The sequence below is a fragment of the Cognatazoarcus halotolerans genome, from assembly GCF_009800965.1.
GTDB classification, from domain to species: domain Bacteria; phylum Pseudomonadota; class Gammaproteobacteria; order Burkholderiales; family Rhodocyclaceae; genus Cognatazoarcus; species Cognatazoarcus halotolerans.
This window is the reverse complement of the sequence record NZ_WUAF01000018.1, coordinates 1-81,132: the sequence shown is the minus strand read 5'-3', so window position 1 is coordinate 81,132 and position 81,132 is coordinate 1. Positions and strand designations below refer to the sequence as shown.

The window sequence follows — 81,132 nt, the reverse complement described above, 5'->3', positions numbered from 1 at the left end:
CTCAAGACCTCGATTTCCACATACACCTCGTCTGTGATCAACGGGACTCCAAAAAGCCCCGATCTTCCCTACTTGGTGTATCAATTTTCAATCGGCAGCATGTGTCAATTTACATCCGGCAGCGACAAGCGTAACCGACCACATGGACCTGTACAGGTGCTCGACGTGGTCGTTTTTCTCTTCGATTCGGTACTGGGTCGACAGCTCGGACATCGGTAAGCGCATGATCGCCGCACGCTTCGCCACGGTCGAGCCGGTGTTCGGAAACCTGCGGCACAACAAACGACTGACCCGCTTCTCGCTACGAGACCGGGGCAAGCTCGACGGGCAATGGAAGCTCTACTGCATGGTGCCCAACATCGAAAAGCTGGCGCATCACGAGTATGCAGGATAGATTGGCGGAAACTGGGGACGCTGAAGGATGAGATGCCTGATCCGGCCGGCTTTTTTGGCCGTCCCGATTCGCCCCGGAAACGGGTTTTTCTACAGCGTCGTTAGGCAGCACGATACCGGTCGCACGCCACTCCGAGACCAGCCATGCAACCGTTCACCTTCTTCATCAGTTACCGTCGGCAGGACACAGCGCCAATAGCCCTTCTCCTGAAGAACGAGATCGAGAAACGCCTGCAGTTCGTGCGCGTGTCCGTTGACGTAGAGGAGATGCAACCCGGGGATCCGTTCCCCGATCGACTGCGCGGACTGATCGACGCTGCACATGCCACGATTGTCCTTATCGGCAAGCGATGGATGCCTAAAGTTGGCGAGCAACCCGCCGAGGGCCCTTCGACAGATTGGGTCGTCGAGGAACTGGTCTACTCAAACGAAGCTCCCTTGGCCCTACCTGAAGGCGAGAGATTCGGTCAAAATCGCCGACTCCTCGTCCCTCTCTTTGCGGACTGCGATCGCGACTTTCGACAATTCGCACTTCCCACTCGGCTCGACTTTTTGACTGTTCTTCACTCGGAGCACATCGACTACGCGGGCTGGCCCACGATGATCGGTCCCCTGCTGGATCGACTTGCAGTCAAGCTCTCTTTGAAGAAGCGACCTGACGCAGATGAGTATCCGAAGGCAGACCTTGCCAAGGCACGAACCCAGCCACTACCGGATGCCGAACTGGCGCAGATTCTGCGCTATGACGACTTCGAAGGATGGTATGTCGACAACTACGGCAACGCTGAGGTTCGCTACTTGGTCAAAACCTTCAAGTTCCCGCACTTCGACCAAGCTGCGGATTTCATGGCTTTGGTCTCAAATCACTGTCGCGTGCTCGATCATCATCCAGAGTGGCGCAATGTCTTCAATCACGTCACAGTTTCGCTGACCACTTGGGATGCTCAGCGCCGGGTCACGATCTACGACATGAACTTGGCCTTGTTCATGAACATGGCGGCAAAGGCAGTCATCAAGGCTGCGCGTTCCGCCTAACCCCTCATATACGGACTCCCCTGCAAATCAAGACGGATCGTGTTTTTGACTTTCCGGGATGAATCACCTGCAGTCGTATATCTGGCATCTGTGGTGGGTTCTGAGTGACCCGTGCCGACATGGAATCTGCCCGCGAAGCGCCAATCGTTACAAGCGGCTGCTGGAGAGCCGGAAGAGTTATCGGCGTTCTGTCGCGTGGGTGTGACCCGGTTTGCCATGACGAGCGATCAGTCTCGGCGCAAGGGTGAGGAGAAAGAGAGAATCGGTGAGGCGGCGATGACACAGCCGGCGCGCTGATCGTGGCGCCGCCCACGCCGGCTGGCCGGAACAAATGCGTCGGCGCTATGCTGCACATCCCGAACCGACATGCCAATACCAATGGTCAAACCTCCCGCACCTTCACCCGCGGACATCGGCCGCTACCGTCGCAATCTGCAGGACGAGATCGACAGCGCCGCGATCTATACCGCCATGGCCGATGCCGAATCGAAGGCCGAGGTTGCATCGCTTTATCGCAAGCTCGCCGACACCGAAACCCGGCACGCCAACTTCTGGCGCCGGCACATCCAGCGGGCCGGCGGCGATGCCCCCGAGGTGCGGGCGAGCTGGCGTGCCCGATTGATGATCTGGTTCGCGCACCGGCTCGGTGCCAACGCAGTGTTGCCGACCGTCATGCAGCAGGAGGCGAGCAACCGCGCGGTCTACGATGACCAGCGCGAAACCGGCGGCACCACCATGCCTGCGCAGGAGCGCAGCCACGCCCGTCTGCTGGCGCATCTCGCCGACCACGCCGGCGGGGGCTGGAACGGCACCCGCTATGCCCAGCTCGAGGGACGCCACGGGGTGGGTGGCGGCAATGCCTTGCGGGCCATGGTGCTCGGCGCAAACGACGGACTGGTGTCGATGCTGAGTCTGGTCATGGGGGTGGCCGGTGCCGCCTTTTCCAGTACCGCGCTGCTTGCCACGGCGGCAGCGGGTACGCTGGCCGGCGCCTGTTCGATGGCCATGGGCGAATGGATCTCGGTGCAAAGCGCCCGCGAACTCTACCAGCGGCAGATCGCGGTCGAGGTCGACGAACTCGAGCAGGTGCCCGCCGAAGAGAAGGAGGAGCTGGTGCTGATTTACCGCGCCAAGGGTTTCGAACCCGACGAGGCGCGCCGCATCGCCGAGCGCATGATCGACAACAAGGACACCGCGCTCGACACCCTGGTCCGGGAAGAACTGGGCCTCGATCCGGACGAGCTGGGGGGTTCCGCCCTGGTTGCCGCGGCCTCGTCATTCTGCGTGTTTCTGCTCGGTGCGCTGTTTCCCGTGCTGCCCCTGTTCGTGCTCGACGGGCAGGCGGCGGTCCTCGCGAGCGCTCTGTCGAGCGGGCTCGGACTGTTCCTGATCGGTGCCGCGATCACGGTATTCACCGGCGCCAGCGCATTCTGGTGCGGCCTGCGTCAGCTCGCCATCGGCGCCCTGGCGGCGGCCGTCACCTATGGCATGGGCCATCTCTTCGGCATCGCCATCGGTGGATAGGTCCGCCTCGATGGCTCTCGGCCAAAGTCGGTGACTGTCGGCCGCACCAGCTGGCGCGGCGACCCGGTCCTCGTCGGGCGGGAGGTCACCTCGACGACTTCTGGGGCAGATCAAACGGCAGAGCCCGCCGGCTTGAATCCCGGTGGCGAGCCCGGCCCTGTCCCGCCGGTCCTGCGCTAGCGGGCTCGGCGCACGGCGACGGCCTTGACCTCGAGGAAATAGCCAGGCGCGCCGCACAGCTGGGCGGCGCCGATCGCCGTCCATGCGGGATAGTCGGCGGTGAAGTAGCGGTCGCGCACCTTCATGTACAGCGGCAGGTCGCGCATGTCGGTGTGGAAGCTGGTGACGTCGACGACGTCGCCAAAGCCGAAGCCGGCGGCGTCGAGGACCTTCTTCATGTTCTCGAAGGTCTGGACGAACTGCGCTTCCTTTTCCTCCACCAGCTGCATGTTCCCGTCGCGGCCGATCTGGCCCGAGATGTACAAGGTATCGCCCACGCGCACGGCCGGTGCGTAGTGGATGTTGTCATAGACGGCCTGCATGCCGGACGGGATGATCGGCTCGCGATCGCTCATGTTGGGTCTCCTGTGCCAATGGTTTGATGTCGAAGCGCAATGGTAGTCGAATCGTGCAGGGCGCTTCCGGCGAGGATTCCGTGTCTCGAGGGCCGGCCGGTATCGGCCCGCGAGGCCTTGGGCATCGATCGGCCAGATTCCAGTCGGTGGATTCATTCGGCGACGCAGTTCTGTGCCGCGACCTCTTGCAACAGGTCCAGCGCATCGTTGTACTGCCCTGCATCGCGCGCCTTCCAGTGGGCGAGGCTGGCGCGCACCGCCATCAGCAGCTGATGTATGCCGTGCGTCCATTCCTCGATCACGAATCGGCCTGCGGGCGAGTAGCTTTCCATGAATGCGATGAAATTCGCGTACTGCCTGAGGTCGTTGATCAAGGTGTCGACCAGGGTCCGGAAGGCTGCGCCGTCGCCTTCGTTGAGCTTGCGTGGCAAACGTCGCCGGTTCTCGTCCATGACGTGCTCGGCCACACGATTGAGCATGTCGACGATGCACAGGATGCGCTCGCGGCACAGCATGACCCGGAGACCGGGTTGGCCGCTGAAGGAGAGCATTTCGCGCTCCGCGGCGCTGAGCCATTGCAGGCAGCGGCTCAGCGAGGTCAGACGCTCATCGCCGGTGGGCAACTCCGGCCGAACGATTCTCGCCAACTGGATCGTGGACGGTGCCGCGGTTCGCACGTAGGTGCATTCGAGCACCTGCGCCGCGATGTGGTCGGCCTTCTCCATTCCCTGTTCCCGGGTGTAGGTGTCGAGCATGCCTCTCGCGGTCTTCAACAGCCGGTTGCGAAACTGGGTATGGTTGCCACGGTCCAGTGCGGTGAGGAGGTCCGTGACCTTTGCGACCGAACGGACGTAACCCGCGGTCGCGCTGAACCCGACCCTGGGCATTGCACCCGGGCTGTCCTTGCGCAGCCTTACGGCAAGGGCCTTGAAAAGCCAATAGATCGCGATCGCCGAAACATGACGCGTCAGGGCATGCAGCATCCGGCCCTGTCGCTGGTCGCGGTCTCCGGCGGCGGCTTCGGCCCTCGCCATGCGCGTCAGTACGGTCAGCGTTTCCTGCGGCAGCTTGCGGGCGGGCAGCACCTTGAGAATGCTCTCGCCGGCAAGTGCGACCCGGTCCGCCATATCGCGGCTCGACAACTTGATGTCGAGATGCTCGCCGACATGCCGGCGGACGTCCCGCTTGAGGTGCAGCAACGCGTGCTGCAGGGATCGGGCAATGCGGTCCAGCTGGCTGGCGTCGGCCCTGGGCTGGACGCATGCCACCACGGCCCGAAGCACCTTCCGGCGCAGGACGACCCCTGCCCGGCGTTGCTGCCGGCTATCGTCATGGACCATCAGCGCGTGGTCGATTGCCAGCTTGTGGAAAGCCAGCAGATCCAGGTTGGGCAGTGGCGGATCGGCATGGAGTGCCTCGATGCGCCGCAGGGCGACGTCCATGACCTCGGCGCGTCCGGCCCGCTTCGCGCAGCCGGCAATCGCCAGCAGATGTCGAAACCGTTCCCGCTGCGAGCGCGCACTTGACCACCATGGCGGCGAGCAGACGCTCTTTTCCGGATGCGCCAGGGCGCGTTCCGGCCCGCCGACGGCCATCGCACCGCTCATCAGCAGCAGCATCTCGAGTTGCAGTTCTCCGTTGCCGTGTAGTCGTGCAATGTTGGTCGGATCTCCGGCGCAGAACAGATCGGTGAAGACCGCGCCATACAGGAACGAGAATGCCGCTTCCGGATCTGCCGGGATCTCCCCGAGCGTGTATTGCGGCAAGGCCCGCTTCTCCTTTCGCCCGGATGCCGGGTGCTCGATCGACATGACGCCATGCAGCAGGGACTCGGCCAGATTCCGGGCGGCGCGACGATCGATCCGTCGGGCAGAGCGCGCATGACGAAGGCGCACGCGAAAGGCCTGAAGGCACAGCTCGGAGAGAATCCGGCGGATCACCACCGCCTCGCCGGGCGTGGTTACACGCTTGACCAGTTGCTTGAACGCGACGTCGACGAAGTCCACCGTCTGCATCCAGCGGCCCTTCTTCTGGTGCCGTGCCATTATCCAGGGGTGCGCGTCGGTCACTCGGCTGATCGCCTGCGACGGAAAATCGAAGATGTCGTAGCTATCCGCGTCCGGCCCGTCGCAGTATTCGAACAACAGCGGCGCGGCGGTCTCGCAGCGGCATTCCTCGTCGATGAACTTCTTGAACTCCTCGGCGCCGACGCTGTTCGCGGCAAGGTACTCGGCGTTCGAGGCGCCGACCTCCCGACTGAGCCGGACGTAGGCCTCGAAGATCTGTCCCGCGGTGGACCACCGCAGGCCCGATTCGGACAGCGAGAGCGCGCGCAGGTAAAGCCGCTGCCAGGGCCGCAAACCCTGCCAATAGATCTTGAACGACTGTTCGAGCGCCTGCGCGTACCCGACGCTGAGGTCGACGCCGACCTTTCGGGCCAGAAAACTCAGGGCATTGAGCTGCCATTCGCTCTCCGCCCGGGCGCTCGATGAGGAACATGATCCGGCGGCACCGAGCGCTTCCTTGAGCGCGAGCATGTTCGAACGATTCAGCAAGTCGATCTGATCGCGGTCCGAGAACCCGATTTCCAGGGTCGAGCGGCGATGCATTTCCATCCAGTTTTCGGGTGGTGTGCCCACCACCACGAACCAGGTCTGACGGAAAACCGCGATGTCCTGTCCGGTTTCTCCGGTCCAGTCTTCCGTCTCGGGGTGTTGCAGGAGTCGCAGGATTCGCTCGATCGGCTCGTCGCGAATGAAGCTGATCAAGGCCGGATAGGCGGACACGCCCGGTGCGAAGCCATCGAAGACGAAGACCGTCGGAACCTTCACCAGATGACTGCGAACCTGACGCACCATCTCGGCCAGCGCCGCCTCGCCCTGTTCCTGCGGCGAACATTCGAGCGAGGATTCTCCTGTGATGAATCGATGCAGCGCCTCCACGACCGAACGGAACCCGTGGTCGTTCAGCTTCCCTTGGGGCTCGTGGCTGTTCGACTTGCCCTGAAGCTCGGGGTCGTTCGGCCTGTCTTGGAGCCCACTTTTTGTCAGTGGGATGTAGCATGCGGAACGCATCCGGTCGCGGAGTCGCGCGACCAGGGTGGTCGCGAAACGTGAGCCCGCCGCCGGATTTCCCTTGCAGGAGACCGTGATGATCGGCCGTCCCTCGTTGTCCAGCGCTTCGAGTGCGGCGAGCAGACTTTCGAGCTTGTCGCGACGTTCGTGATCCCGGTCGAGCTCGGCAGCATCATACGGTTCGTGGCAGGAGAGCGTGGAGTTGGCGCTGGGCACATACTGGCCGTGCAGCAGGAAGCGGATGTAGTTCTCGATCGCGGCGCCGCCGATGAAGCGCGTCTCGAAGAGCAGGTGTGCCGTCATCCGGCCGCCGGGCAGATGGCTGGCGTAGCGGCTGTCGAACCACTCGTTCAAACCACCCACGGTGTAGGGCCCGCTCAGGAATCCGTCGCAGAGCTTGTTGCGCCAGTTCAAGTGGTAGAGGTTGGCAGTGTTCGGCGCATTGACATGCAGCCAGCCGTCCGGTTTCTCCCCGAGCGCACGCTCGGAAAACAGTTCGTAGGCATGCGTCTGGTTGACCAGGCCGATCTGCCAGGCAGCGTCGGGAAGATCGGTATCCTGATTGCGGTAGTCGCGGCGGATCTCGGTCTTCATGACGTTGCGGATCAGCGCGGCGCGCGCCAGCACGTTCAGGCCGATCTGCGGATCGAAGCAGGGATGAAGCTTCTGGCCGCTTGCCTGCTGCCGACCAGCCTGTTGCGGATTGAGAACGAGGTTCTCCCAGGTCCGGCGCAGTGTTTCCGTCGATTTCAGAACCACCAGATCCTGCCATGTCGAAGCCCGCTCGCTACCCAGCCGTTTCGCTCTGCTCATGATCTGCTCCCGAATGCCGACCCCTCGATGTTAGAGAAACGGGGTGGGTAATATACCCAGAGTTGCCTGGGGTATTTCCTGCCATGCGGGCTGGTTCTACCCGCCATAACGCCCGGTCTCGTGCCCGGTGCGGTGGTCGATAAGGGGTCTGTATTCCTCAATGTGCTCCGGCGGTGCCTCGTCGACACTGAAATTGTCCCGGGCGCAGCGGCTCAAGCTGGGTTGTCGGGATCCGCGCAATCAACCGACAGAGGTGAATCATGAATCCGACCAAGCTCAATGGAAGCAAGTTTCCGCAACAACGCTTCTGCGCCTACGAGACCGACAACCAGCCCGACAATGAAGGCGTCATGTCGGTGCTGCTCGGCCTGCGCCCGGCCTGCATCATCCGCAATGCGCTTGCACAGGAGCAGAGTGCCGCGCTTGCGAATGCCTACCTGGATCAGTCGGCACAGCGCCGCCATGACGGCGTGCCGGCCTACGAGATCGGCCTCGGATCGTACGGGCTTACGCCCGACGACTATTTCGGCAGGGTGCCCGGGGCCCGTGCCGACATGGAGGCGATCTACGCGGCGGCCGGCGTGCATCTGCCGAGTATGGCACAGGAGATCCTGCAGGCCACGGTGGACCCGGGTGTGGTGGTGCGTCCGGCACGCCATGGCGGGCGCGCCGCGATGGAGTTCCGGGCGACCCACTTCGTCGATGAGGGGCCGCTGGCGCTCAAGGCGCACGAGGATCGCGGGCAAACCGATGGCTACGAATTCGGCGCGGCTCACCGGGTGTGCGGCTTCAATTTCTATGTGCTCACCCCGGACGATCAGGAAGGTGCTGCCCTGCGGATGTGGAACATCGTGCCGGATGCGCGAACCAAACGCGCACTGGGCGTCGAGAAGACCGGCTACCCCTATCCGACCGAGCTGCTGGCCGATACGCCGTTCATCGACATCCGTCCCCGTGCCGGCGATCTGCTGCTGTTCGCGGCGGACGGGGTCCATGCCGTCACGAGCTCGAAAGCCGCATCGAAAGCGCGCATCGTCTTCCAGTCGTTCGCCGGCATGATCGACGGCCAGATCGTCCGCTGGACGTGACCGACCGAAGGCCGCGCAGTCGGGCAAGCCTGCGCGGCCGAAGATGTCCCGCCTACTCCATTCTCCGGTGCCCTTGGGGGAATCGACCGGGTTTGCGGCGTGCCACTGGCGCTGCGTGTTCCTGCCTCGCGGTGGTCGGACTGCCCGGTCTCAACCGCAGGATTCCAGCATGTGCACCCTTGCGGCTCTGGCCGGATGGCCTGCCGCACGAGCTCGCCGGACTGCGGGCGCGTCCTCGCGCAGCGCCTGTCGTCCGAAGATCAGCACCGCGTCGGTGTCCGACTCGACCACCACCAGGCCGTCGTCCGGCAGCACCAGCGTCTGTCCAGGCTGCATCACGACATCCTGGGCATGACCGGTCAGCGTCAGCCACACGCGCCCTTTGCTGCAGCTCAACAGGTAACCGCACCGGCCGTGCAGGGAATATGCTTTCCCGGCAGCCAGTTCCAGCGTTCCTTGTGTTAGCTTTGTTTGCATGATCGATCTCCGGACGTGTTTCATGATCAGGATGGATGTGCTGATTCTGTTTGAACACGAGCGGTATGAATAACGATCTTTATTCCAGATAATGTGAAAACAATTTACATATGGAAGCACCCGGAAAACTTCCGCCCCTGCCTGCGCTGCGAACCTTCGAGGCGGCGGCCCGGCTCGGCAGCTACACCCGCGCGGCGGGCGAGCTGAATGTGACCCACAGCGCGGTCAGCCATCAGATCAAGGCGCTCGAGGCACAGCTCGGCATGCCGTTGTTTGCCCGCGAGGGCCGTGCGGTGGTGCTCACGCCGGCGGGCGAGGAATTGCTGCCGGCGGTCAATGGCGCGCTGCGGCAGCTTGCCGACGCGCTCGCGGGGCTGCGCCACCGCATCAACCCGCTGCGCCTCTCGGTAAGTGTGATGCCGTCGTTCGCCGGGCGCTGGCTGGCGCCGCGGCTGGTCGCGTTTCTGGATGCGAATCCGGGCTGCGAACTCAACGTGCTCTCGTCGGACGCGATCGCTGATTTCGCTCGCGATGGCGTGGATGTGGCGATCCGCTGGGGTTTCGGCAACTACCCCGGCTTGCGGACCGAGCTGTTGATGGACGACGTGCTGTTTCCGGTGATGGCGCCGGATTTCGCCGGCGGCATCCCGAGTTTGCCGGCCGGCCTTGCCGGCCTGCCGCTGATCCGTTCGGTCGGCGAGGACTGGCAGCACTGGTTTCGCGCCGCCGGGCTGGACTGGCCGGAGCCGGCCAGCGGTCTCGCTCTGAGTGATTCGGGCGTGGTGGTGCAGGCTGCCATCGACGGACAGGGCGTGGCGCTGGCGCGGCGCAGCCTGGCAATGCGGGCGCTGCGCGAGGGTCGGCTCGTGAAACCGTTCGGCATCGAGGTGCCGCTCGAATACGGTCCCGGTCAGTTCGTTTCCGCGGCCGCCGGTCTGGACGCGCATGGACGCCCGCAGCGCTGGCGCTACTGGCTGGTGAGGCCCGAACGCCAGACCGAAACGCCCTTGCTCCAGCGTTTCGTCGCCTGGCTTCGGCAGGAGGTGGAGGCCGACCTGGCTCCGTATTCCTCGGAGCATGGGTGAGCGGTACTCACCTTTGCGTGAAAAAGCCTCGCTTGATCTACGCATCGCGAAGCGAGAACCTTGTCGGTCGATGACCGTACCTACGCCGGAAATGCCGACATGCAACTTGCCCAATTGAATATCGCCCGTCTGCTCGCACCCGTCGATTCGCCGCAGATCGCGGGTTTCGTCGCACAGCTCGACGAAATCAACGCGCTTGCCGACGCCGACCCGGGCCTGGTGTGGCGCCATGGTGGCGACGCGCTTGAGGGCGACACCGTCGTCGGCGACGATCCGCTGATGATCTTCAACCTGTCGGTATGGCGCAACACCGACAGCCTTTTCGAGTTCGTCTATCGTTCGACGCATACCCGCCCGATGGCCAGCCGCCGCGACTGGTTCGAGCGACCGACCGGGCCGCACATGGTGCTTTGGTGGGTGGCCGACGGGCATCGGCCGGACATCGCCGAAGCGCTCGAACGGCTCGCGCTGCTCAGCCGCGAGGGCGCGGGCCCCGCCGCGTTCGACTTTCGTCAGCGCTTCACTCCTGACGGGGCGGCCGAAAGCGTCCGGCGGGTTGCGGTGAGCGGCTGAGGAATCGGCCGATGCGTCGGAACCTGTCGGTCGGAACGCTTGCCAAAGCGCGGCAGGGTGCGCATGATGCACTGCGGTATAACGGTGCCGGGTAGTGCGCCTGCCCGCGCGAGGCAGAATCTTCCCAAGGTGGCTGACTGCGATGATCGAAACCCCCTATCTCCTGTTTCTAGGCGACGCGCCGGACGGCCTCGCCGCCAAGGTCGCCCAAGGCATCAAGGACTGGCGTCCGGAACATGCCATCGGCCAGTTGCGCCTGCCTGGCTGCAACGCCAACCTCGGCTTGCCCGACCTGAGTATTGCCGAGGCGGTCGACAAGGGCGTGAAGACGCTGGTGATCGGCGTCGCCAACCGGGGTGGCATCATCTCGGCGAGCTGGAAATCGGTGTTGCTCGAAGCGCTCGACGCCGGCCTCGACCTCGCCTCGGGCCTGCACAACCTGTTGCGTGACGAAGCCGATCTGGCGGCCAGGGCGCAGGCGCTTGGTCGCAGCCTGCACGATGTGCGCATTCCGCCCGTGCCCTACCCGATCGCTACCGGCAAGCGCCGCAGCGGCAAGCGGGTGCTGGCCGTCGGCACCGATTGCTCGGTGGGCAAGATGTACACTGCGCTGTGTCTCGAGAAGGCGATGCTCGAGCGGGGCCAGCGCGCGACCTTCCGTGCCACCGGCCAGACCGGGATCCTCATCACCGGCGACGGCGTGCCGCTCGATGCGGTGGTGGCCGATTTCATGGCCGGCGCAATCGAGTTCCTGACGCCCGACAACGCGCCCGATCATTGGGATCTCATCGAGGGTCAGGGCAGCCTGTTCCACGCCTCCTACTCGGGTGTGACGCTGGCCCTCATCCATGGTGGCCAGCCCGATGCGCTGGTGCTCTGCCACGAGCCGGGCCGCCCGCACATGCGCGGCCTGCCCGATTACCACCTGCCGAGTCTCGAGGCCTTGCGCGATACCGCGCTGCTGATGGCGCGCATGGTCAACCCGGACTGCAAGGTGGTCGGCATCTCGCTCAACACCGCGGCGATGGGCGCCGAAGAAGCGCTGGCGCTGTGCCGCGAAACCGAGGCGCGCATGGGCCTGCCCACGGTGGACCCGTTCCGTCACGGTGCGCAGCGGCTTGCCGAGGCGCTGGACGCACTGTGAGTGCGATCGCCCTGAAGGCCTGCGAGGAGCGCTTTCCGGTGGCCGGACGCTTCACCATCTCGCGTGGTTCGCGCACCGAGATCAGGGTGGTGACGGTCGAGCTCGCCGCGGATGGCTTGGTCGGCCGGGGCGAGTGCGTGCCCTATGCCCGCTACGGTGAGACCGTCGACAGTGTCATCGAGGCCATCCAGGATATCGCTGCCGACCTGCGACACGGGCTGGATCGCATTGCGCTGCAGAACCGGCTGCCAGCCGGCGCCGCGCGCAACGCGCTCGACTGCGCGCTGTGGGATCTGGAGGCAAGGCGCACAGGGATGCCGGTGTGGCGGCTCGCCGGGCTGGCCGCGCCGCAGCCGATGATTACCGCCTACACGCTCTCGCTCGGCGAACCGGACGAGATGCGCGCCCGTGCCGCGGAGAACGCGCACCGGCCGCTGCTCAAGGTGAAGCTCGGTTCGAGCGGCGATCTGCCGCGCATCCGGGCGGTGCGCGAAGGCGCGCCGGACGCCGTGATCATCGTGGACGCCAACGAGGGCTGGAGTGCGCAGGAGTACGCCGCCCTGGCGCCGGAGTTCGTGCGCCTCGGTGTGGCGCTGGTCGAGCAGCCCTTCCCGGCAGACGCCGACGCGGCCCTCGCCGGCATCGATCGCGTCCTGCCGGTGTGCGCCGACGAGAGCTGTCACGACAGTGCCACGCTGGCCCGGCTGGTGGGCAAGTACGACGCGATCAACATCAAGCTCGACAAGACTGGCGGGCTTACCGAGGCGCTGCGCCTCAAGGCGCAGGCGCGCGCCGCCGGTTTCGGGATCATGGTCGGCTGCATGCTGGGAACCTCGCTGTCCATGGCGCCGGCCCAGCTGCTCGCCCAGGATGCGGGCTACGTCGATCTCGACGGACCCTTGCTGCTGGCGCGCGACCGCGAGGGGGCGATTCGCTACGAGGGCTCGCTGATGGCGCCCGCATCCACAACGTTCTGGGGTTGAAGCAATGCGTCAGGTCTATCTGAACGGGCAATACCTGCCCGAAACCGAGGCAAAGATCTCGATCTTCGACCGGGGCTTCGTCTTTGCCGACGCGGTCTATGAGGTCACCGCGGTGCTCGACGGCAAGCTGATCGATTTCGCCGGCCACTTGGCGCGGCTGCGCCGCTCGCTCGGTGAGCTCGACATGCCTTTCTCGATGGATGACGCGGATCTGCTGGCAATTCATCGCAGGCTGGTCGAGCTCAACCAGATCGACGAAGGCCTGGTGTACATTCAGGTGAGCCGTGGTGTGGCGGACCGGGATTTCATCTTCCCGGACCGCGCAACGCCCAACACCGTGGTGCTGTATACCCAGAAGAAACATTTCTCGACCCGGTCTGCGGCAGAGCTGGCGCAGCGCGTGATCATCCTGGAAGACCAGCGCTGGCAGCGCTGCGACATCAAGACGGTGCAGCTGCTCTATTCTTCGATGGCCAAGAACCAGGCAAAGAAGGCCGGCGCCGACGACGCCTGGCTGGTGCGCGACGGCCTGGTCACCGAAGGTTCGTCGAGCAATGCCTACATCGTCACCGCGGAAGGTGCGATCGTGACGCGTGATGTCTCCAACCTGATCCTCAACGGCATCACCCGTCGCGCGGTACTCGAGTGCGCCCGCGAACTCGGGCTCACTCTAGAGGAACGCGGCTTCGACGTCGCAGAGGCAAAGGCCGCGAAAGAGGCGTTCATCACCTCGGCCACGACCCTGGTTTCGCCGGTGGTGCAGATCGATGGCGTCGCCATCGGCGACGGCAAGCCCGGCCCGGTGGCGGCGCGGCTGCGCGAGATCTACCTTGCGCACAGTCGCGCCGAGGCCATCTGAACGGCGGGCGGCGCCTGTCGCCCGCTCCCCGGGATCATCCGTCGACGCTCAGACCAGCGTCAGTGTCACGTTGATGTTGCCGCGCGTGGCGTTGGAGTAAGGGCACACGATGTGCGCCTTGTCGACCAGCGCACGCAGGGTGGTCCTGTCCACGCCGGGGGCGGAGATCCGCAGTTCCACCTCGATGCCGAAGCCGGTCGGGATCGGACCGATGCCGACGATGCCGTTGATACTCAGTTCGCTTGGCAGCGCGATCTTCTCCTTGCCGGCGACGAATTTCATTGCGCCCATGAAGCAGGCGGAGTAGCCGGCGGCGAAAAGCTGCTCGGGATTGGTGCCGTTGCCGCCCGCACCACCGAGTTCTTTCGGTGTGGTGAGCTTGATGTCGAGCGCGCCGTCGGAACTGACGGCGCGGCCGTCACGGCCGCCGGTGGCTGTGGCATTGGCCTGGTAGAGCGCTTTTTCGAGCATGGTGTATCTCCTGATGAGGTGCGACGGGGGTAGGTCTTCGGCTCCGGGTGTCGCAGGCTCCGGGTCGATAGCGAACTAAATAATCGCGTGCAATTTAAATGATCATTCAAATACGTGCAGGCCCATCCATGGGCGGTGTTCATACTGCCTGCTGAAGGTTCCTGCGCAGCACCTCAAGTTCTGCCTTGAGCGCTTTCAGGCCCTCCGGCGTGCAGCCGGTGGCACACAGTATTCCGGTCGGAATCTCCGCTGCGCTGCGCTGCATCTCCCTGCCCGCCGGGCTCAGCGTGACCATTACCTGCCGCTCGTCGGCAGCCGACCGTGTCCGCTGCACCAGCCCGGCCGCCTCCATGCGCTTGAGCAGGGGTGTGAGCGTGGCCGAGTCGAGCCACAGCCGCTCGCCGATTTCCGAGACGCTGCGTTCGTCCTGCTCCCACAGCACCATCATCACCAGGTACTGCGGATAGGTCAGCCCAAGCGGGGCGAGCACCTTGCGGTAGACCTTGCCCATGGCGAGGCTGGTGGAATAGAGCGCGAAGCAGAGCTGCGCGTCGAGGCGTTGCGAAGGCTGCTGCGGCATGTCCGGTGAGCTGGTCTGCGAGTTCATGGGACGCAGTTTATATAGCGTGCTATTTAATATCAAGCTATTTTTTTACCGGCCGATTCCCGAGCGCTTTGCCACCTGGCCCGGAAGCCGATCGAGGTGGGCCGGGCCGGCTCGCGGTCGGGACGTGCTTGCGCGTTGCGGGTTGCTGGCCCAGGGCTGCGGGCGCGGGTCTCAGCGCTGCTGCGCGCGCTCGATGCAGCGGCCCAGCTGGCTCTTTGGCACGCGCTGGATATTGCGGAGAAGCTCGATCGAGACTTCCGCTACCCGGTGGGTTTGGCGCAGTTCGTCCTCGAGGCGCAGCAGCAGGCTGGCCGCCATTTCGGCATCGGCAAGGGCGCGGTGGGCGCGGCCAGCCACCGGGAGCCGCGCGTATTCGATGAGCGCGCCGAGCCGGTGGCTGGGTGCCATGGGAAGAATTCGCCGCGACAACAGTAGCGAGCAGACGAAATCCTGCCGTCTGTGGCGTTCGATGCGGGCCAGTTCGGCGTCCCAGAACTTGCAGTCGAAGGACGCGTTGTGGGCCACCAGCGGCAGGTCACCGACGAAATCCGCGACCTCGTGCATCACCTCGGCCGCATCCGGAGCTCTATGGATCATCTCGTTGGAGATGCCGGTCAGCGATTCGATGAAGGAAGGGATGCGTACGCCCGCATTCATGAGGCTCTGGTAACGATCGACCACCTTGCCGTTCTCGAGAATTACCGCGGCGATCTCGGTGGCACGGTCGCCCTGAGCGGGCGAGAGTCCGGTCGTCTCGAAGTCGATGACCGCGACGACTTCCATCAGCGCCTGTCCCCGGCATGCTCCGGCAGGGCCATGGAGCGGCACGCGTCGCATACTTCCCAGGGCGGGCAGTCACACACACGCGGATGTTCGACGTACTTGCTGCCGACATGCACGAAGCCGGACGATGCCTGCCGCGCCACGCTGGCGCGCTTCTGCGGCTGCGCCGTCTCAGCGGCGGTATCGTGACGGCTGGGGGACCATCGCGAAAACGGTGCGAGGTCTTCCTTGTTCTCGATGTACCAGAGCTTGCGTGCAGGATCCCAGCGGGCGCCAAGTTTCTTGGCCTCGTCCTTTTCCGCGAAGGGGACCTTAAGGTTGAGTCTCATGGGTGCTCGAGCCGGGTTGTGGGGCCCGGCATTATAGGGCGCCGGGTTACGTCGTTGGCCTTCTGCCGAAATTCGTCGAGCGTCCGGCCAGAGGGCATCGACGGGTGCGCCCGGAGATCGGTATCGTCAATACTGATCAGCCGGAACGCGCTTTGATCGAAGGCGAGGCCGATTTCGTTGCGGCTTTCAACCTCAGGGCGAATCGTGACCTTCACCCGGGCTGGCGCGCGGCGCTGCCGTCTCACCTGTCCATCCTCTGGCTGGAAGCACTGCGCTCTCGCCCGCCGTGTCGGGCGGGTGGCGCCCGTCCGGGCGGACTCGTTCAGCCGGATTCCAGGCGCAGGGGCGCGCAGGTATGCGCGCCGCGGTGCAGGTCTTACAGGCGCGAGAGCAGGTCTGCCTTCTTCGCAGCGAACTCATCGTCCGAGAGGATGCCCTTCGACTTGAGGTCGCCGAGCTTTTCGAGCGCCGAGAGGATCGCATTGGTGTCGCCGCCACCGACATTCTGGGTCAGCGCCGGGTTGTAATTGGGGCTTTCCTGGTACGCGGGCGGGTTGTTGTAGCCGTCGTTCTGCGGTGCCGGCATCACCGGTTGTCCGTTGCGGGAGAGCATCGGCAGGCTGGCGAGGTTCACCGTGCCGTACTGGCTGGTAAAGGTGATCGAGCCGCCCGAACCCTGTTGCTGCGAAAAACCGCCGATCTGGTGATTCAGCGTGTCGTAGATCGCCACGTCGCCGCCGACATCGACGGCGAGGCGCCGCGCATTGGCGAAGTAGGCGTAGCGGACGTTGTTCTGCGAACCGCTGGAATTGGGCATGCCGAGTTCGGCCGGATACCACTGCGAGCGCGGGTCGGGCACGAACAGCGAGTTCGGGGCCATCGGCATGCCGCCGCTCGACATGCCACCGCTGGACTGGCTTTGCGACTGGAAGCTGCCGGTCTGCAGCAGGCCGGGCTGGTTGCCGAGGATGTTGGAGATCTCGGAACAGAGATTGTCGACGAGGTTCTTGAGGCCGTAGTTGAACATGTCGCCGACCATGGTCATGCCGCCGCGCATCCACTGGCCGCTGCCACCGAACTCGGGGTGGCTGAACTGCGCCATGCTGCCCTGTCCGTTGAGAACCGAGATCAGCATGTGGGTGACCGCGTCGGTACTGACGCCATAACGTGCGGAGAGGTCGCTGACGACCTGCTGGCCGGCGGGGGTGAGCTGTTGCATCGGGGGCAATCCTTGATGAGAAGCGCCACTGGTGGGCGGCGTGTGTGACTCGCAGGCGGGGAGACCACGAAGTGTACACGCCGATGGGGGTATTCCCGCGTCAATCTCGGTGTCAAGGCCCGCCACCCGACGGGCGGTATGCGTTGCCGCTCGCCTCCCCGCCCGCCATGCGCCGACGGGGGGCGTCGCGAAACCTCACATCTTGATGGCTTCGAGGGCAATGTCGAGCGTGACCTCGTCGCCGACGTTGGGCGCGTACTTTCCGGCGTTGAAGTCGCTACGCTTGATGACCGTGGTGGCGTTGGCGCCGATCGCGTCCTTCTTGAGCATCGGGTGCGGCATGGCCTGGAACGAGGTCACCGTCAGCGTTACCGGCTTGCTCACGCCCTTGATGGTCAGCGTACCTTCCACGCTGACCGGCTTGTCGCCTTCGAACACGACCTTGGAAGACTTGAAGGTGGCGGTCGGGTAGTTGGCGGTGTCGAGGAAGTCGGTGCCCTGGATGTGACCATCGAAGAGCGGGAAACCGGTATCGACCGACTTCATGTCGATGGTGATGTCCACCGCGCCGGTGCGTGCGGCCTTGTCCCAGGTGACGGTGCCGCTGGTCTTGTTGAAACGCGACAACTGCTTGGAGTAGCCGAAGTGGCTGTACGAGAAGCGCGGAAAGGTGTGGGTGTTGTCGATGTTGAAGACTTCCGGTGCGGCAAGCGCGGGCGTGGTGGCGATGCCGGCGAACATTGCGAGGGCGAGTGAGGCGATGGCTTTCTTCATGTTGAGCTCCGTTTGGGTTGGTGTCGCGATTTTCCGGGGATTGAAACTGGCGGTGCCTATTGGCCCGCGACGATGTGGAACTTGATGCGGATCTCGTCGGCGACGATGCCGACGTCGGCCCACTGTCCTTCTCCGATGCCGTAGTCGCTGCGCTTGATCGCAAAGACGCCATCGAAGCTGCCGCTCTTGCCGCTGGGCGTGAAGCTCACCGGTGTCGTGATGTCGTGCGTCCGGCCCTTGATGGTGAGTTTGCCGTTGAGCTGATAGCGATTCCCACCGAGTGGCTTGATGGCACCGGATTCGAAGCGTGCGGTCGGGAAGGCGGCCGTATTGAACCAGTCCTTGGCCTTGACTTCATCGTTCGCCTCGGACGAACCGGCATCGATGCTGGCGATCTGCAGTTCGAGCGCAGCCTTGCCCTGTTCGGGTCTGGCGGGATCGAAGGCGAGTTTCGCGGTGAATTTTCCGAAGCTGCCGTCCATGCCGACGCCCATCTGGGTATAGGCGAAGCCGATGCGGCTCTGCGCGGGGTCGACCGTCTTGAACTCTGCGGCGTGGGTCGGTGCGGCGAGCGCGGTGCTGGTCGCCAGCAAGGCGAGCAATGTGCGTGTGGTGCGGGTCATGGGGGTTCCTGTACTCAGGCGTTGCGGTCGGCGGCGGGCAACATGCGGGTGAGCACGTCGTCGCGGTCGATGAAATGGTGTTTGAGGGCGGCGGCGGCATGCAGCAGCACGAGGCCGAGCATGGTCAGGTTGAGGGTCTCGTGAACCTCCTTGAGAGCGTCGCCGAGTTCGGCATTCTTGGAGACCAGGTCGGGCAGCGGCACGATGCCGAACCACACTGTCTGGAAGCCCTTGGCGGAGCTCATCAGCCAGCCCGATAGGGGGACCGCGATCATGAGTGCGTACAGCACCCAATGGGTTGCCGAGGCGGCCAGCCGCTGTACCCGCGGGGTGTCGACCGGCAGCGCTGGTGCGGCGTGGGTCGCACGCCACAGCAGGCGTACGAGGACCAGCGCGAACAGGGTGACGCCGGCCCATTTGTGCCACGAGTAGAGCTGCAGCTTGGTGGGCGAGAGCGGCAGCTCGTGCATGTAGACACCCAGCGAGAAGGTTCCGGCGATGCCGATGGCGATCAGCCAGTGAAGCGAGATTGCGGTGGCGGTGTAACGCGATGTCATTGCTGTGCTCCGTGGGGACGGTTGATCCGGTTTTTCGTGGTTGGTGTTCAGTGTGTCGGCGAAAGTTCTCCCGGCGCCGCGCCGAGCACGAAACTGTCCATTGCGAGGACGTCATAGTCCATGCCGCCTTCCAGCCGGTTTGCGCTCATCCAGTCGTTGCCGGCCGCGCCGATCGCGAAGAACAGCGGCAGGAAGTGTTCGTCGGTGGGGTGGGCGCGGCTTGCCGCGGGTGCCGCGCTGCGATAGTTGAGCAGTGCGTCGAGGTCGCCTCTGGCGATCTGCGTCCATACCCAGTCGGCAAAGTTGCGCGCCACGCTGCCCGCCTGGGCACCGGCGCCGATCTCGTAGAGATTGTGGGTCAGGCTGCCCGAGCCGACGATCAGCACCCCTTGTTTGCGCAATGGCGAGAGCGCCTGGCCGATCTCGAAGAAGGTGCTGGGCAGTGGCATCGCGGGCTGGGAAATCTGCAGCACCGGTACATCCGCTTGCGGATAGAGATGCATCATCGGTACCCATGCGCCGTGGTCCCGGCCCTGCAGGTCGTTGGCAACGGCGCTGAGGCCATGGTGGCCGAGCAATGCGATGACCTCCGCGGCAAGACCCGGTGCACCTGCAGCCGGGTAGTCGAGTTCGTAGAGCGCCCGCGGGAATCCGCCAAAATCATGAACCGTGGCGGGTGCCGCGGCGCTGCCCACCTCCTGGCGCCGGCTGCTCCAGTGGGGCGACATCACCAGAACCGCACGGGGTTTGGGCAGACTGCGTCCCAGCGCGGTCAGTTGTGGTCCGAGCAGGCCCGGTGAGAGCGCGAAAGTCGGGGCGCCATGCGAAATAAAAAGGCTGGGCAAGCTCATGATCGATTCGATGGCCGTTGGGCCGATGGTTGGATGCGTGAAGTCTATTTGCGTCGTACTTGTGGATAAACAGGTATTGGATTGATTTACTGTCTAGTATGAGTTGACAATGCGGGCATGGACCGATTTCGCGAAATGGAGCATTTCGTTGCCGTGGTCGAGGCCGGCAGTTTCGTTGCCGCGGCTGATGGGCTGCGTCTGTCGAAAGCGGCGGTGTCGCGCAACGTGATCGAACTCGAAAGCCGTCTCGGCGCTCGTCTGCTGCAGCGGACCACCCGGCGTCTTTCTCTCACCGAGGCGGGGCGCGCCTATTACGCGCGCTGCAAGCAGATCCTTGCCGAAGTCGAGGAGGCGGACAGCGCGGTGGGTGTCGTCACCGGACAGCCGATCGGCCAGATTCGTGTCAATGCCCCTTTCTCGTTCGGGATCACTCACCTAGCCCCGCTGTGGGGTCGATTCATGGAGCGCTATCCGGAGGTCGAGATGGACGTGAGTCTGTCCGACCGCCTCGTGGACGTGGTCGAAGAAGGTTTCGACGCGGTGATCCGGATCAGTCGCTTGCAGGATTCCACGCTGGTTTACCGGCGCATCGCCAGCACCCGCATCCATCTGTGCGCGACGCCGGAATATCTCGCCCGCCACGGTGTGCCCGACAGCGTCGAGGCACTCGCCCATCACGCGGTGGTCGCCTACAGCTATGCCGCTCTCGGTGATCTGTGGCGTTTCGAGACGCCGGACGGGCCGCGCGAGGTGCAGACCCGTCCGCGCATGCGCGCGAACAACGGTGATACCTGCCGCGAGGTGGCGCTGGCGCACCAGGGTCTCGTCCTGCAGCCGGATTTCCTGGTGAGCGAGGAGTTGGCGAGCGGGCGATTCGTCGAGGTGCTGCCCGAATGCAAGGGGCCGGAGCTGGGTATCTACGTGGTCTATCCCTCGCGTAAGCACTTGTCCGTCAAGGTGCGGGCATTGGTCGATTTTCTGGCCGAAGCTTTTGCCCGTCCGGCATGGCGCCACGTTTAGGCCCGCGGTTCGCGGGTTTCCGGTGCGCTGCCGCCTTGGTGTAAGCTCCCGTTGATCAACGGGGGCAACGCGCCTGTCGCCACGCCGCGCCGCATTTCATGCCGGCGCCCAGGATCCTTGTCCCGGCCAGCCGAACCGCTTTCCCGATCCGGCTTTCAAGAAAAAACGGGGTTCGAATGAAGTCGCAACCTGCAATGCTCTTTCCGCGTACACCGCTTCTCGCCGGCCCGGATCCGGAAGCGAAGCGCGAGGAGATCCGCACCTGCTTTCATGCCACTTTCGATCGCTACGAGTCGCTCTTCGGCGCACTTGCAAGCGACGAGGCCTATTACCGGAAGGCGATCAGCCTGCGCCATCCGTTGATCTTCTACCTCGGCCACACGGCGACCTTCTTCATCAACAAGTTCATTCTCGCCGGTCTCATCGATAGCCGCATCGATCCGAAGCTCGAGTCGATGTTCGCGGTCGGCGTCGACGAGATGAGCTGGGACGATCTCGACGAGGCCAATTACGACTGGCCACCGGTCGAGGCGGTGTGGGCGTATCGCCGCAAGGTGCGCGCCGTGGTCGACCGCGTGATCCGCGAAGCGCCGTTGTCCCTGCCGGTGGGTTGGAACGATCCATTCTGGGCGGTGATGATGGGCATCGAGCACGAGCGCATCCACCTCGAGACCTCATCGGTGCTGATCCGTCAGCACCCGCTCCGGCTGGTGCGGCCGCAGTCGGACTGGCAGCCTTGCCGACAAACCGGTCCCGTACCCGCGAACGAGCTGGTGCGGATTCCGGCGGGCAAGGTGTCGCTCGGCCGCCAGCTCGACGACCCGATTTATGGCTGGGACAACGAGTACGGCCGGCACGAGGCGCAGGTGGCCGAATTCCAGGCGGCCCGCTACCTCACCACCAACGGTGAGTTTCTCGCCTTCGTCGAGGGTGGCGGCTATGCCGACGACAGCGTGTGGGAGGAGGAAGGGCTGGGCTGGCGCAAGTTTGCCCGCGCCGAGCATCCGACCTTCTGGGTGCCCGACGGCAGTGGCTGGAAACTGCGCCTCATGACCGAGGAGGTCGCCATGCCCTGGGACTGGCCGGTGGAAACCAACTACCACGAGGCCAAGGCTTTCTGTAACTGGAAGGCGCGCGAGACAGGGCAGGCGCTGCGGCTGCCCACGGAAGACGAATGGAACCGGCTCTACGATCATGCGGGGCTCGCCGACGTGCCGGCGGATGCACCGGCCGATGCCAACCTGCACCTCGACCACTGGGCCTCCTCGTGTCCGGTCACCCACTTCGCGCATGGTGAACTGCACGATGTCGTGGGCAATGTCTGGCAATGGTGCGAGACGCCCACCTATCCGTTCGAGGGTTTTCAGGTCCATCCGCTCTACGACGATTTCACGACGCCGACCTTCGACGACCGCCACAACATGATCAAGGGCGGCGCCTGGGTGTCTGCCGGCAACGAGTCACGCCATGTCTCGCGCTATGCCTTCCGTCGGCACTTCTTCCAGCACGCCGGCTTTCGCTATGTGGTGGCGGATGCGCCGGTCGGCTATGTCTCGTCCAACTATGAGAGCGACGCGTTGCTGTCGCAGTACGCCGAATTCCATTACGGGGAGACCTACTTCGGTGTGCCCAATTTCCCGCAGGCGGTGGCCCGGCATGCCATCGAGGCTTTCGGGCGACATGCACGCACCGCACCGGGTTGCGCGCTCGACCTCGGCTGTGCGACCGGCCGGGCGAGCTTCGAGCTCGCCCGGCTCTTCGACCGGGTCACCGGCGTCGACTTCTCCGCGCGCTTCATCAACGCCGGCGTCAAGCTCGCGAGCCAGGGCATGCTTCGCTACACCTTGCAGGACGAGGGCGAACTGGTTTTTTACCGCGAGTGCAGTCTGGCCGGGCTCGGCCTTGACCAGGTGGCCGACAAGGTGGATTTCTCCCAGGGTGACGCCTGCAACCTCAAGCCGGTGTTCAGCAATTACGACCTGATCGTCGCGGCCAATCTGATCGACCGGCTCTACAGTCCGGGCAAGTTCCTGGGCAGCGTTCACGAGCGGCTAAATCCCGGTGGACTGCTGGTCTTGTGTTCGCCCTACACCTGGCTCGAAGAGCATACCCGTCGCGACGAGTGGATCGGCGGCTTCAAGAAGGATGGTGAGCGCTACACGACGCTCGACGGGCTCAAGGATCTGCTCGGCGTCCGCTTCGAACTTGTCGACGGGCCACTGGAGCTGCCCTTCGTCATTCGCGAAACACGTCGGAAATTCCAGCACACATTGTCGGAGATGACAGTGTGGCGGCTTCGCGGCGAGTAAGGGTGAAAGCGTGAACCGGGGCGGGAGCCGTTCAGGCTTGCCGCTGCGCCGACTCCGCGGCTTGATTCTCATGCTCGCGGGTGTCGGTCTGGTGCTCTACTGGGCTGGCGTGTTCTTCTATTTGCGCGCGGACGAGGCACGCCGCCTGGAGCACCTCAAGCTCACCGCCCAGGAGCAGGCGGCCAGCGCGGCGGAGAACGTCAAGGCGACGCTCAACCTGTTCGATTTTGCCCTGCGCAGCGCGCGTTCCGCGGTTTCGTCCGGGCGCGGCGCGCTTGAACTCCATGGCGGGCTGGTCATGAACGCGCTGCCGGAGGGCCTGGTCTATCAGCTTTTCTATATCGGACCGGACGGGCGCCTCGCCTACTCCTCGCTGGGGCCTGCGCCTCCGAATTACCTTGCGGACCGCGACTACTATCAGCGTCTGGCTGCGTCGCTGCCGGCGAGCGACCCGGTTCTGGTCAGCAATCCTGTGCTTGGACGCCTTACCAACAAGTGGAGCGTCCAGGTGGCGCGAGCCGTCTATCGGGAGGGCCGCTTTGCGGGGGTGGTGTCGCTGGCGGTGTCGCCGGAGAAATGGACCGATATCCTGCGTCATCTGAAGATGGGTGAGCGGGATCTCCTCGCCCTGGTGAACAGCGACGGCGGCTTGGTGCTCAGGACGCTGGCGCTCGATCAGGCATTCGGGAAAACGGTGCCGCAGGATCGGCCCTTTCTGCATGGCAATGGGACGGCCGGCGGCTTCTTCGGCCGCGGCTTCATCGATCAGGTCGAGCGTTACTATGCTTGGCAGCGCCTGCCGCAAGGTCTCGTGGTGGTTGCCGGCCTGAGCGTAGACGATGCGCTCGCACCGGGGCGCGATGCGCACAACATCATGCTGGCGGGCGCACTGTCGGGCATGCTCGGATTCATCGCCGCGATCCTTGCCGTGCTCTACCTGGTCCGTCGTTCGGAAGGTGCTGCACGGCTGCTCGAGGAGACCGAGGCGCGGCAGAGTGCGATTCTCTCGGCGATCGGAGACGGGCTGGTGATCGTATCGCCCTCGGGCGAACATCTGTTCCATAACCAGGCTTACGAAGCGCAGTTTGGCGGAGCCGGGGCGGAGCCCCGATACCCGGTTGTCGATTCTTCCGGCAACGCGCTCGCGGCCGACCGCCTGCCCGGCCTGGTTGCGGCACAGAGCGGCACCCGGGTCGACGACGCGACGATCGGCGTGAGCGCGCCGGGTGGCGAGACGCGCTGGCTGATCGGCCAGGCGCGCCCGCTCTTCCGCTCCGGCGAGGCACGTCCGCACGGTGCGGTACAGATCACCCGCGACATCACCCGGCTGCGGGCTGCACTGGAAGCCGCGCGGATCAGCAAGGTCGCATTCGACGCCGCGGGCGAGGCCATCCTGGTGACCGATCCGGACGGCGTGATCATCGAGGTCAATCCGGCCTTCAGCGCGATCACCGGTTACACGCGGGAGGAGGCTCTCGGTCACGGCCTGGCGCAGTTCTGCGCGAGCGAGTCGGGCCGGAATGCGCTTGCGGGCATCCTGAGCGCCGTTGCGCAGGCGGGATCCCGTGAGGGCGAAGTGGCCACGCGACGTGCCTCCGGTGAAGAATTCGTCGCGGTCTATCGGGTGAGCAGCCTGACCGACCCGGCCGGGAGAGTCAGCCATTATGTGATCCTCATCACCGATGTGACCGACCGCAAGCGCCACGACGAGCAGGTCTGGCGTCAGGCCAACTTCGATTCGCTGACCGGGCTGCCCAATCGCGTGCTTCTGCATGACCGCTTTGCGCAGATGATCAGCCGGGCGAGGCGAAAGGGCGGCATGGTCGGCGTGCTGTTCATCGATCTCGATCGTTTCAAGCCGGTCAACGACACCCTCGGTCATGCCGCGGGAGACGAACTGCTGCGCCAGGTTGCCCACCGTCTGCTCAACCTGTTCCGCGAAGAGGATACCTGTGCGCGGTTCGGTGGCGACGAGTTCGTGGTTCTGCTTCCCGAACTGCGCGAAGCCGAAGATCTCGAAAGCATGGCGCGCAAGGTGGTCGAAACGCTCTCCCTGCCCTACCGGCTGGGAGAGCGTTTCGTCGAGATCGGCTGCAGCGTCGGCCTGGCCAGTTACCCCGGGAACGGCGACGACGTGGATGGCCTCATGGAATTCGCCGATTCGGCAATGTACCGTGCCAAGGCAAGCGGACGCGGGGTGTGGAGTCGCTGAGCCGGGTGTCGTGCTCAGCGGCCACGCCGGCCCGGGCCGCGGTAATGACGCAGCATCAGCCAGCCGCCGAGCATGCCGCCGAGGTGAGCGAAGTGTGCGACGCCTGGCTGCAGCCCGGATACGCCGAGAAAGAGCTCGATCGCGCCATAGATGAGCACGAAATTGCGCGCGCGGATCGGGATCGGCGGAATCAGCAGCATCAGGCGTCGATCCGGAAAGAGCAGTCCGTAGCACAGCAATAGCCCGAACACGCCGCCGGAGGCGCCCACCACCGGGGCCTGGGCGCCCATCAGGCTACCCACCAGAATCTGCAGCAGCGCAGCGCTGAGCACACTGGCGAGCCAGGTCAGCGCAAAGCGACGGCCGCCCCAAAGGCGTTCGAGGTCACTGCCGAACATGTAGACCGCGAACATGTTGAAGAAGATGTGCCCCACGCTGCCGTGCAGCAGGCTGTAGGTAAACAGCTGCCATGGGGCCAACAGCAGCACCTCAGGCGTGGGCCACAGCGCAAACATGCCCAGCATGGCACCGCCTCCGGATGCCTGCAGCAGGAAGACGACGACGCTGGCAATGATGATCGCGCGGCTGACCGGTGGCATGAAAGGCTCCTGACTAACGAACAAGGGGGTGAAAGGTCACCACGGAGATACGGCCGACGCTGCGATGGTCTTCACAAATCGCTTGCCTCGCCATAGATCGAACTGTATAAACAACCACTGTTGATAAATACACTAAACGGCATCTGCCGGATTTCCGCCCGGAGACATCATGGATCGTCTGCTCAGCCCCGTAATCGCTGCGACCGGCCTTCTTGCCGGTCTGTTCCTCGCCACCGGCTACCGTGCCGATGCGGTCACGCCCCTGCTGCTCGCGGTGAGCGCCGCCGCCGCGCTGCGGATCTATCGTCACCGATTCGGTCATCGGCGCTGAGCGGCATCGGCAGTATCGCCGTTAATGGCCGCCCCGGCCAACGAAAGGCGGCCGCGCCCAGATCACGACGAATACCAGCGCAAACATGATCAGCCCGCCGAGCAGCATCAGGTCGTTGGTGGCCATCAGATGGGCCTGACTGTCGATCTCGCGCTGGACCTGGGCAAGGGCCTGAGGCGGGCTCAGACCGAGGCCGTGCAGGCGGGCAAGGTAGTCCATGGCCGGCGGTTCGTATACCGAGATGTGCTCGGCCAGGAGCGCGTGATGGCCGATCGCGCGGTGGTCCCAGAGCGACACCATGGTCGCGGTACCGAAGCTCGAGCCGACGTTGCGCATGAAGCTCGACAGCCCGGATGCGGCGGCAATCTGATTCGGCGCCAGGCCGGACAGGTTGATGGTGAAGATCGGCAGAAAGAAGCAGCTGATGCCCAGGCCCATGAACATCCGGCTCAGCGCCAGCGTCCAGTAATCGACATCGGGGGTGAAGCGAGTGCTCCACCACGACACCAGGGCGAATGTCGTCATGCCGAAAACCGCCACGCGGCGCGCATCGAGACGCTGCATGTTGGCGCCGATCACCGGTCCCAGCAACACCCCGAAGACCCCGCTGAAGGCAACCACCTTGCCTGCCCACAGCGGACTGTAGTCAAGGTAGGTCTGCAGCCAGATCGGTTGCACCACCACCGTCCCGAAGTAGGCCACCATGCCGAACAGCAGGCACAGCACGCCGACCAGAAAGTTGCGCGAGGCGAACAGCCGCAGTTCGACCAGTGGATGTGCCTCGCCCAGTTCCCAGACCACGAAGAACGACAGCGCGACCGCTGAAACCACCGCCAGGACGATGATCCAGGTCGATCCGAACCAGTCGAGTTCGTTGCCCTTGTCGAGCAGGATCTGCAGCGCGCCGACGCCGACGATCAGCAGCGCGAGGCCGACGTAGTCCATCGGCTGGCTGCGCCGTGTCGATTCGCGCCCGGCAAGCAGCACCCACGCCCCGCCGGCAACGAGCAGGCCGATCGGCAGGTTGATCAGGAAGACCCAGTGCCACGATAGATTCTCGGTGAGCCAGCCGCCGGTCATCGGCCCGGCAATCGGCGCGAGAATGGTCGTCATCGACCACAGGCCCATCGCGAGGCCGCGTTTGGAGGGCGGATAGATCGACGTCATCAGTGTCTGAGACAGCGGAATCATCGAGGCACCGACCGCGCCCTGCAGGATGCGGGCGGTCACCAGCATCGGAAAGCTGAAGGAGGTCCCGCAGATCAATGAAGCGATCGTAAACAGCAGGGTGGCGATCACGAACATGCGCACCTGGCCGAAGCGTTGCGCCAGCCAGCCGGTCATCGGCAGCATGATCGCTTCGGACACCGCATAGGACGTGATGACCCATGTGCCCTGGGTGTAGCTCACGCCCAGGTCGCCTGCGATGGTTGGCACCGACACGTTGGCAATCGCCATGTCCAGGATGTTCATGAACGAGCCGAGTCCGAGCACGATGGTCGCGAAGACCAGCGTCGTCCCCTTCAACGGGGCGGGCGATGTCGCCGTGTTGTCCATCAGCGCGTGGTGGCCGAGCGGTTGGCGTCGATCACTCGCGCAATGAGGCTGTCAGCGGCCCTGGACTGATCGGCGTAGACCGGTGTGTCGATGCCGCCGCCGACGCGTGGCGAGGTGGCCAGCACCTTGCCGCTGCGATCGTGGGTATCCACATTGGCGCGCATCGACAGACCGATCCGCAGCGGATGTTCGGCGAGTTCCCGTGGATCCAGCGCGATCCTCACCGGCACGCGCTGCACGATCTTGATCCAGTTGCCCGACGCGTTCTGCGGTGGCAGCAGCGCGAACGCTCCGCCGGTCCCGGCCGAGAGCCCCACCACCTTGCCGTGGTAGATGACCCCGTCGCCCCAGAGATCGGCGTGCAGCGTGACGGGCTGGCCTATGCGGACGTTGGCGAGATCGGTTTCCTTGAAATTCGCCTCGACCCAGAAGTCGCCGGTCGGGACGACCGCCATCAATGCACTGTCGGGTGATACCCGTTCGCCGAGCTGCACTGAGCGGCGCGCCACGTAGCCACCGACCGGTGCGACGATCTTCGTGCGGGCCAGCGCCAGCCACGCGGCACGAACCTGCGACGCGGCTGCGGCGACGCGCGGATGGTTCTCGAGCGAGGTGTTGTCGACCCGCACTTCGGAGCTGCTCTTCTGCTCGCGTGCCTGGACCAGCGCCGACTGGGCTTCCCTTATCGCTGCCTGTGCGGCGGCATGCGCGGCTTCGGCGGCCTTCAGGGTGGTGCGGCGACCCTGCAGGGCGTCAGCGGAGATGAAGCGGTCGCGATAAAGCGATTCCTGGCGCGCGTAATCGTCCCGAGCGCGCTGCAGTTCCGCCTCGGCGCGGGCGGCCTCCTGGCGCAGTCTGTCGATGTCGGCCGAGCGCTGGGCCACCACTGCGGCGGACTGACCGGTGCCGAAGTAGAGGCCGCGAACGTCCCGCACCGCTTCGGCCAGGCCGGCTTCGGCGGCCTGCAGGGCGATCCGCGCGTCCGCATCGTCGAGCTCCACCAGGGCCTGGCCCTGCGCTACGAGGTCGGTGTCCTCGGCGTGGATCGCGACCACCGTGCCGTTCACCCGCGGACTGATCTGCACCACGTTGCCGGCCACGTAGGCGTTGTCGGTTTCGCTGCGGTACTGGGCGACGAGCAGCCACCAGGCCAGCGTCGCCAGTGCGGCCAGCATGAAGGCGGACGCCAGCAGCTTCAGGGAGCGGCGACGTCTCACGTTGCGGGGTGCGGGTGTCACGCGGGATTCGCTCATGCCGATGTTCCGGTTGTCGGGTCGATGGGGGGAAGGTGTTCGATGTGTCCGAGCAGGCTGCGCAATGTCGTTTCCAACTGGTCGAGGCCGGCGGGATCGATGATTCCGAGCATTTCCTGGTAAAGCCCGCCGACCTGCGGCAACAGTGCCTGTACGCGACGCTCTCCTTCGGCGGTCAGGCGCAGATCCACCGCGCGGCGATCGACCGCGTTGGCGACGCGCTCGACCAGACCGGCCGTCACCAGGTCGTCCGAAATGCGGGTCATGTGTGCTCTGGATTGCGACAGCGCCTGGCCGATGCAGCTCGGGCGGGCCGCCCCGTCCCGGTCGCTGTAGATCATCGTCAGCACCGCCCATGCCGATCCGCCGAGGCCTTCGCGCTCGAGCAGGCGGGACAGGCGGTCATCGATCGCACCGCTCAGAAAACGGATCAGGCGGGTCAGGATCACCGCTTGCCGGGGCAGATCCGGGTGACGTTCGCAGACCGCGTTGATCCGGTCCTCGAAATGGGAGAGGTGCATATTGATTACTTGGGGAATAGTTACGCAGCGAACTATATCAACTTTCCGGATTGCGTTCACCGCCTTGCGAGAAAATCCGGGGGCAGCCGTTGCCGGATCGATCCGGGCACTCGTCCCGTAAGATGATGTCGACCGGATACCCTTTCGCCGCCTGGATCCTCGATGACCGATAGCAAACCCTTTTCCAGCCTTACGCCGGACCACATCCTCGATGCGGTGGAGGATGCGGGCCTGCGTTGCGACGGCAATCTGCTGGCACTCAACAGCTTCGAGAACCGGGTCTGGCAGGTCGGGCAGGAAGAGGGCCCGCCGGTGGTGGTCAAGTTCTACCGTGCGGGCCGCTGGACCGACGAGGCGATCCGCGAGGAGCATGCCTACACGCTCGAGCTGGCGGCGCGGGAAATTCCGGTGGTGGCGCCGATGCGTCTTGCCGGCGGGGGCACGCTGCATCATTTCGAAGACCTGCGTTTCGCCGTCTATCCCCGTCGAGGCGGCCGCGCGCCGGAGCTCGAGGACCCACAGGTACTCGAATGGATCGGCCGTTTCATGGGACGTATCCATGCGGTTGGCGCACTGCAGCCCTTCGTCGAGCGTCCGACGCTCGACATCGATCGTTTCGGCGAAGCCTCGGTCGATCTCATCCTTGATAGCGAGCGCATACCCGAGACACTCGAGGACACCTGGTGCTCGGTCGCCGAGCATGCCCTCGACGCGGTGCGCGCCGCGTTCGAGCGTGCCGGTCCGGTCCGGCAGATCCGCCTGCACGGCGACTGCCACGCCGGGAACGTGCTGTGGACGCCGGAAGGGCCGCACTTCGTTGACTTCGACGACGCCTGCACCGGACCTGCGGTGCAGGATCTGTGGATGCTGCTCTCGGGCGACGAGCAGGCGATGGCGCGCCAGCTCGATCACGTACTCGACGGTTACGAGGATTTTGCCTCGTTCGATCCGCGCGAACGCCATCTGATCGAGGCATTGCGCACCCTGAGGCTATTGCATTTTGCCGCTTGGCTGACACGTCGCTGGGACGACCCCGCCTTCCCGGCCGCCTTTCCGTGGTTCGACCAGCCGCGTTACTGGGAAGAGCACATCCTCGCCTTGCGCGAGCAGATCGCTCTCATGCAGGAGGGGCGCTGAGCGTCCGGGGCCTCAACGCGACGGCAGGGCCTCTTCGCCGAAGACCTGCCGCAAGCGCGTCATCTGCACGTCGAGATCGGTGTCCCGGTCGGCATATTCGCGGGCAATCGCCTCGAAGGTATCGGCAAGATCGAGAAACGCGTCGACGATGTCGGGATCGAAGTGGGCGCCGCGGCCCGCGGTGATCATGGCCACCGCCTCGGCATGGCTGAACGGCTTCTTGTACACCCGTTCGCTGATCAGCGCGTCGTACACGTCGGCAAGTGCCATGAGACGTGCGGAGAGCGGGATGTCGTCGCCGCTCAGGCCCTCCGGATAGCCCGAGCCATCCCACTTTTCCTGGTGCGAATAGGCGATCTCCTTGGCAAAGCGCAGGAAGCTCGGGCTCTGGCTGTCGGTGTCGATAAGGCGCTCGGCAGCGAGGATGGCGTCGCGCCCGAGCCGCGGGTGAGTCTTGATGATGTCGAACTCCTCGGCGGTGAGCCGGCCCGGCTTGAGGAGGATGCGGTCCGGGATGCCCACCTTGCCGATATCGTGCAAGGGCGCCGACTTGCAGATCAGGTGAATGTTCTCGCTGGTCAGCGTGGCGGCAAAGCGCGGATGGTCGTGAAGACGGTCGGCGAGGCAGCGCACGTACATCTGCGTGCGGCGGATGTGGTTGCCGGTTTCGGCATCGCGGGTCTCGGCGAGCGTCGCCATCGCCATGATGGTGGCGTCCTGGATGACGCACACTTCACGGGTACGGCGCATGACCTCCTGTTCCAGGAAACTGTTGCGATCGGCGAGGAAGTCGCGTGCGGCCTTCAGGGTGAGATGCGTGCGTACCCGCGCCAGCAGGATCGGCGGGCTGATCGGCTTGGTGATGTAGTCCACGGCACCCGCGGCAAAGCCATTCTCCTCGTCACAGGCGTCGTTCAGGACAGTCAGGAAGATCACCGGAATGTCGCGGGTCAGGGGCTCTGCCTTGAGTGCGCGACATACCTCGTAACCGTCGATGCCGGGCATCATCACGTCCAGCAGGATCAGGTCCGGCGCGGGATCGGCGACGGCAAGCGCGAGTGCCTTGAGGCCGTTGTTGGCGATCCGCGTAGCGTATTCGCCCTGCCGGAGCACACGCACGATCGGCTCGATCGATTCGGGGGCATCGTCTACCACCAGGATGGTGGCCGGTCGCTCCGCGGCCGCTGCTTCCTTCATTCCCGCTTCTCCTGTTCTCCCGTGCGCGTCGCGGCGGTGCTGCCTGACATCAAGGCCCGCAAGCGCGCCAGCGCTTCGTCATAGTCGTAGTTTTGGACTGCTTCGGCAAGCGGCCCACAGGACAATGCGCCGTAACGCTGTACGAGCGCAGGCCGGATCCTGCGGAACTCCCGGGTCGCGTCACCGTCGGCGCTTGCGAGCAGGGTCTCGAGTCGCCGCAGGGCGGATTCGAGCAGTTCCGCGTCGAGCGGCCCTTCGGTGCCGAGGTCGCCGGGTTCGTCGGGCAGGCGCTCGGCGAGCATGCCGAGTACCGCATCGAGCGCGGTTCCGAACGCCGCCAGCGCGCTGGTCGTGTCCTGGTCTTCGCGTAGCGCCTGTTCGAGTACGCGTGAGGATTCGGCCAGACCCGCTGCACCGATGTTCGCGGCGGCGCCGCGCAGCGCATGGACCTGTTGCTGCGCGTCTGCCTTGTCGCTAGTCTCGATGGCCTTGCGGATGGCCGCCCCGGAATGGCGGTGGCCGCGCAGGAATAGATCCAGCAGTTGCAGGTAGCCGCTGCGGTCGCCGCCCATCCGGCGCAGCGCCGAGGCACCGTTGATGCCGGGCAGTGTCGGCAGTCCGGCGGTGTCGTCCTGCGACGTGGCGGTCGCTGCGCCGGTGCGTCCGGTGAGCCGACGGATCACCGACACCAGCAGGGTCGCGTCGATCGGCTTCGGTACGTGTTCGTTCATGCCCGCTGCAAAGCAGCGCCGACGCTCGTCCTCCATCGCATGCGCGGTCATCGCGATCACCGGCAGGCCGTTCAGCCGGGGGTCGGCCCGGATTGCGCGGATCGCCGCAAACCCGTCCATCTCCGGCATCTGCAGATCCATCAGCACCGCGTCGAACCGCTGCTGGCCGCCGTTCAGCAGCATGAGCGCTTCGCGCCCGTTGGACGCGATCGAGACGGTGGCGCCGACCCGTTCCAGCAGACCGCGGGCGACGTCCTGATTGACGAGATTGTCTTCCACCACCAGCACCGCGAGACCCGCGAGCGCATCCCCCGGCAACGCGTCGGCCGGCAGCGACGCCATCACCGGCGCCGCGCCGAAGACGTTCATGATCGCGTCGAGCAGGCTCGAGGCGGTCACCGGCTTGCTGACGAAGCCGTCGGCGCCGACCGCGACGGCCTGTTCCTGGGCCTGCGCGTCGCCGTAGGCCGAGATCATTACCACCAGCGGTGGTGAAGACAGTCCGGACGCGCGCTTGAGCCTGCTGCAGGCTTCGATGCCGTCCATGCCCGGCATGCGCAGATCCATCAGCACCAGGCCATAGGGATCGCTGCCGTCGGCCGCATGCACTGCGGCCAGCGCCTCTGCGCCGGAATCGGCGACGTCGGTCCGCAATGGCATCGCCTGCAGCAATCGCTGCAGAACCTCGCGGGTCGACGGATGATCGTCGACCACCAGCACGCGCAGCTTCTCGAGCACCCCCGGCAAGCGGCGCGGCGTCGCCGGAAAGGCGCCGGCGAGACCACACCAGACGTTGAAGCGGAACACGCTCCCCGCGCCGGGCCGGCTGTCGACACTGATGCTGCCGTCCATCAACTCGATCAGCCGACGGGCGATCGACAAGCCCAGCCCGCTGCCGCCGAAGCGCCGCGTGGTCGAACTGTCGCCCTGCGAGAAGGCCGAGAAAAGCCGTCCCTGCTGGGCTTCGTCCATGCCGATGCCGGTGTCGCTCACTGCGACCTGCAGACACAGGCGGTCATCCCGACGGGCCCCAGGGCGGATCGCCAGCCGTACCTCGCCCCGTTCGGTGAATTTCACTGCGTTGCCGACCAGGTTTGTGAGGATCTGTCCGAGGCGGAGGGCATCGCCGAGCAACTGCGTCGGCAGCTCGGGGGCGACGTCGAGCACCAGCTCCAGACCCTTTTCCTGGGCGCGCTGGCCGACGAAGGTGACGAGTGTCTGCAGGACCTCGTCAAGCTCGAACGGCCGCGACTCGAGGCTGAGCCTGCCGGCCTCGATGCGCGAAAAGTCCAGAATGTCGTTGATCAGCGCGAGCAGGCTGGCGCCCGCCGCCTGGATCTTGCCGAGATAGTCGCGTTGGCGGGCGTCGGTGGCGCCGTCGAGGGCCAGTCGCGACAAGCCGATCACGGCGTTCATCGGCGTGCGGATCTCGTGACTCATGTTGGCGAGGAAACGGGCCTTGGCCTCCGCCGCTTCCTCGGCAAGCCGTTTCGCCTCGCGCAAGGCACGATCGGCCTCCCGCCGCAGGCCGATGTCCTCGAGTACCCACACGTATTGCTGGATGCCGCCACGCTCGTCGCCGAGCCCGCTGACCGACAGGGCCACCCAGATGCTGCGTCCGCCCTCGCCGCGCAGGCGGCACTCGTGACGCCACACGCTGCCTTTCTCCACCGCCTGCGCGATTGGTGTCCGGAAATCGAAGGCGCGCCCGGCTTCGTCGAGCAACTCCGGCAGATGACCGCGCGCCTGGGTTTCGGCAAAGCCGCTGACCTCGCAGAACCGCGGATTGGCATACTCGATCACGCCGCGCGGGTTGGTGATCACCAGCATCGCGGGGCTTTGCTCGACCGCCTGCGAGAGCTTGCGCAACTCGAGTTCGGTGGTGCGGCGTGCGGTGATGTCGTACGACCAGCTGATTACTGCGCGGGCGCCCCGGATGTCGATGAAGGCCATCGACATCAACGTGTAGAACTGGCGGCCGGTCGCGTCCACGAGCTCCACTTCCTCGTCGCGTACCGGATGGCCGTCGCGCAGGCGGGTATAGAGGTTGGCCGCCCGTTGGGGCAGACGGAACCAGCCGATGACCGAGCGATTCAGGTAAGCCTCGTGGCTGACTCCCGCGAGCTCACACGCGCGGGAGTTGGCGAACAAGGGTGTGCCGTCGGGACGGTTGATGACTACCGCGATCGGGCTCGATTCGAGCATCAGCGTGGCCCGTTCCTCGGCTTCGCGGGCGGCGCGTTCGGCCGCCTTCTGTTCCGAGATGTCGACGATCACGCCGAGCAGGCCGCCCGGCCTGCCGTCGGAGAGGCGAAAGCCGCTGACCCAGTAAAGCGCGTCGCGTACCCGCCCGTCCGCGAAGGGAAGCGTCACCTCGCGTCGCACGGTGGCGCAGTTCTCGATGGTGCGCACGTCCTCGTCCTGGTAGGCAATGCGGTCGGCGGTGGGCAGATAGGGCAGTTCGAGCACCGTCTTGCCGACGAGGAATCCGCGGGTCGTGTCGAAGGCCTGTTCGTATGCGCGGTTGCAACCCAGGAAGCGCGCGTCCGGACCCTTGTAGAAGATCGGGTTCGGTACCGCGTCGATCAGGATCTGCACGAACAGCAGCTGGTCGGACAGTTCGGTCTGCTTCTCGGCCAGCGCCGTGGTCCGCTCGATGACCTGGCGCTCGAGCTCGTCGTGCGCTTCGTCGCGCTGACGCTTGGTTGCGAGCAGGTGTTCGCGCATCCGTTCCTGCGCACGCGCGAGGCGCTCGATCTCCTGCCACGAGCCGGTGATCGACGGTCCGGCCTCGAGCTGGAGATTGCCGATGCGTTCGCTTTGTGCGGCGAGTTCGCGCAGGGGATCGGCGATACGCCGGGCGAAGCGCACGGCCAGTGCCACGGCGATCACCGATACACAGGCGATGATGACGGCGAACGGCGCGAGATCGTCCAGTGCTGCGGGCGCGAACTCGCGGGCGCGGGCATAGCTGCCGACCCACAGCACCTGTTCGCCGAGCCGCACCGGCCGGTAGAGGCCCAGCCAGCGTTCGCCGGCGAGCTCGAAGTCGAAGGCCTGGGCGGCGGGGCGTCCGGCCGCGATCCATGCGGCGTGGCCGCTGGCCAGGAACGGCGAGCCTGCCTGGCTGACCGTGCTGCCGGGGGCGCCTGTTTCCGGCAAGGTGGGCGTGGTGCCGTGAGGCGCGATCAGAACCTCGTCGCTTGCCGAAAGCAGCGCGGCACCGCCCGAGCTGCCGATCGACAGCAGGTGTGTCTGCCGGCCGAGCTCGCTCAGCAATAGATCGAAGGCAAGGATGTGGCGGCGCCCGTCGCCGTCCTGCCAGCTTCCGGATACGGTCAGCCCCGGCGCGCGCGCGGTGTAGAAACGGTAAGGGGCGGTCCAGTGAAAGCCCCGATCGCTGGCCAGGGCCAGCGCACCGACGAACCAGGGCCGGCTGCGCGGATCGTAGTCACTCACATGCCATTCGGCGCCGGTGGCCTCGAGCGCGGTGTTCCAGCGCTGCCATTCGCTGCGCCGGCCGATGCTTTCCGGCGTGGTGGAGCGGCTGCGCCAACCGTCGGGATCGCGCAGCAGGAAGAGTTCGCGGCCATCCTCGTCGGCCAGAAGGGTGCCCGCGATGCGCGGCTGGGTCGCCAGCAGCGGGGCCATCAGGCCAATGAAGCCCGCGCGATCGCCGACCCGGATGAGCCCGCTGCGGCCCCACTCCAGACCGGTCGACAGCAAGGCTTCGGCCGTCCTGAGGTCACGTTCCAGCAGATCGAAAACGCGACTGCTTGCCTGGTCGAGCGAAGTCGCGGCGAAGCTGCGGGTGGCCGGAGCGATGACCAGGTAGTGAAAGGCCGCACCGAATGCCAGCCCGCACACCAGTACCAGTACCGATGCGCGGCGAAGCAGGCTGCTGCTGAGAGTAGGCAACGCAGTCGCGAAGGTCATTCGCAGGAATCTTTCCGGTGATGGGCGCCGGCGTCTCGCCATGGAGACGTCCATGCCGTCAGTCTAACCAGCACGCGTACGCCGCACCAGCACCGTGATCCCGCGGAGGGGGCGCCGGACGGGGCGTGAGCCCGGTCCGGGCGGACTAGCGGTTGGCTTCTTCGAGGGCCTTCATGCGGTCGCGCTCAAGCTCGCGGGCGTGGCCGAGCTGTCGTTCGATGTTGGCCTCCAGGGCTTCGGCTTCCTTCGCCTCCTTGGCTTTCGCGGCGGCGGCCGCTACCGCGCCAGCGCCGGAATCGGCAACGCCGCAGGCGGTGAGGCTGCCCAGCAGGGCGAGTATGCACAGGGTACGCATCGGCAAGACTCCCGGGGATTCAGGTTCCGGTAGCGGAGTATGCGCCATCGCGCCAGGCCTTGTCCTCGCCGCAGGGGCGCGAAGGAATCTGCGGAAGCGCGCGGGTTCCTTGATAGAATCGCGGATTCTTGCCGCCAGGAGTGCAGCCCCGGCGGCTTCGCATTTTCCGGACCCGTCATGAGTCAGACCCCGTTTCCGCCCGAACTGCTGCGCGACGTGAAAAAGCGCCGCACCTTCGCGATCATCTCCCACCCCGACGCGGGCAAGACCACGCTCACCGAAAAGCTGCTGCTGTACGGTGGCGCAATCCAGATGGCGGGTACAGTCAAGGCGCGCAAGTCGTCACGTCACGCCACCTCGGACTGGATGGAAGTTGAAAAGCAGCGCGGCATCTCGGTGACCAGCTCGGTGATGCAGTTCGAGTACGAAGGCAATACCATCAACCTGCTCGACACCCCGGGTCACGAGGACTTCTCGGAAGATACCTACCGGGTGCTCACCGCGGTCGACGCGGCGGTGATGGTGATCGACGCGGCAAAGGGCGTGGAGGCGCAGACCATCAAGCTGCTCGATGTCTGCCGCCTGCGCGACACCCCGATCATCACCTTCGTGAACAAGTTCGACCGCGAGGTGCGCGAGCCCTTCGAGCTGCTCTCAGAGATCGAGGACGTGCTCAAGATCGAGTGCGCCCCGATCACCTGGCCGTTGGGCATGGGCAAGACCTTTCGCGGGGTCTTCCACCTGCTCGGCGACCAGCTGTTGCGCTTTGCCGCGGGCGAGGAGAAGCGCAGTACCGCCGAGATCGTCAAGGGTCTCGACAACCCGGCGCTGGACGCCCAGTTCCCGGGCGAGATCCAGCAGCTGCGCGACGATGTCGACCTGATCCAGGGGGCCAGCGCGCCCTTCGACCTCGCCGCCTTCCAGGCCGGCAAGCAGACCCCGGTGTTCTTCGGCTCGGGTATCAACAACTTCGGCGTGCAGGAGATCCTCAATGCGCTGGTCGAGTGGGCGCCGCCGCCGCAGCCGCGCGATGCCGGCAGCCGCATGGTCGAACCCGCCGAGGCACCGTTCAGCGGCTTCGTGTTCAAGATCCAGGCCAACATGGATCCCAAGCACCGCGACCGCATCGCCTTCTTCCGCATCTGCTCGGGCCGTTACAGTTCGGGCATGAAGGTCAGGCATGTGCGCCTCGGCCGCGAGATGAAGCTTGCCAACGCGCTGACCTTCATGGCCAACGAGCGGGTGCACAAGGAAGACGGCGTGGCCGGCGACATCATCGGCATCCACAACCATGGCCAGCTGCAGATCGGTGACACCCTGACCGAAGGCGAGGCGCTCGGTTTCAAGGGCATCCCGTATTTCTCGCCGGAGCTCTTCCGTGCCGCCCGCCTGCGCGATCCGCTCAAGGCCAAGCAGCTGCAGAAGGGCCTGCAGGAGCTGGGCGAAGAGGGCGCGATCCAGGTGTTCGAGGCGATCGGCGGCAACATGCTGCTCGGCGCGGTCGGCCAGCTGCAGTTCGAGGTGGTGGCGCAGCGGCTCAAGGACGAGTACAAGGTCGATGCGATCTTCGAATCGGCCGAGATCTACACCGCGCGATGGCTCACCTTCCCGGACGAACTGACCCGCCGGAACTTCGAGCGTGAGCAGTCAATGCGCCTCGGCACCGACGTGGATGGCAACCCGGTGTATCTGGCCAGCACCCGCTACAACCTCGACGTGACCATGGAAAAGTGGCCCAAGGTCAGCTTCCACGCCACCCGGGAGCACGGCCAGAAGATCGCCACCGCCTGAGCGCGTGGGGCACGGTCGGGACGAAACCGGGCTTCGGCCCGGTTTCCGCTTGTGGCGCGGCCGACCGCCCTGCCGTTCAGGCCTGCTGTTCGCCCGCCTGCTGCGCGGCGATCTGCGCACGCACCTCGTCCATGTCGAGATTGCGCACCCCGTCGATCACCTGATTCAAGGCGCTGGCCGGCAGGGCGCCCGATTCGCGGAACACCATGACACCCTCGCGGATGACCGCAATGGTCGGGATCGAGCGGATCTGGAAGGTTGCAGCGAGTTCCTGCTGGGCTTCGGTGTCGATCTTGCCGAAGACGATGTCCGGGTTGGCCTCGGAAGCGGCCTCGTAGGTCGGGGCAAAGCCGCGGCAGGGGGCGCACCACGCTGCCCAGAAGTCCAGGAAGACGATCCCGTTGTTTTCGAGGGTCTGGTTGAAGTTGTCGGCAGTCAGTTCGAGGGTGGCCATCGCCGGATGCTCCGCTTGGTTGAGCGGGCCATCCTACCCGACCGTGGCCGATGGCCCAAATCGCTGCACGCCGGTCCTCGTCGCGCAGGCAGGCTCAAGCGGTGGCGATCAGTACCCGAAAATCCAGCGTTGCGGTCACGCCGTTCGCAAAAAAGCCGCCTTCCACCGGCATGCTCCCGGCCTGCTCCGGCGTGGCGCACACGGCCACATGAGCTTCACCGGCCGGGATGCCATTGGTGGGATCCCAGCCCAGCCAGCCGACGCCCGGCAGGCTCACCTCGGCCCAGGCATGCAGGTCGCCCGGTCCTTCGGGTGTGCCGGGCGGGGCATGGTAGCCGCTTACGAAGCGCACCGGCAGGTTGAAGCAGCGACAGGCGGCCATGAACAGCACGGTGACGTCGCGGCAGGCCCCGCGTCCGCTTGTCAGCGTCTGTGCCGGCGACTGCGCATCACCGCTGACGCGGGCCCGGCCATCCACGGTGTCGTGCAGCGTCCGGTTGAGCAGTTCCAGGAAGGGCATCGGCGAATGGCCCACCTGGCTCGCCAGACCATGCGCGAACTGCGCCACCGCGGCATCCACCCACGGCTGGCTGCGATACACGTCGAGGCCGTCATTCAGCGGGAAGGCCCAGGGCAGGGGCGACAGCACGGGCATCAAACCGCGTGGCGGGGGGATGGTGTCGAGCAGGAAGCGGCTCTCGACCCGCAGAGAGGAGAACTGCCCGACGAACTCGACCCGCGTGACCGGGTTGCCGAAGGCGTCGAACTCCTCCAGCCGCAGTGCGGGCCAAGGGTCCACGGTGAGCTCGCGCATCAGCAGGCGGCCGGCATCCGGGCGCGGCGTGAGCCTGAGCAGATGTGGCGCGAGGCCAACCGGCACCGAGTAGCGATAAAGCGTTTCGTGGCTCACGGAGAAGCGCATGACTCTCCTCGGGTTGCTGGCGTGCGAGGTATTTGGCCGGCGGTTTGGCGCCGCCCGTTACTGGATCTCTTCAGCTGGCGGCAGGTCGGCGAACACGCTCGGCGAGAGCCAGGAGAAGATGTCGCGGGTCAGCACCGGCGCGCCGACCGCCTTGATCTGCTCCGCGCGCAAGGCCTTGCGGTAGGAGAGATCGCCCATCCACAGCTCCACCATGGTGCGCACCGCGCAGGTGAAATAGACATCGACGTCCTTGCCCGGATCCTTGTGGCAGACCTCGACCTCCTCCGGGGTGGCGACGATCCACCAGTTGGCCATCTCGCTCACATCGGTGAACCTGAAATGGATGACGGTCTGCTCGCCGATGAGTTGGTCGGTGCGAATGCTGCGCTCCAGGTAGAGCATCAGCAGGCCGACATCGAAGTCGCGGTCGGTGAGGCCGTCCCTGGCCCAGCGCATGCCCCAGTCGCCGAGTGACTTGATCACCGGCAGCAGCTGCTTGCACGACTCGGTCGCGTAATAGGCGTAGCCCTGCTGGCCGGGGAGCTTCTTCTTGAGCACCAGGCCGTGCTCGGCCAGCGTGGCCAGGCGCTTGTTGAGGATGGTCGGGGAGATCAGGCACAGCCCGCGTTGCAGCTCGTTGAAGCGGGAGCCGCCCATCAGCAGTTCGCGGATGATCAGCACGGTCCATTTTTCGCCGACGATCTCCAGCGCCTTGGCGATCGGGCAAAACTGTCCGTATTCCATGCCTCGTCTCCTGTGTCGGGGGCTGCTCGGGCCGCTCGCGTGTCGCTATCGGGGCAGTCGGCAAAGGTGTAGTGGAGAACTACATTTTGTGTAGTGGCTTGCTACAGGTTCTACAGTAGTTCAGCCGCACGGCGCTGCATAGCATGTCTCCATCGAGTCAGACAACGGACTCGACACCTTTCGACAGAGGATGACAAGGAGAATGCACATGAACACGATGGTCCAGCAAGCCGAACTCGACGCAGTTGCACGTGCCGCCGCCCAGCCCGATCTCGCCGCACTCAAGGCCAGGCAGCAGGCCACCTGGGGCTCGGGCGACTACGGCCGGGTCGGCGTCACCCTGCAGATCACCGGCGAGCAGCTGTGCGAAGCCATGGATCTGCGCTCCGGCCACTCGGTGCTCGACGTGGCAGGAGGCAACGGCAACGCCAGCCTGGCTGCCGCGCGGCGCTTCTGCCGGGTGACCTCCACCGACTACGTGGGCGGCCTGCTCGAACAGTCGCAGGTGCGGGCCAGCGCCGATGGGCTCGACATCGACTACCGCATCGCCGATGCCGAGAACCTGCCCTTCGCCGATGCCAGCTTCGACAACGTGATGTCGACCTTCGGCGTGATGTTCACCCCCGACCAGCCCCGCGCTGCGGCCGAGCTGCTGCGGGTGTGCCGTCCGGGCGGGCGCATCGGGCTGGCGAACTGGACGCCCGAAGGCTTCGTCGGCCAGCTCTTCAAGACCATCGGTCGCTACCTTCCGCCGCCGGCCGGGGTGAGTTCGCCGGCCGCCTGGGGCACCGAGGCGTTCCTGCAGGCGCAGTTCGGCGGCAAGGTTCGCGACGTCAGTGTGACACGTCGCCAGTTCGCCTTCCGCTATCGCTCGCCGGCGCACTTCCTGGAGGTGTTCCGCACCTACTACGGCCCGACGCACAAGGCCTTCCTGGCCCTCGACGAAACCGCCGCGGCCTCGCTGGCGGAAGACATCCTGCGGCTCATCGATACACACAACGTGGCCGAAGACGGCTCGATGGTGGCCCCCGCGGACTACCTCGAAATCGTCATCACCCGCTGAACCGGCGCCGGGCCCGGTCCGCCCGGCAGACTACCCAACACAATCACCAATCAAAGGAGCAAGAAAATGCCTCTCGTGGATATCCATCTCATCAAGGGCGTGTTCAACGACGATCAGAAGAAGCAGATGATCGAGAAGATCACCGACACCATGGTCTCGATCGAAGGCGAGAACATGCGCGGCGTCACCTGGGTGCGCGTGCTCGAAGTGGCCAGCGGTCAATGGGGCATCGGCGGCCAGCCGCTGACCACCGAAGCGGTCAGGCAGCTGCAGCAAGGCGGCTGAGCACAAGCGGATGGCGCCGGGCGGTGATGCCCGGTGCCATCCGCACCGCGTCATGCCTTGGCGGCGTAGCGGTCGGTCGCGCGGATGAGCTTATCCAGGATGCCGGGCTCGGAATAGGCGTGACCGGCGCCTTCGATGAGATGAAAATCCGCTTCCGGCCAAGCCTTGTGCAGAGCCCAGGCGTAGCGCAGCGGACAGGGCATGTCGTAGCGGCCATGCACGATGGTGCCGGGGATGCCGGCGAGCTTGCCCGCGTCGCGCAGCAGCTGCCCTTCCTCCAGCCAGGCGCCGTGGCTGAAGTAATGGTTCTCGATGCGCGCGAAGGCCAGCGCGAAGCGGTCTTCGCCAAAGCCTGCGGCAAAGTCCGCATCGGGCAGCAGCTTGATGGTGCTGCCCTCCCAGGTGCTCCAGGCGCGTGCCGCCTCGATCCGCGCCACCGGGTCTTCACCGGTCAGGCGCTTGCGGTAGGCGGCGATCATGTCCCCGCGCTCCGTTTCCGGAATCGGCGCGACGAAGCCTTCCCAGCGGTCTGGATACATCTCCGAGACGCCGAACTGGTAATACCAGTCCAGCTCCGCCCGGGTCACCGTGTAGACACCGCGCAGGATCAGCTCGCTGACGCGTTGCGGATGCGTCTCGGCATAGGCCAGCGCCAGCGTCGAGCCCCACGAGCCGCCGAACACCTGCCACTTTTCCGCGCCGGCCAGCGCGCGCAGGCGCTCGATGTCGGCCACCAGGTGCCAGGTGGTGTTCGCCTCGAGGTTGGCATGGGGCGTCGATTGGCCGCAGCCGCGCTGGTCGAAAAGCATCACGTCGTAGCGCGCCGGATCGAACAGCCGCCTGTGGTCGGGCGAAATGCCGCCGCCCGGGCCGCCGTGCAGGAATACCGCCGGCTTGGCGCCGGGTGTGCCGACGCGCTCATAGTAGACGCGGTGGCCGTCGCCCACGTCGAGCAGGCCGCTGGCATAGGGTTCGATGGGGGGATAGAGGGAGCGAAATGCGGTCATGGAAGGCTCGTGTGTTTCGGGTTGGGGGCAATCGCCGAGGCGAGGTGTCGCGGTGGTGTCATCGAGGATTCGCAGCGCTCATTGCGGCAGTGCCAGCCAGGCCTTGCGGATCGTCTCGACGCGCTGCCGGTTGACCCCGAAATCCGCTTGCCCGAGACGGCTCGCGCTGCGCACCTCGATCATCCCGCTGGATGGATCGAACCAGAACTCCAGATCATCCACGAACCTCAGCCAGCGGGTCCGCGCCTCGGCACGCAGGTAGTCGTTGCGTGCTTCCACCAACGTCACGCCCGGCATCGACCGCAGTACCCCTGCCAGCGCCGCGATTGAGGCTGGCCCGTTGCCATTGCGCAGCGGGAAGGGCGCGATCCATGCCGCCTCGTGCTGGGGGTGCTCCGGGTACAGCCGGGACTGGCTGCTCACGCTGTTGGGGGTCAGGGACGGGGGTTTGAGGCGGCCGTTGCGCACGCCAAGGTCGTTTGGTGCGGTGCCGCCCAGTAGTCCGAAGCGCGCGCCGATGAACAGCAGCACGAGGACGGCGAGCGCAATGGCGAGAGCGGTTTTCATGGCGCGATGATACGCCGCGTTGGCGGACCGGGGCGTTGCGGCCGGCTGGCCGATTTCCGCCGAGATCCATGTTCGCGGCGAGATGTCGGGTGTTGCCGCGTGCGCAGGCGCAGCGCCCGGGAGCGCCTGCGGCATGCGCATTTCGTCCCCGCTTTGCAGATGGGTGCATGATTCGGCTTTCCAGATACATCGCGATGCGCGGTTGATTTGCCGTACCGGAACTTTCGGAAGCGGCCGTCCGCCGCATCCGAGCTCAAGGAGAGCCCAGCATGCTGTCGATCTCGTTCGCCTGCACCGTGCTGTTGTTGCTCAGCACGCTGCTGCATTTCGAGGTTCTTTCGGCCCTGTCGCGCCTGTTGCCAAGGCTCACGATGCCCTCGCGCTTCAAGCTGCTGCTGGTGATCGGTGGCACCTTCCTTGCCCACTTCACGGAGATCTTTCTTTACGCGCTCGGCCTGTGGGGACTGGTCGCGATCGGCGCGGGCAGCATGGTGGGCATGTCCCATCTATCCCTCAGCACCGCCGTTTATTTTTCGACCGAAACCTACACTTCGCTGGGCTACGGCGACCTCGTGCCGGCCGGCAGCCTGCGTTTGCTGGCCGGTTCCGAAACGCTGAACGGTCTGCTGCTGATCGGTTGGTCCGGGTCCTACCTCTACATCGCGATGGAGCGCTTCTGGCGCGATACGACGCAGCCCTCCCCGCCGCCGGAAAGCAAATGAACAAGATTCAGCCGCCCGGGTGGAGACGGGGAAACCCGTCAAGCGGCACCGTCACGCCGGCCGGCTATGATGTCGATATTTCGCTTGCGCGCTGCCGAAGCGCCGGTACGTGGCCGCCAGGCGAGCGTCGCGAGCAAGGCCATCCATCCTCAGGAATACAGTCATGAAAGCCCTTCCCAGGTTGCCCGTGTGGCAATGGATCGTTCTTGCGCTGCTTGTCGCTTTCGTGGTCGATTGGTTCATCCAGCGGCCCGATGCGCGTGCGCGCGAACTGAATGCGGCGATCGCTGCGCAGGCCAGCGAACATCTCAAAAGTTATCCCTATCCATTTCGTGTGATCCGGGTGGACGGCAAGACCGCCGTGATGGGTTCGCCGCGGAGCTTTGAGGTTCCTGTGACCAGGTTCATCGCGGCGATCCACCCTGGGATCGATGTGATGAATGCCAACAATCCGACATTCATCGCGGCACAGAAGGATCTCGCCGCAGCGCAGTCGGAGGCGCAAGGCATCGTGCAGGCCCAACCCGGCATCGAGTCGGTGAGATGGCAGATCGATACGCACTGGCTGGCGGCACACGGCGTCGATGTACCTGCGCAGTGATGCACCGAAAAGCGTTGTGGCGGCCCCTTCCTGCGGACCGCCACAACGCCTGCGTTAAATCGATTGTCGGAATGTTCGACGGCGTGCCTCACAGGGCCCGCGGGTGTGGAACCGGGCCTGGTTTCACTCCCGAGGGTCAGGCGAAGGAACGCGTCAGGGTTTGACCGCGATCGCGCTGATCTCGACCGCGACGTCCCTCGGCAGACGCGCGGCCTGGACGGTGGCACGTGCAGGCGGGGTGGTCTTGAAGTAGGTGCCGTAGACCTCGTTCATCTTGCCGAACTCATTGAGGTCTTTCATGAACACGGTGGTAGACACCACATTTGCCAGCGTCATGTTGTCGGCCGCCAGCACCGCCTTGAGGTTCTCGAGCACGAGGCGTGTCTGATCCTCGATCGGCGCATCCTTCATGAGCGTGCCCGTCTTCGGATCGATCGGGATCTGGCCGGCCAGATAGAGCACCGAGCCCGCCCGCACCGCCTGCGAATAGGGTCCGATGGCCTTGGGTGCGTCGGGCGACGAGACCGCGCGAATTGCGTTTTCGTCGGCCTGGGCCCCGAGGGCCGTGAGGCCCGCGAGCACAATCGCCGTGCGAATTGTCGATTTGATATTCATCCAGAGTGTCCTTGAAGAGAATTGAGGCGTGATGGTCCGGTCAGGCCATGGCGTTCGAGACTTCCCACATCGCCGCGACGAGGCGGTCGACATCGTTGGCGTCCTGCCAGAGATGGGTGGATACGCGTACGCCGTAATGCTGGGAAGGCGCGCCGATGACATCGAATCCGGCGTTGCGGATGACGAATCCGGGTGAATAGTCCGCGAGCATCCGCGAAACGAACTCGGACGACTTCGCCTGGTCCATGATGTCGTTGGCGTTCCTGAACGGATTGAAGCTCGTCAGCGCGGACAGCAGCTTCGGGTCGTCCTTCGGGGAATACAGTGCGTCGACACCCCACAGTTCGACGATCTTCTCCTTCAGATAGGACGAGAGCGTCAGGTCGTAGGTCTCGATCTTCTTGCGGCCGATCGTGTCCCACAGTTCGCAGGCCCTGACCAGCGCCTTGAACATCGGCGTATGCACACTGCCGCAGGTGGTCACACTGGCTGCCACGTCATAGGTCGCCGTGCCGTTGGTGGTACGGGGCGTGGTGTTGTAGTAGCTGGTATGGACCGGGTACCAGTTGGGCAAGGGCAGGGGGTTGGAGGAGCGAATCTTGTTGCGGATGATCAGGATGCCGGTCGAACCGGGGCCGCACTGCCACTTGTGTCCGGCACCCGACATGAAATCGACGCCGAGCGCGCCGTAGTCATACGCCATCATGCCCGGAAGGTGCGCGCCATCGACGATGCTGATCAGCTCGTGCGTCTTCACCACTTCCATCAGGTCGGCGATCGGCAGCATGGTGCCCGTCTTGTAGGTGGGCGACGACCACATCATCGCGCGAACCCGCTTGCCTTGTGCCTTCAACGCCCGGATGCGTTCGTCGAAGAGCTCGACGTAGGTGGCCGCGCTCTGATTGTTACCGACCGGCATGCTGATCCGCGAGACTTCGATGCCGAAGCGATCGACCGCGATCGCCAGTGGCGTATCGCCGCCGCCATGTTCGTGGTTGGTCGTTACCACCACGTCGCCGGCTTGCCAGTCGATCCCAAGAATTGCATGACACATGCCGGACGAGGTGTTGGCCGAGAACGCCAGTTCATCGCTATCGACGCCAAAGCCCGGTGCCACGAGGGCGCGCAGGTCGGCATGAGTCCCGTAGCCGTTCAGGGAGTCGGCCGCCTTTGCGAAGTTCTCTTCCTGGAACACCGAGAGCACCACCTCCGGCATCGAGCCGGCGGTGCCGATGTTCATGTAGGTCTTGTCGGTACGCAGTACGAACATGTTCTGCACATCGGTCCAGAAGGCTTCGTCCTGGACAAGCTTCGCTCTGAGGCCCTCGACGGTTGTCTGCCCGTTCGCGCCGCCGCACCCTGCCATCAGCGGGCCAAGGGCTGCCGCACTGGCGCCATAGCCCAGCATCCTGAGGAAATCACGTCGCTTGACCGACCACCGTGCCTCGTCTTCGAGCGAGAGGTTGGTCAATCCGACCGATGATTCGAGCTGTTTGCCACTAGCGTCTTGCATGTCTCTTCTCCATCTTTATCGATTGATGTGATCCAGCCCCTTGTGCTGACGGGACCGCTTTCTGCACGACGAATTCTAGGAATCGGGCAGGACGTGTCTATGTTCCAGTTCCCCTACGCAGTAGTACGCAGCCGGCGTGGCAGGGTCCTTGAAGGCGCTCTCCAGGCTGCCGCGATATTTTCCCGCTTGTCATTATCGTGCGGCCGAAACCCCTTATTTCAGTGGGAAATGCCCTCATCTACACCTAATTCAGAGATCGGCTGATCCTCGTGGGGGGCTGGACAGCGGCCGCCGATTGCCAGATGATCAAGGCAATTTTCATGAACGATGCGTGCCGCCCTGCGCCGGGCGGCTGGCCGAGTTCGAGTGCCCTCGGTTGAGCGGAACCCGTACGCATTCCAGCACCATACCGCTTGTCCCGATCTGTCCACGAGCATCTTGCGAGCGTAACCAGCGATGAAGCTGAAACGGATCCTACTGCTGTCGATCATTCTCGAGATCGTGGCCCTGGCTTCGATGGCATACGTCGCCCGGAAGGAGGCGCTGGATCTCGTCAAGCGCGAAAGCGAGCTGGTCTGGACCGCGCATAACCGCAGCATGGAGCGCGAGCTGAAGCAGTATGTACAGCTTGCCAGATCGATGATCCAGCAGCTTGCCCGCTCGGACCAGGACGTTCGGGTCCTGCAGCGCGAAGCGCTGAAGCTGCTTTCACAGATGCGATTTGGCAAGGATGGTTACTTCTTCGCATATGACAGGCATGGACGCCTCCTGCTCGACCCTTCGCAGATGGGAATCAGCGGGGTCGATTTCTGTGATCCCGACGAGCCCGAAGGACAGGCCCAGGCGAGGCTGATCCTCGCCAAGGCCAAGGATGGCGGCGGGCTGGTCAGCTACGACTGGCGAAAGCCCTCGTCGCAGAGCCAGATCCGCAAGACCTCTTATGTCGAACCCATAGACGAATGGCACTGGACGATCGGCACCGGCATCTACATGGACGAGGTATCCGAGGTCCAGGAGCAGATCGAGGTTCTCGCCCGCGAGAACATCCAGAGCACCCTGAACAAGATCGTGCTGGTTGCCGCCGTGTCGATCGCCCTGATCGGCATTGCCGGCCTCGGAATGAACCTGCGCAGCCATCATGTCTCGAGCGAGAAGCTGCGTCAGCTCGCGCGCCGGGTTGTCGGCTCGCAGGAAGAGGAGCGCGTGCGCGTGGCCAGGGAGTTGCATGACGGCGTCGTTCAGGTGCTGGTCTCGTCCAAGTACTTCTTCGAGGCTGCCCTGGCAGGACAGACGCGCCCTGCCGACGTTGCCGCCGCGCCGCCTCCGCGGGCCGGTCTGATGGAACGCGGCATTTCCCGCCTGAACGAAGCACTGGGCGAGATCCAGCGTGTGTCCCACGGCCTGCGGCCGGTCTTGCTCGATGACCTCGGCCTGCTGCCCGCTCTGCGTCTGCTGGTCAAGGAATTACGCGAACAACACGACCTCGACGTGCAGCTCGTCGAGCATGGCACGCCGTCCGAAATGTCCACGAGCAAGAGCACGGCGCTGTTCCGCGTGGTCCAGGAAGCGATCAACAATATCCACGCCCACGCGCATGCCACCCGGGTGACGATCACGCTCGGTTTTTCGCAGCGGCATGTCGTGCTGTCGATCAGGGACAACGGTCGTGGCTTCGATCTGAAGCGTGTCCAGGCGGATCAGCGCAGCGGCATCGGTTTGCGCAACATGCGCGAACGGATCGAGAGCCTTATGGGGCGCTTTTCGGTCAAGTCCGATTCGGGCGGCACGCTGATCGAAGCAAGCCTTCCGCTCGGGGAGACGCACTGATGGTGTCGTTCGGCGCCCCCCGGGTGATCCTCGTCGACGATCATCCGCTCGTCCGTGACGGCATCCGCGCCCGCCTCGAGGCCTTGTCGGAAGCCGAGGTTGTCGGCGAAGCGGCCTCGATGAACGAGGCCGTGCGGCTGGCGTCCGATCTGCGACCGGACATCGTGATCACCGACATACGCATGCCCGATGCAAGCGGCATCACGCTGCTTGCGCATTTCGCCGAAAATTTCCCGCGGATTCGCACGCTGGTGCTTTCGATGCTGAAGGATGCCGCCTACGTGCAGCGCGCAATGGCGCTCGGCGCGCGTGCTTACGTCCTCAAGGACGATCCCGCGGACCACCTGATCGAGGCGATCCGCTCGGTCACCGGCGAAGGCACCTACCTGAGTCCCGGAGTCGCGGCCATGGTCAGCACTTGCGCGTCGCTGCCGCAACCGCACCAGGATCTCACACCCAAGGAGAAGGAGGTTCTCGATCTGCTGGGACACGGCCACTCGAACAAGGAAATTGCGCTCAGGCTGGGTGCCTCGATCCGGACTGTCGAATCCCATCGCCTGAACCTGCGGCGCAAGCTGAAGGTGGAAGGCCGCGCGGCGCTGGTCAAGTATGCGGTCGATTATTCGGATCTGGAGCTGGGCGAGACCAAAAGCCAGGAAGACAGCATCTTCCCGGCGGACTGAGGCGCGGCCGAACGCGCACCGCGCATCCAGTGGCGGCGCCCGGCCGGCATGGAGCGACACGGGGCCTGCGCGACCAGCCGCGCACGACAAGTGGATCGACGGGGAATGTCCGTCACGTTAACCGGAAGTGAACGGTGTCTTAAAGCGGGGTTCAGCCGACCCGGCGCATCCTGTGCGCATGTCGTCCGGAAAGCCCGGACGGGCCGATCGAAACCACCGGAGCACCACAAGATGAAACTTCACCAGACCCGTTTCTTTCGCGAGTTCACCGCTGTCGTTGCCGGCCTGTTGTTGGCCGTCGGCACGTTTTCCTTCATTGCGATTCCGTTGCTGACCCAGCCGTCCGGGCTGGTGCTGCATCTCTCCTGAACGGGGCCGGCTTCGCCGCAGCCCCGGCGCCCGCCGGGTCGTGACAGGGCGGTTCAGCGGCTTCGCCGGTGCAGCAGTACCCTCGTGTTACCGCCGTTCCTGACGTCACTCAAGACGCCGGTGAGCCGGCTGCCGTCGTCGGAGAGAACGAGCTGGCCGTTGAGGTGCGGCTCGTCGGGCGCCATCACGACGTAATCGAAGCTGATCGTGCGGTCGCGGATCGTGCCTTCGGCGTATCCGATGGAGGTGCCGCTGCCGGGGGCCGTGTGGTTGATCTCCACCTTGTCCTGCCTGACATTGATGTTCCAGTTGGCGGCGTCTTCGTCGTACCAGCTGCCCTCGAAATTCACAGGGGCGAGCGGCGGTTGCGGAGACGTCATCGGTGCATCCGCCGGCGGCGGTGTGTGCTCGACTACGCCAGCGGCCGGCCACATCAGCCATGCGGCGCCGACGAGTACGGCGAGGCCGGCGACACCGGTGACGGCAAGCCTCGAGCCGCCCGTGCCGGCACCGCCGGCTGCCGTACGCTCGACTGGCGCAACGCCGATGACGCGCTCGATCATCTGCATGAGCCTTTCGGTATCAAAGGCCCAACGCGAGTCCGACAGTTCGTGGGCCTGCCAGCGCGCGAGCGCTCTCAAATCTTCGGGCAGCGCCGTCTCGGCAGGCATCCGGGCGCCTTCGACCAGTACCGGAACCACCGCGACGCCACGTTCGAGTGCGGCGAGGATTTCCTGCCTGACCGGGTCTTGCGGGTCGTCTATCCGCCGCAGTCCGTCGCTGCCCGGCGACAGCCAGTCCCGCCCGATCACGGCGACGAGTACGCGGCAGCCGCGAACCCCCTCGCGGATTGCATCGTCCCAGCGGCTGCCGACCCGGATCGACTGGACGTCCTGGAAAACCGCTTCGCCGCCAAAGTGACGAATCAGGCAATCGACCAGCCGGCCGGTGTGACCGGCGCTGTCGCCACGCCGGTAACTGACGAAGATGTCCGCCATGTGCCTGCTCCATCGCGAGTCGTCAAGAATGGACTGCTGTCCGCCTCCAATCACACTAGCAGGCGGGCGGCACGCCTGCTGCGAATCCTTGCGAGCCCCGGGCACGCCCTCATCGGGCCGGGGATCAAGCTTTGCGGCCGCACCCGCCGGTCTATACTTCCTACCGGGACGATGGGTGCGATCCGGGATGAAGCCCGCGCCCCGGGGAAGAGCCGATGGCTGGCGGCGCTACGACTTTACCGTGGTGTTTTGTGGTGCGGAGCGTGCCGGCTGAAGGCCATGCGTGGCCTGCGAACGTCGTACCGTAGCTTGCGGAGTTGCCATATGAAAGCCAGGGAAGCCAGCGTCCGGGGCCTGAGGCCGGAGCGTGAAGTGCTCACCCGCCAGCGTCTTCCGTACTTCATCGGGATCTCCGGGCAGACGGTCGAGGCGACCGGGTTGTCGATGCATCTGGTGGTGATTCCGCCAGGCGCCCGCGCCGAGCCCCACATTCATGTCGGCTATGAAACCGGGATCTACGTGCTCGAGGGGCGAGTGTGCACCCGCTGGGGCTTCGAGCTCGAGCACGAAGTCATCAGCGAGGCGGGAGATTTCCTGTTCGTGCCGCCGGGTGTTCCCCACGAGGCGATCAACCTGAGCGCCACCGAACCGGCGCGCGCCGTCGTCGCCCGCAATGATCCCGCCGAGCAGGACAAGGTCGAGCCTTTCACGCCCGGATTGCCCCCGCGGTCGCCTCCCACCGATACTGCGCCCTGAAGGCCTGCAAATCGCAGCCGGCTGACGCCCGGCGTCTTGCGCGCGGCGTTTGCGGGCCGGAGCCGCAGTGCCCGCCGGAGGCCTTCATGCCACCGCCGTCTCAGAATTCGAGGTAGCGGACCTCGTTGGCCTGGGCCGTCGTACCGGAGGTTCGACCGGTCCCGTCCAGTGCCGGCCCCTTGAAATAGATGCGGTCGTGCGGTGCGTGGTAGAAGCCCCTCGTGTCGCCGAATCCGTGTCGCCAGCCGGGCGGAGTGATGTCTTCCCACGGGCCGCCCGCATCCAGCGGCCACGCGAGAAGTCGCCGCCCGAGCTTGATCACGCGCTTGCGGGCCGTATCCAGCACCCACTGACACATGCCGTGGTCGTTCCCGTGCGCTGCCAGCGCATCGACGAAGGTGGTCAGAACGACCGGCAGATTTCCCTCTGCACACGGGGCAAGGTCCAGTATCTGACAGTCTTGATTGACCGCGGTGTGGTGACGCCTCAGCCCGCCGCCGATGAACAGCTTGTCGTCGTCGAACATCACGCCGTTCGAGATCGATCGGGACCAGCAGCCGACCGGCAGTGCTGCTTCCGGTGCCGCGCGCACCCGCGCAATCCATGGTCTGGTCGACGATGCCGGATAATCCCGGTTGCGGCGAAGAACACCGACATAGGCGCCGCCGCCACCGGTTCCGCCACCGATCCAGAGGCCGATGTCGAGCGCCGGGACATACGCCCTGAATCCATCGTAAAACTGGGCCCCTGCCCCCCAGGCCGAAAGAGCAAGTGCATCCATGTCGACGAAATCGGTCTTGGTCGTACTCGGGACTCGCCCGCTTCCAGCCAACACCGCATTGCCCGCCCGATTCATCCGCAGGGCAGGCGTCCGGAACGGTGGTGCGGAACCATGCGTCCACCGCGCCGCTGCAAAATCGTAAACGCCGCCGACGCCGCTCAAATCGACCAGCTTGTCTTCCGATGCCAGATACATCTGGTGGGTGTTGTCGTAGGTGTAGACCTTCTCGTTCTTGAAAACGTAGTCCGGCGGTTGCGAGGTGATGATCACCTCGTCCGGCTCTCTCGAGCCGGGCACGTATGCCGCCGATCCGTGCTCCCACGGATGCAGGTAGCCAGAGGTATTGCTGTCGGGATCGTAGAAGCGGATGCCGTTGTTGAACTCGTAGCCGTGGTTGTTTCCACCCTGCTCGATCAGCATGCCCTTGCGAACCTGTACATCGTCGAATGCCCGCCACGAATCCTGGCCGTCGGTGGGCATCGACACGCCGGTGGTCCCCAGCGTCGCAAGCCCGAGCGAGTGCATGCCGGCCGGGAAGCCGTCGCTGTCGGAAAAGCTCATCCGCGTATCCGCAGCGAATGCCCCGAATCCGCGACATGCGTGCATTGAATCGCCTCGCGGACCACGGAAATGCGATCGGACTCGCCCGAGACGCCTGTACGGAGTTGTTTGCACCTGCATGAGGCCTTACGGGTTGCCATGACCATGGCGTCGGTTACCTTCTCCATGAAGTGGCAATGCCGCAGGGCGCCCGCTTCCGGGACGAACCGGCGCGGTGCGAACGCCATGCCATCGGTTTTGGCGAGAGCCGGTCGAACATCGGCGAGCGTGGATCGGATTGGCAGTGCATTGCCGTCACGGCCGGAAATCCGGGAACGCGTTCATGACACCTCCGTCGTCGATTCGATCGTGCGATTCTGCACCACCTGCCCTTAATCGGCGGTGGCCCCATGACTCGCGTGGGTCAGCCGCGGTACCTCGATGTCGACGGTATGTCGCACGTCGGTTGCGCCACCGTCCCTGCCGCAGCCGGCCAGGTGGCAGATCGCCAGGCACCAGGGTTCGCGGAAGTCGGCGTTGAGGAACAGCGCGCCTTGGCGCTTCGATCAAGAACGGCGAACTCCACGTCGAACCGTATTCGCTGCCGAGCGCTGGCTTCACGGCGCGCCAGCACGACCGCGCCCAACGTCACCCCTGCAGACGCAGAGAAAAGACCCGTTTCCACGTCCGACCAGGCTTGCGAACTCGTCATCGTGGTTACCAAGGGCATCGACCATGAACGCTCGTCCGTTGCGTTCACCATTGCCAACAGCGCGATCACTGCCGGTCTCGAAGTATATGTCTTCCTCACCCGCGCAACGATCGGTCGGGTTCGCAAGCGTGGCGTCGACCTGGCCAAGGTGAGTCCGCTCGACCCGCTCAAGAAGCTCGTCACCGACCTCGTCGCCCGTGGTGCACCGTCTGGGTGTGCCCACCGTGTGGCGCGGAGCGCGGCTACACTGCATGCGATCTTTTCGAAGGCGTGACCATCGTCTGCGGAGGCCGTTCGCCGTCAGAGGCGGGCATACCGTCGGTGATGGGTGCAATGATGCTAGACCAGACCCCTAATTCTGCTGCGCTAGACCAGACCCCTAATTCTGCTGGCGCCGCCGGGAAGTTGGGATCACGCTTCCAAACACCCATCCGTGGAGCGCAGCGCTTCTCGCAAGCGCGCTGCTGCTCCTGCACGGAAGGCCTGTAGATCACCACCAGCGCAGTGATCGCAAGAGCGGCGGCGGCAACAATCCAAATGCCTACCTTCTTCATCGCCACTCAAGTCAGTGGCGCGATCTGGGCCGGAAGTAACCTAGCGCCTGCAAGGTATCAAGGTGCCGGCGCCTGAAGAACAGAACCGCAAGCAGTAGACACACCAGATACCCCACCAGTCCCACCGACCGCATCGCCTCGCTGGATGACGCGCTCGGCCCTTGGACCAGCTCAAGCCCGAAGAGAGGCAGGGCGAACGCGCACGCGACAACACCGTACAGCAGGAGCCCCAGTAGCAGCGGAAGCGGGCGCGGCAGGAGAGCTACGCGACGGAGAAGCCAAGCGAAGGCTTCCAGAACCGCCATCAGCGCAACAGTACAAACCGCGAAGTAGGCCAACAACTGGAGCCAGGTCATGTGCAGGTCCTCCGCTACCTATCGGCTGAAACTGCACCGACCGGTCCCCGCAAGTTCTCCGCCACCAACCGCGATGCCCTCGGCGGCGGCGCCCAGCGACATCGCAGGCGATCGGCTCACCGATTGACTCCCGACCGCCCTCCCGATTTCAGAGAGTCGAATCTGCGGACCATAGCGGCCAATCGCATGATTGAGAGGTCCGCCTAACGCGCCTCCCGCGGCAGCCCCCGCCGCTGCAGTGAAGTCGTAATTGCAGGGGTCGCTCAAGCTCTTCCCCGCCGCATAGTTGCCTGCGCCTTGACCCAGCAAGCTCGCTGCCGCTGCGCCGGCAGCCCCACCGGCCCAATGCGATGCCCACGGATTCACAGCACCAACCAGCGCGCCCGCACCTGCGCCGTAGAGCGCTCCCCTCCATCCACCGGAGATGCACCCGCCGATGCCGCCGGCAATCGCGCCGTACCCCGCACCGACAAGACCAACCTCTCCCGTCGGATCGACGTAGCTGATCGGGCTCCCCCCGACATATGCGTAGGTATTCCACCCTCCTTGTAGCCCGATGGGGTCGGACTGCAAATACCGCCCCGTCCCCGCATCGTAGTACCGGTTCCAGTTATAAAACAGCCCACTCTCCCGGTCGTAATACTGGCCGGGAAAACGCAGATTCAAGATAAACTTTTCCCCATCACCATCCGGATCCTCTTCGGGAAGTGCCGCGCCGAATGGCTCCGTAAGTGGTCCATTGCGCCAGACAACACGATCCGCCTCATCCATCGCCAGCCGGGGAGCACAAGCCGCCGACTCAGGCCTTCTTCACGAACTCCGACTTGAGCTTCATCGCACCGATGCCGTCGATCTTGCAGTCGATGTCGTGGTCGCCTTCCACCAGGCGGATGTTTTTCACCTTGGTGCCCACTTTGACCACCAGGGACGAGCCTTTCACCTTGAGATCCTTGATCACCGTGACCGTGTCGCCGTCCTGCAGCACGTTGCCGTTCGAATCCTTCACCACCTTCTCGTCCTCGGCTGCCGCAGCGTCCGCAGCGGACCACTCATGGCCGCACTCGGGGCAGACGTACATGACGCCGTCCTCGTAGGTATAGGAGGAGTTGCACTGGGGACATTCAGGAAGGCCGCTCATGGAAAAGTTCTCCGGCTGGGAATTCAAGACTCGAAATTTCCGCCTGCGCAGGCCTGCGACAGGCGAAACCGGGCCGGAGTGTAGTACACCCTGATGCGAGAAGGGACATTCGAGGCAGGATTCGGCCACATCGTCTGATGTTCCCGGGGTGGAAGAGCCCTTCATTCCGGACGAGCGGATCACCTCCATCCGCGCTCTGGCCTTTCGCACCCCGCGTGCTAGGGTGAAAAATCGGACCGGCGCCCTGCGCATCCGACTGTCCGCCGCCCATCCGGGCTGGCGGCGCTTTGACCTCAGCGGGCCTGCCCGCTTGCCGGAGCATCCATCCGGCTTCGCGTGGCTCTCGCTTCAGCGGCGAACCATCATGACCCCTACTGCCCCACTTGGATTGAAACGCGTCAAGGTCATCGCCCTTGCCGCCAGCGATGTCGCGCGTGCGAGGCACTTCTACGGGAGCGTCCTCGGCCTCGAGCCTGCCTTTGAGGCGGGCCTGCAGGTCGGCTACCTGCTCGGCGATATTGTCCTCATGCTCAAGGATGACTGGTACGGAAAGCCCACCGCCGAGCCCAACCCACGCATCACCCTCGAATGCGTCGACGCGCGTGCCACCGAAGCCGGGCTGCGCGCCCGCGAAGTCACCATCCCCGATCCGGTCGAGTGCTACGACGGGAGCTTCCTTGTGGGGAGCTTTCTGGACAGCGAGGGGAACAAGCTGTGGTTTTGTTCGGAGGCGTAGCTCCGTGTTCCGCGACTGGTGAGCCCGCGGTTGCCCACACCGGAAGTCGCTGTCTCGGGCGCCTTCCGGTCCGCTGATAAGGATGTTGCGAACTTCCGGGCGGTACGGATTTCGGGGCGCAGGTCGTGGGACCCGACTTGTCGGCGGCGACCGTGCTGTCAAACCGCGCAGCGGGTTGGTCGCGCCCTGCCGGTTCACCTGCGTTGAGCCTCCTTACTGCCCGGGCGGGCTCCACTGATAGAGCCAGGTCTCCGACAGCGCCCGGCCATCCGCGCGAAGGAACACCCGCAGGTTGATCGGCTCGCGGCTGCCGGTCACGGGCTTGAGGTCGAACATCACCCGGTAGCCGTTCACCTCGTGCAGTGGGCGGGCCGAGGCGAGCTCGATCTCGCCGCCGGACGTCGTGATCACCGGTTCGACCTTGACCTCGTGGCCGAGCATTGGCAGGTCGCCGCCGGCGAAGTCGATGGCGAAGCGCCACGAGAAATACTTGCGCGGCTGGCCGACCACGCCGCCGAGGCCGGTGCGCGTGGCGATCACCCGCGCCGCGGCGGGTTCGACCGGGGCGTGCGCGCCCCAGTGCAGACGGTAGCTGAAGAGCCGTTCCTCGCCGGGCCGGGCGGGCTCGGCAGGGTTCCAGAAGGCGACGATGTTGTCGAAGGTCTCGTCCTCGGTGGGCAGTTCCATGAGCTGCACCGCGCCCTTGCCCCAGTCTCCACGCGGCTCGACCCACAGGCTCGGGCGGCGCTCGTAGAACACGCCGTCGTCCTGGTAATGGTCGAAGTTGCGGTCGCGCTGCATCAGGCCGAAGCCGCGCGGGCTCTGGTCGGCGTAGGAGTTGAAGCGCAGGTGCTCGGGGTTGAGCAGCGGGCGCCAGATCCATTCGCCATTACCTGTGAGCATCGCGAGACCATCGGAATCGTGGATCTCGGGACGCCAGTCATAGGCCTTGCGGTGGTCGTTCTCGCCGTACTGGTACATGCTGGTGAGCGGCGCCACACCCAGCCGCTCGATGGCCTTGCGGGGGTAGAGCGCAGCGTCCACGTCCATGACCTGCACCGCGCCGGGGGCGATCACGAAACGATAGGCGCCGGCCACGCTGGGCGAGTCCATCAGCGCGTAGACGGTGAGTTGGCCGGAATCCTTCGCCGGGCGCTCGAACCAGAAGTGGGTGAACTGCGGAAACTCTTCCGCTCGCGGCAGGCCGGTATCCACCGCCAGCGCCCGCGCCGAAAGGCCGAACTGCATTTCGGCCCCCACCGCGCGGAAGTAGCTGGCGCCGAGGAAGGCGGCGAGATCGCGCTGCAGGTCGGTGTGGAAGATCAGCTTGAAGCCGGCAAAGCCGAGGTCGCCGGGCAGCTTGCGACCGTCCACGCCGCTCTTGCCGTAGTCGAACATGGCGGGGTCGTAAGCGAGCTGCTGGGCCAGGCCATCGACCACCTCGTACATCTGCACCGGGCGCTCGAAGAGGTAGCCGGGGTGGAAGAAACGCACCTGGAACAGCCGCGATTCGCCCGCCCACAGGCCGTGGTCCGGCTTGAAGTGGATGGCGTTGAAGGTGTCGAAATTCAGTGCCTTCAGCGACGGCTCGGTGATCTTCGGGGTCGCCACGTAGTCGGCCGCCGCAAGCGTGCGCGCCCGACCCTTGAGCCAGGCGTAGTCGAAGGGCTTGCGCTCACCGAGCGGCTTGAGCGTGGCTGCTGCCGCGAGCGGCGCGCAGAGCGGCGAGGAGGCTGCCGCGAGGGCCGCCGAGTACTTCAGGAATTGTCGTCTGTGCATCGGTCTGCCTGGCTGCGGGGCCGTACCAGTCGTCGTGGCTTTCCGGCGAGGTCCACACCCGCTGATGGAGTTGGTAAAGGGAATCGGCGTCGGACAGCAGGGTCATCTTCTGCGCGCGGTCGAGTGCCTCGGGACCGCGCAGCGCTGCTTCTTCGACCAGCGCGCGCCGCGCCGCGCGCGTGGCCGCGGTGAAGCGGGTGCGGCGGTTGACCACTGCGCGGATCACCGCGTTCATGTCCGGATCGACCACCGCCTCGCGGAAGCCGGGCGCGCCGGGCGCCGCCTCGATCTCCTCGCGCAGGGTGCGCAGCACGCGTGGCGTCTGCGATTCCTCGGGGATCAGCAGGATGCCGTTCTCGCGCAGGCCGCGACCGATCGACACGCGGCTGGTGAATACCGACACCGGAATCGACAGGGCCAGCGCACCGGCCACCGGCAGCAACCACCACAGGAAGGACGGGTTGAGCCAGTACACGAAGCCGGCCCAGCCGATGCCGAGCAGGGAGTGGAGGCCGTGGCGGCGCAGGGCGTCGAGCCAGCCGGTTTCGCTGTCGGCGCGCTGCGGCGAGCGCCAGGTGATGCCGATGCCGAGCAGCGCGCCGAGCACGAACTGGGTGTGGAAGAGCATGCGCACCGGGGCCAAGAGCGCCGACAGCAGCGTCTCGAGCAGCGCGCCGAGGATGAGCCGCAGGCCGCCGCCGAAGCCGCGCGACCCCTTCACCAGCAGCAGGATCACCGCCAGCACCTTGGGCAGGAAGAGCAGCGTGGCGGTGGCGCCGAACAGGCCCAGCGCCCATTCGGGATGCCACTCCGGCCACAGCGGGAAGAGCTGGTTGGGCTCGACGAAGTACTGCGGCTCGGAGAGCGTGTGGATGGCCAGCAGGATGGTGGACAGGATCAGCGAGAGGAACCACAGCGGCGCCGAAAGATAGGCCATCACCCCGGTCATGAACACTGCGCGGTGGGCCGGATGCAGGCCGCGCGAGAGAAACAGCCGGAAGTTCATGAGGTTGCCCTGGCACCAGCGGCGGTCACGCTTGAGTTCGTCGTCGAGGTTGGGGGGCATCTCCTCGTAGCTGCCGGGCAGATCGTAGGCGAGCCACACGCCCCAGCCGGCGCGGCGCATCAGCGCGGCTTCGACGAAGTCGTGGGAGAGGATCTCGCCGGACAGCGAGCCCTTGCCGGGCAGGCGGGCGAGCGCGCAGTGGCGCATGAAGGGTTCGACGCGGATGATCGCGTTGTGACCCCAGTAGTGCGATTCGCCGAGCTGCCAGTAGTGCAGGCCGGCGGTGAACAGCGGCCCGTACACCCGCGTGGCGAACTGCTGCATGCGCGCGTAGAAGGTGTCGCGGCCGGCCGCCCGCGGGCCGGTCTGGATGATGCCGGCGTCGGGGTTGGCTTCCATCAGGCGCACCAGTCGCCCCATGCAATCGCCGGTCATCACGCTGTCGGCGTCGAAGCCGATCATGTAGCGGTAGTTCTTGCCCCAGCGGCGGCAGAAGTCGGCGACGTTGCCGCTCTTGCGCTTGATGCGGTGCTGGCGCCAGCGGTAGAAGACGCGGTCGAAGCAGTCGAGCTCGCGGCACATGCGGTGCCACGCCTCCATCTCGGCGGCGCGGGCGTCGGGATCGCCGCTGTCGGAGAGTACGAAGAAGTCGAAATGCTCGAGGTCGCCGCTGCGCGCAAGCGAGGCATAGCTGGCGCGCAGCCCGGCAAACACGCGGTCCACGTCCTCGTTGCAGATCGGCATGATGATCGCGGTGCGGGCGCTCGCCCCAATCGGTGCATCCGGCGCGGCGGTGCGCGAGATGGCGTGCCGGTCGCCGCCCATGATGAGCACCATGAAGCCCCACAGGGCCGTCCAGAAGCCGGCCGAAACCCAGCAGAACAGCACTGCGAAGAGCACCAGCACTGCCATTTCGAGCGGTTTCTGGCCGTGGTATGGCAGCACCGCGGTCATGAAGCTGGTCGCCACGTAGGTTTGGCCGAGCATCAGTGCGACGAGGATGAAACGGCGCAGCGACGCGAGACGCGCCAGCCTGTCACGTCCCTTTACCTTCGGTGGCCGGGCGGCGGCGCAGGCCTCTGCCGCGCTGGGGGTGGCTGCGTCGTCGTCGAGCCATTCGCGCGGCGCCATCGAGCTGCGATTGAGGGCCGGCGCGGTGTACAGGATCGGCTTGCCGGAGGTGTCCCGTTCGAAATGAGGGCTGCGCCCGGGCGGCAGTTGCCGGTACAGCGCGGCAAGCCGCCCCGCCTGCGGATCAGGGGACGGCACCGGGTCGGCGGCATCGGGTCGGGTCGTGCATTCAGAAGTCATGAAATGGTACCGGGGCTCGCTGGCTGCAAAACACTCGGGCTCGATTGTGGGCCCGACGCGATGGTCGCAGGCACTCACTCACCCGGCAAGATGTAACTCCAGGTTTCGGACAGCAGGGTCGGCTTGCCGTCCTTGTCCACGCCGCGCAGCTGGGCACGCATCTCGATCGGCTTGGTCTCGTCGTGACGGCGCATGCGGATGATCATGCGCTGACCGCCGACCGCATCATTGCGTCGTACCGTCATGTCGATCAGTTCGCCGTTGCCATCCATCGAGAAATCGGCCTTTACCGGCGCCTCGGGCGGCAGGCTGGACAGCGCAGGCCCGGTGAAATCCACCCGCAGCCAGATTTCTCCCTCGCTGCCCTCGTCGGGCGCACGGCCGCGGCGGGTCTGCATCACCCAGGCGAGCGGCGGGCGCGTCTCGGCGCTCATCTGCCAGTCGAGATCGTAGGCCAGTTCGAGGTACTTGCCCTTAGGGATGCCGTTGTCGGGTACCCAGTAGGCGACGATGTTGTCATTGGATTCGTCCGGCGTGGGGATCTGCACGAGTTCCACGCGGCCGGCACCCCAGTCGCCGTCGGGTGTTACCCAGGCGCTCGGGCGCGATTCCAGCCGGCCGTCGGCGTCCTGGTAATTGTCGAACACACGATCGCGCTGCATCAGGCCGAAACCGCGCGGATTGGTGGTGGCAAAGGCGGTCACCAGCAGGCGACGCGGGTTGACCAGCGGGCGCCAGATCCATTCGCCGCTGCCGGTCTGTATCGACAGGCCGTCCGAGTCGTGGACCTCGGGCCGGTAGTCGCCGGCCGGTGGCGGCTGGTTCTCGCCGAAGAAGAACATGCTGGTCAGCGGTGCGATGCCGAGCTTGGCCACCTCGCCGCGCGGATAGAGGCGTGCGCGCACCTCCATGGCGGTGTCGGCGCCCGGTCGCAGCACGAACCGGTAGGCGCCGGTCATGCGCCGCGAGTCGAGCAGCGCGTAGATGATGAGTTCCTTGCTGCCGGCCACCGGCCGGGCGATCCAGAATTCGCTGAAGCGCGGAAATTCCTCGCCCGAGCGCAGCGCGGTGTCGATGGCGAGTCCCCGTGCCGACAGCCCGTAGCCCTGCCCCTTGCCGAGCGCGCGGAAGTAGCTCGCGCCGACGAAGGACAGCACTTCGTCCATGCGATCCTTGCGATTGAGGGGGGTGTGTACCCGGAAACCGGCGAAGCCGAGGTGCCGGAGCTTCTTCTGGTCGAGCTTGAGGTTGCCGAAATCGAACATCGTGGGATCGAAGCGCAACGGGCGTACGCCGTCGAGGTCGACCTCGTTGATCTTCACCGGCTGGTCGAAACGCATGCCGCGCGGCAGCAGCGAGACTTCGAAACCGACATTGGTACCGGCCCACAATGCGCGCCCGGGACGCGGGCGGATCGCGTGGTAGCGCCCCGGCGAGAGCGCGCGCAGGGTATCCGGAATCTTGTTGTCGGGGACCTTGTAGTCCTCGCTGGCCAGCTTGCGTGCCTTGGCGGCGACGTCCGGAAAACCGAACGCGGCGGCGGGCGCGGGTGCCAGCGCACAGGCAAGCAGAAGCAGCGCCAGCACGAGGCGGCGCGGGGCGGAAAGGCCCAACGGGTTCATGGCTCGGGACATTGGCTTCATCGAATGGCAGTGATCGGAGCGGGCGCGTTTGCCGGTGCGCGCTTGTCATGTTGCATGGCGTCACGCAGGCCCGACCCGGATTCTCATGCCTTATGCGCGAATCCTGACAGGACAGCAAGGATTGCTTACAAATTTGCTGCACGGCAAGGCTGTCCTGCACGCCGCTCGCGCGGGGTTCAGTTCCGCCGGTTCGCCTCCACGAGCTGGTAAAGCCCGCCGAAGCGGGTTTCCTTGCGCCAATCGAAGTGACTGGCCTCGTCGGCCAGCGATTCGATCGGCACATCGAGCAGCGACGGCGCGTAGGGCTCCAGCCAGCGGAATACCTGCGCCATGACCGGCGCCAGCGGATGCCAGCGCCGCGGTCGATGGTAGTCCACGAACACCGCGCGGCCACCCGGCTTTACCGCCGACAGCAGGTTGGCGACGATACGCCGGCGAGCGTTCTCGGGAACCTCGTGGAGCAGGAAGAAGCAGCACACCGCGTCGAACTGCTCCCGGATCGGCTCCACCAGGTCGGCCACGCGCAGCTCGGCCTGGGGCAGGCCGGCGAGCTTGCGGCGCGCGTTGGCGATCTGGATCGGCGCCACGTCAGCCACCACCAGACGGCCTTCGCCACCCACTCGCCGTGCCAGCATGTTCGAGAAATCGCCATACACGCAGGCGGCCTGGAGTACGTTCTGGCCAGGTTCGAAGCGGCTCACCGCCCAGCGCATGAGCCGCCCGGCATTGCCCCACAGGATCGCCGAGACCACCGGCGCGCGATCCAGCCAGGGCATGGTGCGGGGGTTGAGGTAGGCCCAGGTGTAGGTGCTGCTGAGGTAATCGGGCAGGCGGGCGGGCCCTTGCAGCGCGCGTTCGGATGACTCGCTCATTCATTGTCCTTTTTCTTGAAGATGCCGCGCAGGCCCTGTCGCGCCATGCCACGGCGCAGCCAGGCCAACTGGGTCTGCAGCGGGAGTTCCTTGGGGCACAGGTCCTCGCAGCCCATCAGGCTCATGCAACCGAAAATGCCCTGGTCGTTGCCGACCAGCTCGAAGTAATCCGCGTCGTCACGACTGTCGGCCGGGTCGAGACGGAAACGCGCAATCTTGTTGAGGCCGACCGCACCGACGAAGCCGGGGCGCATCTGTGCCGTGCCGCAGGCGGCAATGCAGCAGCCACACTCGATACAACGGTCGAGTTCGTAGATTTCTTCAGCGAGCTTTGGCTCCATCGGCGCTTCAAGCAGGTCGATGTCGGGCTCGGCAGCGAGGTGCACCCAGGTTTCGAGGCTTTCGGCCAGTTCGCGCATCCAGGTCCCGGTATCCACCGACAGGTCGGCGATCAACGCAAAGCCCGGCAAAGGGTGCAGGCTGATGTGCTCGGGCAGCGCCGCGGTGAGCGTGCGGCAGGCAAGACCCGGCCGGCCGTTGATCACCATCGCGCACGAACCGCAGACTCCGGCACGGCACACGAAATCGAAGGACAGGTCGGGCGCGACGGTCTCGCGCAGCCGGTTGAGCGCGATGAACAGCGTCATTCCCGGCGCCTCGGCGAGCTCGTGGGTTTCCATGTGCGGCACGCTGGCCGGGTCGCGCGGGTTGTGACGGAAGATCGAGATCGAAAGGACGCGGCTCATTGCCCGGTCTCCGCAAGGCGGGCGTTGCGGCCGCGGTAGCGCGCCGGCAGCAGGGCCTCGAAAGGCATCAGCGCGCTCTGCACCGCGTGGCGGTCGGCGCCGGCGAGCGCGGTGCGTCGTGCCTCGACCTCGCCCAGGCGCGCAGCGGTTTCGGGATGATCGACGATGTTGCGCGTGCCGTAACCGCGGAAGCCCGGCGGCAGTTCCATGGATTCGACCGGGATCGGCTCGTATTCGAGACGCGGGCCGTCCGCCTGCCAGTTCACCAGGGTGCGCTTGAGCCAGTCGCGGTCGTTGCGCTCGGGATGGTCCTCGCGGCAGTGCGCGCCGCGGCTCTCGCGCCGTGCCAGTGCGCCCTGAGCCACCACCAGCGCCAGCTTGAGCATCTTCGGCAGGCGCCAGGCAAGGACCAGCTCGGGGTTGGCATCGGCGCGCTTGTTGCGGGTGCCGATGTGCGCTGACCGCGCCAGCAGGTCGGTCAGTGTTTCCACCGCCGCCGTGAGGCCGGCCTCGTCGCGGAACAGCCCAACCTGCCCGGTCATGGTTTCTTCCATGACGCGGCGGATCGCGTGGGCGTTCTCGTTGCCCGGCCGCGCGAGAATGGCATCGAGGCCGGCCTGCTCGCGGGCGATGAAATCGCGTGCCAGCGACGGGGAGAGGCTGATTCCCGCACCTTCGTCGCGCACGTAGTCGGCTACGTATTCGCCCACCAGCATGCCGGCCACCACGGTCTCGGCCACCGAATTTCCGCCCAGCCGGTTGAAGCCGTGCAGATCCCAGCAGGCTGCCTCGCCGCAGGCGAACAGGCCGCGCAGCCAGGGCGATTCGCCACGGTGATCGGTGCGGATGCCGCCCATCGAGTAGTGCTGGGTCGGCCGTACCGGAATCCAGTCGCGCGCCGGATCGATGCCGAGGAAATGATGGCAGATGTCGCGCACTTCGCGCAGCTTGCGGTCAATGTGGGCAGCACCAAGGCCGGTGATGTCGAGCCACAGGTGCTCCGGTCCGTCGCCCTTGACGCCCTTGCCCCGGCGCATGTGCTCGGCCATGCGGCGCGACACCACGTCGCGCGAGGCCAGCTCGGCCTTTTCGGGCTCGTAGTCGGGCATGAAGCGGTGGCCGTCCACGTCGCGCAGCACGCCGCCATCGCCACGGCAGCCTTCGGTCACCAGGATGCCGGCCGGTACGATGGCGGTGGGATGGAACTGCACCGCCTCCATGTTGCCCAGTCGTGCCACCCCGGTCTCGAGGGCAAGCGCCGCACCGATGCCCTCGTTGATGATGGCGTTGGTCGACACGCCGTAGATGCGCCCGTAACCGCCGGTGGCGATCACCGTGGCGCTGGCCAGCCAGGCCGACAGTTCGCCGGTGATGAGGTCACGCACCACCGCGCCCTGGCAGCGACTGCCGTCGTGGATCAGCGCGATGGCCTCGCAGCGCTCGTCCACCGGGATCGACTCGGCTACCGCGCGGTCGCCCAGCGCGTACAACATGGTGTGGCCAGTGCCGTCGGAGGTGTAGCAGGTGCGCCACTTGCGCGTACCGCCGAAATCGCGGGCAGTGATCAGGCCGTGGGCCTCGTCGCGCTCGGTGAGCGTGACCCGCTGGCCGTTGATGACCGCCTCGGCGCTGCCGCGTTCCACCCGGTTCCAGGGCACGCCCCAGGCCGCGAGTTCGCGCACCGCCTTGGGAGCCATGTGGGTGAACATGCGTGCGACGAGCTGGTCACAGCCCCAGTCCGAACCACGCACGGTGTCCTCGAAATGCACATCCTCGTTGTCGCCGGCGCCGCGGGCGGCATTGCCCAGGCTGGCCTGCATGCCGCCCTGGGCGGCGACCGAATGGGAGCGCTTGGCCGGCACCAGCGAGAGGATACGCACCTCCAGCCCGCGCCGCCGCGCGCCGATCGCGCAGCGCAAGCCGGCCAGCCCGCCGCCGATCACCAACACATCGGTGTGACGAATCTTCATTGCGCCGGCTCCACCCGCAGCCAGGTCGGCACATAGGGTTCGCCGGCCTGGAGCGCGTGCTCCTGGCCGAGCTTGATGTACGCCCCCAGCGAGGCCAGGCCGAGCGTCAGGAAGAATGCGGTGAGCGCCCATTTGACCAGGGCCAGCCGGCGGCGGCCGGCGCGGGTGTCGCCAGCCGGCAGCCAGCCCCATTTGAGCGCCAGCCGGTACAGGCCCACGCCACCGTGGATCTCGACCATGAACAGCAGGATCAGGTAGAGCGGCCAGTAGAAGCCGCTCCATACACGATCAGCAGACTCGAAGGGGCCGATCAGCTCGGGACGGGTCATCATCGTGTAGAGGTGCACCGGCGCGAGGAAGAACATCGCGAAGCCTGTCACCACCTGCACCAGCCACAAAAGGGTGTCGCCGTGCCCCATGCGGTGAGTATGGGCAGCGATGGCGCGATACTGCGCCCAGTCGGCCGGGAATTTGCGCAGTGCCAGCAAGGCGTGAACCGCCAGCAGGGAGGAAATGATCGCCACGAAGATCGACACCAGCCAGGGCAGCGCTCGGCCGAACACGAAATAGCCCTCGAAGAAGCGCGCCACGATCCATGCGGCATCCTGGCTGACCAGAATCGCCGACACGAAACACATGTGAAACCACATGAACAGCGCGAGGATCAGGCCGGAGACACTCTGTGCCAGGTCCAGCGTGGCCGGCCAGTGAATGGCGCGTGGCAGGGAATGTGCAGTGGGGGCAGGCATCGCGGATCTCCAAGTCCGTTTGACCTGACTATACTAGAAATGCGGCGCTGCACAATACGGTATGTATCGATTAATAACGCTTTAAATCTAGATTTTCCCAATCTCAAGACGATTTGATGATGCGTCGCACAATATGCAGATGCATACATGTCCGGCATGTCATCGTGCGACGAAGGCGAGCCGCCGCTGCGTCGTCGAGCGATCGATTTCGGCGCGGATCGCTTCGGTCCGCGCCAGTTGCGCATCGCGATAGAAGAGGTTGTGGCTCTCGAAGGGAATCATCCGTCCGTCCGGCTGAACCATGTGGATGCAGGATTTCTTGAGCGCGCGGATATCGAGGTTGGCCGCATCCATGAACTGCACGATGAGCACCCGGAAAACGTTCTCGTAACCGAGCTCGGGCGCATCAACGCGCGGCAGGCAGCACAGCAGCTCGGACAGGCAGCCGGCCTGCGATTCGGGCGAATGATTGGTCGAGAAGAGCCGGAACACCTGCTCCTTGAGCGCCGGGTCGCGCTCGAAGACGATGGTGTTGGCGGGCCCCGCCAGCAGCGCCTCGGGACCGAGATAACGGGTCAGCGGCACGGCCTCGCCGCCGAGCTTGAGCGCGTAGCCCATCGCCAATGTATCCGGGTTGCAGGGCACCGGCACGATGTCGTCAAGGGTGAAGATGCCGGACTGCTCGGCAATGCGGCGACGGATCTCGCTCACCGTGAGGCGATGCTCGCGTGCCTCGAAGCCCTCGTTACGGCCGGCGTCCTGGATCGGCTGCAAGGTCACCCCGCGCACGCAGCGGTAGCCGAGGCCGTGGCGGATGACCTCGCCGATCTCGTCATCGTTGAGGCCTTTCTTCAGGGTCATCACCAGCGTGGTCGAGATGCCGTGGCGTTCAAGGGCCTCGAGCGCCTGCGCGCGGATGCGGCCGAGCTCGGCGCCGCGCAGCGTCCTGAGCACCTCGGGGCGTAGCGAATCGAACTGCAGGTAAATCTCCAGCCCGGGCGTGTATTCGGCCAGCCGCGCGGCGAAATCCGGCTCCTGGGCAAGGCGGATGCCGTTGGTGTTCACCATCAGGTGGCGGATCGGCCGGGCGCGGGCCGCGTCGAGGATGGCGAAGAAATCCGGGTGCAGGGTCGGCTCGCCGCCGGAGAGCTGCACCACGTCCGGCTCGCCCTCGTTCCTCACCACCGCGTCGAGCATCGCCTCGACGACGGCCAGCGGCTTGTGGCTGAGCCGCTCCGGCCCCGAACCGGCATAGCACACCGGGCAGCGCAGGTTGCAGTGGTCGGTGATCTCGAGCACGGTGAGGCAGGAGTGCTGCATGTGGTCCGGGCACAGGCCGCAGTCATATGGACAGCCGTACCGCATGCGAGTGGAGAAATTTTCCGGCATCTCGGGGCGCTTCACGTAGACCTCGCGCGCCAGCCGGTAATAGTCCGCGTCGTCGGCGATCAGCACCCGCTCGCTGCCGTGGGCGGGACACCATTTCTCCATGTACACCCGGCCGTCCTTGATGAGGATCTTGGCTTCGACGGTATGCAGGCAGGTGCCGCACACCGAAGTGGTGGTGTCATAGAAGAGCCATGGGCGATTCTTGCGGGACACGGGCATGTCTCCTGAGTTGCCGCAGCGTGAGCGGCAGATAGATCGAAAGCGCGGCGAGGCACAGCCACTGGATGCCCGACAGGCCGAGCGGCCAGGGATGATGCACCGGCTTGATGGTGTCGATGCCGAGCCGCCACAGCAGGTAGGCGCTCAGCATCAGCTTGAAGCGCAGGCCGGGCGTGGCGGCGAGCGGCGCCCGCCAGCAGGCCAGCACCGCCGCCAGGGCGATGCAGAAGACGATCTCGTAGAGCTGCGTGGGATGGCGCGGCAAGCCGTCGCCGAAATCCACACCCCAGGGCAGCGTGGTCGGCAGGCCGTAGGTGGCATCGTTGAGGCCGGCCAGAAAGCAGCCGATGCGCCCCACCCCGATCGCCAGCAGCAGCGGGAAGACAAAGCGGTCGCCGGTCGAGGCGCGATGGCCGCTCAGCAGCTTGGCGGCCTCCACCCCGATCAGGCCGCCGAGCAGCCCGCCGACGATGGACTGGCCGGTGAGCAGCAGCATCCAGCCCTCGCTGCGCGAAAACAGCTCGGGCATCTCCAGCCAGAACGCCGCCTTGTTGCCGATCGCCGCGCCGAGCAGGCAGCCGGCCAGCACCGCGAACGGCGCCTTCACACTGCCGGTTGCGCGCTGGCCGAGGTAGCAGCGCACGCCGAGCGCGATCGCCAGTGCCTCGAAGAGGGCATGGACCGCGTGGGCGGTGGCGGGGTCGAGCGGCATCTCAGTCCTGGCCCTGGTTCGGTCCGATGTCGTCGTCCCCGGCCGGAGGCTTGCGGAAACTCTTGAGCAGCATCCATGCCGCCCAGCCGAAGAGCAGCGCCACGCCGCCACCGATCGGCACGAACAACGCGCCGCCATTGTTGAACTCGCCCAGGCCGATGACGAAGCACGCGCCGCCACCGAAGGTGAGCACGATCAGCGCCATGAGCAGCACGGTCTTGAAAAACGCTACGAAGAAGTTCATCGAATTGGCTCCGCTCTGATGGGATTGGGCACTCAGCGCATCTCGCCACGCAATTGCGCGATGATGTTCTGCAGGCGTTCTGGCGTCGCCTCCGCCGCGCTCAGGGGCGCCGCGCTGACAAGTTCGACACGGTTGAAGATGCCGCGGCGCAGCGGGCGCGACAGCGCCGGGCCGTCCTTGCGGCTGAAGCTGCTGCCCCACAGCCCGCGCAGCGCCATCGGCACCACCGGCACCGGCGTGCGCTCGAGGATGCGGGCAGTCCCAGGGCGGAAGGGCCCGAGCTCGCCGTCGTCGGTGATGCGGCCTTCCGGAAACAGCCCCACCAGCTCGCCCGCCTCGAGCGCCGCGGCCACCTCGTCGAAGGCACGCTCCATCATCGCCGGGTCTTCCTTGGCCGGCGCGATCGGGATCGCCCGGCTGGTGCGGAACAGGAAGGACAGCACCGGCCAGCGGAATATCTGGTGATCCATCACGAAACGGATCGGCCGGCGGCTCGCCGCCATGATGATCAGCGCATCGGCAAAGCTCACATGGTTGGCGACGATCAGCGCCGGCCCTTCGTCGGGAATGTGCTCCTCGCCCACCACCTTGAGCCGATACACCGTGTGCACCAGCATCCACACCACGAAGCGCAGCAGGAATTCGGGCACCAGGGTGTAGATGTAGATTGCCACGCAGGCGTTGAGCAGCGCGGTGACGAGGATCAGCTGGGCGATGCTGGCACCCGCCGCCAGCAGGCCCGCCGCAAGGCCGGCGGCAACCACCATGAACAAGGCGTTGAGGATGTTGTTGCCGGCGATGATGCGCGAGCGCCGCTCCGGCTCGGAGCGCGTCTGGATCAGCGCGTACAGCGGCACGATGAAGAAGCCGCCGAAGACCCCGATCATCACCAGGTCGAACAGCACCCGCCAGCTCGACGGCGTGGCGAGCAGCGCACCGATCGGCAGCGGTGCGGCCGCGGCCACACTGGCCGGGCTGGCCCACCACAGGTCGAGGCCGAACAGGGTCAGGCCGATCGAGCCGAAGGGCACCAGGCCGATCTCGACGTGCCGCCCCGAGAGCTTCTCGCACAGCAGCGAGCCGATGCCGATGCCGACCGAAAATACTGCCAGCAGCAGCGTCACCGCGTGCTCGTCGCCGCCCAGCACCTCGCGCGCATAGCCCGGGAATTGCGACAGGAACATCGCCCCGTAGAACCAGAACCAGGAGATCCCGAGGATCGACAGGAACACCGTGCGATTGCCGCGAGTTTCGCCGATGTTGCGCCAGGTCTCGGTGAGCGGGTTCCAGTTGATGCGCAGGTCCGGGGCGGCCGCCGGCGCGATCGGGATGCCGCGGCTGGCGGCATAGCCGAGCACCGCCACCACGATCGCGCCGATCGACACCAGGGTGGTGCCGCCGGGCAGGGCGATGGTGACACCGCCGGCGATGGTGCCGAGCAGGATCGACACGAAGGTGCCCGACTCCACCAGTGCGTTGCCGCCGACGATCTCTTCCTCGGCGAGGTGCTGCGGCAGGATCGCGTACTTCACCGGGCCGAAGATCGACGACTGGGTGCCCATCAGGAACAGCGTACCGAGCATCAGCGGCAACGACTTGAGCGCGAAAGCGACCGCGGCGAGCACCATGATGCCGATCTCGAGCAGCTTGGTGAAACGGATCAGGCGGCTCTTCTCGTATTTGTCGGCAAGCTGTCCGGAGGTGGCCGAGAACAGGAAGAATGGCAGGATGAAAAGCCCCGCGGCGAGGTTCACCAGCACGCCGGGCGCCAGCGTGGTGAACTGCGCCGCCTGAAAGGTCATCAGCACCACCAAGGCGTTCTTGTAGAAGTTGTCGTTGAAGGCGCCGGCAAACTGGGTCAGGAAGAAGGGCAGGAAACGGCGCTGCTCGAGGAGTTTGAACTGGGAGCTCATCTGGGTCTCAAGGACGGGTGGTGCGACGGTTGGAAAAGCGGGTCCGTAGCTCATCGGGCAGGGGACGAGCAGACGGCCGTTCTGGATCCCGGCGTTCGCCGGGATGACGCTGCCCGGCGCTTCGGGGCGAGATTACGGACGGCAGTTGCTGCGAACTCCGGATCCTGCGACGGGGCATTTCCGATTGGCGGCAAGTATGGGTGGGAAGGCTCCTGCACGTGGCCACCGGCCCGGCGTTACCCGGTAGCTTGCGCTTGGGAAGGTGCCCGTCATTCCGGCAAACGCCGGAATCCACCCCCACGGTGGAAACGGCACTCATCCGACAATCTCCTCGTAAAGGTCACGCCAGCCCGGGTTGGTCTTTTCGATCAACTCGATCTTCCAGGCGCGCTGCCATTCCTTGAGGGCTTTCTCGCGGCGGATCGCCGACGCCATGTCGTCGTGCAGCTCAAACCACACCAGCTGCTTTACGCCATAGCGCTTCGTGAACCCCTCGGCGAGTCCTTCCCGGTGCTGCCACACGCGCTGCACGAGGTTCGAGGTAACACCCACGTAGAGGGTGCCGTTGCGACGACTGGCGAGCAGATAGACACACGCTTGTTTCATGCTTGGTCACCTTGTCCGATGGGGGCCAGCGTCCATCGTGGATCCCGGCGTTCGCCGGGATGACGCGGGTTTCCGGTCCACCGAAGAATTCCGGACGGCCGATTCTTCGAAATCCATTTCCGTTCGCAACCTGACCGGGAGCGGCAGCAGGTTCGACTATGGCGGCTCGCGCAGAGGGCCCCGTCATTCCGGCGAACGCCGGAATCCATACCCACGGTGGAGAATGCACTCATCCGGCAATCTCCTCGCTCAGATCCCGCCAGCCTGGTTTGTTCTCCTCGATCTTCCCGGTGCCGAGCAGCGGCAGCGCCCCACCCTTGGTGGCGTCTGCCTGGGTCGATGCGGCGCGACGGAGTACTGGAGCCCGTCGTGGATCCCGGCGTTCGCCGGGATGACGCGGTTTTCCGATCCGCCAAAGAGCTCCGGACGGTCGGCTCTGCGAAATCCACCCCCGTTCGAAACGTGACCGGGAGCAGCAGGTTCGACTATGGAGGCTCGTACGAGGGGCCCCGTCATTCCGGCGAACGCCGGAATCCACACCCGCGGTAGACACGGCACTTATCCGACGATCTCCCCGTACAGGACTCACCAGCCCGGATTGTTCTCCTCGATCAACTCGATCGTCCCGGTGCTGCCACACGCGCTGCACGAGGTTCGAGGTGCCCCCCACGCAGAGCGTGCCGTTGCGACGACTGGCAAGAGGATGGACACAGGCTTGCTTCATGCCCTGTCCCCTCGTCCGCAAGCCGCCCCGGCCATCAGGCTGCCTCCGCCCATTGCTTCAGGGTCACGTAGTCGATCTTGCCGGTGCCGAGCAGCGGCAGCGCGTCGACCGTGACGATCTTGCGCGGCACCGCGAGTTCGCTCGCGCCCTGGACGCGGGCGGCGCTCACCAGGGCCTCGCGGGCCAGCGCCGGGTCGGTCGAGAAGAGCACCAGCGCCTCGCCCTTGGCGGCGTCGGTCTGGGTCGATGCGGCGTGCTGGGCGGCGGGAGCCGCGGCGGCGGCGATCTTTTCGACGACCTCGAGACTGACCATCTCGCCGGCGATCTTGGCGAAGCGCTTGACCCGTCCGACGATCCGCACGAAGCCGTCATCATCGACCTCGACCACGTCGCCGGTCTCGTACCAGCCCGTGCCAGCGCTCGATGCCGGGGGCTGCAGCACGCCGGGGCGATCGAAGCGCAGATAGCCGCTCATGAGGTTGGGGCCGCTCACGTGCAGCATGCCGCCGCGCGCGATGCCCGGCACCGGTTCGAGCCTGGCCTGCACGCCCGGCAGGAACTGGCCGACGGTGCCGCGACGAAAGGCCATCGGGGTATTGACCGCCATCACCGGCGCGGTTTCGGTGGCGCCGTAGCCTTCGAAGATGCGGATGCCGAACTTCTCGAACCACAGTTCGCGCACCGGCTCGGCGAGCTTCTCGGCACCGGCGATCACGTAGCGCAGCCGGTAGAAATCGTAGGGATGGGCATGCTTTGCGTAGTTGGCGAGGAAGGTCGAGGTGCCCAGCAGCACGCTGCAGCCGCGATCGTAGGCCAGTTCGGGGATCACGCGATAGTGCAGCGGGCTGGGATAGAGGAACACGTTGGCGCCCGAGAAGAGCGGCAGCAGGCCGCCCGCGGTGAGGCCGAAGGAGTGGAACAGCGGCAGCGCGTTGAGGATCTTGTCATCGACCGAGAAATCCACCACCGCGCGGATCTGGGCGATGTTGGCGAGCAGCGCACGGTGCGACAGCACCACGCCCTTGGGCTTGCCCTCGGAGCCCGAGGTGAACAGCACCACGGCGGGGTCCTCCGCGCTGCCGATGCGGGTCGCGGCGTAGGGAAAAGGCATCGCCCACAGCATCAGCCACAGCTTGTCCGAGAGCGTCATCGCGGCGCGCAGGTCCTCTAGGTAGATCAGCCGAATGCCCTGCAGGCTGGCCAGCTTGTCGCCAAGCCTGGCCTGCTCGACGAAGGCCCGGGAAGTGAGTACGGTGACCACCTCGGCGGCGGTGCAGGCGGCCTGCATGCCGTCCACGCCGGCGGTGTAGTTGAGCATCGCCGGCGTGCGGCCGAAGGCCGGCAGGCCCACCACCAGCGCCAGCGTCGGCGCGAGGTTGGGCAGCAGGATGCCGACGTTCTCGCCCTGCGCGGTCTCGCGCGCCACCAGGCGGCCGAGGGCCAGGGACATCTTGAGCAGGTCGCCATAGGAATACTCTTCCTGCTTGAGGTCCTCGACCAGCCGCCGGCCACGGCCGTGGATCGCCGCGGTGTCGAGCAAGGCCTCGAACAGGGTCTGGCGCGGCCGGCTGGCGAAGACCATCTCCTGCATCACCCGGCGCATCGCCTCGCCCGCCTTGCGGCGGCGTTCGCGTGCGGTCGGCGCCTCGGGCATGGCGATGCGGGTGAGCGGCTGGATGGCCAGGCGGATCTTGGGGAACAGGCGCTTCGGCGCCTTGCCCGAAACACGCGAGAACCAGGTGCGGGCGGCGCCCTCGAGGCGGATCGGCAGGATGCTGGCGCCGGTGCGCGCGGCCACGAAGGCGGGGCCGTCGTAGGTCTTCATGAGGCTGCCGGTGGTGGTGATGCGGCCCTCCGGGAAGATCACCACCGGGCGGCCCGATTCGAGCAGGCGCACCACCTTCTTCATCGCCATCGGGCTGGTCGGGTCCACCGCGAGGTAATCGACCAGCGAGAGGATCAGTCGGAACCAGCGGCTCTTCGCCACCGTGGTGTGCACCACGAACACCGGGTTCATCGGCAGGTAGAGGCCGAGCAGCAGGCCGTCGAGAAAGGATTCGTGGTTGGCGATGACGAGCAGCCGTTCGGGCTGCGGCGGCAGCGTGCCTTCCACGTCGATGCGGAACAGCACGCGGGTGAGGGTGCGCAGCACGGCCTTGGCGAGTGAGCGGAACATGGTCTTGGGTTCTCGACGTTTCGGAAATGAGTTTGCGGGGCTGGTGCTTCAGCGCGACGGGCTTTCCGGCCAGCGCGACTCGGGCCGCATCATGTCGCGGAAGGCCGCCATCAGCCAGGAGCGCATGCCGATCACCAGGGTGTAGGGGCGGCGCTCGGCGGCGGGCAGTTTCTGGTCGGCGATGTGCTGGTTGGCGAAATCCTGGCCGATGCGGGCGAGCCGCTCGCGGAAGGAATTGGCCAGGCCGCGACCGATCTGGCCGTGCACCACCATCAGCATCTCGGCCTCGCCGTCGAAACCGCCGGCGAAGTAATCGTCCAGCACCTCGTCGCGGAAGTATTCCATTACCGGACCCTGCGGCCGCCAGCGAAAGCCCTTTGCCACGCGCAGGTGATAGCGGTTGAGCGGGCGCAGGTCGATGATGCCGAGGCGGTCGAGGCGGGTGAGCTGCTGCACGCATTCGGCCTCGCTGATCGCGTAGGTGGAGACGATCTGCGCGAAGCTCCACTGGCTCATGCAGCAGATCGCCACGAGCAGCAGCTTGCGGTCGGCCATCACCGCCTTTTCCTGCTCCAGGGTGAGCTCCAGCAGCAGCGGCTGGGTGTCGGCCACGCGGCGGGCGAGATCGGCGAAATCCATGTTGAGCGCGCGGCAGATTTCGTCCACCCGCGACAGCGGCATGTCGCCGCTCGCCGAGAACATGCGCTTGACGCTGGATTCGGCCATGCCGAGGCGTTCGGCAAGCGTCGCGTAGGTGATGCCGGCGCTCTTGAGCTCGGCCTTGAGGGCGCCGACGAGATCGGAAGTGGTGCTCATGTCGTGTGCATCCGCCAGTGAAAGTGGTGCCAGCCTAAAGCCGCCGGGCGGCGCTGGCGAGCAAACCACGAAAAGTATCGGCAGACGATACGCAAAGTTTAATCAATAAAGACATCGCAGCGTTAGCTTGTACCGATGCGGCCGGGTGATGAAGATGAGGCCGTCTTCAACCACCCGGAGAAATCCATGGAACAGCTGATTCGACGTGACACCCGTGCCTGGCGCATGCAGGTCTGGATATCGTTCGGCCTGGCGCTGAGCGTGTGCGCTGGTGGGCTCGCCTGGTTGCCCGGTAGCGATCTCGACCGCGCCTTCATGGTGATGGGCTATGTGTTCTGCCTGTCTTCGGCGTTCGCCCTGTCCAAGTTCATCCGCGACAACCAGGACGCACCGGCCGACACGCCGCTGTGGCGCCTGGTGGTGTGGGGCGGCTTCCTGCTGGCGATGGCGCTCACCGGCTGGGGGCTGTGGCGGATGCAGATCGGTCCCAACTGGAAGGCCTGCCTCGCGGTGAGCTGGCTGTACCTGATCTCCAGCGCCTTCACGCTCGCCAAGACCCTGCGCGACGCCTACGAGGCTGACCGTGCCGAGGCCGCGCTGGACAAGGGCATTCACCGCACCGACGAAGCCATTTCCGCCGCCACCCCGAAAGGACATCAATCATGACCATGCTTACCCGCCGCCAGAGCCTCAGGCTGCTGGCCCTCTCCCCGCTCGCCTTTATCGTCGGTGCGCACGCCCACGGTGGCGCCTCCGAAGCCAGCGCGGCCTCCAGCCTGTCGCTCAGCCTGCCAATCGCTGCCTCGCTCGCCGCGCCGGTGATGATCCTCTCGGCCGGCGCGGTGCTCACCGTGACTGCGGTCGAGGCCTCCGCCCGCGGCACCGTGTGGGTACTGGAACGCGCCTCCGACGGCGCCAGCGCGGTCATCGAGTTCAGCGCCGGCGCGATCGGCGCCTCGGCGGTGGCCGCCGGCACGGTGGTCAGCGTCACCGTGCTGGCCGCCGGCTGGCTGCTCTCGGCCGCGGGGGAGGCGCTGTGCCTGATTCCCAATGCGCTCGGTGAAGCGCTGCTCTACGACGAGAGGATCACGCGATGAGAACCGCCCTGCTGCTTGCCGCCGTGCTGCTGATGCCGCTGCCCGGCCACGCCGGCCAGAACTGCGAGGCGCGCAAGCCCGGCGCGGCCGAACTGCGCCAAAGCCTGGAACTTGCCGCGGCCACCGCGCAGGCGCTCGATCGCAGCGGCGCCCGAGTGGTCATCCTGGCCCGCGCCGGACAGGACCTGGATGAATACCGGTTGCGCTACTCCCACCTTGGCATCGCCTACCGCGACCCCGCCGCACTCGGCGGCCGCGGGGCCTGGCGGGTGGTGCACAAGCTCAACCAGTGCGGCAGCGACCGCGGCGACCTGTACCGCCAGGGCCTCGCCGAGTTCTTCAGCGACGGGCTGTTCCGCTACCAGGCCGGCCTGGCGGTCCTCGCGCCGCAGGTGCAGGCGGCGATGGTCCCGGCGCTCGCCGACAACACGCGCATCTCCCGCATGCACGAGCAGCACTACAACATGCTCGCCTACCCCTGGAGCACCCACTACCAGCAGAGCAACCAGTGGGCCATCGAGACCATGGCGATGCTGCTAGAACCCGGCGCAGATGACCGCGAGCATGCCCAGGCCTGGCTCAGGCTGCACGACTACCGCCCGACGACCCTGCACATCCCGGCTATCAAGCGCCTCGGCGCGCGCATCGCCACCGCCCACATCGCCTTCGACGACCAGCCTTTCGCGCGGCGCATGAGTGGTCAGATCGATACCGTCACCGTTGACTCGGTTTTCGAGTGGCTCGTGCGCAGCGGTTTCGCCGGCATCCCGTCGACCATCGCCTCTTCACCGGCCGTCGGCCCTGCCCGCAGCCATCGCTTCAGCGATCCGCCGACATCGCCGCAGCACTTGCCGCAGGCACCCGGCAGGGCAACGCAGGTGGCCCTTGGACAAGGCTGACGTGTCGCCATTTTTCCGACACGATTTTTGGCAAATTCTTTCCTTGAAGAAGTCCCGGACTACGCCTAGAGTGGAATCTCCGAATAACGCACAGGAGCATGGATGACACGTTTCATATCGGCTCTGCTTGCCGCCCTGCTTTCGATTGCCAGTGTTAACGCCCTGGCTTGTTCGGGGGACAAGGCCAAGGATGATCGTGGCGGCATGAGTACGCCGAGCAAGCCTTCTACCTAGTAGTAGTCGCAGTCGGATTCATCCATTCACGCGCGGGTCGGCAATGCCGGCCCGCTTTGCATTGGTGCGCCCCGCGCCGCTATCTGAGGCGTGCCGAGCCTGCGAGACGCTCGACTTCGCCGATCTCCGCACCGAAGAAGTGGATTCGTGGCGCGGTGAACACGATTGCGGTGAGTTCGCCGCCGCTCACCGCAGCCCAGCCGACGCCCGACAGACGCACGTCGTCGCGCTTGCGAAGGCGCGTGAATTCGAAGCGGAAACCGTCCCCGTCGAGGAAGGAATCGGGGGCCAGGCGGTCGAGTCTGAAGGTGGAACCGTCCTGGGTGTAGAAGTTTTCGAACAGGCTCACGATCTCGTGGGCCTGCATGCCGTCGCGAAAGATCATCGGCTTGGCCTTGTCCCGTGCGGGGGCGATCGGCTTGCCGTCTTTCACCGCAACGAAGAATTGCAGCGCATCGACCGTGAAGCCCTCCCGCGTCCAGGTCGGGATGGGGCCGGCCGCACTGTTCTCGAAACGGTTCCAAGGCTGGTCGATCTGCACCGAAAGACGGTCGGAAACCAGCGCGTCACCATGTTCGACGACCGCCACGTTCGAGCACGCGGCGAGGATCGAGGCACAGGCGGCAAGCACGAGGCGATGGATCTTCATGAACGCTGCAATCCCTGTATGTATGTCTTGATCATTTCGACGTCCGGCCCCTCGGGCGAGAGTTCGATGTAGCGGCGATAGGCCTGGACGGCACGTTCTCCCGCGCCTTCGCCCTGCAGTGCGAGGCCGAGCGACCGATGGACCACCGCGGGGGCGTCGGCGAGGGTCGCAGCCTTCTCCAGATTGGCGATGGCTTGCCCGACGTCACCCTCGCCGGCACGCAGCCGATAGGCCTCGCCACGCGCGAACAGCAGGCGCCCGTTCTCGCCGTCGCGGCCGATCAGCCGCTCCAGCAGGACCAGCGTTTCGGCGAACTGGCCGCGGTGAAGCTCGTCCTCGAGCAGCATCAGCAGATGCGGATCGATCCGTGTCCGCCAGGCTTCGAGCCCGGTCTCGCCGGTACGTCCGCTGGCCAGTTCGGCGAGGGTTTTCTCGCGTTCGCCGGAATCGGGGTGAGTCGCAAAGAGCACGCTGCGCTTAGCCGGGTCTTCGCCCGAGGCCATGGCCTCGGCACGCAGATTGGCCCACACCCGCGCCGCCTCGTGCGGATCGTAGCCGGCCTTGCTCATGAGGATCACGCCAATCCGGTCGGCTTCGCGCTCCTGGTCGCGGGTAAAGCCGAACTGACCGGCCAGCAGGGCGAGCTGGGCGAGTGCGCCGACGCCGCCGAGTGCGATGTTGAGCACCATGCCGAAGGCCGAGCGCGAATGCGCGTCGCGCAGCCGCTCGACCGCATGACGCTGCAGGTAGTGACCGATCTCGTGGCCGATCACCGAGGCGAGCTGGGCTTCGTTGTCGACCCGCAGCATCAACCCCGACCACACCTGCATCATGCCGTTGGGGGCCATGCTGGCATTGAACCAGGGGGTGCGCAGTGCATAGACACGGATATCTGGACAATGATCTGCCCCGAGACGGCAGGCGATGCCCTGGAGGTAGTCGCGCAAGGCCTTGTCACCCATACGGAAGGGGCTGCGCCGCAGGCGCTTTTCCTCACGGTCCATGAATGCCCACAGTCCGCCTTCGTCGGTATCCAGCGGCGGTCGCTGGAAACGCGGCGGCGCCAGCCACTCGGCCGCCTGGGCAAAAGCCTTGCCGCCGGCCAGCACGGCACATTGTGCACAGCCGAAAGATAGCAGGCCGCGACGGTCGATCACTGCGGCGCCACCCGTGGGAATCCGCGCAGCAGTGTTTCGACCGTTTCGGCCGCCGGCGTGGCCTCACGCAGGTCACCGGTGCCACGTGCCAGCTGGTTGAACCAGACGACCCGCCCGGTGTGCAGGTCGACCAGCGTCGCATAGGCGATCTGGATCCCACCGCTCACGCCCACGCCGATCAAGGCCAGCGCAACCATCGCGGCCTTGCGCCCGCCACTGGCGTAACTGTCGCGTGCCCAGGTGAACAGCGCATAGTCGGCGCCGGTGGCGCGCTGCAGGTCGGCAAAGGCATCACCAAAGCTCCAGTCCAGCTGACCGGCCTTGGTGGGCAGCGCCCATGTGCCCGCCATGCCGTGGTGCAGCGAGATCGACTGCGCCACCGCGGCATGCAGCGACAGCGCCTCGGCATGCGAATCGGCCTCGTCCTCGTCGAGATGCGAGAGCTTCAGCCCGAGGCGCGCACCGAAGGCTTCGAGTGCGGTGTTCATGTGTTTTCCCGCCGCGGCGGTCCAGTCGGCCTTGGGTTCGGCGACGCCTCCTGCACCGAGCTCGAACAGTTCCACGTCCAGCGGGATCAACAGCAGGTCACTGCTGGCGGGGATGCTCGTGAAACCCGGCGCAAGAAATTTGTCGGCCGCGGTGGCGGTCAAGCTGCCAAGGAGGAGAACGGCAGAAAGAAGATAAACGGGCAAGCATCGTGCCCAGGAGGTGTGCACACCGGAAAGAAGCCGTCCCAAGATATTCCTCCCCGCGCCGGACAATCCAACATGTTGTGCGGACAGATTAGCAGCTACTGATGCGCCTGTGTCGCAACACTTTGCGCTACAGGCGGTGCCTGCTCAGGCGGGCGGCCTTGCTCTTCGCTACCGGAATCTACGGCGCGTCTGGCGATGCCCCGTGTCGGCCTGGCAACTCAAGCCAGGCGGGCGATGCGGGATGCGGCCTCGTCAATGTGCCGGCGTATCGCGCCAAGGCAGGGCGAGAAACTGCCGGAAAATCCAGTGCTGGCCTCGAGCGTGGCAACGAACTCTTCGGCCAGACGCAGTGCCTCGCGCCAGGTGTCACCATCGACCGAGGCAGTCAGCGAAGCTGGCGCAAGCGTATCGATGATGGCGCCCCCGCCTCGCGGCGCAAACCCCATGGGCAGAACATCGTATGCAGGCGCGAGCTGATACGGGCGGCCCTGATGACTGACAAACGACAGGTTGCCCGCATGCATGTCGGTATTGCCGATCAGCGTCCCGAATGCCCACAGCAGCGCAGCGCCTGCAACCGCGTCGGCGTGTACATGACCATCGGCGGCAAGGCGGCGCACCAGCAGCGGCCAGGGCGCCGACGCATCTCCGACGAATTCCGCTTCGAGTGCGTGTATTGACCCAGCAAATCCTGCACAGGTCACGCCACTAATGTAAATGCCTGAGCGGGCGTTTTCATATCCAGGGCCTGATGCGGCCGCTGGTGGTTGTAAAACTGGATCCAGTCGCCAATGACA

Annotated in this window: 80 protein-coding genes; 30 read left to right on the top strand and 50 right to left on the bottom strand. The window is 65.6% G+C overall.

Translation table 11 applies throughout. The features are described from left to right. From GQB03_RS23315 to GQB03_RS18695, 4 genes are all read left to right on the top strand, one after another. The coding region (locus tag GQB03_RS23315; protein WP_235027132.1) for a hypothetical protein at positions 1-219 on the top strand (219 nt) is incomplete at its 5' end. 4 nt (positions 220-223) lie between these two features. Next, a complete protein-coding gene (locus tag GQB03_RS18705; RefSeq protein WP_200832304.1) occupies positions 224-394 on the top strand; it encodes a transposase in 171 nt (56 codons plus the stop codon). A 143-nt stretch (positions 395-537) separates the two neighbouring features. Continuing rightward, complete coding sequence (locus tag GQB03_RS18700; RefSeq protein ID WP_159692598.1) at positions 538-1,428, top strand: 4a-hydroxytetrahydrobiopterin dehydratase; 891 nt, start codon at positions 538-540, stop codon at positions 1,426-1,428. A gap of 366 nt (positions 1,429-1,794) precedes the next feature. Then, positions 1,795-2,952 (top strand): VIT1/CCC1 transporter family protein, encoded by a 1,158-nt coding sequence (locus tag GQB03_RS18695; RefSeq protein WP_235027131.1) that lies wholly within the window; start codon positions 1,795-1,797, stop codon positions 2,950-2,952. A 176-nt stretch (positions 2,953-3,128) separates the two neighbouring features. Here the strand turns inward: GQB03_RS18695 and GQB03_RS18690 are convergent, their stop codons facing one another. Beyond that, complete coding sequence (locus GQB03_RS18690) at positions 3,129-3,527, bottom strand: RidA family protein (protein ID WP_159692596.1); 399 nt, start codon at positions 3,525-3,527, stop codon at positions 3,129-3,131. Positions 3,528-3,679: 152 nt separating this feature from the next. Continuing rightward, a complete protein-coding gene (locus GQB03_RS18685; RefSeq protein ID WP_159692594.1) occupies positions 3,680-7,414 on the bottom strand; it encodes a Ku family protein in 3,735 nt (1,244 codons plus the stop codon). 260 nt (positions 7,415-7,674) lie between these two features. On the opposite strand from GQB03_RS18685, the gene GQB03_RS18680 reads away from it, so the two are divergent. Continuing rightward, entirely contained in the window at positions 7,675-8,502 is an 828-nt protein-coding gene (locus GQB03_RS18680; RefSeq protein ID WP_159692592.1) for a 2OG-Fe(II) oxygenase family protein, read from the top strand. 150 nt (positions 8,503-8,652) lie between these two features. Here the strand turns inward: GQB03_RS18680 and GQB03_RS18675 are convergent, their stop codons facing one another. Then, positions 8,653-8,979: a DUF2917 domain-containing protein gene (locus GQB03_RS18675; protein WP_159692590.1), complete on the bottom strand. Its 327-nt coding sequence runs from the start codon at positions 8,977-8,979 to the stop codon at positions 8,653-8,655. 110 nt (positions 8,980-9,089) lie between these two features. Between GQB03_RS18675 and gcvA the strand changes: the two genes are divergently transcribed. From gcvA to GQB03_RS18650, 5 genes are all read left to right on the top strand, one after another. Beyond that, the gene (gene gcvA, locus GQB03_RS18670; RefSeq protein ID WP_159692588.1) at positions 9,090-10,064 is read left to right on the top strand and encodes a transcriptional regulator GcvA; all 975 of its coding nucleotides are present in this window, start codon (positions 9,090-9,092) and stop codon (positions 10,062-10,064) included. 99 nt (positions 10,065-10,163) lie between these two features. Then, positions 10,164-10,637, top strand: coding sequence for a DUF3291 domain-containing protein (locus GQB03_RS18665; protein ID WP_159692586.1), 474 nt, complete (start codon positions 10,164-10,166; stop codon positions 10,635-10,637). A gap of 142 nt (positions 10,638-10,779) precedes the next feature. After that, the gene (dgcN, locus tag GQB03_RS18660; protein WP_159692584.1) at positions 10,780-11,781 is read left to right on the top strand and encodes an N-acetyltransferase DgcN; all 1,002 of its coding nucleotides are present in this window, start codon (positions 10,780-10,782) and stop codon (positions 11,779-11,781) included. Further along, entirely contained in the window at positions 11,778-12,764 is a 987-nt protein-coding gene (gene dgcA / locus GQB03_RS18655; RefSeq protein WP_159692582.1) for an N-acetyl-D-Glu racemase DgcA, read from the top strand. The genes dgcN and dgcA overlap by 4 nt, the downstream gene beginning before the upstream one ends. A gap of 4 nt (positions 12,765-12,768) precedes the next feature. Further along, positions 12,769-13,623, top strand: coding sequence for a D-amino-acid transaminase (locus GQB03_RS18650; protein ID WP_159692580.1), 855 nt, complete (start codon positions 12,769-12,771; stop codon positions 13,621-13,623). A 48-nt stretch (positions 13,624-13,671) separates the two neighbouring features. On the opposite strand, the gene GQB03_RS18645 is transcribed toward GQB03_RS18650, so the two are convergent. From GQB03_RS18645 to GQB03_RS18605, 9 genes are all read right to left on the bottom strand, one after another. Beyond that, entirely contained in the window at positions 13,672-14,094 is a 423-nt protein-coding gene (locus tag GQB03_RS18645; protein WP_159692578.1) for an organic hydroperoxide resistance protein, read from the bottom strand. A 139-nt stretch (positions 14,095-14,233) separates the two neighbouring features. Next, on the bottom strand, positions 14,234-14,701 hold the full coding sequence (locus GQB03_RS18640; RefSeq protein ID WP_159692576.1) for a MarR family winged helix-turn-helix transcriptional regulator: 468 nt from the start codon (positions 14,699-14,701) through the stop codon (positions 14,234-14,236). Positions 14,702-14,872: 171 nt separating this feature from the next. Next, positions 14,873-15,484: a 3'-5' exonuclease gene (locus GQB03_RS18635; RefSeq protein WP_159692574.1), complete on the bottom strand. Its 612-nt coding sequence runs from the start codon at positions 15,482-15,484 to the stop codon at positions 14,873-14,875. Further along, positions 15,484-15,813, bottom strand: coding sequence for a DUF5710 domain-containing protein (locus GQB03_RS18630; protein WP_159692572.1), 330 nt, complete (start codon positions 15,811-15,813; stop codon positions 15,484-15,486). Before GQB03_RS18630 ends, GQB03_RS18635 begins: the two co-directional genes overlap by 1 nt. Before the next feature lie 376 nt (positions 15,814-16,189). Beyond that, a complete protein-coding gene (locus tag GQB03_RS18625) occupies positions 16,190-17,032 on the bottom strand; it encodes an SHOCT domain-containing protein (RefSeq protein WP_159692570.1) in 843 nt (280 codons plus the stop codon). A 195-nt stretch (positions 17,033-17,227) separates the two neighbouring features. Next, a complete protein-coding gene (locus GQB03_RS18620) occupies positions 17,228-17,806 on the bottom strand; it encodes a YceI family protein (RefSeq protein ID WP_159692568.1) in 579 nt (192 codons plus the stop codon). 56 nt (positions 17,807-17,862) lie between these two features. Beyond that, on the bottom strand, positions 17,863-18,429 hold the full coding sequence (locus GQB03_RS18615) for a YceI family protein (protein WP_159692566.1): 567 nt from the start codon (positions 18,427-18,429) through the stop codon (positions 17,863-17,865). Positions 18,430-18,443: 14 nt separating this feature from the next. After that, complete coding sequence (locus GQB03_RS18610; protein WP_159692564.1) at positions 18,444-18,986, bottom strand: cytochrome b; 543 nt, start codon at positions 18,984-18,986, stop codon at positions 18,444-18,446. Between the two features lie 47 nt (positions 18,987-19,033). Beyond that, positions 19,034-19,837 (bottom strand): DODA-type extradiol aromatic ring-opening family dioxygenase, encoded by an 804-nt coding sequence (locus GQB03_RS18605; protein ID WP_159692562.1) that lies wholly within the window; start codon positions 19,835-19,837, stop codon positions 19,034-19,036. Between the two features lie 117 nt (positions 19,838-19,954). Here GQB03_RS18605 and GQB03_RS18600 point away from each other — a divergent pair, with 117 nt between their 5' ends. From GQB03_RS18600 to GQB03_RS18590, 3 genes are all read left to right on the top strand, one after another. Continuing rightward, positions 19,955-20,857, top strand: coding sequence for a LysR family transcriptional regulator (locus GQB03_RS18600; RefSeq protein ID WP_159692560.1), 903 nt, complete (start codon positions 19,955-19,957; stop codon positions 20,855-20,857). 194 nt (positions 20,858-21,051) lie between these two features. After that, positions 21,052-23,166 (top strand): 5-histidylcysteine sulfoxide synthase, encoded by a 2,115-nt coding sequence (ovoA, locus tag GQB03_RS18595; RefSeq protein ID WP_235027130.1) that lies wholly within the window; start codon positions 21,052-21,054, stop codon positions 23,164-23,166. Positions 23,167-23,236: 70 nt separating this feature from the next. Further along, a complete protein-coding gene (locus GQB03_RS18590) occupies positions 23,237-25,378 on the top strand; it encodes a bifunctional diguanylate cyclase/phosphodiesterase (protein WP_235027133.1) in 2,142 nt (713 codons plus the stop codon). A 14-nt stretch (positions 25,379-25,392) separates the two neighbouring features. Here GQB03_RS18590 and GQB03_RS18585 read toward each other — a convergent pair whose 3' ends face one another. Beyond that, positions 25,393-25,977, bottom strand: a complete 585-nt coding sequence (locus GQB03_RS18585) for a rhomboid family intramembrane serine protease (protein ID WP_159692554.1) — start codon at positions 25,975-25,977, stop codon at positions 25,393-25,395. A gap of 169 nt (positions 25,978-26,146) precedes the next feature. Here GQB03_RS18585 and GQB03_RS18580 point away from each other — a divergent pair, with 169 nt between their 5' ends. Continuing rightward, positions 26,147-26,308: a hypothetical protein gene (locus tag GQB03_RS18580; RefSeq protein ID WP_159692552.1), complete on the top strand. Its 162-nt coding sequence runs from the start codon at positions 26,147-26,149 to the stop codon at positions 26,306-26,308. A 21-nt stretch (positions 26,309-26,329) separates the two neighbouring features. Here GQB03_RS18580 and GQB03_RS18575 read toward each other — a convergent pair whose 3' ends face one another. From GQB03_RS18575 to GQB03_RS18565, 3 genes are read right to left on the bottom strand one after another with little or no spacing between them, the layout of a single operon-like run. Beyond that, positions 26,330-27,865 (bottom strand): DHA2 family efflux MFS transporter permease subunit, encoded by a 1,536-nt coding sequence (locus tag GQB03_RS18575; protein ID WP_159692550.1) that lies wholly within the window; start codon positions 27,863-27,865, stop codon positions 26,330-26,332. Continuing rightward, complete coding sequence (locus tag GQB03_RS18570; RefSeq protein WP_159692548.1) at positions 27,865-29,118, bottom strand: HlyD family secretion protein; 1,254 nt, start codon at positions 29,116-29,118, stop codon at positions 27,865-27,867. The genes GQB03_RS18575 and GQB03_RS18570 overlap by 1 nt, the downstream gene beginning before the upstream one ends. Further along, positions 29,115-29,639, bottom strand: a complete 525-nt coding sequence (locus GQB03_RS18565) for a MarR family winged helix-turn-helix transcriptional regulator (RefSeq protein WP_159692546.1) — start codon at positions 29,637-29,639, stop codon at positions 29,115-29,117. The genes GQB03_RS18570 and GQB03_RS18565 overlap by 4 nt, the downstream gene beginning before the upstream one ends. Positions 29,640-29,801: 162 nt before the next feature. Here GQB03_RS18565 and GQB03_RS18560 point away from each other — a divergent pair, with 162 nt between their 5' ends. Beyond that, positions 29,802-30,776 (top strand): serine/threonine protein kinase, encoded by a 975-nt coding sequence (locus GQB03_RS18560; protein WP_159692544.1) that lies wholly within the window; start codon positions 29,802-29,804, stop codon positions 30,774-30,776. A gap of 12 nt (positions 30,777-30,788) precedes the next feature. Here the strand turns inward: GQB03_RS18560 and GQB03_RS18555 are convergent, their stop codons facing one another. The 3 genes from GQB03_RS18555 to GQB03_RS18545 all read right to left on the bottom strand — a co-directional run bounded on the left by GQB03_RS18555 (position 30,789) and on the right by GQB03_RS18545 (position 36,995). Continuing rightward, on the bottom strand, positions 30,789-31,973 hold the full coding sequence (locus tag GQB03_RS18555; protein WP_159692542.1) for a response regulator: 1,185 nt from the start codon (positions 31,971-31,973) through the stop codon (positions 30,789-30,791). Further along, positions 31,970-36,640 carry a response regulator gene (locus tag GQB03_RS18550; protein ID WP_159692540.1) on the bottom strand — a complete coding sequence of 1,557 codons (4,671 nt, stop codon included), beginning with the start codon at positions 36,638-36,640 and terminating at the stop codon, positions 31,970-31,972. Before GQB03_RS18550 ends, GQB03_RS18555 begins: the two co-directional genes overlap by 4 nt. Positions 36,641-36,785: 145 nt before the next feature. Then, positions 36,786-36,995 (bottom strand): hypothetical protein, encoded by a 210-nt coding sequence (locus tag GQB03_RS18545; protein WP_159692538.1) that lies wholly within the window; start codon positions 36,993-36,995, stop codon positions 36,786-36,788. Positions 36,996-37,172: 177 nt separating this feature from the next. On the opposite strand from GQB03_RS18545, the gene GQB03_RS18540 reads away from it, so the two are divergent. Next, complete coding sequence (locus tag GQB03_RS18540) at positions 37,173-38,786, top strand: peptide chain release factor 3 (RefSeq protein ID WP_159692536.1); 1,614 nt, start codon at positions 37,173-37,175, stop codon at positions 38,784-38,786. A 76-nt stretch (positions 38,787-38,862) separates the two neighbouring features. Here GQB03_RS18540 and GQB03_RS18535 read toward each other — a convergent pair whose 3' ends face one another. The 3 genes from GQB03_RS18535 to GQB03_RS18525 all read right to left on the bottom strand — a co-directional run bounded on the left by GQB03_RS18535 (position 38,863) and on the right by GQB03_RS18525 (position 40,906). Continuing rightward, positions 38,863-39,240: a thioredoxin family protein gene (locus GQB03_RS18535; protein ID WP_159692534.1), complete on the bottom strand. Its 378-nt coding sequence runs from the start codon at positions 39,238-39,240 to the stop codon at positions 38,863-38,865. A 94-nt stretch (positions 39,241-39,334) separates the two neighbouring features. Further along, positions 39,335-40,162: a transglutaminase family protein gene (locus GQB03_RS18530; RefSeq protein ID WP_159692532.1), complete on the bottom strand. Its 828-nt coding sequence runs from the start codon at positions 40,160-40,162 to the stop codon at positions 39,335-39,337. Positions 40,163-40,219: 57 nt separating this feature from the next. Further along, on the bottom strand, positions 40,220-40,906 hold the full coding sequence (locus GQB03_RS18525; RefSeq protein ID WP_159692530.1) for a winged helix-turn-helix transcriptional regulator: 687 nt from the start codon (positions 40,904-40,906) through the stop codon (positions 40,220-40,222). Between the two features lie 208 nt (positions 40,907-41,114). Here GQB03_RS18525 and GQB03_RS18520 point away from each other — a divergent pair, with 208 nt between their 5' ends. Beyond that, on the top strand, positions 41,115-41,969 hold the full coding sequence (locus GQB03_RS18520; RefSeq protein WP_235027129.1) for a class I SAM-dependent methyltransferase: 855 nt from the start codon (positions 41,115-41,117) through the stop codon (positions 41,967-41,969). A gap of 66 nt (positions 41,970-42,035) precedes the next feature. Beyond that, the gene (locus tag GQB03_RS18515) at positions 42,036-42,254 is read left to right on the top strand and encodes a tautomerase family protein (protein WP_159692528.1); all 219 of its coding nucleotides are present in this window, start codon (positions 42,036-42,038) and stop codon (positions 42,252-42,254) included. 50 nt (positions 42,255-42,304) lie between these two features. On the opposite strand, the gene pip is transcribed toward GQB03_RS18515, so the two are convergent. After that, on the bottom strand, positions 42,305-43,261 hold the full coding sequence (gene pip, locus GQB03_RS18510; protein WP_159692526.1) for a prolyl aminopeptidase: 957 nt from the start codon (positions 43,259-43,261) through the stop codon (positions 42,305-42,307). 78 nt (positions 43,262-43,339) lie between these two features. After that, positions 43,340-43,828, bottom strand: a complete 489-nt coding sequence (locus tag GQB03_RS18505) for a DUF1499 domain-containing protein (RefSeq protein WP_159692600.1) — start codon at positions 43,826-43,828, stop codon at positions 43,340-43,342. A gap of 269 nt (positions 43,829-44,097) precedes the next feature. Between GQB03_RS18505 and GQB03_RS18500 the strand changes: the two genes are divergently transcribed. After that, positions 44,098-44,550 carry a potassium channel family protein gene (locus GQB03_RS18500; protein ID WP_159692524.1) on the top strand — a complete coding sequence of 151 codons (453 nt, stop codon included), beginning with the start codon at positions 44,098-44,100 and terminating at the stop codon, positions 44,548-44,550. A gap of 163 nt (positions 44,551-44,713) precedes the next feature. Then, the gene (locus GQB03_RS18495) at positions 44,714-45,151 is read left to right on the top strand and encodes a hypothetical protein (protein WP_159692522.1); all 438 of its coding nucleotides are present in this window, start codon (positions 44,714-44,716) and stop codon (positions 45,149-45,151) included. 153 nt (positions 45,152-45,304) lie between these two features. Here the strand turns inward: GQB03_RS18495 and GQB03_RS18490 are convergent, their stop codons facing one another. Together GQB03_RS18490 and GQB03_RS18485 are read right to left on the bottom strand one after the other, a co-directional pair. Continuing rightward, a complete protein-coding gene (locus GQB03_RS18490; protein WP_159692520.1) occupies positions 45,305-45,766 on the bottom strand; it encodes a RidA family protein in 462 nt (153 codons plus the stop codon). A 40-nt stretch (positions 45,767-45,806) separates the two neighbouring features. Next, complete coding sequence (locus tag GQB03_RS18485; RefSeq protein WP_159692518.1) at positions 45,807-47,279, bottom strand: aminotransferase class V-fold PLP-dependent enzyme; 1,473 nt, start codon at positions 47,277-47,279, stop codon at positions 45,807-45,809. A gap of 456 nt (positions 47,280-47,735) precedes the next feature. On the opposite strand from GQB03_RS18485, the gene GQB03_RS18480 reads away from it, so the two are divergent. The 3 genes from GQB03_RS18480 to GQB03_RS18470 all read left to right on the top strand — a co-directional run bounded on the left by GQB03_RS18480 (position 47,736) and on the right by GQB03_RS18470 (position 50,158). Then, positions 47,736-49,106 carry a cache domain-containing protein gene (locus tag GQB03_RS18480; RefSeq protein WP_159692516.1) on the top strand — a complete coding sequence of 457 codons (1,371 nt, stop codon included), beginning with the start codon at positions 47,736-47,738 and terminating at the stop codon, positions 49,104-49,106. Further along, entirely contained in the window at positions 49,106-49,789 is a 684-nt protein-coding gene (locus tag GQB03_RS18475) for a response regulator transcription factor (RefSeq protein WP_159692514.1), read from the top strand. The genes GQB03_RS18480 and GQB03_RS18475 overlap by 1 nt, the downstream gene beginning before the upstream one ends. A gap of 231 nt (positions 49,790-50,020) precedes the next feature. After that, positions 50,021-50,158 (top strand): hypothetical protein, encoded by a 138-nt coding sequence (locus tag GQB03_RS18470; RefSeq protein WP_159692512.1) that lies wholly within the window; start codon positions 50,021-50,023, stop codon positions 50,156-50,158. 53 nt (positions 50,159-50,211) lie between these two features. Here the strand turns inward: GQB03_RS18470 and GQB03_RS18465 are convergent, their stop codons facing one another. Then, complete coding sequence (locus GQB03_RS18465; RefSeq protein ID WP_159692510.1) at positions 50,212-51,156, bottom strand: toll/interleukin-1 receptor domain-containing protein; 945 nt, start codon at positions 51,154-51,156, stop codon at positions 50,212-50,214. 324 nt (positions 51,157-51,480) lie between these two features. On the opposite strand from GQB03_RS18465, the gene GQB03_RS18460 reads away from it, so the two are divergent. Next, the gene (locus GQB03_RS18460) at positions 51,481-51,912 is read left to right on the top strand and encodes a cupin domain-containing protein (RefSeq protein ID WP_159692508.1); all 432 of its coding nucleotides are present in this window, start codon (positions 51,481-51,483) and stop codon (positions 51,910-51,912) included. Positions 51,913-52,012: 100 nt separating this feature from the next. Here the strand turns inward: GQB03_RS18460 and GQB03_RS18455 are convergent, their stop codons facing one another. Next, the gene (locus tag GQB03_RS18455) at positions 52,013-53,254 is read right to left on the bottom strand and encodes a hypothetical protein (protein WP_159692506.1); all 1,242 of its coding nucleotides are present in this window, start codon (positions 53,252-53,254) and stop codon (positions 52,013-52,015) included. A gap of 389 nt (positions 53,255-53,643) precedes the next feature. Between GQB03_RS18455 and GQB03_RS23090 the strand changes: the two genes are divergently transcribed. Continuing rightward, entirely contained in the window at positions 53,644-54,219 is a 576-nt protein-coding gene (locus tag GQB03_RS23090; RefSeq protein ID WP_200832300.1) for a hypothetical protein, read from the top strand. 291 nt (positions 54,220-54,510) lie between these two features. On the opposite strand, the gene GQB03_RS18445 is transcribed toward GQB03_RS23090, so the two are convergent. From GQB03_RS18445 to GQB03_RS18435, 3 genes are read right to left on the bottom strand one after another with little or no spacing between them, the layout of a single operon-like run. Continuing rightward, entirely contained in the window at positions 54,511-54,855 is a 345-nt protein-coding gene (locus GQB03_RS18445) for a hypothetical protein (protein WP_159692504.1), read from the bottom strand. Positions 54,856-54,873: 18 nt separating this feature from the next. Continuing rightward, positions 54,874-55,626 (bottom strand): RHS repeat-associated core domain-containing protein, encoded by a 753-nt coding sequence (locus GQB03_RS23500; protein ID WP_159692502.1) that lies wholly within the window; start codon positions 55,624-55,626, stop codon positions 54,874-54,876. A 28-nt stretch (positions 55,627-55,654) separates the two neighbouring features. Beyond that, positions 55,655-55,993 (bottom strand): zinc ribbon domain-containing protein YjdM, encoded by a 339-nt coding sequence (locus tag GQB03_RS18435; RefSeq protein WP_159692500.1) that lies wholly within the window; start codon positions 55,991-55,993, stop codon positions 55,655-55,657. Positions 55,994-56,357: 364 nt separating this feature from the next. Between GQB03_RS18435 and GQB03_RS18430 the strand changes: the two genes are divergently transcribed. Beyond that, positions 56,358-56,729 (top strand): VOC family protein, encoded by a 372-nt coding sequence (locus tag GQB03_RS18430; RefSeq protein WP_159692498.1) that lies wholly within the window; start codon positions 56,358-56,360, stop codon positions 56,727-56,729. A gap of 213 nt (positions 56,730-56,942) precedes the next feature. Here the strand turns inward: GQB03_RS18430 and GQB03_RS18425 are convergent, their stop codons facing one another. From GQB03_RS18425 to GQB03_RS18355, 14 genes are all read right to left on the bottom strand, one after another. After that, positions 56,943-58,508 (bottom strand): glucan biosynthesis protein, encoded by a 1,566-nt coding sequence (locus GQB03_RS18425; protein ID WP_159692496.1) that lies wholly within the window; start codon positions 58,506-58,508, stop codon positions 56,943-56,945. Continuing rightward, the gene (gene mdoH / locus GQB03_RS18420) at positions 58,405-60,825 is read right to left on the bottom strand and encodes a glucans biosynthesis glucosyltransferase MdoH (protein ID WP_159692494.1); all 2,421 of its coding nucleotides are present in this window, start codon (positions 60,823-60,825) and stop codon (positions 58,405-58,407) included. Before mdoH ends, GQB03_RS18425 begins: the two co-directional genes overlap by 104 nt. 74 nt (positions 60,826-60,899) lie before the next feature. Beyond that, a complete protein-coding gene (locus tag GQB03_RS18415; RefSeq protein ID WP_200832299.1) occupies positions 60,900-62,459 on the bottom strand; it encodes a glucan biosynthesis protein G in 1,560 nt (519 codons plus the stop codon). Between the two features lie 185 nt (positions 62,460-62,644). Beyond that, positions 62,645-63,340, bottom strand: coding sequence for a rhodoquinone biosynthesis methyltransferase RquA (gene rquA, locus GQB03_RS18410; protein WP_159692490.1), 696 nt, complete (start codon positions 63,338-63,340; stop codon positions 62,645-62,647). After that, positions 63,337-64,086 carry a fumarate reductase iron-sulfur subunit gene (locus GQB03_RS18405; RefSeq protein ID WP_159692488.1) on the bottom strand — a complete coding sequence of 250 codons (750 nt, stop codon included), beginning with the start codon at positions 64,084-64,086 and terminating at the stop codon, positions 63,337-63,339. Before GQB03_RS18405 ends, rquA begins: the two co-directional genes overlap by 4 nt. Continuing rightward, positions 64,083-66,056, bottom strand: a complete 1,974-nt coding sequence (locus tag GQB03_RS18400) for a fumarate reductase flavoprotein subunit (protein WP_159692486.1) — start codon at positions 66,054-66,056, stop codon at positions 64,083-64,085. The genes GQB03_RS18405 and GQB03_RS18400 overlap by 4 nt, the downstream gene beginning before the upstream one ends. Then, positions 66,053-66,805, bottom strand: a complete 753-nt coding sequence (locus tag GQB03_RS18395; protein WP_159692484.1) for a fumarate reductase cytochrome b subunit — start codon at positions 66,803-66,805, stop codon at positions 66,053-66,055. Before GQB03_RS18395 ends, GQB03_RS18400 begins: the two co-directional genes overlap by 4 nt. 159 nt (positions 66,806-66,964) lie before the next feature. Further along, complete coding sequence (locus GQB03_RS18390) at positions 66,965-68,407, bottom strand: radical SAM protein (protein ID WP_200832298.1); 1,443 nt, start codon at positions 68,405-68,407, stop codon at positions 66,965-66,967. Then, on the bottom strand, positions 68,373-69,125 hold the full coding sequence (locus GQB03_RS18385; RefSeq protein ID WP_159692480.1) for a prolipoprotein diacylglyceryl transferase: 753 nt from the start codon (positions 69,123-69,125) through the stop codon (positions 68,373-68,375). The genes GQB03_RS18390 and GQB03_RS18385 overlap by 35 nt, the downstream gene beginning before the upstream one ends. 1 nt (position 69,126) lies before the next feature. Beyond that, complete coding sequence (locus GQB03_RS18380) at positions 69,127-69,369, bottom strand: hypothetical protein (RefSeq protein WP_159692478.1); 243 nt, start codon at positions 69,367-69,369, stop codon at positions 69,127-69,129. A 32-nt stretch (positions 69,370-69,401) separates the two neighbouring features. Beyond that, the gene (locus tag GQB03_RS18375) at positions 69,402-71,282 is read right to left on the bottom strand and encodes an MFS transporter (protein ID WP_159692476.1); all 1,881 of its coding nucleotides are present in this window, start codon (positions 71,280-71,282) and stop codon (positions 69,402-69,404) included. A 315-nt stretch (positions 71,283-71,597) separates the two neighbouring features. Then, the gene (locus GQB03_RS18370; protein ID WP_159692474.1) at positions 71,598-71,888 is read right to left on the bottom strand and encodes a GIY-YIG nuclease family protein; all 291 of its coding nucleotides are present in this window, start codon (positions 71,886-71,888) and stop codon (positions 71,598-71,600) included. Between the two features lie 758 nt (positions 71,889-72,646). Then, positions 72,647-74,788, bottom strand: coding sequence for a bifunctional acyl-ACP--phospholipid O-acyltransferase/long-chain-fatty-acid--ACP ligase (gene aas / locus GQB03_RS18360; RefSeq protein WP_159692472.1), 2,142 nt, complete (start codon positions 74,786-74,788; stop codon positions 72,647-72,649). A gap of 48 nt (positions 74,789-74,836) precedes the next feature. Beyond that, a complete protein-coding gene (locus tag GQB03_RS18355) occupies positions 74,837-75,604 on the bottom strand; it encodes a helix-turn-helix domain-containing protein (protein ID WP_159692470.1) in 768 nt (255 codons plus the stop codon). A gap of 186 nt (positions 75,605-75,790) precedes the next feature. Here GQB03_RS18355 and GQB03_RS18350 point away from each other — a divergent pair, with 186 nt between their 5' ends. The 4 genes from GQB03_RS18350 (at position 75,791) to GQB03_RS23440 (ending at position 77,834) form a co-directional block, all read left to right on the top strand. Next, on the top strand, positions 75,791-76,270 hold the full coding sequence (locus GQB03_RS18350) for a YiaA/YiaB family inner membrane protein (RefSeq protein WP_159692468.1): 480 nt from the start codon (positions 75,791-75,793) through the stop codon (positions 76,268-76,270). Further along, entirely contained in the window at positions 76,267-76,701 is a 435-nt protein-coding gene (locus GQB03_RS18345; protein ID WP_159692466.1) for a hypothetical protein, read from the top strand. Before GQB03_RS18350 ends, GQB03_RS18345 begins: the two co-directional genes overlap by 4 nt. Then, entirely contained in the window at positions 76,698-77,600 is a 903-nt protein-coding gene (locus GQB03_RS18340) for a DUF2145 domain-containing protein (protein ID WP_159692464.1), read from the top strand. The genes GQB03_RS18345 and GQB03_RS18340 overlap by 4 nt, the downstream gene beginning before the upstream one ends. 102 nt (positions 77,601-77,702) lie before the next feature. Next, positions 77,703-77,834 (top strand): hypothetical protein, encoded by a 132-nt coding sequence (locus tag GQB03_RS23440; protein WP_268817566.1) that lies wholly within the window; start codon positions 77,703-77,705, stop codon positions 77,832-77,834. A 79-nt stretch (positions 77,835-77,913) separates the two neighbouring features. On the opposite strand, the gene GQB03_RS18335 is transcribed toward GQB03_RS23440, so the two are convergent. The 5 genes from GQB03_RS18335 to GQB03_RS23585 all read right to left on the bottom strand — a co-directional run bounded on the left by GQB03_RS18335 (position 77,914) and on the right by GQB03_RS23585 (position 81,128). Next, positions 77,914-78,483, bottom strand: a complete 570-nt coding sequence (locus tag GQB03_RS18335) for a hypothetical protein (protein ID WP_159692462.1) — start codon at positions 78,481-78,483, stop codon at positions 77,914-77,916. Beyond that, complete coding sequence (locus tag GQB03_RS18330; RefSeq protein WP_159692460.1) at positions 78,480-79,640, bottom strand: M48 family metallopeptidase; 1,161 nt, start codon at positions 79,638-79,640, stop codon at positions 78,480-78,482. The genes GQB03_RS18335 and GQB03_RS18330 overlap by 4 nt, the downstream gene beginning before the upstream one ends. Beyond that, positions 79,637-80,332, bottom strand: coding sequence for a hypothetical protein (locus GQB03_RS18325; RefSeq protein WP_235027128.1), 696 nt, complete (start codon positions 80,330-80,332; stop codon positions 79,637-79,639). Before GQB03_RS18325 ends, GQB03_RS18330 begins: the two co-directional genes overlap by 4 nt. 221 nt (positions 80,333-80,553) lie before the next feature. Further along, on the bottom strand, positions 80,554-81,039 hold the full coding sequence (locus tag GQB03_RS18320; RefSeq protein ID WP_200832297.1) for a HipA domain-containing protein: 486 nt from the start codon (positions 81,037-81,039) through the stop codon (positions 80,554-80,556). Further along, positions 81,036-81,128: an integrase core domain-containing protein gene (locus GQB03_RS23585; protein WP_407644549.1), complete on the bottom strand. Its 93-nt coding sequence runs from the start codon at positions 81,126-81,128 to the stop codon at positions 81,036-81,038. The genes GQB03_RS18320 and GQB03_RS23585 overlap by 4 nt, the downstream gene beginning before the upstream one ends. Positions 81,129-81,132: the final 4 nt, after the last annotated feature.

Coding starts and splice junctions, on each gene's coding strand:
- GQB03_RS18705 (WP_200832304.1), top strand. CDS start 224: ATGATCGCCGCACGCTTCGCCACGGTCGAGCCGGTGTTCGGAAACCTG.
- GQB03_RS18700 (WP_159692598.1), top strand. CDS start 538: ATGCAACCGTTCACCTTCTTCATCAGTTACCGTCGGCAGGACACAGCG.
- GQB03_RS18695 (WP_235027131.1), top strand. CDS start 1,795: ATGCCAATACCAATGGTCAAACCTCCCGCACCTTCACCCGCGGACATC.
- GQB03_RS18690 (WP_159692596.1), bottom strand. CDS start 3,527: ATGAGCGATCGCGAGCCGATCATCCCGTCCGGCATGCAGGCCGTCTAT.
- GQB03_RS18685 (WP_159692594.1), bottom strand. CDS start 7,414: ATGAGCAGAGCGAAACGGCTGGGTAGCGAGCGGGCTTCGACATGGCAG.
- GQB03_RS18680 (WP_159692592.1), top strand. CDS start 7,675: ATGAATCCGACCAAGCTCAATGGAAGCAAGTTTCCGCAACAACGCTTC.
- GQB03_RS18675 (WP_159692590.1), bottom strand. CDS start 8,979: ATGCAAACAAAGCTAACACAAGGAACGCTGGAACTGGCTGCCGGGAAA.
- gcvA (WP_159692588.1), top strand. CDS start 9,090: ATGGAAGCACCCGGAAAACTTCCGCCCCTGCCTGCGCTGCGAACCTTC.
- GQB03_RS18665 (WP_159692586.1), top strand. CDS start 10,164: ATGCAACTTGCCCAATTGAATATCGCCCGTCTGCTCGCACCCGTCGAT.
- dgcN (WP_159692584.1), top strand. CDS start 10,780: ATGATCGAAACCCCCTATCTCCTGTTTCTAGGCGACGCGCCGGACGGC.
- GQB03_RS18650 (WP_159692580.1), top strand. CDS start 12,769: ATGCGTCAGGTCTATCTGAACGGGCAATACCTGCCCGAAACCGAGGCA.
- GQB03_RS18645 (WP_159692578.1), bottom strand. CDS start 14,094: ATGCTCGAAAAAGCGCTCTACCAGGCCAATGCCACAGCCACCGGCGGC.
- GQB03_RS18640 (WP_159692576.1), bottom strand. CDS start 14,701: ATGAACTCGCAGACCAGCTCACCGGACATGCCGCAGCAGCCTTCGCAA.
- GQB03_RS18635 (WP_159692574.1), bottom strand. CDS start 15,484: ATGGAAGTCGTCGCGGTCATCGACTTCGAGACGACCGGACTCTCGCCC.
- GQB03_RS18630 (WP_159692572.1), bottom strand. CDS start 15,813: ATGAGACTCAACCTTAAGGTCCCCTTCGCGGAAAAGGACGAGGCCAAG.
- GQB03_RS18625 (WP_159692570.1), bottom strand. CDS start 17,032: ATGCAACAGCTCACCCCCGCCGGCCAGCAGGTCGTCAGCGACCTCTCC.
- GQB03_RS18620 (WP_159692568.1), bottom strand. CDS start 17,806: ATGAAGAAAGCCATCGCCTCACTCGCCCTCGCAATGTTCGCCGGCATC.
- GQB03_RS18615 (WP_159692566.1), bottom strand. CDS start 18,429: ATGACCCGCACCACACGCACATTGCTCGCCTTGCTGGCGACCAGCACC.
- GQB03_RS18610 (WP_159692564.1), bottom strand. CDS start 18,986: ATGACATCGCGTTACACCGCCACCGCAATCTCGCTTCACTGGCTGATC.
- GQB03_RS18605 (WP_159692562.1), bottom strand. CDS start 19,837: ATGAGCTTGCCCAGCCTTTTTATTTCGCATGGCGCCCCGACTTTCGCG.
- GQB03_RS18600 (WP_159692560.1), top strand. CDS start 19,955: ATGGACCGATTTCGCGAAATGGAGCATTTCGTTGCCGTGGTCGAGGCC.
- ovoA (WP_235027130.1), top strand. CDS start 21,052: ATGCTCTTTCCGCGTACACCGCTTCTCGCCGGCCCGGATCCGGAAGCG.
- GQB03_RS18590 (WP_235027133.1), top strand. CDS start 23,237: ATGCTCGCGGGTGTCGGTCTGGTGCTCTACTGGGCTGGCGTGTTCTTC.
- GQB03_RS18585 (WP_159692554.1), bottom strand. CDS start 25,977: ATGCCACCGGTCAGCCGCGCGATCATCATTGCCAGCGTCGTCGTCTTC.
- GQB03_RS18580 (WP_159692552.1), top strand. CDS start 26,147: ATGGATCGTCTGCTCAGCCCCGTAATCGCTGCGACCGGCCTTCTTGCC.
- GQB03_RS18575 (WP_159692550.1), bottom strand. CDS start 27,865: ATGGACAACACGGCGACATCGCCCGCCCCGTTGAAGGGGACGACGCTG.
- GQB03_RS18570 (WP_159692548.1), bottom strand. CDS start 29,118: ATGAGCGAATCCCGCGTGACACCCGCACCCCGCAACGTGAGACGTCGC.
- GQB03_RS18565 (WP_159692546.1), bottom strand. CDS start 29,639: ATGCACCTCTCCCATTTCGAGGACCGGATCAACGCGGTCTGCGAACGT.
- GQB03_RS18560 (WP_159692544.1), top strand. CDS start 29,802: ATGACCGATAGCAAACCCTTTTCCAGCCTTACGCCGGACCACATCCTC.
- GQB03_RS18555 (WP_159692542.1), bottom strand. CDS start 31,973: ATGAAGGAAGCAGCGGCCGCGGAGCGACCGGCCACCATCCTGGTGGTA.
- GQB03_RS18550 (WP_159692540.1), bottom strand. CDS start 36,640: ATGACCTTCGCGACTGCGTTGCCTACTCTCAGCAGCAGCCTGCTTCGC.
- GQB03_RS18545 (WP_159692538.1), bottom strand. CDS start 36,995: ATGCGTACCCTGTGCATACTCGCCCTGCTGGGCAGCCTCACCGCCTGC.
- GQB03_RS18540 (WP_159692536.1), top strand. CDS start 37,173: ATGAGTCAGACCCCGTTTCCGCCCGAACTGCTGCGCGACGTGAAAAAG.
- GQB03_RS18535 (WP_159692534.1), bottom strand. CDS start 39,240: ATGGCCACCCTCGAACTGACTGCCGACAACTTCAACCAGACCCTCGAA.
- GQB03_RS18530 (WP_159692532.1), bottom strand. CDS start 40,162: ATGCGCTTCTCCGTGAGCCACGAAACGCTTTATCGCTACTCGGTGCCG.
- GQB03_RS18525 (WP_159692530.1), bottom strand. CDS start 40,906: ATGGAATACGGACAGTTTTGCCCGATCGCCAAGGCGCTGGAGATCGTC.
- GQB03_RS18520 (WP_235027129.1), top strand. CDS start 41,115: ATGAACACGATGGTCCAGCAAGCCGAACTCGACGCAGTTGCACGTGCC.
- GQB03_RS18515 (WP_159692528.1), top strand. CDS start 42,036: ATGCCTCTCGTGGATATCCATCTCATCAAGGGCGTGTTCAACGACGAT.
- pip (WP_159692526.1), bottom strand. CDS start 43,261: ATGACCGCATTTCGCTCCCTCTATCCCCCCATCGAACCCTATGCCAGC.
- GQB03_RS18505 (WP_159692600.1), bottom strand. CDS start 43,828: ATGAAAACCGCTCTCGCCATTGCGCTCGCCGTCCTCGTGCTGCTGTTC.
- GQB03_RS18500 (WP_159692524.1), top strand. CDS start 44,098: ATGCTGTCGATCTCGTTCGCCTGCACCGTGCTGTTGTTGCTCAGCACG.
- GQB03_RS18495 (WP_159692522.1), top strand. CDS start 44,714: ATGAAAGCCCTTCCCAGGTTGCCCGTGTGGCAATGGATCGTTCTTGCG.
- GQB03_RS18490 (WP_159692520.1), bottom strand. CDS start 45,766: ATGAATATCAAATCGACAATTCGCACGGCGATTGTGCTCGCGGGCCTC.
- GQB03_RS18485 (WP_159692518.1), bottom strand. CDS start 47,279: ATGCAAGACGCTAGTGGCAAACAGCTCGAATCATCGGTCGGATTGACC.
- GQB03_RS18480 (WP_159692516.1), top strand. CDS start 47,736: ATGAAGCTGAAACGGATCCTACTGCTGTCGATCATTCTCGAGATCGTG.
- GQB03_RS18475 (WP_159692514.1), top strand. CDS start 49,106: ATGGTGTCGTTCGGCGCCCCCCGGGTGATCCTCGTCGACGATCATCCG.
- GQB03_RS18470 (WP_159692512.1), top strand. CDS start 50,021: ATGAAACTTCACCAGACCCGTTTCTTTCGCGAGTTCACCGCTGTCGTT.
- GQB03_RS18465 (WP_159692510.1), bottom strand. CDS start 51,156: ATGGCGGACATCTTCGTCAGTTACCGGCGTGGCGACAGCGCCGGTCAC.
- GQB03_RS18460 (WP_159692508.1), top strand. CDS start 51,481: ATGAAAGCCAGGGAAGCCAGCGTCCGGGGCCTGAGGCCGGAGCGTGAA.
- GQB03_RS18455 (WP_159692506.1), bottom strand. CDS start 53,254: ATGAGCTTTTCCGACAGCGACGGCTTCCCGGCCGGCATGCACTCGCTC.
- GQB03_RS23090 (WP_200832300.1), top strand. CDS start 53,644: ATGACTCGCGTGGGTCAGCCGCGGTACCTCGATGTCGACGGTATGTCG.
- GQB03_RS18445 (WP_159692504.1), bottom strand. CDS start 54,855: ATGACCTGGCTCCAGTTGTTGGCCTACTTCGCGGTTTGTACTGTTGCG.
- GQB03_RS23500 (WP_159692502.1), bottom strand. CDS start 55,626: ATGGATGAGGCGGATCGTGTTGTCTGGCGCAATGGACCACTTACGGAG.
- GQB03_RS18435 (WP_159692500.1), bottom strand. CDS start 55,993: ATGAGCGGCCTTCCTGAATGTCCCCAGTGCAACTCCTCCTATACCTAC.
- GQB03_RS18430 (WP_159692498.1), top strand. CDS start 56,358: ATGACCCCTACTGCCCCACTTGGATTGAAACGCGTCAAGGTCATCGCC.
- GQB03_RS18425 (WP_159692496.1), bottom strand. CDS start 58,508: ATGCACAGACGACAATTCCTGAAGTACTCGGCGGCCCTCGCGGCAGCC.
- mdoH (WP_159692494.1), bottom strand. CDS start 60,825: ATGACTTCTGAATGCACGACCCGACCCGATGCCGCCGACCCGGTGCCG.
- GQB03_RS18415 (WP_200832299.1), bottom strand. CDS start 62,459: ATGTCCCGAGCCATGAACCCGTTGGGCCTTTCCGCCCCGCGCCGCCTC.
- rquA (WP_159692490.1), bottom strand. CDS start 63,340: ATGAGCGAGTCATCCGAACGCGCGCTGCAAGGGCCCGCCCGCCTGCCC.
- GQB03_RS18405 (WP_159692488.1), bottom strand. CDS start 64,086: ATGAGCCGCGTCCTTTCGATCTCGATCTTCCGTCACAACCCGCGCGAC.
- GQB03_RS18400 (WP_159692486.1), bottom strand. CDS start 66,056: ATGAAGATTCGTCACACCGATGTGTTGGTGATCGGCGGCGGGCTGGCC.
- GQB03_RS18395 (WP_159692484.1), bottom strand. CDS start 66,805: ATGCCTGCCCCCACTGCACATTCCCTGCCACGCGCCATTCACTGGCCG.
- GQB03_RS18385 (WP_159692480.1), bottom strand. CDS start 69,125: ATGCCGCTCGACCCCGCCACCGCCCACGCGGTCCATGCCCTCTTCGAG.
- GQB03_RS18380 (WP_159692478.1), bottom strand. CDS start 69,369: ATGAACTTCTTCGTAGCGTTTTTCAAGACCGTGCTGCTCATGGCGCTG.
- GQB03_RS18375 (WP_159692476.1), bottom strand. CDS start 71,282: ATGAGCTCCCAGTTCAAACTCCTCGAGCAGCGCCGTTTCCTGCCCTTC.
- GQB03_RS18370 (WP_159692474.1), bottom strand. CDS start 71,888: ATGAAACAAGCGTGTGTCTATCTGCTCGCCAGTCGTCGCAACGGCACC.
- aas (WP_159692472.1), bottom strand. CDS start 74,788: ATGTTCCGCTCACTCGCCAAGGCCGTGCTGCGCACCCTCACCCGCGTG.
- GQB03_RS18355 (WP_159692470.1), bottom strand. CDS start 75,604: ATGAGCACCACTTCCGATCTCGTCGGCGCCCTCAAGGCCGAGCTCAAG.
- GQB03_RS18350 (WP_159692468.1), top strand. CDS start 75,791: ATGGAACAGCTGATTCGACGTGACACCCGTGCCTGGCGCATGCAGGTC.
- GQB03_RS18345 (WP_159692466.1), top strand. CDS start 76,267: ATGACCATGCTTACCCGCCGCCAGAGCCTCAGGCTGCTGGCCCTCTCC.
- GQB03_RS18340 (WP_159692464.1), top strand. CDS start 76,698: ATGAGAACCGCCCTGCTGCTTGCCGCCGTGCTGCTGATGCCGCTGCCC.
- GQB03_RS23440 (WP_268817566.1), top strand. CDS start 77,703: ATGACACGTTTCATATCGGCTCTGCTTGCCGCCCTGCTTTCGATTGCC.
- GQB03_RS18335 (WP_159692462.1), bottom strand. CDS start 78,483: ATGAAGATCCATCGCCTCGTGCTTGCCGCCTGTGCCTCGATCCTCGCC.